General features: G+C 64.9%; 87 protein-coding genes, 1 tRNA gene and 1 pseudogene (1 of these 89 only partly in view). 46 read left to right on the top strand and 43 right to left on the bottom strand.

Going from position 1 to position 103,751, the window contains the following annotated elements; translation table 11 throughout:
* Positions 1–289 precede the first annotated feature (289 nt).
* On the bottom strand, positions 290–1,405 hold the full coding sequence (locus tag QW863_RS29155) for a PAS domain S-box protein (RefSeq protein WP_315718064.1): 1,116 nt from the start codon (positions 1,403–1,405) through the stop codon (positions 290–292).
* A gap of 324 nt (positions 1,406–1,729) precedes the next feature.
* Between QW863_RS29155 and QW863_RS29150 the strand changes: the two genes are divergently transcribed.
* The gene (locus QW863_RS29150; protein ID WP_315718062.1) at positions 1,730–3,409 is read left to right on the top strand and encodes a PAS domain-containing methyl-accepting chemotaxis protein; all 1,680 of its coding nucleotides are present in this window, start codon (positions 1,730–1,732) and stop codon (positions 3,407–3,409) included.
* Between the two features lie 50 nt (positions 3,410–3,459).
* Here QW863_RS29150 and QW863_RS29145 read toward each other — a convergent pair whose 3' ends face one another.
* Both QW863_RS29145 and QW863_RS29140 read right to left on the bottom strand, forming a co-directional pair.
* Positions 3,460–4,638, bottom strand: coding sequence for a cytochrome P450 (locus tag QW863_RS29145; RefSeq protein ID WP_315718061.1), 1,179 nt, complete (start codon positions 4,636–4,638; stop codon positions 3,460–3,462).
* An 89-nt stretch (positions 4,639–4,727) separates the two neighbouring features.
* Positions 4,728–5,519, bottom strand: a complete 792-nt coding sequence (locus QW863_RS29140; RefSeq protein ID WP_315718060.1) for a helix-turn-helix transcriptional regulator — start codon at positions 5,517–5,519, stop codon at positions 4,728–4,730.
* 177 nt (positions 5,520–5,696) lie between these two features.
* On the opposite strand from QW863_RS29140, the gene QW863_RS29135 reads away from it, so the two are divergent.
* Positions 5,697–6,842, top strand: coding sequence for an ABC transporter substrate-binding protein (locus tag QW863_RS29135; RefSeq protein WP_315718059.1), 1,146 nt, complete (start codon positions 5,697–5,699; stop codon positions 6,840–6,842).
* 126 nt (positions 6,843–6,968) lie between these two features.
* Here QW863_RS29135 and QW863_RS29130 read toward each other — a convergent pair whose 3' ends face one another.
* From QW863_RS29130 to QW863_RS29110, 5 genes and pseudogenes are all read right to left on the bottom strand, one after another.
* The gene (locus tag QW863_RS29130; RefSeq protein WP_315718058.1) at positions 6,969–8,603 is read right to left on the bottom strand and encodes a GMC family oxidoreductase; all 1,635 of its coding nucleotides are present in this window, start codon (positions 8,601–8,603) and stop codon (positions 6,969–6,971) included.
* 63 nt (positions 8,604–8,666) lie between these two features.
* The gene (locus QW863_RS29125) at positions 8,667–9,260 is read right to left on the bottom strand and encodes a GNAT family protein (protein ID WP_315718057.1); all 594 of its coding nucleotides are present in this window, start codon (positions 9,258–9,260) and stop codon (positions 8,667–8,669) included.
* A 112-nt stretch (positions 9,261–9,372) separates the two neighbouring features.
* Complete coding sequence (locus QW863_RS29120; RefSeq protein ID WP_315718056.1) at positions 9,373–10,299, bottom strand: SMP-30/gluconolactonase/LRE family protein; 927 nt, start codon at positions 10,297–10,299, stop codon at positions 9,373–9,375.
* Positions 10,300–10,471: 172 nt separating this feature from the next.
* Positions 10,472–11,312, bottom strand: a pseudogene (locus QW863_RS29115) (GyrI-like domain-containing protein).
* 78 nt (positions 11,313–11,390) lie between these two features.
* A complete protein-coding gene (locus tag QW863_RS29110) occupies positions 11,391–11,768 on the bottom strand; it encodes a hypothetical protein (RefSeq protein ID WP_315718055.1) in 378 nt (125 codons plus the stop codon).
* Positions 11,769–11,902: 134 nt separating this feature from the next.
* Here QW863_RS29110 and QW863_RS29105 point away from each other — a divergent pair, with 134 nt between their 5' ends.
* On the top strand, positions 11,903–12,175 hold the full coding sequence (locus tag QW863_RS29105) for a hypothetical protein (protein ID WP_315718054.1): 273 nt from the start codon (positions 11,903–11,905) through the stop codon (positions 12,173–12,175).
* Between the two features lie 23 nt (positions 12,176–12,198).
* Here the strand turns inward: QW863_RS29105 and QW863_RS29100 are convergent, their stop codons facing one another.
* The 3 genes from QW863_RS29100 to QW863_RS29090 all read right to left on the bottom strand — a co-directional run bounded on the left by QW863_RS29100 (position 12,199) and on the right by QW863_RS29090 (position 14,415).
* On the bottom strand, positions 12,199–12,675 hold the full coding sequence (locus QW863_RS29100) for an HXXEE domain-containing protein (RefSeq protein WP_315718053.1): 477 nt from the start codon (positions 12,673–12,675) through the stop codon (positions 12,199–12,201).
* A 308-nt stretch (positions 12,676–12,983) separates the two neighbouring features.
* Positions 12,984–13,418, bottom strand: a complete 435-nt coding sequence (locus QW863_RS29095) for a cupin domain-containing protein (protein WP_315718052.1) — start codon at positions 13,416–13,418, stop codon at positions 12,984–12,986.
* A gap of 343 nt (positions 13,419–13,761) precedes the next feature.
* The gene (locus QW863_RS29090; protein WP_315718051.1) at positions 13,762–14,415 is read right to left on the bottom strand and encodes a glutathione S-transferase family protein; all 654 of its coding nucleotides are present in this window, start codon (positions 14,413–14,415) and stop codon (positions 13,762–13,764) included.
* 190 nt (positions 14,416–14,605) lie between these two features.
* On the opposite strand from QW863_RS29090, the gene QW863_RS29085 reads away from it, so the two are divergent.
* Positions 14,606–15,826 (top strand): polyhydroxyalkanoate depolymerase, encoded by a 1,221-nt coding sequence (locus QW863_RS29085; protein WP_315718050.1) that lies wholly within the window; start codon positions 14,606–14,608, stop codon positions 15,824–15,826.
* Here the strand turns inward: QW863_RS29085 and QW863_RS29080 are convergent.
* Positions 15,816–16,859 (bottom strand): AraC family transcriptional regulator, encoded by a 1,044-nt coding sequence (locus tag QW863_RS29080; RefSeq protein ID WP_315718049.1) that lies wholly within the window; start codon positions 16,857–16,859, stop codon positions 15,816–15,818. The two genes, QW863_RS29085 and QW863_RS29080, sit on opposite strands and share 11 nt — an antisense overlap.
* 131 nt (positions 16,860–16,990) lie before the next feature.
* On the opposite strand from QW863_RS29080, the gene QW863_RS29075 reads away from it, so the two are divergent.
* From QW863_RS29075 to QW863_RS29065, 3 genes are all read left to right on the top strand, one after another.
* Positions 16,991–17,440, top strand: a complete 450-nt coding sequence (locus QW863_RS29075; RefSeq protein WP_315718048.1) for a cupin domain-containing protein — start codon at positions 16,991–16,993, stop codon at positions 17,438–17,440.
* Positions 17,441–17,731: 291 nt separating this feature from the next.
* Entirely contained in the window at positions 17,732–19,219 is a 1,488-nt protein-coding gene (locus QW863_RS29070) for a flavin-containing monooxygenase (RefSeq protein ID WP_315718046.1), read from the top strand.
* A 157-nt stretch (positions 19,220–19,376) separates the two neighbouring features.
* Positions 19,377–20,171 carry a substrate-binding domain-containing protein gene (locus QW863_RS29065; protein ID WP_315718045.1) on the top strand — a complete coding sequence of 265 codons (795 nt, stop codon included), beginning with the start codon at positions 19,377–19,379 and terminating at the stop codon, positions 20,169–20,171.
* A gap of 78 nt (positions 20,172–20,249) precedes the next feature.
* On the opposite strand, the gene QW863_RS29060 is transcribed toward QW863_RS29065, so the two are convergent.
* From QW863_RS29060 to QW863_RS29045, 4 genes are all read right to left on the bottom strand, one after another.
* Entirely contained in the window at positions 20,250–21,047 is a 798-nt protein-coding gene (locus QW863_RS29060; protein WP_315718044.1) for a transporter substrate-binding domain-containing protein, read from the bottom strand.
* A 165-nt stretch (positions 21,048–21,212) separates the two neighbouring features.
* Positions 21,213–21,446, bottom strand: coding sequence for a hypothetical protein (locus QW863_RS29055; protein WP_315718042.1), 234 nt, complete (start codon positions 21,444–21,446; stop codon positions 21,213–21,215).
* Between the two features lie 149 nt (positions 21,447–21,595).
* On the bottom strand, positions 21,596–22,546 hold the full coding sequence (locus QW863_RS29050) for a hypothetical protein (protein ID WP_315718041.1): 951 nt from the start codon (positions 22,544–22,546) through the stop codon (positions 21,596–21,598).
* Between the two features lie 161 nt (positions 22,547–22,707).
* Positions 22,708–23,889, bottom strand: a complete 1,182-nt coding sequence (locus tag QW863_RS29045; protein WP_315718040.1) for an MFS transporter — start codon at positions 23,887–23,889, stop codon at positions 22,708–22,710.
* A 62-nt stretch (positions 23,890–23,951) separates the two neighbouring features.
* Between QW863_RS29045 and QW863_RS29040 the strand changes: the two genes are divergently transcribed.
* Both QW863_RS29040 and QW863_RS29035 read left to right on the top strand, forming a co-directional pair.
* Positions 23,952–24,758 (top strand): helix-turn-helix transcriptional regulator, encoded by an 807-nt coding sequence (locus tag QW863_RS29040; protein WP_315718039.1) that lies wholly within the window; start codon positions 23,952–23,954, stop codon positions 24,756–24,758.
* 126 nt (positions 24,759–24,884) lie between these two features.
* Complete coding sequence (locus QW863_RS29035; RefSeq protein ID WP_315718038.1) at positions 24,885–26,234, top strand: malonyl-CoA decarboxylase; 1,350 nt, start codon at positions 24,885–24,887, stop codon at positions 26,232–26,234.
* A 710-nt stretch (positions 26,235–26,944) separates the two neighbouring features.
* Here the strand turns inward: QW863_RS29035 and QW863_RS29030 are convergent.
* Entirely contained in the window at positions 26,945–27,361 is a 417-nt protein-coding gene (locus QW863_RS29030; RefSeq protein ID WP_315718037.1) for an SRPBCC family protein, read from the bottom strand.
* Positions 27,362–27,600: 239 nt separating this feature from the next.
* On the opposite strand from QW863_RS29030, the gene QW863_RS29025 reads away from it, so the two are divergent.
* A complete protein-coding gene (locus tag QW863_RS29025; protein WP_315718035.1) occupies positions 27,601–28,680 on the top strand; it encodes a serine hydrolase in 1,080 nt (359 codons plus the stop codon).
* Between the two features lie 46 nt (positions 28,681–28,726).
* On the opposite strand, the gene QW863_RS29020 is transcribed toward QW863_RS29025, so the two are convergent.
* Entirely contained in the window at positions 28,727–28,954 is a 228-nt protein-coding gene (locus tag QW863_RS29020; RefSeq protein ID WP_315718034.1) for a hypothetical protein, read from the bottom strand.
* A gap of 923 nt (positions 28,955–29,877) precedes the next feature.
* Between QW863_RS29020 and QW863_RS29015 the strand changes: the two genes are divergently transcribed.
* The gene (locus QW863_RS29015) at positions 29,878–30,114 is read left to right on the top strand and encodes a hypothetical protein (RefSeq protein WP_315718033.1); all 237 of its coding nucleotides are present in this window, start codon (positions 29,878–29,880) and stop codon (positions 30,112–30,114) included.
* Positions 30,115–30,300: 186 nt separating this feature from the next.
* Here the strand turns inward: QW863_RS29015 and QW863_RS29010 are convergent, their stop codons facing one another.
* The 4 genes from QW863_RS29010 to QW863_RS28995 form a co-directional block, all read right to left on the bottom strand.
* Positions 30,301–31,356, bottom strand: a complete 1,056-nt coding sequence (locus tag QW863_RS29010; protein ID WP_315718032.1) for a hypothetical protein — start codon at positions 31,354–31,356, stop codon at positions 30,301–30,303.
* Between the two features lie 402 nt (positions 31,357–31,758).
* Positions 31,759–32,013 carry a DUF3297 family protein gene (locus QW863_RS29005; RefSeq protein ID WP_315718031.1) on the bottom strand — a complete coding sequence of 85 codons (255 nt, stop codon included), beginning with the start codon at positions 32,011–32,013 and terminating at the stop codon, positions 31,759–31,761.
* The gene (locus tag QW863_RS29000) at positions 32,010–32,486 is read right to left on the bottom strand and encodes a glutathione peroxidase (protein WP_315718030.1); all 477 of its coding nucleotides are present in this window, start codon (positions 32,484–32,486) and stop codon (positions 32,010–32,012) included. Before QW863_RS29000 ends, QW863_RS29005 begins: the two co-directional genes overlap by 4 nt.
* Positions 32,486–33,880, bottom strand: coding sequence for an amidase family protein (locus tag QW863_RS28995; protein ID WP_315718029.1), 1,395 nt, complete (start codon positions 33,878–33,880; stop codon positions 32,486–32,488). The genes QW863_RS29000 and QW863_RS28995 overlap by 1 nt, the downstream gene beginning before the upstream one ends.
* Positions 33,881–34,244: 364 nt before the next feature.
* Between QW863_RS28995 and QW863_RS28990 the strand changes: the two genes are divergently transcribed.
* Together QW863_RS28990 and QW863_RS28985 are read left to right on the top strand one after the other, a co-directional pair.
* The gene (locus QW863_RS28990) at positions 34,245–35,348 is read left to right on the top strand and encodes a lactonase family protein (RefSeq protein ID WP_315718028.1); all 1,104 of its coding nucleotides are present in this window, start codon (positions 34,245–34,247) and stop codon (positions 35,346–35,348) included.
* 80 nt (positions 35,349–35,428) lie between these two features.
* Positions 35,429–35,863 (top strand): group III truncated hemoglobin, encoded by a 435-nt coding sequence (locus tag QW863_RS28985; RefSeq protein ID WP_315718027.1) that lies wholly within the window; start codon positions 35,429–35,431, stop codon positions 35,861–35,863.
* 54 nt (positions 35,864–35,917) lie between these two features.
* Here QW863_RS28985 and QW863_RS28980 read toward each other — a convergent pair whose 3' ends face one another.
* Positions 35,918–36,175 carry a DUF6894 family protein gene (locus QW863_RS28980; RefSeq protein WP_315718026.1) on the bottom strand — a complete coding sequence of 86 codons (258 nt, stop codon included), beginning with the start codon at positions 36,173–36,175 and terminating at the stop codon, positions 35,918–35,920.
* 305 nt (positions 36,176–36,480) lie between these two features.
* Between QW863_RS28980 and pqqA the strand changes: the two genes are divergently transcribed.
* From pqqA to QW863_RS28930, 10 genes are all read left to right on the top strand, one after another.
* Positions 36,481–36,561, top strand: a complete 81-nt coding sequence (pqqA, locus tag QW863_RS28975; RefSeq protein ID WP_012029362.1) for a pyrroloquinoline quinone precursor peptide PqqA — start codon at positions 36,481–36,483, stop codon at positions 36,559–36,561.
* Positions 36,562–36,776: 215 nt separating this feature from the next.
* A complete protein-coding gene (gene pqqB, locus QW863_RS28970) occupies positions 36,777–37,706 on the top strand; it encodes a pyrroloquinoline quinone biosynthesis protein PqqB (protein ID WP_315718025.1) in 930 nt (309 codons plus the stop codon).
* Positions 37,707–37,726: 20 nt separating this feature from the next.
* The gene (gene pqqC / locus QW863_RS28965; protein ID WP_409977980.1) at positions 37,727–38,482 is read left to right on the top strand and encodes a pyrroloquinoline-quinone synthase PqqC; all 756 of its coding nucleotides are present in this window, start codon (positions 37,727–37,729) and stop codon (positions 38,480–38,482) included.
* Positions 38,483–38,727: 245 nt separating this feature from the next.
* On the top strand, positions 38,728–39,036 hold the full coding sequence (gene pqqD, locus QW863_RS28960) for a pyrroloquinoline quinone biosynthesis peptide chaperone PqqD (RefSeq protein ID WP_315718023.1): 309 nt from the start codon (positions 38,728–38,730) through the stop codon (positions 39,034–39,036).
* Positions 39,033–40,226, top strand: a complete 1,194-nt coding sequence (gene pqqE / locus QW863_RS28955; protein WP_315718021.1) for a pyrroloquinoline quinone biosynthesis protein PqqE — start codon at positions 39,033–39,035, stop codon at positions 40,224–40,226. Before pqqD ends, pqqE begins: the two co-directional genes overlap by 4 nt.
* Complete coding sequence (pip, locus tag QW863_RS28950; protein ID WP_315718020.1) at positions 40,219–41,208, top strand: prolyl aminopeptidase; 990 nt, start codon at positions 40,219–40,221, stop codon at positions 41,206–41,208. The genes pqqE and pip overlap by 8 nt, the downstream gene beginning before the upstream one ends.
* Positions 41,209–41,383: 175 nt before the next feature.
* On the top strand, positions 41,384–42,055 hold the full coding sequence (locus QW863_RS28945) for a DUF4286 family protein (protein WP_315718019.1): 672 nt from the start codon (positions 41,384–41,386) through the stop codon (positions 42,053–42,055).
* A gap of 458 nt (positions 42,056–42,513) precedes the next feature.
* Entirely contained in the window at positions 42,514–44,313 is a 1,800-nt protein-coding gene (locus tag QW863_RS28940) for an FAD-dependent oxidoreductase (RefSeq protein ID WP_315718018.1), read from the top strand.
* Positions 44,283–46,133, top strand: coding sequence for a 2-oxoacid:acceptor oxidoreductase subunit alpha (locus QW863_RS28935; RefSeq protein ID WP_315718017.1), 1,851 nt, complete (start codon positions 44,283–44,285; stop codon positions 46,131–46,133). Before QW863_RS28940 ends, QW863_RS28935 begins: the two co-directional genes overlap by 31 nt.
* A gap of 169 nt (positions 46,134–46,302) precedes the next feature.
* A complete protein-coding gene (locus QW863_RS28930; protein WP_315718016.1) occupies positions 46,303–47,358 on the top strand; it encodes a 2-oxoacid:ferredoxin oxidoreductase subunit beta in 1,056 nt (351 codons plus the stop codon).
* A gap of 368 nt (positions 47,359–47,726) precedes the next feature.
* Here the strand turns inward: QW863_RS28930 and QW863_RS28925 are convergent, their stop codons facing one another.
* On the bottom strand, positions 47,727–48,998 hold the full coding sequence (locus QW863_RS28925; protein ID WP_315718015.1) for a TMEM143 family protein: 1,272 nt from the start codon (positions 48,996–48,998) through the stop codon (positions 47,727–47,729).
* Between the two features lie 147 nt (positions 48,999–49,145).
* Between QW863_RS28925 and QW863_RS28920 the strand changes: the two genes are divergently transcribed.
* Positions 49,146–49,556 carry a VOC family protein gene (locus QW863_RS28920; RefSeq protein WP_315718013.1) on the top strand — a complete coding sequence of 137 codons (411 nt, stop codon included), beginning with the start codon at positions 49,146–49,148 and terminating at the stop codon, positions 49,554–49,556.
* A 25-nt stretch (positions 49,557–49,581) separates the two neighbouring features.
* Here the strand turns inward: QW863_RS28920 and QW863_RS28915 are convergent, their stop codons facing one another.
* The 3 genes from QW863_RS28915 to QW863_RS28905 form a co-directional block, all read right to left on the bottom strand.
* Positions 49,582–51,120, bottom strand: coding sequence for a SpoVR family protein (locus QW863_RS28915; RefSeq protein ID WP_315718012.1), 1,539 nt, complete (start codon positions 51,118–51,120; stop codon positions 49,582–49,584).
* Complete coding sequence (locus QW863_RS28910; protein ID WP_315718011.1) at positions 51,117–52,394, bottom strand: YeaH/YhbH family protein; 1,278 nt, start codon at positions 52,392–52,394, stop codon at positions 51,117–51,119. Before QW863_RS28910 ends, QW863_RS28915 begins: the two co-directional genes overlap by 4 nt.
* A 225-nt stretch (positions 52,395–52,619) precedes the next feature.
* Positions 52,620–54,563 carry a PrkA family serine protein kinase gene (locus tag QW863_RS28905; protein WP_315718010.1) on the bottom strand — a complete coding sequence of 648 codons (1,944 nt, stop codon included), beginning with the start codon at positions 54,561–54,563 and terminating at the stop codon, positions 52,620–52,622.
* Between the two features lie 603 nt (positions 54,564–55,166).
* Between QW863_RS28905 and QW863_RS28900 the strand changes: the two genes are divergently transcribed.
* The 7 genes from QW863_RS28900 to QW863_RS28870 are packed head-to-tail and all read left to right on the top strand — an operon-like array spanning position 55,167 to position 63,230.
* Positions 55,167–55,688 (top strand): hypothetical protein, encoded by a 522-nt coding sequence (locus QW863_RS28900; protein WP_315718009.1) that lies wholly within the window; start codon positions 55,167–55,169, stop codon positions 55,686–55,688.
* Positions 55,689–55,697: 9 nt separating this feature from the next.
* Complete coding sequence (locus QW863_RS28895; protein ID WP_315718008.1) at positions 55,698–58,544, top strand: bifunctional transaldolase/phosoglucose isomerase; 2,847 nt, start codon at positions 55,698–55,700, stop codon at positions 58,542–58,544.
* Positions 58,545–58,558: 14 nt separating this feature from the next.
* Positions 58,559–59,596, top strand: a complete 1,038-nt coding sequence (gnd, locus tag QW863_RS28890) for a phosphogluconate dehydrogenase (NAD(+)-dependent, decarboxylating) (protein WP_315718007.1) — start codon at positions 58,559–58,561, stop codon at positions 59,594–59,596.
* Positions 59,593–61,116 (top strand): glucose-6-phosphate dehydrogenase, encoded by a 1,524-nt coding sequence (gene zwf / locus QW863_RS28885; RefSeq protein ID WP_315718006.1) that lies wholly within the window; start codon positions 59,593–59,595, stop codon positions 61,114–61,116. The genes gnd and zwf overlap by 4 nt, the downstream gene beginning before the upstream one ends.
* A gap of 2 nt (positions 61,117–61,118) precedes the next feature.
* Positions 61,119–61,868 carry a 6-phosphogluconolactonase gene (pgl, locus tag QW863_RS28880; protein WP_315718005.1) on the top strand — a complete coding sequence of 250 codons (750 nt, stop codon included), beginning with the start codon at positions 61,119–61,121 and terminating at the stop codon, positions 61,866–61,868.
* Positions 61,869–61,890: 22 nt separating this feature from the next.
* The gene (locus QW863_RS28875) at positions 61,891–62,385 is read left to right on the top strand and encodes a gluconokinase (RefSeq protein WP_315718004.1); all 495 of its coding nucleotides are present in this window, start codon (positions 61,891–61,893) and stop codon (positions 62,383–62,385) included.
* A gap of 20 nt (positions 62,386–62,405) precedes the next feature.
* A complete protein-coding gene (locus QW863_RS28870; RefSeq protein WP_315718003.1) occupies positions 62,406–63,230 on the top strand; it encodes an HAD family hydrolase in 825 nt (274 codons plus the stop codon).
* 11 nt (positions 63,231–63,241) lie between these two features.
* On the opposite strand, the gene QW863_RS28865 is transcribed toward QW863_RS28870, so the two are convergent.
* Complete coding sequence (locus tag QW863_RS28865) at positions 63,242–65,053, bottom strand: glycoside hydrolase family 15 protein (protein ID WP_315718002.1); 1,812 nt, start codon at positions 65,051–65,053, stop codon at positions 63,242–63,244.
* A 40-nt stretch (positions 65,054–65,093) separates the two neighbouring features.
* A complete protein-coding gene (malQ, locus tag QW863_RS28860) occupies positions 65,094–67,046 on the bottom strand; it encodes a 4-alpha-glucanotransferase (RefSeq protein WP_315718066.1) in 1,953 nt (650 codons plus the stop codon).
* A 355-nt stretch (positions 67,047–67,401) separates the two neighbouring features.
* Between malQ and treS the strand changes: the two genes are divergently transcribed.
* The 5 genes from treS to treY are packed head-to-tail and all read left to right on the top strand — an operon-like array spanning position 67,402 to position 79,488.
* Positions 67,402–70,707 carry a maltose alpha-D-glucosyltransferase gene (gene treS / locus QW863_RS28855; RefSeq protein ID WP_315718001.1) on the top strand — a complete coding sequence of 1,102 codons (3,306 nt, stop codon included), beginning with the start codon at positions 67,402–67,404 and terminating at the stop codon, positions 70,705–70,707.
* Positions 70,704–72,842, top strand: coding sequence for a 1,4-alpha-glucan branching protein GlgB (glgB, locus tag QW863_RS28850; RefSeq protein WP_315718000.1), 2,139 nt, complete (start codon positions 70,704–70,706; stop codon positions 72,840–72,842). The genes treS and glgB overlap by 4 nt, the downstream gene beginning before the upstream one ends.
* Positions 72,843–72,846: 4 nt before the next feature.
* On the top strand, positions 72,847–74,922 hold the full coding sequence (gene glgX / locus QW863_RS28845) for a glycogen debranching protein GlgX (RefSeq protein WP_315717999.1): 2,076 nt from the start codon (positions 72,847–72,849) through the stop codon (positions 74,920–74,922).
* Positions 74,919–76,685, top strand: a complete 1,767-nt coding sequence (gene treZ, locus QW863_RS28840) for a malto-oligosyltrehalose trehalohydrolase (RefSeq protein WP_315717998.1) — start codon at positions 74,919–74,921, stop codon at positions 76,683–76,685. Before glgX ends, treZ begins: the two co-directional genes overlap by 4 nt.
* 1 nt (position 76,686) lies before the next feature.
* A complete protein-coding gene (treY, locus tag QW863_RS28835; RefSeq protein WP_315717997.1) occupies positions 76,687–79,488 on the top strand; it encodes a malto-oligosyltrehalose synthase in 2,802 nt (933 codons plus the stop codon).
* On the opposite strand, the gene QW863_RS28830 is transcribed toward treY, so the two are convergent.
* Positions 79,489–79,800, bottom strand: coding sequence for a polyhydroxyalkanoic acid system family protein (locus tag QW863_RS28830; protein ID WP_315717996.1), 312 nt, complete (start codon positions 79,798–79,800; stop codon positions 79,489–79,491).
* Between the two features lie 170 nt (positions 79,801–79,970).
* On the opposite strand from QW863_RS28830, the gene QW863_RS28825 reads away from it, so the two are divergent.
* Positions 79,971–80,135 (top strand): DUF3309 family protein, encoded by a 165-nt coding sequence (locus QW863_RS28825; RefSeq protein ID WP_006614022.1) that lies wholly within the window; start codon positions 79,971–79,973, stop codon positions 80,133–80,135.
* Positions 80,136–80,230: 95 nt separating this feature from the next.
* Here QW863_RS28825 and ligD read toward each other — a convergent pair whose 3' ends face one another.
* Positions 80,231–82,921 carry a DNA ligase D gene (gene ligD / locus QW863_RS28820; RefSeq protein WP_315717995.1) on the bottom strand — a complete coding sequence of 897 codons (2,691 nt, stop codon included), beginning with the start codon at positions 82,919–82,921 and terminating at the stop codon, positions 80,231–80,233.
* Between the two features lie 640 nt (positions 82,922–83,561).
* On the opposite strand from ligD, the gene QW863_RS28815 reads away from it, so the two are divergent.
* On the top strand, positions 83,562–84,443 hold the full coding sequence (locus tag QW863_RS28815; RefSeq protein ID WP_315717994.1) for a Ku protein: 882 nt from the start codon (positions 83,562–83,564) through the stop codon (positions 84,441–84,443).
* Between the two features lie 237 nt (positions 84,444–84,680).
* Here QW863_RS28815 and QW863_RS28810 read toward each other — a convergent pair whose 3' ends face one another.
* Positions 84,681–84,959: a DUF6496 domain-containing protein gene (locus QW863_RS28810; RefSeq protein WP_315717993.1), complete on the bottom strand. Its 279-nt coding sequence runs from the start codon at positions 84,957–84,959 to the stop codon at positions 84,681–84,683.
* Between the two features lie 183 nt (positions 84,960–85,142).
* Positions 85,143–85,322 carry a hypothetical protein gene (locus QW863_RS28805; RefSeq protein ID WP_315717991.1) on the bottom strand — a complete coding sequence of 60 codons (180 nt, stop codon included), beginning with the start codon at positions 85,320–85,322 and terminating at the stop codon, positions 85,143–85,145.
* 14 nt (positions 85,323–85,336) lie between these two features.
* Between QW863_RS28805 and QW863_RS28800 the strand changes: the two genes are divergently transcribed.
* Positions 85,337–85,552: a hypothetical protein gene (locus QW863_RS28800; protein ID WP_315717989.1), complete on the top strand. Its 216-nt coding sequence runs from the start codon at positions 85,337–85,339 to the stop codon at positions 85,550–85,552.
* 394 nt (positions 85,553–85,946) lie between these two features.
* On the opposite strand, the gene QW863_RS28795 is transcribed toward QW863_RS28800, so the two are convergent.
* From QW863_RS28795 to QW863_RS28770, 6 genes are all read right to left on the bottom strand, one after another.
* Entirely contained in the window at positions 85,947–86,636 is a 690-nt protein-coding gene (locus QW863_RS28795; RefSeq protein ID WP_315717988.1) for a response regulator transcription factor, read from the bottom strand.
* On the bottom strand, positions 86,633–89,350 hold the full coding sequence (locus QW863_RS28790) for a sensor histidine kinase KdpD (protein ID WP_315717987.1): 2,718 nt from the start codon (positions 89,348–89,350) through the stop codon (positions 86,633–86,635). The genes QW863_RS28795 and QW863_RS28790 overlap by 4 nt, the downstream gene beginning before the upstream one ends.
* 67 nt (positions 89,351–89,417) lie before the next feature.
* Positions 89,418–90,023: a K(+)-transporting ATPase subunit C gene (locus QW863_RS28785; protein ID WP_315717986.1), complete on the bottom strand. Its 606-nt coding sequence runs from the start codon at positions 90,021–90,023 to the stop codon at positions 89,418–89,420.
* Positions 90,024–90,178: 155 nt separating this feature from the next.
* Positions 90,179–92,296, bottom strand: coding sequence for a potassium-transporting ATPase subunit KdpB (gene kdpB, locus QW863_RS28780; protein ID WP_315717985.1), 2,118 nt, complete (start codon positions 92,294–92,296; stop codon positions 90,179–90,181).
* A gap of 16 nt (positions 92,297–92,312) precedes the next feature.
* Positions 92,313–94,016 (bottom strand): potassium-transporting ATPase subunit KdpA, encoded by a 1,704-nt coding sequence (gene kdpA, locus QW863_RS28775; protein WP_315717984.1) that lies wholly within the window; start codon positions 94,014–94,016, stop codon positions 92,313–92,315.
* A gap of 34 nt (positions 94,017–94,050) precedes the next feature.
* A complete protein-coding gene (locus QW863_RS28770; protein ID WP_042340291.1) occupies positions 94,051–94,140 on the bottom strand; it encodes a K(+)-transporting ATPase subunit F in 90 nt (29 codons plus the stop codon).
* 440 nt (positions 94,141–94,580) lie between these two features.
* Between QW863_RS28770 and QW863_RS28765 the strand changes: the two genes are divergently transcribed.
* Together QW863_RS28765 and QW863_RS28760 are read left to right on the top strand one after the other, a co-directional pair.
* Positions 94,581–95,033, top strand: a complete 453-nt coding sequence (locus QW863_RS28765) for a hypothetical protein (RefSeq protein WP_315717983.1) — start codon at positions 94,581–94,583, stop codon at positions 95,031–95,033.
* Between the two features lie 78 nt (positions 95,034–95,111).
* A complete protein-coding gene (locus QW863_RS28760) occupies positions 95,112–95,414 on the top strand; it encodes a hypothetical protein (protein WP_315717982.1) in 303 nt (100 codons plus the stop codon).
* Here QW863_RS28760 and QW863_RS28755 read toward each other — a convergent pair.
* The 3 genes from QW863_RS28755 to mobB all read right to left on the bottom strand — a co-directional run bounded on the left by QW863_RS28755 (position 95,401) and on the right by mobB (position 98,656).
* A complete protein-coding gene (locus tag QW863_RS28755) occupies positions 95,401–97,056 on the bottom strand; it encodes an OFA family MFS transporter (RefSeq protein ID WP_315717981.1) in 1,656 nt (551 codons plus the stop codon). The genes QW863_RS28760 and QW863_RS28755 overlap by 14 nt on opposite strands.
* A gap of 699 nt (positions 97,057–97,755) precedes the next feature.
* Positions 97,756–98,016 (bottom strand): sulfurtransferase TusA family protein, encoded by a 261-nt coding sequence (locus QW863_RS28750; RefSeq protein ID WP_315717979.1) that lies wholly within the window; start codon positions 98,014–98,016, stop codon positions 97,756–97,758.
* A 106-nt stretch (positions 98,017–98,122) separates the two neighbouring features.
* Positions 98,123–98,656, bottom strand: coding sequence for a molybdopterin-guanine dinucleotide biosynthesis protein B (gene mobB / locus QW863_RS28745; RefSeq protein WP_315717978.1), 534 nt, complete (start codon positions 98,654–98,656; stop codon positions 98,123–98,125).
* Positions 98,657–98,896: 240 nt separating this feature from the next.
* Between mobB and mobA the strand changes: the two genes are divergently transcribed.
* From mobA to QW863_RS28720, 5 genes are all read left to right on the top strand, one after another.
* Positions 98,897–99,526 carry a molybdenum cofactor guanylyltransferase MobA gene (gene mobA / locus QW863_RS28740; protein ID WP_315717977.1) on the top strand — a complete coding sequence of 210 codons (630 nt, stop codon included), beginning with the start codon at positions 98,897–98,899 and terminating at the stop codon, positions 99,524–99,526.
* A gap of 9 nt (positions 99,527–99,535) precedes the next feature.
* The gene (locus QW863_RS28735; protein WP_315717976.1) at positions 99,536–100,126 is read left to right on the top strand and encodes a cation transporter; all 591 of its coding nucleotides are present in this window, start codon (positions 99,536–99,538) and stop codon (positions 100,124–100,126) included.
* Between the two features lie 184 nt (positions 100,127–100,310).
* Positions 100,311–101,522, top strand: coding sequence for an ABC transporter substrate-binding protein (locus tag QW863_RS28730; RefSeq protein WP_315717975.1), 1,212 nt, complete (start codon positions 100,311–100,313; stop codon positions 101,520–101,522).
* Positions 101,523–101,605: 83 nt separating this feature from the next.
* Positions 101,606–102,577: a tripartite tricarboxylate transporter substrate binding protein gene (locus QW863_RS28725; protein ID WP_315717974.1), complete on the top strand. Its 972-nt coding sequence runs from the start codon at positions 101,606–101,608 to the stop codon at positions 102,575–102,577.
* Positions 102,578–102,752: 175 nt separating this feature from the next.
* A tRNA-Ile gene (locus QW863_RS28720) sits at positions 102,753–102,828 on the top strand.
* Between the two features lie 322 nt (positions 102,829–103,150).
* Here QW863_RS28720 and QW863_RS28715 read toward each other — a convergent pair.
* Positions 103,151–103,751 carry the 3' end of a site-specific integrase gene (locus QW863_RS28715; protein WP_315769434.1) on the bottom strand. The gene runs 641 nt beyond the window's last position, so 601 of the gene's 1,242 nt are visible here — the last part of the coding sequence; its start codon lies beyond the right edge, outside the window; its stop codon occupies positions 103,151–103,153.

Raw genomic sequence — 103,751 nt, 5'->3', positions numbered from 1 at the left:
AGAGGCCAGGACCACACGACTTCGCCGTCCGTGCCGCCTGCGCTCGTCTGGCACAGCCGTCACGTCCATCGCAGCCCACCTCCACGTTCGTGACGACGCGTACGTCCCTCTGCTCGAGGCGGGATGGGCAAGACCATCGGTCTGATTTGCCCGACGACGCAAGCCGGCGCGGCTGCGGCAAACTAACCCGACGGGCATTTCGCGCATACGAAGCATGCGGAGATTGCCCGTCGGGCACATCTGGCCGGTTGCTCCATCCAGACGTGATGCCGTGAAGGTCGGCTGACGATCAGCGGGCGGACGGAGCAGCGGCGGCTTCACCCCGCGCCGCCAGCGGCAATGACGCCTGCCTCAGACTTTCCGACGGCGTCTCACCATAGATCTTTCGATACTCCCTGGCGAAATGCCCCGGATTGCTGAAGCCACATCGCAGGGCGATCGACGTCACCGTGTCACCCGCTTTCGCATCATACAGCATGCGGTGCGCATGTTGGATTCGCGTCAGCTTGATCTTCTCGGCCAAGGACACACCACTCTTCGCGAAGTACTGATAGACCGTGCGGGGGCTGACGCCGTAGCGAACCGCGAGTTGCTGGATCGATATCTTCTGATCCCAGTTCGTCTCAATGTGTTCCAGGATCCTGCGAATGGACTCCGGCACCTGGCGATCGCGATCGAGATGATCCGCGGTGACGTCGATCGTCGCGCCGACGAGATGGGTTCGTCCGTCGGACGGGCTGTAGACGGAGGTCGCCATGCCACGGACCCAGCGCACCGCACCGGCTTTGCCAAGCACCCGGTAGTCGCGCGTGTAGCCGGTTCGCTTCATGATCGCACGACGGATGACCTGCTCGAGCCCGTTCCGATCCTCGGGATGCACGTGGCACAACATGTCGCGCAGCGACGATGGCGACGCCGGCGGAAAATCTCCCTTGGACTCGTCTGCATCGACGATCAGGTTGAACGTCGACAGCCCAGCGAGCTTCTCCGCGGCCGCAAGCTGTTCTTCCAGGATCCTGGTTGTCGTGATGTCCTCGACCACGGCGCAGAACCACTTCAGGCGGCCCCTGGCGTCCCTGACCGGATTGACGGTCACGCGTCCCCACACGACGCTTCCGTCCGGCTGGAGATAGCGCTTGTCGAGCTGATAGGTCGCGATCTCGCCTGCAAGCAGCTTGTCGTGCTGCAGCCGATTGCGCTCCCGGTCCTCTGGATGCGTCAGATCGACAAAGGTCAGCCCACCGGTCTTGAGCTGCTCCAGCGTGTATCCGACGATCCGGCAGCATTCGGCGTTCGCAAACCGGATATGTCCCGTTGCACTGTCGACGATCGAGATGCCGATGCCGAGGCTGTCGAGAAACACCCTCGGCACCGCGATGACTTCGGCAATGTCCTTCTCTGGCATGTCGAAGCCGATACCATCCAATCTGGTTGGAGCCTAGCGCCGAGGATCATGTCGATCGTGATCTAAGGCAATCCCGGCCCTGCGACACTTGAACACGCCCCGCAGATTCACGGCCATTCCTGCACAATCAGAACATCTCTGCAGATTGCTGCCTAACCGAATCTTACTGACGAGCTGTTAGATTGAATAAAGCCCCCGGGAATTTACGGGAATCATCGAGTTCAGGAATGATCGCAGTCAGCGCCGTCTCTGGATCACAGCAACTACCGCGTGATCACGAGGATGTGCACATCGCTGGCGTGATCGTTTGCACAGGAGACCATCATGTTTGGCCGCAAGAACAACGCCGCATCCCTGGCCGCCCTGGCCGCAAACGCGATCACCGCGAAGGTGATGGTCGCTGACGACAAGCTCAACATCGTCTACATGAACGAGGCGGTACGGGCGCTGATGCGTGAGGCGGAGGCCGATCTCAAGACGCAGTTGCCGAACTTCCGCGTCGACGGCCTCATCGGCACCAACATCGACGTCTTCCACAAGGACCCGACCCACCAGCGCCGCATGCTGCAGGCCCTCGCCTCCGAGCACCGGGCCACCATCAAGATCGGCAAGTGGACGTTCGATCTGATCGCGCAGCCCTTGAAGCACCCGGACGGAAGCCGCGCCGGAACGGTCGTCGAGTGGTCCGACGCCAGCGTGCGGCTGCAGAACCTCGACTACAGCGCTCAGGTCGCGGCCATCGGCCGATCACAGGCCGTGATCGAATTCAACCTGGACGGCACCATCGTCACCGCCAACGACAATTTTCTGAATGCGCTGGGCTACAGCCTTCCGGAGATCCAGGGCAAACATCACAGCATGTTCGTTTCGCCGGAGGAGCGCAACAGTGCCGCCTATCGCGAGTTCTGGGCCGCCCTGAACCGCGGCGAATATCAGGCCGCGGAATACAAGCGAATCGGAAAGGGCGGCAAGGAGGTATGGATTCAGGCGTCCTATAATCCGGTGTTCGATCAGAACGGAAAGCCCTTCAAGGTCGTCAAGTTCGCCACCGACGTGACCGCTCAGAAGCTTCGGAATGCCGATCTCGCCGGACAGATCGCGGCCATCAGCAAATCGCAGGCCGTGATCGAGTTCGAACTGGACGGCACCATCATCGACGCCAACAACAATTTCCTGCAGGCGCTCGGCTATACGCTGTCCGAGATCAAGGGCCGCCATCATTCGATGTTCGTCGATCCGTCAGAGCGCGACGGTGCGGCCTACCGCAACTTCTGGGCCGCCCTGAACCGCGGCGAATATCAGACCGCGGAATACAAGCGGATCGGAAAGGGCGGTCGCGAGGTCTGGATTCAGGCCTCCTACAATCCAATCCTCGACCTCAACGGCAAGCCGTTCAAGGTCGTGAAATACGCCACCGACGTCACCAAGCAAGTGCTGGTGCGGATGGGCAATGAGCGAGTCCGCGGCATGATGGAGTCCGTCGCCGCGGGTGCCGAGGAATTGAACGCCTCGGTGCGCGAGATTTCCGAGGCCATGACGAAGTCCCGCGAGACCGCGATGGGGGCGGCTGACCGGGTCGCCTCCGCCGATTCGCAGGCCAAGCGCCTGAGCGAGGCGACGCAGGCGATGAGCGGCATCGTCGAGCTGATCGGCAACATCACCGGGCAGATCAACCTGCTGGCACTCAATGCCACGATCGAATCGGCGCGCGCCGGCGATGCCGGCCGCGGCTTTGCCGTGGTCGCGTCGGAGGTCAAGAATCTCGCCACGCAGGCCAAGGCCGCCACCGACAAGATCGGCGCGGAGATCGCCGGACTGAACGGGATCTCCAGCGAGGTCGTGAATGCGCTGAACGCGATCAAGGTCGAGATCCAGAACGTCAGCGAATACGTCACCTCGACCGCCGCCGCCGTCGAGGAGCAGAGCACGGTCACCGGCGAGATGTCGTCCAGCATGCAGCGCGCAGCCGCAGAGGCGCAGGCGATCGCAGCAGGCAGGGCGTAGAGGCCGCCTGAGCACGGCGCCCCCCCCCCCCGCAAGGGCCGCGGCGAGGATCAATCCTGCGTCGCGTCCCAGGTCACCGGCAGATTGAGCAGGCCGCGAAAGGCCCAGCCGCCGATGCGCACCGGCTCGGTGTCACGCAGGCGCAGGTTCTTGAGCCGCGCGAACAGCGTCGGGAGCGCGACGTCGGCGATCATCGCGCGCGAGGCCCAGGCGCCCGCACAGAAATGCGGGCCTGCGCCGAAGGCGATGCTCTTGGAGACGTCGCGGCGGACGTCGAAGCGATCGGGGTCGGTGAAATGCGCCTCGTCGCGATTGGCCGAGCCGAACATCAGGAACACGCGCTCCTCCGGTTCGAAGGCGACGTCGCGAATCGTCCAGGGCTTGGCGATGCGCCGGGGCGACATGCCGATCGGCGAGATCCAGCGGGCATATTCCTCGAACACCTGGAGCCAGCGCACCTCGCCATGGATGGCCAGCGCGAGCTGCTCGGGATGCGTCAGAAGCGCCCACACCGTGCCGGCGATCGCATCGCGCGGTTCGTTCTGGCCGCCCGAGATGGCGAGCTTGATGTTGGCGCGGACGCTCTCCATCGGCATTTGCGTGGCGAGCATCACGCCAAGCAGGCTCTGGTTCGGGGTCTTCTCCAGCACCGGCAGCATGTCGTCGATGGCAGCGTCGATGCCTGATGTCGCGGCGTTGCAACGCGCCTCGACCGCGGGATCCCCGGTGTAGTTGGCGATGCCGTCGATCATGGCCTGCGACCACGCATTCATGTCCTGGAAGCGCATGTTGGTGAGGCCGGTGATCAGCTTCAGGCACTCGGCCGAGAACGGCAGCGCGAAATCGCGAACGAGATCCACGTCCGTCGCAGGATCGAGCGCGTCGATCAGCCGGTCGGCGTGGGCCTGGAACTGCGCCAGCCAGTGCACCCGCACCGCGCGCGGCGACACCGCCGGCGCGATCGCCTGGCGCTCGGCCATATGCGCCGCGCCGTCCTTGCGCATCATGTTGTGGCCCATCAGCCGGTTCATCAGGCCCTGCGGCTGATGTGAGCTGAAGACGTCGACCTGCTTCTCGGAGACAAAGATGTCGTCGCGACGGCACAACAGCGTGCTGCCGAGCTGCGGCACGAAGGCGATCGGCGTCTCCTGGCGCATGCGAGCCAGCGCCGGATAGGGATCGGCCCAGAACGCGGCGGTATCGATGTCGAAATGCGGTGCTGTGCTCACTCTCGGTCTCCGGTTCTGACGGCGCAGGCTAGCCGCACGCTCCGGCAACGTCTGTCCCGGCGATGGGTGACAGCAGGCGAGCCCCTCGCTCAGTTCAGCGGCCGCGGTGTCGTCATCAGGCGGAGGGCGATCGCGAACAGCTCGTTCTGCGAGGCGATGCCGAGCTTCTCATAGGCGCGCTTGCGATAGGTGAAGACGGAGTTGAGGGCGATGCCGAGAGCCCCGGCGATCGCCTCGGAGGTGAAGCCTTCGAGGATGCGACGGCAGACGTCCTTCTCCCGCGCGGTCAGGACCGACAGCGGTCCGCCGGCGGCGAACAACGAAGCAAATCTATCGGCCGGATCCATCGCGGCAGCGCGATCCTGGCAATGACGCGCGACGATGGCCCCCACGATCGGGGCGACCGCGGCGATGCGCTGGCGCTCGTGGGGCGCAAAACCGCCTTGAGCAGCAGTACGATAGAAGTTCACGTAGGTGCAGTGCTCGCCGACCCAGATCGCGGTGGCGGCCTTGTCGACGATCTCGGAGTCCTCGAAGAACAGCTTGCGGTAACCCTTCGGGTACATGCGGCGCGCGAAGTTCGGCAGCAGGATGTGGCGCGCCTCCGCGCGCTCGCGAAAGATCGTATCCCGGTTCGGATCGGCGATGTGGAAGTGCTCCGAATAGGCCGCGCCGAGGTCGGGCCCGATCGCGATGTTCCCCGTGCTGAGCAGGCAGCGCGCCGAGCGCTGGTCCTCGAAGGCGAACACCATGCAGTGGCCGACATCGGCAACGATGCGCAACGTCTCGATCAGGACTTGCGGAAATGCGGGCTGTCCGATCGCGAGCACCATCGCGCCGACGGCACCGGCCGCCTCGATGCCAGGCTCCTGAGCCTCCATGCGTTCCTCCCGGATCTCTTTGTTCGCCGAAACCTAGCAGCAACCCGCCCTGGCTGGAAGCGCCGCCCCGCGTCACCAACCACGGGGACAGACACGAGGCCGCCGGTCCGGCTACGCTCATCGGCCAAAGTCTCGGCCAGTCAACGCGCCGAGCACGCTCAACGGGGAGGATATGCGATGAGAGCCGCGCTCACGGCGATCGGAATTGCTGCAACGATGGCTTTCGGCTCGCCCGCGTGCGCCGACATCAAGGTCGGTATCGTGGTGTCCGCAACCGGGCCCGGCTCGGCGCTCGGGCAGCCGCAGATCAAGGCGGTGGCTGCGCTGCCGAAGGAGATCGGCGGCGAGAAGATCGTCTACATCGCGCTCGACGACGAATCCGACAGCGTGAAGGGACTGCAGAACGCGCGCCGCCTGGTGATCCAGGACGGTGTCGACGTCATCATCGGCTCCTCGCTGACGCCGGTCACCATGCCGATGCTCGACGTCGCGCTCGAAAGCAGGACGCCGCTGCTGTCGCTGGCGGCCTCGACCGCGATCGTGCAGCCGATGGACGACAAGCGCAAATGGGCATTCAAGGTCGTGCCCAATGACGACATCATGGCCGCGGCGATGCTCAAATACATCGCCAAGACCGGGGTGAAGACGCTCGGCTTCATCGGCGTGTCCGACGGCTATGGCGAGGGCTATTATCAGGAGGTGACGAAGCTGGCGCCGAAGCTCGGGCTCACGGTGACCACGCACGAGGTCTATGCGCGCGGCGACACCAGCGTCACCGGCCAGGCGCTCAAGGTGATCGCCACCAATCCGGATGCGGTGTTCATCGCGTCCGCCGGCACGCCGGCGGTGCTGCCGCAACAGGCGCTGCGCGAGCGCGGCTATGCGGGGAGGATTTTCCAGACCCATGGCGTCGCGACGCAGGAGTTCATCAAGCTCGGCAAGGAGAATGTCGAGGGCGCGGTGTTCGCCGGCGAAGCGTTCTCGATCGCCGACGACCTCCCCGCGGAGGATCCGTTCCGCCGCGCCAATGACGAATTCGTTTCAGCCTATCTGGCCGCCAATGGTGACAAGCCGAACATCTTCGCCGCACATCTGTGGGACACCGCCACGCTGCTCAAGCGCGCCATCCCGGCCGCATTGAAGGCGGCCAAGCCGGGCACCGCAGAGTTTCGCGCCGCACTGCGCGACGAACTGGAGCGCGGCAAGGACGTCTATCTCAACAACGGCCTCTCCAACATGAGCCCGACCGACCACAACGGCTACGACGAACGCTCGGCGTTCCTGATCAAGGTCGAGGGCGGGCGGTTCAGGCTGGTGAAGTAGTCAAGCTCGTGATCGGAAGCATAGTCTGCCGCGCAGGCGGTGCACTCCCCTCCCCGCTAGGGGGAGGGGGGCGCACTGGTCGTGCGGCACGACACGGGCTCGAACGATAAGCGGCGACGGCCCCAACTACGCCGACAAACTCTCCGCCACCGGCGCCTTGCCCAAAATCAGGTCCGCCGCCCTGTCGCCGATCATCAAGGTCGCGGCGTTGAGGTTGGCGGAGATCATGCGCGGCATGATCGAGGCGTCGGCGACGCGCAGGCCCTCGAGACCATGGACGCGGAGCTGGTCGTCGACCGTTGCCCAGGTCGAGTCCGCTGGGCCCATCCGGCAGGAGCAGCCGGGATGGAAGGTGGTGGTGGCGCGCTGCGTCGCCGCGGCCAGGAACTCATCGTCACTGTTCACCTTCGGTCCCGGGAAATCCTCATAGGCGTAGTACGGCGCGAGCGGGGCCGAGGCCAGCAGCCGGCGCGCCAGCTTCATGCCGGCGACGACCACGCGGCGGTCGAGCTCGGCGGTGAGATAGTTGGTCTGGATCAGCGGCGGCGCGAACGGGTCGGCCGAGCGGATGCGGACGTAGCCGCGGCTCTCCGGGCGCTGCTGCCAGGAAGCGACCGTCATGCCGGGCTCGTCCTCGAGCTGGCCCTGCACGCCCTCCTTGTAGCTCGCCGGCGTGAAGGTGAGCTGCAGGTCGGAGCGCTCCGCGGTCTCGCCGGAGTGCCAGAAGCAGTAGACCATGGTCGGCGACAGCGACAGGATGCCGCGCCGCGTCACCGCCCATTTCAGCGCCTCGCCCCATAGATTGAGGCCGCGCGCGAGCTCGTTGACGGTCTTGATGTTCTTGACACGCGCCACCGTGCGCGGCGCGTAGTGGTCCTGCAGGCCCTCGCCGACGCTGTTGAGCGCATGGCGCACCTCGATGCCATGCTCCTGCAGCAGCGCGGGCGCGCCGATGCCCGAGAGCTGCAAGAGCTGCGGCGAGTTGTAGGCACCACCGGACAGGATCACCTCTTTTCGCGCGCGCACCTCGACCGGCGCCCCGCCGCGCCCGCCGCGGCTGTAACGCACGCCGACCGCGCGTTTGCCTTCCAGCACAACGCCGGTGGCATGGGCGTGGGTGCGAACCTCGACGTTCGGCCGCTTGCTGGCCGGACGCAGGAAAGCGGTCGCTGACGACACGCGGCGGCCGTTCTGGATGGTGCGCTGGACGTATGAGACGCCTTCCTGAATGGCGCCGTTGTAGTCCGGGTTGCGCGGGATACCGAGCGAGACAGCGCCATCCATGAAAGCCTCACACAGCGTGTCCTTCCACTCCATGGTGGTCACGATGAGGTTGCCGTCGCGGCCGCGATACTGGTCCTCGCCGGCGCCGATGCGCTTCTCCATGCGCTTGAAATTCGGCAGCACGTCGGAATAGCTCCAGCCGCGATTGCCCATCTGCGCCCAGGTGTCAAAATCCTGGCGCTGGCCGCGATTGTAGACATGGCCGTTGATCGAGGAGGAGCCGCCGAGCGTCTTGCCGCGCGGCGCATAGATGCTGCGCCCCGCCGTGTACGGCCCCGGCTCCTGCTGATAGCCCCAGTTGATGCTCTTCATGTAGAAGGTCTTGATGAAGCCGGCGGGCAGATGGATGTAGGGATGCCAGTCGCGCGGCCCCGCCTCCAGCACGCACACCGTGACCTCAGGGTCCTCGCTGAGGCGGCTCGCCAGCACGCAGCCGGCGGAGCCGGCGCCCACGATCACATAGTCGAAGGTATCCATCTGGTCGTTCGTCCCGGTCTCGTCATCATCAGCCGCGCGAGGCGGCAAGCGGCCATAGCGCGGTCAGCGCGGCTTGTCATTCAATTGGTAGTCGAGATGCGCCTTCACGGTCGGCCATTCGGCCGCGGTGATGCTGTAGACGACGGTATCCCGCAGCGTGCCGTTCGGCGCGATCTGGTGGCTGCGCAAAATGCCGTCCTGCTTGGCGCCGAGCCGCTCGATGGCGCGCCGGCTCTGGTGGTTGAAGAAATGGGTGCGGAACTCGACGGCGATACAGTCCATCGCCTCGAAGGCGTGCGCCAGCAGCAGCCGCTTGCACTGCGTGTTGAGCGCGCTGCGCTGCACCCGCTTCGCATACCAGGTCGAGCCGATCTCGACGCGGCGGTTGGCGGCATCGACGTTCATGTAGGTGGTCATGCCGGCGACACGGCCGTCGGCATCGAGCACCGTGAACGGAAGCATGCTTCCCGTGGCGAACAGGCCGAGCCGCCGCTCGATCTCCTTGGTCATGGTCTCGGGTTTCGGAACTGCGGTGTACCACAGCCTCCACAATTCGCCGTCACTGACGGCCTCGACCAGCGCGTCGTGATGGTCCGCCGACAGCGGCACAAGGCTCGCATGCGGGCCGCGAAGGGTGACTGGTTCAAGAAAGGGCATCAGCAGTGTCCGTCATTGCGAGGAGAGCGAGCGACGACGCAATCCAGAGTCGCATGTGCCGCCCTGGATGGCTTCGCTGGCGCTCGCGATGACGGAACTATCACGTAGAGCGTCACTTGTTCAGAAAATTCAGCGCCAGGCCCGGTCGCGGCCAGTCCATCGCCACCAGCTCACCCCTGCCCGACAGCGTGATGTAGGCCGTCTTCAGCTCGGGACCACCGAAGGCGATGTTCGTCGTGACTCGGTCACCAGTCGGCACCTGCTCGACCAGCGTGCCGTCGGGCGCGATGACGCTGATGCAGCCGGTCACCAGCGTGGCGACGCAGACATTGCCGTTCGCCTCGACCGCGAGCGAATCGAACATCTGGTAGCCCCCGAGCCCCGCGATCGGGCGGCCGCGCTCGCCGCGATAGATCACCTCGCGCGGCTTCACCGTGCCGGGCTCGGCGAGATCGTAGGCCCAGAGACGCGCGGTCGGCGTCTCCGCGATGTAGACCGTCTTCTCGTCCGGCGATAGCCCGATGCCGTTGGCCGGCAGAATGCCGTGGACGGCCTCGACGATCTCGCTCATGCCGGGCTTGAGGTAATAGAACGCGCCGACGTCCATGTCGCGGGCGCGGCGTTTGCCGAGGTCCGAGAACCACAGGCCGCCGTGACGGTCGAACACCAGATCGTTCGGCCCGCGCAGCGCGTGCTCGCCGCAGCGGCTGACGACGGTCTCGATCGTGCCGCTCTGCAGATCGACGCGCTGGATCGAGCCGCCGAGATAGTCCTCGGGCTGTGGGCCCGGCATGATCATCTTGCCGGTCGGAATCCAGGAAAAGCCGCCATTGTTGCAGATGTAGATCTTGCCGTCGGGCCCGAGGGCTGCGCCGTTCGGCCCGCCCGGAATCTGCGCCACGATCTCCTTGCGGCCGTCGGGAAACACCCGCGTCAGGCGCTTGCCGCGGATCTCGACCAGCACCACCGAGCCGTCGGGCATCACCACGGGCCCTTCCGGAAATTCCAGATCGGTGGCGAGCACGCGCATGTCGGACATCGGACGACCTCCCGCTTTCGTCGCCGCGCTGCGGCGCATGGTTGTTAGGCGTGAGGTTATCGCAAAGCCGGCACGGCTTGCCAAGCAAGCGGCTGAGCGCGAGACCGCAGAGCAGCCCTGCTGAGGGAGACGCTTGCAGCGTGTCGACGCAAGTTGGTACCGCGCGCGATGTTTAGCGGATCACCGGCAGCCAGATTTCCAGGCCGCCATTGCCGGTGAGCGGGTCCGAAACGCTGGTCATAGCGCTCGAAGTTCGGCGCATCGGCGACCTCATAGCCCGACTGCGGCAACCAGCGATTCCAGATCGTGTGTACAGTGCGGCGGATCGACGAGACGTGGCCGGCATGGGTGAACACGGCGAACGTCGCCGCCGGAACCCGCACGCGGCTGAAGGTCCGAGGCAGGTCGGAAAAATCGGCCACCTCGACGCCGGCGATGTAGTCGAAATTGCCGGCATCGTCGCCGTTGCAGCACACGCCATAAGCCACCACGCCGCGGCGCGCCGGAACCTCGTGCACGATCTCGTTGAAGCGGCGCCACAAGGCGGGAATGCCCGCGCCATTGTCGACGCTGACGCGATCGCCGAGGCCGGCGACGAGCAGCGGCTGCGCGGTGACGAAGCGTGGGGCGGCGAGATCATCGAGCGGGGTCTGGTTCATCAGGATCGGCTCCTGCAGTGCGAGGCCATCGAGGCGCGCACGGGCGCGCACCGCTTCCGGCGTGACGCCGAACTGGTCGCGGAACGCGCGCGTGAACGCTTCGTGGGAGCCGTAGTCAGCCTCGAGCGCGAGACTGAGAATGTCGGGTGCGCCAGAGGCCAGAGCCCGTGCCGCCTCGCTGAGACGGCGCAGCCTGACATAGCGCATCACCGAGACGCCGGTCGCCGCCGCGAACGCGCGCACGATGTGGAAGCGCGACACGCCGGCGATGGCCGCGACCTCATCCAGCGTCAATGGCGCCGACAGATGGCTCTCGATGAACCAGAGCGCTTTCTGGGCCGGGTTGGTGGACACGCCTCTCTCCTATCGAAGCGCCCGATCCTGCGCGCGGAGATCCACATGCGCTTGATCGTTGTTGCGCTGCGGGCCGTGCTATTTGCCGGCCGGCTTCGCCGGCGCCGCGTCCTTGGCGGCCGGCGCATCGGCCTTCTTCCTCAGCTCGTCCGCAAGTTTCGCCTGCGACGCCTTGAGTTCGTCGATCAGGCCCTGCTGCGAGATCAGCGCAGCCTTCAGCGCCTGGATCTGCCGATTCGCCGCATCGAGCTTCTGCTGCTGATCGAGCGATTGCTTGGTCATCGTCTTCTGCAGGAAATCGATATTGCTCTGCAGACATGATGTCCGTCGATCCATCGCCTTTTCTGCAGTGCAGATTTCGATGCCCGGAATATCCTGCGCATGTCCGGCAGAACTCACACCTGTCGCGAGCGCGCTCGCGGCAAAGATGATTCGCGCGGCAATGAATTTTCGCATCACAATTTTCTCATTGGCTTGCCCAACACATGATTTTGCGTGGAACTGACGGAGTTTCCTGATTGATACCATACTGAGACCTCAATCGCGCATTGAAGTTCCGGCTGGGACCCGTTTTTAGGGAGATGGACAGAATGGCTACGCGCGAAAAACGGCTGGCGCAATTCGACGGCAGCGGTGAGCCGCCGCCCGGACAGACGGTCGAGGTGCTGTGCGAGGATCACAGCGGCACCTATCAACTGCCGTTCCCCTGCTTCTACATTGATGGCAAATGGCACAACAAGGAATCCGGCGGCGCGCTCGAAGCCACCGTCATCGGCTGGCGGTTCCCGCGCGCGCGATTTGACGAGCGCAATGGACGCCGTCCGCAGCCGAGCTTCGTTGCCGATCGCGCTTCGTCTTATTGATCATGCCGGGCCCTGAGTTCTGCTCAGGGCCGGTCTTGCCGAAAATATGGTTTTGAACGCAGATTGAGCATCACGACCGGATAGGCCATCAGCAGCGAGCCGGCGACGATCGCGAGGGCAGCCGTTCCAACGTCGAGCACACCGTCACCCCACGCTCGCCGCCACATCGCAATTGCAATCGGAAAGAACAGAATCAGCGCCGTCGCCAGCCCCGGCGAGAATCTGCCTCCGCTGCGCAGGAACGGCAGGATGTGGAAGAAGACGGCGTTGATGATCATCAGCGCCGCGTAGGTGAGCGCGGCCGGCGGCCACGTCTCGGCAAGCTCTGCCTGCACCGCGCCGAGCACGACCACCAGCGCGTTCGTCACGTAGAAGTCGCTCCACTCGACCGGCAGCTTCATCACCGTCCGCGCCCAATTGCGCCAATCGAACGTGTATTCCTCGAGAATATGCGCGCCGTAGGCCGCGAGCGCGAGCCAAGCCAATGTGGTCAATGTCATGATCGATGCTCCCCTCGCGGGTGATGGACCGGCGCCAGACCGGTCGCAAGGGGCAATGTAGAGCACCAAGGCGCGAGACGGGCAGCGCGCGTGCCGTGTTTCAAAATGCGACGGCGCTTCCTTGCAGTCTTAATCCTTGGAACGCTGCTGGAACGAATCGCGTCCGAATCGGATGCCGCATCTGGTGCGCGATCTGTTCACGCTAGATGTCGGACACATCGGAGACGACCCACCACATCGTGAGGGGAAGCCTCCGGCCGCTTGCCGCAACCGGATGCCAAAGACTAACGGAGAGGCAGATCTGGCGCTCAGGTCCAGGGCGTGACCGGCGGCACGTTGTCGGTCGCCGGCGGCATCTCGACCGTCTTGAAGTCGGCCGGGCTGACGATCTCCATATATTCCATGTCAGGGGAATAATCGTAGAGGTAGTGCACGATGCCGGGACGCTGGTGCACGACGTCGCCGGCCTTCACCAGGGTCGGCTTGTCCTCGTACATGAAGCGGGCCCAGCCCTTCATCATGATGACGATCTGGAAATCGCAATCATGGCGATGCCAACCTGTGCCATCCACCGGCGGACAATCCGGATTGGCCTTGACGAGGTGGCAGATCACCTGGCCGCCGGTGGCGTCGGCGATGCCGAGATCGCGGTACAGGAAGAAGTCGCGCAACCCACCGCCCTTGTAGTCGGTGTCCTCGGGCTTCACGTGCGAGAACTTGGTCACCACTGCATGCTGGTTCATGACGGCCTCCACCGGTTGATCGCGACATCGGCGACCGTTGCGGCCCATCGATCGGCCACAGCGGCCACCACGTCCGAAAGCGGATTGTGCCATGCGAAAACCACGCCACGCCCTGTCTGCAACGCAGAGATCGGTAGGCCAGGGCGGCATCGCGAGCCGAACTGATTGCCGACAACCGGGTTTTGGCCGACGCCACACGGCAATGGTGACGTGCTGACAGCCCGCGCCACGCGCCGAGAAGACGCAAATCCGGCTTCAAATTGAGCAGCCGCTGCCCGCGGCGTGAGCCGTTGGAGCCGCGGCTGCAAAGGGCCGCGGGCACGCGCCGCTGACGGCAGTACACCTAGTACTCGACCTCCAGCTCCTCGATCTCCTCGGGCTCGGCCTTGGCGGCCTCGATCCATTGCTGCATCTCCGGCATCGCCATGATCAGGTCGGCATAGGCCCTGAGCCGCGGCTCGAGCTTCACGTCATAAGTCACGAAGCGCGTCACCACCGGCGCATACATCGCATCCGCCATGCCTCGCTGGCCGAACAGAAATGGGCCGCCGGATATGTCCAGGCAGTCGCGCCAGATCGCCCAGATGCGATCGATGTCGGCCTGCGCCCGCGTCCAGACCTTGAAGCCCGGAAAGTGGCCCTTGAGATTGACCGGCAGCGACGCCCGCAGGGTCGTGAAGCCAGAATGGATCTCGCCCGAAATCGAGCGGCAATGCGCGCGCTGGATGCGGTCGGCTGGCAGCAGGCCCGCCTCCGGAAAGGTCTCGTTGAGATACTCGCCGATCGCCAGCGTATCCCAGATCGTCGCACCATCGTGGCGTAGGCACGGCACCAGGATCGAGGACGACAGCAGCAGGATCTCGGCGCGAGCCGATGCGTCGTCCGGACCGACGATCACCTCGTCAAAATCCAGTCCGGCAAACCTGGCGAGCAGCCAGCCGCGCAGCGACCACGACGAGTAATTCTTGCTGCTGATGGTCAACGTCGCTTTGGCCATGTCGCCCTACCCTCTTGCCGCATTGTCGTTTGTCGTTCGCCCATCGTGCCGCTCGTGCGACCGGCATCATGCGCGGAGCCGGATACGTCGGAGATATCATCGAGCAAGCGACATGCCAGTTTTTCAGGCAAGACTCGGCCGTTCTGGCTCCGATATTGCATATAGCAATGCATGTAATGGATCGGACGCGATGGCGCTGCTGTACCAAGCCTATCAGAACCACATGGACCTGACCGAGCCGTGGCGCCAGAGCGCGGCAGCCGCCATGCGCTATCTCAACCTGATCCCATCAGGGCTATCCAGCCGCGCCATGCGGCGTCTGTCCGCCGCGCTTGAGCTGATCTCCCGCTCAGCCTTGACCTACGCCCGCCCGGCGTATGGCATCGATAGCGCAATGGTCGGCAACCGCGAACTCGCCGTCACCGAAGAGGTCACGTTCAAGACGCCGTTCGGCTCGCTCCTGCACTTCAAGAAGGACGCTGCGCCGGAGCAGCCCAAGGTGCTGCTTGTCGCGCCAATGTCCGGCCATTTCGCCACCCTGCTGCGCGGCACCGTGAAGACGCTACTGCAGGATCACGACGTCTATATCACAGACTGGCACAATCCGCGAGACATCCCGCGCGATCACGGCCGCTTCGGTCTGGAAGATTACACCGATCATCTCATCAGTTTTCTCAGCCAGCTCGGTCCGCGGCCGCACATGGTCGCGATCTGCCAACCGTCGGTGTCGGCACTCGCGGCCACCGCCGTGATGTGCGAGGACGACCATCCGTCGCGCCCCGCCACCTTGACCTTGATGGCCGGACCGATCGACACGCGGATCCAGCCGACCAAGGTCAACGAGTTCGCCAAGAGCAAGCCGATCGACTGGTTCGAGGACAACCTGATCCACTACGTGCCCTTTCAATGCAGGGGCGCCTTCCGAAAGGTCTATCCGGGCTTCGTGCAGCTCACGGCCTTCGTCTCGATGAATCTCGAGCGCCACGTCAAGCAGCACATGGATCTCGCCAACCATCTCGCCAAAGGCGAGGTCGAGAAGGCCGAAACGATCAAGACCTTCTACGACGAGTACTTCGCGGTGATGGATCTGCCGGCGGAGTTCTACATCGAGACGGTGCGCGACGTTTTCCAAGAGCATCTGCTGCCGCAAGGCAGACTGATGCATCGCGGCCGTCCCGTCGACCCGAAGGCAGTCCGGCGCATCGGCCTGATGACGGTCGAGGGCGAGCGTGACGACATCTGCTCGATCGGCCAGACGCTCTCGGCGCAGGACATCTGCACCAATGTGCGCGCCTATCGCCGCGTCCATCACATGCAGGCCGGCGTCGGCCATTACGGCGTGTTCAGCGGCAAGAAGTGGAATAACGAGATCTATCCGCTGCTGCGGGATTTCGTGCACGTCAATTCGTGAAGCGACCGCGCTGCACGCGTTGCAGCGTGGCCGACGGCGCCTCCCCGAACTTGTTGCGATAGGCCCCCGCCATCCGCCCGAGATGGGTGAAGCCAAGGTCGAAGGCGATGTCGATGATCCGCGCCTCCGGTGGAGCCGCCATCAATTGCGCATTGAGCCGCGCCAGCCGGATGTCGAGCAGCATGTCGGAGATCGACATCCCGAAATGGCGGCGAAAGCCGCCCTGCAGCGCCCGGATCCCCACGCCTGACGACGCCGCAAGTTGCGCCAGATCGAGCGGTTCGGCTGCGTGCGCTGCCAGAAGATCACGCGCCCGGCGGACGGCCTGCGGCAATGTCTCGACCCGGCCGGAATGCAGCCTGATCGCTTCCGCCAGGCCATTGCCGGGCTGCTCGAACAGAATGTCCAGCAGCGTCTCGCGCCAATTGGCTGCCGCAACCGGTGGCAGGCCGCGCCCACCGCCGAGACGCTCGGCGAGGTCCGCGAGCCCGAGCATGTGAGCCCGGAGCCGCGAGCCAGGACATCCCGACAACGCGATTGCGGGATCGAATTCGATCGGTTGCACCGCGCGCCCGGACAGCGCTGCTGCGCGCTGTTCCACGAGACGGCGGTCGAGCAACAGGATCAACTGAGCGCAAGCGTCCCAGACCATCCGCGTGGGCAATGTCGGCGACAGCAGTGATGCCGCATGGTCTGGCGCCGTCGCGACCTCGCCGGCCCCGGCAAAGACCCGCGCGGTCCCCGCCAGCGGGAGCTGCAGCAGAAAGAAGCGGTCGAGACAGCCCGGATCGATGGTTACCGCACCGCCATAGGCGACGTAGTTGATGGAAAAGCCATCGAATGCCGCGCAATTATGCAGAGCGAGGAAATCGCGCGCAGTATCCGCCTCCGGTTGCAGCCCATGCGGACAGAAGATGCGGCCTATTTGTTCAGCCGCCTCATCGACATCGTGCGTTGCAACACGGCCATAGGCTGTAAGCCGCGGCACAGCCGGAGACTTCCAACTACGATCAGCGGCTGCATCTGCAGTCATGGCCTACGTCGCCCGTCGAGATCGTTTGAAACCTATAATAATTAGCAACTGACGTCGAGGGATTCGTTTTCTGGATAGACTCGGCGTCGCCCCGGCTTGATCCTCCCACGCGTGCAGCAAGGAGATCCGCCATGATCACACTCGAAAAAGGCATCACGCGCGCAGGTACCGGCTATGCCGGCAAGACCTGGAATATCCTGGGTCAGCTCTATTATCCGAAAGCCGTCACCGACTCCACGTTCGCCTTCGAGACCAACAGCGAGCCCGGGCAGTTCGTGCCGGTTCACGTTCATCCCACCCAGGACGAGTTCATCCTGGTGCAGGAAGGCGTCCTCGACCTCAAGCTCGACGGCGTCTGGGTCAAGGCGAATGCCGGCGACCTCGTGCGCATGCCGCGCGGCATTCCGCATGGCTACTTCAACAAATCCGACAAGCCGGCGCGCGCGCTGTTCTGGGTCTCCCCGATGCAGAAGCTGGAAGCGCTGTTCAACATGCTCGACAATCTCGCCGACCCAGCCGAAGTGGTGCGGATCTCGGCGGAACACGAGGTCGACTTCCTGCCCCCGGAGGCCAACGACTAGGCGGCAGCGCGGGCCCCAGCGGGCGCCCCCGCCCTTTTGTTGCGGTACGAACGGCGCGCGATCATCGCTATCGGCTCCGTGCGCCTGCGGCATGAGCAGCGGCTGCGCTCGAACGAGATGCGATCGGCGAGATCCTTCTCGCCCTGATTTCGATGCTGCCCCATCCGTCGGCATCGCACGCCTCGGTCGCGCCGGGCGACCTTCGTCACCATCAAACTCTCGCGGGCTTCTGCAGCGCGGCGGGCGAATGCCGCCCGAACGCGGCTGCGCGCTCGACAACAAGGAGGTCCCATGATCAGCCGAAAGAATGTCTGTGTGATCGGCGCCGGCGTCTCCGGCCTGGCTGCAGCCAAAGCATTCACCGCCCGCGGGCACGACGTCACCATCGTCGAGCGGAGCGTCGATCTCGGCGGCGTCTGGGAGCCCGCGCGGTCCTATCCCGACGTGCAGACGCAGAGCCCCAAGGAGCTCTATCGCTACACCGACAAGGCGATGCCGGATCACTACCCCGAATGGCCGAAGGGACCGCAGGTCCATGCCTATCTTGCCGACTACGCGAAATCCCACGACCTCATCCGCCTGATGCGGTTGAACACGACCGTGCTTGCGATGCAGCGCCGCAGTGACGGCAAGCCTGGATGGAGCCTCGACCTCAAAACAGGAGACCGGACGCGCCGGGAGGATTTCGATTTCGTCGCCGTCTGCACCGGTCAGTTCAACGAGCCGCAGACGTTGTCGCTTGGCGGCGAAGATCAATTCGCGGCCGCCGGCGGCTTGATCCTGCATTCCTCGAAATACAACGATGCCGCGCTCACGAAGGGGCGCGACGTGGTGGTCCTCGGCGGCTCGAAATCGGCAACCGACATCGCGGTCAACGCCGTGCGCTCCGGCGCGCGCTCGGTCACGATCGTGCTTCGTGAAGCGGTGTGGCGCATTCCCTACTTCATCGGCGGTCTGATCAACTTCAAGCGCATCCTCTATATCCGCGCCCAGGAGCAGATGTTCCCAAGCTGGGGCATGGGCCCGCTCTCGCGCCTTGCCCATCTGCTGGCCAAGCCGCTCGTCTGGGCCAATTGGCGCGGCCTGGAAAGCCTGCTCAAGATGCAGTTGAAGCTCGCCAAATGCAACATGGTGCCGAAGGGCAGGATCGAGGACGGCGTGAACTGCTCAGTCCCGATCGCGACGCCCGACTTCTTCCCGATGGTCGCAGACGGCCGGATCAAGGCCGTCTACGGCACCTTCGGCCATTACGAGCCGAACACCATCGTGACCAGCGGCGGCGAACGAATTCCGGCCAACGTCGCGATCCTCGCCATCGGCTACAAGCTCGGGGTCCCGTTTCTGTCGGATGCCGACCGCGCCAGACTGGTCGATCCGGACGGGCAGTACCGGCTCTATCGGCTGATCGCCAATCCCGATCTTCCCGACATGGGATTCGTCGGCTTCAATTCGAGCTTCTGCACCGTGCTCTGTGCGGACATGGCCGCCAACTGGCTGGTGCGGTATGCCGACAAACAGCTGGCGCATCAACCGAGCGAGCGCGAGATGCGCGACAACATCGAGATGATGCTGCATTTCAAGCGGATCGAGCGCCCTGCCGCGGGCGTGTATGGCGGACTTTGCGTCGCGCCCTATCACTTCAAGCATTTCGATGAACTGCTTGCCGACATCGGCGCTCAGCGCCGACGGCGCAATCCATTGGCCGAGATGTTCACGCCGCCCGATGCGGACGCGTATAACGACTTTCTCGCATCCGCGCCGGCCTATCAGGCCGGCTGAGGTGGCGGCGAACAGTCTCGCCGCGCTGCAGACACAGTGACGCCGCAAGCGCGACGCATTGCAGAGGGATGGCCGGCCCTGTGGAGCGCTGGCCTTCCCGACACAGTCGGGCTATCCAAGGCGCCCCGGCCTCCAGCCGTTCGCCTCGGAGCCTGCCATGATCCTCTCGACCCATCTCCGCACCATCGGTCTCGCCGCTTCGGCCGCGTTCCTCCTGACCACCGCGGCCCAAGCCGCAGAAGTCCACGTCATGATCTCCGGCGGCATGACCGCTGCGTTCAAATCCCTGGTGCCGGAATTCGAGCGGCGCTCGGGTCACAAGGTCACGATTGCCTACGGCCCGTCGATGGGAACAACCACGAATGCGATTCCCGTTCGCCTCGAGCGCGGCGAACCTGCCGATGTCCTCATCATGGTGGGCTACGCACTCAGCGATCTCACCACCAAGGGCAAGGTGACGCCGGATAGCCGCGCGGACCTCGCCAACTCGCCGATCGGCGTCGCGGTCAAGTCGGGGACGCCGCATCCCGATATTTCGAACGCGGAAGCCGTGAGACGCATGCTGATCGCCGCCAAGACCATCGCCTATTCGGACAGCGCGAGCGGCGTCTACGTCTCCACCGAGATGTTCGACAAGCTTGGCATCAAGGACGAGATGAAAGGCAAGGCGCGGATGATTCCGGCCACTCCCGTCGGCGAGATCGTCGCCCAGGGCGAAGCGGAGATCGGCTTTCAGCAGATCAGCGAGCTCAAGCCGGTGAAGGGCATCGACATCGTCGGGCCGCTGCCGGCCGGACTGCAGAAGATCACCGTGTTCTCCGCCGGCATCGCTACGGCCGCCAAGGAGCCGGAGGCCGGCGAGGCGCTCATCAAGTTCCTGCAATCACCGGATGCGCGTCACGTCATCGCGGAAAGCGGCCTCGATCCGATCGTGAGGCGGGCGCCGAACTGACGATGAAGCGTGCCGGCTGAGACGATGGCTCTCCCCCGCCGGTGGCGTGGGAGAGTCCGCCAAGCAGCGTCGGTGCGCTTACTGGGTGAGCAAAGTCGACTCGCTCAGATTGTTGGCGCCGTAGGCCTTCTTGAGCAGACCGTTCGCCTTGGAATCCGTCATGAACTTGGTGACGAAGGCCAGCGACTGCGGATGCTTCAGCGGCACCGCGACCGCGGTGTCCGTCTTCTTGAAGGTCTCGGCGAGCACCTTGGTGCCGGAAATCTGCTTGGCGATGAGATTCAATTGATCGCGCGCCAGCGCGAGCGCGTCGATCTCGCCGGCGCTGAGCAGCGCATAGACTTCCTCGTAGGATTTGAAGCCGGTGACGGTCGCCTTCTTCAGGAAAGCCTTGGCACCGCGCAGCACGGTCGTGTCGTTGATGGCCGCAACCTCGGTGCCGGCCTGGTCCAGCGCGGCGATGTTGGCGACGTCGAGACCGGCGCGGATGATGAAGGTGGTCTCGACCGAATCGTAGACCGGACCGAACGAGACCTTGGTTTCGCGCTCCGCGTCCTTCGGCATGAAGGCCACATCCCAGACGCCCCGAGCAGCTTCATCGGTGATCGCATTGGAATTCGGATGCTCGACGAACTCGACGGGCACACCGACCTGCGCGGCCATGGCCTTGCCGAGTTCGACCGGAACGCCTGAATAGCCGCTGTCCGACTTGACGCACCAGAACGCACCGCCGGCGGGGCCAACGGCAATGGCGACACGAAGCTTGCCGGTCGGCGCGATTTCTTCCTTCAAGCCGGCTGCGCCGGCGGCGTTGCCGGCAAACGTGACTACCGCAGCTGCCAGGGCTGCGTCACGCAGCCAGCGCCAAAACGCCATGGCCCTCTCCCATTGGATTGCAGGTTGGATACGAGCCGCACCTTGCCGGGAGCACCGTTAAATACAACTTACCTCGCTTGCGCAAAGCAGCATGCGACGCGCAAAACTTGCGCGTCGCAATTACGGTTTCAAATAACTCGATACCGAAAACCGATTAAGCGTCGCTTAAACGCAGCGCCGAACCGCGACGCCATTGACGATGACCGTGCGGCACGCCGCAGCCGCCACCGGCGGCTTGCGAACCACCACGGCGCCCGCCGCACCGGCGCAGCCGGCCCGCACGACGCCCCGAGCGCAGACCACGGCGTTGGCATCCGACATCGACACGAACGGCATCGCCGCCAGGATGAACAATCCGCACAGCGTGGAAATAATGGCACGTGAGACAATGGCGCTCATCTTCAAACTCCTGATCGTGATCTCATTGGTCAAATATCCACCCCGTCGCGACCTTGCCTGGGACTTCCCCGCCCGACAATTGTGACAATTTGGGTGGATCGCGCTCGTATGCATCTCGGATGGTAACCATGGACGGCAGCCGCTCCGCATCAGCGATTGGCCGCGAACTGCGCGAGCATGCCCTTGCAGCCAGGCGTCAGCGCGCCGGCATTGGCCGCGAGGCACTGCGCGATTCGACCGCCACCCGGCTCGATGCCGCTGCACAACGCCCGCGCGTCGGCGCCGCAGGCGGCCCTCACGATGCGCAACTCCTCGAGCGGCCGCAGCGGTCGCAGCACCAGCGCAGGCGCCGTCGGTGCAGCGGTGGTTGTCACCGCGGGCGCGGCGACAGCCGCAGTCGCCGGCGCGGCGCCGCCGCGCGAAGACGCCATCGCCTGGGCGCAGGGAGCGGACAGCTTGGCCTTGTTCTGCTCCAGGCATTGCAGCGCCGCGGCGCCGCCCGGCGGCACGCTGCTGCAGACCTTGCGGTAATCGGAGCCGCAGGCACTCCGGATCGCGGCCACCTGCGCCTCGCTCGGTTGGGCTGCGGGCGCTGACGCCGCTGCAGCCGGCTTGGCCGCCGGGGACTGCGTAGGCACGGCCGCGGCCGGCTGCGCCGCTGCCTTCGGAGGCTCGGGAGGCTTGCTCGCCTCGGCGACGGCCGGCTTGGCCGGGGCGGACGGCGCCGAAGCCGGCTTGGCTTCCGCGGCAGGCTTGGTTTCCGCCGGCGGCTTGGCCTCCGCCGAGGGCCTGGTCTCTGCCGCGGGCTTGACCTCTGCCGCAGGCTTGGCCTCTGCCGCGGGCTTGGCCTCCGCGGCAGGCTCGAGCGCCTTGACCGCCGTCTGACAAGATGAGGACAGGCTCGCGATGTTCTTCTGCAGGCATTGGAACGCCGCCGTGCCGCCGGGCGGCACGCTCGCGCATTTCGCCATGTAGTCGGACCGGCACGCCGACTTGATCGCGTTGCGCTGCGCATCGCTCTGCGCCAGCGCCTGCGTGGCTGCAAGGCCGGCCGCCGCGGCCATCCCGAGTACCAGCATTCTCCTGAAGCGATTGATCATCGGTCGATCCTCAATGGTGTCGTGCTTCAATGACTTGTCGCCAGCGCAGCCGCCCGCATGGTGGCCAATCGGGTCTCATCGGTATGCGCACGGGCATATCGGCCCAGGCTGCGCCGGCGGCGGAGGCCTGGCAATTGGGAAAATTTGGGTGGATCGCATCCTCACTCCGCCGGCGCCGGCTGCGCCGCCGGAAGCTCCGGCGGCAGGATCAGCGCGGCGATGACCGCGACCAGGCAGAGCGCGGCGAAGGCCTGCAGCATGGTGACGAAGCCGCCGCGCTCATACAGCCAGGCGACCAGGCCGACGGAGGCGCCGGCCGCGGTGAAGCCGATGAAATAGCGCACCGCATAGGCGCGCGAACGCCATTCCTCGGCGGTGTACTTGCCGACCATGGCGTCATTCACGGTGACCTGCCCGAACGCACCCATGACGATGCCGATCGAGGCCAGGATCAGCGCCCAGTCGCGCGCGTCGGCGGCGAGATACAGCAGCGGCGCCAGCACCAGCGACAGCGGCAGCGCGATCGTCTTCAGCGCGTGGCGATCGAGCAGCCGGCCGATCGTATACTGCGTCATCGCGCCGAACACGTAGACACCGGCCGCGATCACGCCGAGCAGTGCCGGGCTCTGCGTCAGCCCCGCCAGCCGTTCCGCGAACAGTTTTGGCAGCGCCACGGTGATCGCGTTGAACGTCGTCGAGATCGCGATCACCACCAGCAGCAGCGCCAGCACCACGCGCCACATCTGGTCGCGCGCGACGCGGGCCTGCGCCGCCGCCTGCTTCGATCCGCGGCGGTCCTCATGCACGACCGCCAGCGCGAATACCACGCCGATCGCCACCGTGATCACCCCGGGTACGACGAAGGCGAAGCGCCAGCCGAGATATTGCCCGACCACGCCGGTGACCAGCGCAGACGAGGCGACGCCGAGATTTCCGAACACGCCGTTCAGCCCCATGTCGCGGCCGAGCCGGTCGGCATAGGACACCAGCATCGCCGTTCCCACCGGATGATAGATCGAGGCGAACAGGCCGATCGAAAGCAGCGCCGCGCCGAGCTGCCACGGCGTCTGCACCAGGCCGACCGAGATCATCGACAAGCCGATGCCGAGATAGAAGATCAGCATCATGTGCCGCCGGCTCCAGCGGTCGCCGAGCCAGCCGGTCAGGAGCGACCCGGCGCCGAAGGCGATGAAGCCCGGCGTCGCATAGGGCAAGAGGTCCGCATAGGCCATGCCGAGCGCCGGGCCCATGATGATGACCGCGGCTGCGAAGATCAGCATCGCATAATGGTCGATGAAATGGGCCGCGTTGACGAAGCCGATGACGCGGCGGGCGCTGTTCATGGGAGCTGTCCTCGATTCCTGACGGATCGGTTATAGTCGACGCGACCAACGAGAAGCCGCCAATGACCATCGTGGACACGCCATTGAAGCCGCTCGGCGCCGACCGGGTGACGACCGAGCCCGGCGTCCATCTGATCGCGCGCCTCTATCAAAAAGGTGCGCGGCTCGATCCGCACATGCACCGTGAATCCCAGTTGATCTACGCCTCGCGCGGCACGATGCAGGTGACGACGCCGCGGGGACGCTGGCTGGTGCCACCGGACCGCGCGGTCTGGGTGCCGGCGCGCCATGGCCACGCCATCGACATGCTGGCCGACAGCCAGATGCGGACGCTGTATTTCGAGCTGGACTGGCTGAAGCGGGAGACACGGGGCGCGCGGCTCGACCGCGAATTCGTCGTGCAGGTGTCGCCGCTGCTGCATCAGGCGATCCTGGCGCTGTTCGCGGCGGACGGCGGGCCGGAGCGGACGGCGCTGCTGGTGCGGCTCGCTCTGCTCGAATTGCGCCGCGCCGAGGATTCCTCGACCTTCATCCCCTTGCCGCAGGATCCGCGCGCGAGACGTGCCGCCCAGCTCGTCCTCGCCTCTCCCGCGAGCGAGCAGGACCTGGCGACCCTGGCGGGCAAGGTCGGCAGCTCGGCCCGCACTTTGTCGCGGCTGTTCGCGGCGGAGACGCGGCTGAGCTTCAAGGCGTGGTGCCAGCGTGCCCGGATCGCCGCCGCGATCGAGCGGCTGTCCACCGACCGTCACCTCTCCGTCAAGCAGCTCGCCGCCGATCTCGGCTATGCCAGCGTGTCGGCGTTTTCGCATGCCTTCAGGCAGGTCACCGGCCGCACTCCGACCGAATTCGCGGAGCAGACAGGTGCATGACACGCCGGCCGCATATGCACGCCGCGACGGCGGCGTTGACGATTTGTTATGTTTGAATGTCGCCAGCTTTGCCATAAATCCATGTAACATCGCCCTCATCACGCTCCGGGATTCGACCGACATCAGATGGCCAATGCCTTTTTCACCGACCTGATCACCACAATTTCCGAGCGAGGCCGGACGCTGCTGCGCGGCGGCGGCGCCCCTGTCGACAAGCATGATGCGAAAAGCCTGGCCGAGCTGTGCGAGGCGCTGGTGTCCGGCGCCGGCGAGGCCTCGGGCACGGCGATGGCCCGCGACGTTCTCGACGGCTATCACGATCTCGACCCCGAGGGCCGCAAGGCGTTCTTCACCGCGCTGGTGCATGATTTCGGGCCGGACAAGGCCAGGCTCGCCAAGGCGATCGACGACTGGCGCGCGACGCCATCGGACGAAGGCGCGAGCGCGCTGCATTTCGCCTCCGAGCCGCGCCGGCAGGAGCTGATCCGCCGGCTCAACCGCGCGCCGGGCGGCACGCCCGAGCTGGTGGCGATGCGCACCGATCTTCTGGATCTCATCAAGGGCAATCCGGAACTCGCCGCGCTCGATCGCGACGTCGTGCATCTCTTGAGCTCATGGTTCAACAGGGGGTTTCTCGTGCTGCGTAAGATCGACTGGTCGACGCCGGCGAACATTCTGGAGCAGATCATCCGCTACGAGGCAGTGCACGAGATCCACGACTGGGACGATCTGCGCCGCCGCATCGATCCGGTCGATCGCCGCTGCTACGCCTTCTTCCATCCCGCGATGCCCGATGCGCCCTTGATCTTCGTCGAGATCGCGCTGACCGAGACCATCCCCGGCGCCATCGCGCCGCTGCTCGCCGTCGATCGTCCGCCGGTGCCGGCCGACCGCGCCCGCACCGCCGTATTCTATTCGATCTCCAACACCCAGCGCGGCCTCGGCGGCATCTCGTTCGGCAACTTCCTGATCAAGCAGGTGGTCGAGGAGCTGAGGCGCGAGCTGCCGAAGCTCGACACCTTCGTCACGCTGTCGCCGGTGCCCGGCTTCATGCACTGGCTGAAGTCGACGACCGATGCGACCGAAGAGGATCGCAACGTGCTCAAGCTGCTGAACGAGCCGCGCTGGGTCGAGGATGCCGAGATGACCGCCGAGCTGCGCCCGGTGATCGAGCCGCTCGCCGCGCACTACTTCCTGAAGGCGCGGACGTCGAAGGGCAAGGTGATCGATCCCGTCGCCCGCTTCCACCTCGGCAACGGCGCGAGACTCGAGCGCATCAACTGGCTCGGCGACCTCTCGTCCAAGGGCCAGCGCGAATCCGCGACCGTGATGGTGAACTACCTGTATCGGCTCGAGGACATCGAGAAGAACCACGAAGCCTATGCCAATGACGGCGAGGTCGTGGCCTCGAGCGCGGTCAAGAAGCTGCTGCGCGCCGAGGGCCGGCGGCTGCTGGATATGCGGCTGTCGTCGTAATTGGTCCCCTATACGGCGCATGGGACGAACCACGCGAACCACAAAGTCAGTGTCATCCCGGCGAACGCCGGGATCCATAACCCCAGGACGTGATTTGGGGCGGACTCGTCGTTAGACCTCGCGTCCCACATCCGCCGCGGAGTATGGGTCCCGGCGTTCGCCGGGACGACGCTGTGGGAAAACCGCTTTCACATCTCAAACAGCTGGAGGACGTGCGACCGCGGCCTCGCGGCGTCTGACGCCCGAGTGCTGCGAAACACGTCACCCTCATCAAATACAGAGGGCGCAGGGAAGACCGGGTGCTGGCCGCAACCCATGGCCCCCGTGCGGGAGAAAGTGCACGGGGCAGGAACCACAGGTACGACCGGTGCATTCCGGCCTTCCCTGCGCGATGGTTTGAACGGTGTCCTTCGTGCTCTCCCTGGGGATCGGCGTTCTTGCCCCCATTTTGCGACAACGCGCCTTTGGCGCGTTGCGCAGACCTCAGCGTCGAGAGGCCAGGACCACACGACTTCTCCGTCCGTAGCGACGCCGGTCGTCCACCGTCGCCGCTGCGGCCACCGCATCCCTATCCCGACGTTCGTGACGACGCGTACGCCCCTCTGCGAAAAGGACAGGACATGCGCATCATTGCTGATTTTCGGAATTTGTCAAGGTGAAAGATTCGGGCACCGCTCGCGGCGCCCGCCGGGACCTCGGCCCCCTCGCCCTCACGACGCCTTGCGTTTCGCTTCCACATGGCGCGCGAAGCTGTCGAGAATGGCCTGCCAGCCGCCCTGCTGCTGCTCGACGGAATGGGTCGTTTCGGCATCGAACGCGACGCGAACGACAACGCCCTTCGGGCCGGGCTCGAAGTGGACCTCGGCCTTCCGGTCGCCGAAGGCATATTCGATCAGCTTGTGCTCGACGATCTTCGTGTAGGTCCCGGCAAAGTCGAAGCCCATGCTGCCGTCCTTGGCCTCCATCCGCGACGAGAACGCGCCGCCCTCTCTCAGGTCGACCGTGGCCTTGGTCGTATGCCAATCGTCGGAGGCCGCGTTCCACCTCACGATGTCGGCCGGCGTCGTATAGGCACGCCAGACCTGATCGATCGGGGCTGCGACGTTGGTTTGGACGGTTATCCTCATGAACATTGCTCCTAGTTCGATTTTGACGTCCCACTGCAGCTGTGCAGGAGTTGTGTCCGCCCAAGGACGATCCAGACTGGCCGATCCCGACAAGCCTTAGCGTTCGATGCGTCGCTGCACCGGCCGTCAGACCGACCTTCACCGGAAGGTGCCCGGCTGATATAAGCCGACATCCCGGTGAGGACGTTGTCGCAGTGCCCACTCGTCGCCAGATCCTGTCAGCCATAGGAGCAGCCGCCATGGGATCGCCGATCATGCCGGCGCGCGGGCACCAGGCTGCATTCGATTCCGACACATTCGCAGCCGGCGTCACCCAGCGACTCGATCAGGCGCTCGCTGAGCGGCGCGTGTGGAACATCCACGGCCTTGTCGTTCTGCAGAACGGCACGCTGATCGTCGAGCGCTATTTTGAAGGCCAGGATCGCGAGAGAGGCGTTGGCGATCTCGGGACGGTCAAGTTTACGGCGGAGACGCTCCACGACCTGCGATCCTGCTCGAAGAGCATCGTGGCCTTGCTTTATGGGATCGCTCTTCAGCAAGGCAAGGTCCCGACGCCGGAGGCGAGCCTGCTGTCCGGATTCCCGGAATATCGTGATCTCGTCAACGAGGATCGCTCGCGCTTGACCGTGCATCACGCGCTCTCAATGACCATGGGAACGGATTGGGATGAGAGCAGCTTGCCTTACGCCGATCCCCGCAACAGCGAAATCGCTATGGACGACGCCCCCGACCGCTATCGCTACATTCTGGAGCGGCCGATCGTCGACAGGCCCGGTGCGCACTGGACCTATTGCGGCGGAACAACCGCGTTGCTCGCCCGTTTGATCGCCAAGGGGTCGGGCAAGTCACTGCATGACTTTGCACGCGAGTTTCTTTTCGATCCGCTCGGTATGGGGCCGACACAATGGGCAGCCGGACCAGACGGCGAGCCATTCGCGGCGTCAGGCGCGCGGATGTCGGTCCGCGACTTCTCGCGGATCGGAACGTTGATGCTCTCCGGCGGGCAGTGCGATGGCCGACAGATCGTTCCCGCCGAATGGATCACGCGTTGCACGACGCCGGTGGTCAGCTCCGACGAGCTTCGCCGTTACGACTATCAATGGTTTCTTCTCGATGTAGCTTTCGGCAAGCCGAAGGGATGGGCGGTCGGGCGCCTGGAGCGCATGTGGATGGCACAGGGCGAAGGCGGCCAGCGCCTGTTCATCATCCCTGCGCTGCAGCTCGTCATCGCCCTCACGGCAGGAAACTACGGCAGCGACGACCAGTGGATTCCGCCGACTCGCGTGCTCCGGGAAATCGTTCTGGCGAGCGTAGGCTAGCCTCGTACGCATCGACATTTCGAGTTGTAGCAGCGCGGCCCCCAACTCACGGCGCTGGACGACATCCGGGCCGGTAGGTGACCCGCAGCACCTCGACCTCGCCGCCTGCGCGCGCGTTGAAATCATGCTCATGCCAGAACGTGCTCGCGGCGCATTTAAAGGCGATGGCGCCTGACGCCTCCGGACAGGGCTTGCCGAGCACCCAGCCATAGGGCGCAAAGCCTTCGGGCGTGAGCGGCTCCGTCGTGACGTCTGTGCCAGTCGGCGTGATCAATAGTCCTTACTCATGAAATGGACGTCCAGGACGGCAGCAGGCTGACGCGAAGCAAGGACCGCGGGGGAGCGCGGCCACATCGCCGATCTCGACGAACAGTTTTATGCAGCGTCACCGTAACCGCAAAATCCCAGTCTTTCGATTTAAGGCTCAACGTTTAGCGAAACTTCATTATATGATTTCGCCTTATTCAACCGACCGCCAAGCCGCTTCGTTTGCGCGCAAAAACACGTATAACATGACCAACATACGTTCGATTGCAGGTAGCCCCTCTTGGGTTCGCAGATCGGGCAGCATCTGAGAAACGCTAATGATCCCCTGGTTCTCCATTCTGCTGCAAATTTGGATTTTGGTTGGAACGCTTGTGTTTGCATGGCGGTTTCGCATTTTGGTTCAGGAGGAGAAGCAGACATCCAATCCGGACCATTCCTTCTACCGGCGCAATGACAACGACCTTCTTAGACTGATCTTTTATTTTTTCGTCTGGTGTTCGACACCGGCCGTTCTGTACGGCCTTTGGTCCCGTGGCTTAGGGTAACTCCACATGAATGGGCACTCAGTGTGGCTCTTGCACTCGGGACATTCACTGCAATTCGGAACATGTGAGGAATTCTGCAGGCCGCATCTGGTGTAGAACGACCCCGGAACCGCAAAATGCGCACTATTTTTTGGAGTGTAGTCGCCCTGCTGGCGTGGTGCGGCGGGATGTGGAGCAACGTCAGGACCGCGAAGCAACTTGAGGCCGCGGGCCACAGCGTTTGGACTCTAAATCTGCGAGCGCGACTGATTGCCTGGAAAGGAGCCAACATTGCGATCTTCCTGATCTCTTCGACAATATTCGTCTCGGCAGTCCTGATCGCAGCTTTCACACCGTAGTCGCGACTCCCTTCCAAATAAGGGCTAGATGCCAGGAGAACCGTTCAATGGGTAGCGTTTTCCTGCTCTGGCATATGCGGCCAACTGCCGACCGTCTCGATGACGACTGCGCTGATAACAAACTGATCGGGGTTTACAGCAGCGCTGCCGAAGCGGATGCCGCAAGAAAGCGCAAGATTCAATTCGAAGGCTTTCGTGACTATCCAAACTACTTCCATGTCGACGAATATGAACTCGACAAAGATGCTCGGAGCGAAGGGTTCATCGTAACAACAGCACGGTGAACTTCGTCGAGGTCCGCTCGCGGCGCAAGTTGCGCGTGCTAGGGCCTCATGGTTCGAGACGCGCCGCGAGCGGCGCTCCTCACCATGAGGGTTTATGCTGTCGCTGCCGATACGGACCTCGTCCTGAGGAGCCCGCCGACCGTGGGCGTCTCGAAGGACGGAGGCGCGCTCAGAGGCGTCCAAGCGTTATTCCACCGCGCCCTGCGGTCGCAGCCGCAACACCGACGCCGGCAAATTGGCGGCCAGCCATTCCGCAATCGCCCCCTGCTTCCGGTGATACGCCAGCCCCACCGCGACCACGGCGATGCCGATCAGCGACAGTGCGAACGGGAACAGCAGCGAGTCCTTGAAGACGACGTCGGCGAGGTGGCCGAGATACATCGTGATGCCGATCGCGCCGAAGACGGCGTAGGCGCGGCGGACGATGATGACGGCGATCGCAAGCAGGCCGACGTTCAGCAGGCAGTAGATCGCCTTGCCGAGCTCGGTGGCGCCTTCGGTGGCGCTGACGCCGCCCCAGAAGGCCATCAGGCCGAACAAGTGCATCCAGAAGCCGAAGTCGCGGCTGTGGCTGTTGTAGTCGACGATCCACGCCACCGCGAGAATGCCGAGGCCGAACCAGATCGAGACGATGCGGCGCATCTCCCAGTCGAAATGGCCGACGTTGAAGATCCAGGGCGTGAGGTCCATCGACATGAACCACAGCGCGACCGACATGATCGCGACGATGAAGGGCACGCGATAGAAGCGCAGCGCGATCGCGCCCGCCGCGATGGTGGCGATCTCCATGAACAGCCAACTGCCCTTGATCCAGACGTAGAAGTCATGAACCGTGCCGGGCTTGCCGAACTTGCCCCACCAGCCGAATTCGGCTTGGACGCCGTAGACGGCGAGCGGCGCCATCGACACGGCGATGGCGATCAGCAGGCCGCCGGGGACGCGCAAGCTCCGGCGCCAGAGGTGGTCGCCGGCGAAGCCGAACGCGGCGGCATAGGCGAGCGCGCAGGCCGTCAGGGCGCGGCCCCCCATCTGCGAGAAGGCCACCGTCGAGAACAGGCCCATGGCGCCGATCACGATCAGCGCGCCGGCGTACCAGAGCAGATGCGCGGCATCGAATTTGGCGTGCGCCGCCGGACCCGCCTTCGCCTGTTGCTCGAGGTAGGTCAGCAACCGCTGCAACTCGTCGGGTCCGATCGCGCCTGCCCCGGCGGCGGCGCGCAGATCTTGTTCCGAATAGGCCATCGTCATTACCCTCTGTGACCCCGCCGGGAGACGGCACGCAGGGGTCCGATCGCGCAAACGTCTGGGGACGTCGCGCGTCGGGACCGGTGCCGACGGGGCGGATATGGGTGAGTGTAGCGGAATGTGAGCGACGTTCAATATAATTTTGAACGACGCTCAAATATCTACGACCAACGTTCTAAACTACCCATCGCGACGCGGGGGCTAAAGCTGCTTCGACCCCGCCCTTCTCCACACCGTCATGGCCGGGCTTGTCCCGGCCATCCATGTCGTGCGCCTGGAATGACGACGGGGATGCCCGGGACAGGCCCGGGCATGACGAGTCCTGGGTTGGCGGTTTGCCTCATCGCTGAGGCCAGAGGTTGGCGGATACGACCACCAGAGGCCCGCAGCGCAGTCGCCTCAATCCTTGAAATACGGCTCGACCGGGCCGTGGACCTTGATGGTCAGCGGGTTGCCGTGGCGGTCCTTGGCATTCCCCGCGGCGACGCGGATCCAGCCTTCGCTGATGCAGTATTCCTCGACATTGGTCTTCTCGGCGCCCTTGAAGCGGATGCCGACGTCGCGCGACAGGATCTCCGCATTGTAATAGGGGCTCTTCGGATCGACCGACAGCCGGTCAGGAAATGGGGTCGCAGTCGTCTCGTTGTCGCTCACAGCAGTGCCTCGATCTCTTTCTTCAACGCCTCGGGCGTGGTGGTCGGCGCATGGCGCGACACCACATTCCCATGGCGATCGACCAGGAATTTGGTGAAATTCCATTTGATCGCCGAGCCCAAGAGGCCGGTCTTCTCGCCCTTCAGGAACTTGTAGAGCGGATGTGCATCGGTACCGTTGACGTCGATCTTCGCAAACAGCGGGAAGGTGACGTCGTACTTGCCGGCGCAGAACGCGCCGATCTCCTCGGCCGTGCCGGGCTCCTGGGCGCCGAACTGGTTACAGGGAAATCCGAGCACGGCAAAGCCCCTGTCCGCATAGGCGCGGTGCAGCGCCTCGAGGCCGCGATATTGCGGCGTGAAGCCGCAGGCGCTGGCGGTGTTGACGATCAGCAGCACTTGGCCTGCGAAGCGCTTCAGCGGCACCTCCTCGCCCTTCAGCGAGGTCGCGGTGAAATCATAGATGCCGGCCATCAGCCCATCACCGGATCGATCGGCGAAGCCGGGGTACCGCCAGCCTCGATCGCTTCGCCAGCGAGAAGGCACGCGTCCTCGCGAAAGCGCTGGCCGACCAGCTGGACGCCGACCGGGACGCGGCCGACCATGCCGGTCGAGACCGTCAGGCCCGGCAGGCCGAAGAACGGAATCGCGATCTGCGTGAGCTGGGCGTGCCAGACCTGCTGGAACGACTCCTCGTCCTTGCGGTCGAGCTGATCGGCGAACGGCAGCATGCCCGACACCGGCATCAGCAGCAGCGGATGCTGCTCCATGAACAGGAGCCATTGCCGGGTCAGCGCGGCGCGGCGCGCGAGCGTCTGCGACAGGTCGAATGGGTGAACCTTGTCACTGACGCCGCGCAGGCAGGCCAGCGCTCCCGGGTCGCCCTCCTTCTCGGCCGCTGCGAGTTGCGCCTCGTAGCCGTCGCCGAGCCAGAGACGGGTCTGCAGCAGCGCGGCCTCCTGCATCGGCGGCGTGTCCGCGATCTCCTCGACGGTCCAGCCGGCGGCTTCGAGCCGCTTGGCGGCATCGCGCAAGGCGGCCACGACCTCCGGCACCGGGTTCAGCCCGTCCGGGTTGACGCAGAGGGTGACGCGCTTCGGCAGCGGCGGGCCCTCGAGCGGCACCGGCATCCACCAGACATCGCGGACGTCGCGCGCCGACATCGCGGCCAGCGCGATCCTGACGTCGTTGACCGTGCGGGCGAGCGGGCCGGAGACGGCGCTGATCTGCGGGCCGATCGGGCGCTCGGGGAACTGTGTATTGAAGGCCGGGATGCGGCCGACCGTCGGGCGCAGGCCGTGGATGCCGCAGGCATAGGCGGGATAGCGGACGGAGCCGGCGATGTCGGTGCCATGCCCGATATGGCCGATGCCCGCCGCGGTGGCCGATCCTGCGCCGCCCGAGGAGCCGCCCGGCGTGATGCCGGGGTCGCGTGGGTTCTTGGTGTGGCCGTGGATGAGGTTGCTGGTGAACCAGCGATAGGACACCGCCGGGGTGTTGGTGCGGCCGAGCAGCACGGCACCGGCCTTGACCAGGTTGTTGACGACCGGATTGTGAGCCGAGGCGATCGCGTCCTTCTGCAGATTGAGGCCGTTGGTGGTGGCGAAGCCGGCCTGGTCGACATTGACCTTGATCGTCACCGGAACGCCGGCGAGAGGCCCCGGATCCTCGCCGCGCGCCAGCCGGGAGTCGATGGCGTCGGCCTGTTGCAGCACGTCCTCGGGGCGATGGTCGATCACGGCGTTGATCGCGGGGTTCACCGCATCGAGCCGCGCCAGCGCCGCGGTCGCGGCATCGCGGGCGGAGACCTGCTTCGACTTGATGAGGGCGGCGAGGTCGGCAGCCGGCAGGCGCCAGAGATCGGTCATGGGGAACTCCGTGGTGACGGGGCTTGTTCTAGCGCGAGCACTTGTCGGGAGAAAGCCGTCGCGGCGCGGCACTCCAGCATAGCTTCGGCAGCAAACCGCATGGGTCTTGTTGCACTCGCCCTCGCCTCCTCGTCATGGCCGGGCTTGTCCCGGCCATCCACGTCGTGCAGCGCGCGTGGACCGACGTGGATGCCCGGGACAAGCCCGGGCATGACGGAGAGACAAACTGGCCGCGTGTTAGGGGTGCGAAGTGCGGTCGCGATCAATACCCATCCTGCATCGATCGATCCGGAATCAGGCTTGGTCAAGCTTCACGTTCGACTTTAAGACCTGAAGCAAGCACATCACAAAAGGGGGAAACCACATGATCAGACCGGGCACCATCATGGCCGCAACATTCGTTCTCGCCGCTGCAGCAACGCTGGCGCCGCGCGCGGGCCACGCCGAGACCTATGCCTATGTCGGCAACGCCGACAGCAACGACATCAGCGTCTTCAAGTTCGATGCTTCCACCGGCGAGATGACCCCGGCGCAGACGGCTTCCTTCGTCGGCGTCGACAAGCCGGGCTCGTCGACCCCGCTCGCGGTCAGCCCGGACAAGACGGTGCTGATCGCCGGAATCCGCTCGCAGCCGTTCCAGGCCGAGAGCTTTGCGATCGATGCCAAGACCGGTCAGCTCAGCCACATCGGCAACGGCCCGCTCGCCGACAGCATGGCCAACATCGCCTTCGACCGCACCGGCAAGGTGCTGTTCAGCGCCTCCTATGGCGGCAACAAGGTGGCGGTGAATCCGATCCAGGCCAATGGCGTCGTCGCGGCGCCGAGCCAGGTGATCCCGACCGGGCTGAACGCCCACGCCTTCCTGCCCTCGCCCGACAACCGCTTCGTGTTCGCGACCAATCTCGGCTCCGACCAGGTGCTCGGCTTCGCCTTCGACGCCGCGACGGGCACGCTGACGGCCAGGGAGGCGCTGACGGTGAAGACGCCGGAGAAGTCAGGGCCGCGCCACTTCATCTTCCACCCGAACGGCAAGTTCATCTACCTTCTGCACGAGCTCAACGCGGATCTCGCGGTCTATGCCTATGACGCGGAGAACGGCACCTGGAGCGAGCAGCAGCGCACCACCGCCCTGCCCTCAGGCTTCACCGGCAAGCCCTGGGCGGCCGATCTGCACGTGACGCCGGATGGCAAGTTCCTCTACGCCTCGGAGCGAGGCTCGAACACGATTGCCGGCTTCAAGGTCGATGCGGCCAGCGGGCGCGTGAGCCTGATCGGCAGCGTGCCGACCGAGACCCAGCCACGCGGCTTCGCCATCGATCCCACCGGGCGCTATCTCGCCGCCGTCGGCGAAGTGTCGAACGGGATGACGGTGTATCGGATCGACCCGGCCAGCGGCGCGCTCACGAGCCCGAAATCCTACGCCGTGGGCAAGAAGCCGAACTGGGTGGAGTTCGTCAGCCTGCCGTGAGCGAACGACAGGGCCGCCACGAGATCGGACGTGGCGGCCCGGCGTTTCCATCGGCGCTGCGAGTGCCTATATGCAACGCCATGACGATGCCTGCCGCCCAGCCTGACCGCCATCCCCTCGCAGTTCAACATCCGGAACTCGACGACGCCTCGATCCGCCTGCTGGTCGAGACCTTCTACGGGCGCGCAAGGGAGGACGAGCTGATCGGCCCGATCTTCAACCGTACCGTGGAGGATTGGGACGACCATATCGGCAGGATCAGCGATTTCTGGTCGTCGATGTTCCTGAAGACCGGCCGCTACAGCGGCGCGCCGATGCGGCCGCATCTGTTGCTATCGTTGCAGGGGCCGCATTTCGACCGCTGGCTGCAACTGTTCGAGGCGACGGCGAAGGACCTGCTCGCGCCGGAGCTCGCGGAGCTCTTCATCGTCCGCGCCCGCCGCATCGCCGACAGTTTCGAGATGGGCATCGCCAGCACGCGCGGCGACATCGCGCGCCCGCGCCATTCGGTCTGATCTCGGCCGCAAGCACGCGGGCGTTCGGGAAACGGCCATGCGGCCGTTCTGCGCTCAATGGCGCGTCATCGATTGCGCCGGCATGTTGAAGATCGCTTCGGAGAACGGGAACTCCAGCACGATCTCACCGTCCTCGTCGGTCACCTCGATGACGGCCGTCATCAGCGCCGCGTTGCCGCCTTCGGTCCGCAGCAGTTCCTTGATCATGTCGCGCGCGACTTCCCAGGCGCGGTCGGGACTGCGCAGCACCTCGCCGTCGGTGTCGGAGACCAGTTCCTCGCCGATCCGTGTGTTGAAGAAATATCTAGGCATCATCAGCTTCCAATGGGGTCGCGCGCTGGGGTTTTGAAGTCTCGAACATCTCACGACTGCTTTATCCGGCCAGCTCAGCCCCCCAAGCTAGGGACCGAATTGAACGGTGTTGCGAAGCCATCGATCACGAATTCGTTGTTTTCACGGCTCGTTCCGACGAAAACGGCAGCAACTCGCATCTGCAACTTCGCACTGCAATAAACAGGCCTGAGAGGCTCAAACAAAAAGATTCCACTGGCGAACTTTTCGTAGCACGGTAGTTTATTGCTGAGGACGATAACCGTCCCGACTTGAAGGAGAGGACAATGGCCTGGAAAGCACCGAAGATCGTTGAAGTGCCGGTCGGCATGGAAATCAACATGTACGCCTGCGCGGCCCGCAAATAATTCGCGGGTGTGACGTCCAGGTCTCGGCGATCAGGACGTCGACGCTTGAGGGTGGGGATCAGCGACTGCGTATGTGCCAGCCCGTACGCTGGTCGGATGTCCCACCCTCGTCACCTTCCCTGCGGGCGGTCCTGACCGTTGGTCAGCCTGCCTGTCGGAGATCCTGCCGCTGGTAATCGCGTGCGCCACCACAGCTGAATTCCAGGAGACGGCTCATGCTTCGCCTCGTCGTCCTGGGCGCCGCCGCAGGCGGTGGAGTGCCACAGTGGAATTGCGGCTGCGCCGTGTGCCGTGCCGCGCGCACCGATCATCCCGAGATCAGCAACAGCCAGGCCTCGGTCGCGGTCAGCGCTGATGGCGCCAACTGGTTCCTGATCAACGCCTCGCCCGATCTGCGCCAGCAGGTTACCCGCACGCCGCAACTGCATCCGAAGCCCGGCGCCCTGCGCCACAGTCCGATCGCCGGCGTGATCCTGACCAATGGCGAGATCGACGCGGTCACGGGGCTGCTGTCGATGCGCGAGAGTTCACCTTTCTCGATCCATGCGCACCCCAAGGTGCTTGCGATCCTCAGATCGAACAACATCTTCGATGTGCTGAAGGACGAGACCGTCAAGCGCGTGCCGATCGTGATCGACGTACCGTTCCGGCCGCTGCTGCAGGACGGCCGGCCCTCGGGCCTGGAGATCACGGCCTTCGCCGTCTCGGGAACGAGCGCGTGGTATCTGCGCGACAAGCAGCATCCCGGCGGCAGCTCCTCGACCGGCGACACGCTGGGCCTGAAGATCGCCGATCTCGAAGGCGGGCAATATTGCTACGTCATCGCCGCCTGTGCCGGCGTGGACGATGATCTGAGAACGAGATTGAGGGGCGCGCCCTTGGTGCTGTTCGACGGCACGGTGTGGCGCGACGACGAGATGATCCAGGCCGGACTCGGCAACAAGACCGGGCAGAGCATGGGACATATCGCGATGTCCGGAGAAAGCGGCGCGATCAAGCAGCTGGCGGACCTCGCGATCGGCAGGAAGGTCTTCCTGCACATCAACAACTCCAATCCGGCGTGGCTGCACGCCTCACCCGAGCGGCAAACGTTGGAACGCGAGGGATGGGAAATCCCCGCTGAAGGGATGGAGATCGTACTGTGAGTGAGGTCAATCTGAGCGGAATGACGGCGCTGTCGATCGGACGCGGCGTGACGCTGAACAGTGCAAGCGAATTGGAAGCAGCACTTCGCCATATCGGCGCGACGCGCTATCACAACCACCACCCGTTTCATAAGCTGCTGCACGGCGGCAAGCTCAACAAGGGCCAGGTGCAGGCCTGGGCGCTCAACCGCTACTACTACCAGTCGACGATCCCGCTGAAGGACGCGATGGTGATGACGCGCTTCCGCGACCGCGCCACGCGGCTGGAATGGCGGCACCGCATCGAGGATCATGATGGCGATGTCGGCAGCGAGGGCGGCATCGAGCGCTGGATCAAACTGACCGAAGGCCTCGGCCTCGACACGGCCTACGTCGAATCGACCGAAGGCATCCTGCCGGCCACCCGCTTCGCGGTCGAAGCCTATGTGCATTTCTGCCGCGACCGCTCGCCGCTGGAGGCGATCGCCTCGTCGCTGACCGAGCTGTTCGCGCCGAGCATCCATGAAGAGCGCATCTCGGGCATGCTCGAGCACTACGATTTCGTCAACAACGACACCATGAGCTACTTCAAGCGCCGTCTCACCCAGGCGCCGCGCGACGCGAACTTCGCGCTGCATTACGTCAAGGAGCACGCCACCACGCCGGAGCAGCGCGCCGCCGTGTGCAACGCGCTGATCTTCAAGACCAACGTGCTGTGGGTGCAGCTCGACGCGCTGTATCATGCCTATGTCGAGGGCCACATCCCGCCCGGCGCCTTCGTGCCGAAGGAGGGCTGAGCGTGGTCTTCGCGGCTCTCTCAAGGGTACCGGTGCCACCCTCCCCTGGAGGGGGAGGGTCGGCTCGCGCAAAGCGCGAGGCGGGGTGGGGTGAAGCCACCTGCCGCGGTGCGTATGGAGAGATCACCCCACCCCGTTGCGCATCGCGGGCGATGCGCAACGACCCTCCCCCTCCAGGGGAGGGTGGGCACCGCCGATGCCGCGGCATCGGACAGAACGCAACAATCATCGGCTAGAGACCCGCCATGGCCCCGCGTCACATCCAAGTTGCCGAGACCAGCCGCGTGGTGCTGCCGCGGCATGCCAAGCTGAAGTTCGACGAGACCCGGCAGGTCTGGGTGATCCTGGCGCCGGAGCGCGTGCTGGCGCCGGACGAGATCTCAGTCGAGGTGCTCAAGCTGTGCGATGGCGCGCGCAGCGTTGCTGATATCATCGACGAGCTCGCGGCGAAATATGCCGCGCCTCGCGACGTCATCGCGACCGATGTGGTTGCCATGCTGCAGGATCTCGCCGACAAGGGATTCCTGACCGAGGTTCGGGAGACGACATCATGACCGAGCTGACCGACACCTCACCGCCCGTCGACAGCAATGACGGCCTCGCCGTGCTGGAGCGACGCGGTTCCGTGGCCGAAACCTACGGCATTCCGCTCGCCGTACTGCTCGAACTCACGCATCGCTGTCCGCTGCAATGCCCCTATTGCTCCAACCCGCTGGAGCTAGATCGCGCCGGACAGGAGCTGACCACCACGGAATGGAAGAAGGTGCTGTCCGAGCTCGCCGAGATCGGCGTGCTGCAGATCCACTTCTCCGGCGGCGAGCCGACCGCGCGCAAGGATCTGGTCGAGCTGGTGCAGCATGCCAACGACGTCGGCCTCTACACCAACCTGATCACCTCGGCCGTGCTGCTGACGCGGGAGCGGCTGAAGGAGCTGGCCGATGCCGGGCTGTCCCATGTCCAGATCAGCTTCCAGGGCAGCGAGGCCGGCATCGCCGACCGCGTCGGCGGCTACAAGGGCGGCCACGTCAAGAAGCTCGAGGTCGCGCGCTGGACCCGCGAGCTCGACCTGCCGCTGACGGTCAACGCCGTGATGCACCGGCAGAACCTGCATCAGCTGCCCGACATCATCCAGATGGCGGTCGATCTCGATGCCGACCGGCTCGAGGTCGCCAACGTGCAATATTACGGCTGGGCGCTGAAGAATCGCGCCAGCCTGATGCCGACCTATGCCCAGTTGGAGGAGACCGACCGTCTGGTCGAAGAGGCGCGCGAGCGGCTGAAGGGCACGCTGACGATCGACTACGTCGTGCCGGACTACTACGCGCTGCGGCCGAAGAAGTGCATGGGCGGCTGGGGCCGGCAGTTCTTCAACATCTCTCCCTCGGGCAAGATCCTGCCCTGCCACGCTGCCGAGAGCATCACCGGGCTCGACTTCATGTCCGTGCGGTCGAACCATTCGATCGCCTGGATCTGGCAGAACTCCGAGGCCTTCAACCGCTACCGTGGCACCGGCTGGATGAAGGAGCCGTGCAAATCCTGCGAGTTCCGCGAGATCGATTTCGGCGGCTGCCGTTGCCAGGCGTTCGCGCTGACCGGCGATGCGGGGAATACCGATCCGGCCTGCACGCTGTCGCCGCTGCACGAGAGCATCTTCAAGCAGGCCGAGCGTGACGCGGCCTCGGGCAAGGACCGCTTCCTCTATCGCAACTTCGCCGGCGGCACGCCCGAGAGCAATGATGCCTGACGCCGAAGCCGGCCGCGCCTCCGCGCGCCGCAGCGATCCGTTCGCGCCGCTGACGTCGGAATGGCTAGATGTCTCCGGCGGTCACCAGATCTACGTCGAGAGCAGCGGCTGCGCCGCCGGCATCCCCGCCGTCTATCTGCATGGTGGGCCGGGCTCCGGATGCCAGCCGGATCACCGCCGCCTGTTCGATCCCGAGCGCTTCCATGCCGTGCTGTTCGACCAGCGCGGCGCCGGCCGCTCGCGTCCTGCGCGCAGCCGCGACAACAACACCCTGCCCGACCTGATCGCGGACATGGAGGCGATCCGCGAAAAGTTCGGTTTCGACCGCTGGATCGTCGCCGGCGGCTCCTGGGGCGCCACCTTGGCGCTGGCTTATACGCAGGCGCACCCGACGCGCGTCACGGGGCTGGTGCTGCGAGCGACGTTCCTCGGCACCCGTGCGGAAGTGGAGACGGCCTTCGGCGAGACGCTGGCGCGCTTTCACCCTGCCCTGCACCGCGACTTCCTGGAAATGCTGCCGGAGAACGAACGCGCCAACCCGTGCGACGCCTATTTCCGCCGCATCCTCGATCCCGATCCGGCGATTCATGGCCCGGCTGCGCGCGCCTGGCACGACACCGAGCGGGCGCTGTCCGAGATCAAACCCGCCCGCGCCCATCTGGATCGGCTCGCCATCCGCTCCGGCACAGCCTTGCCGGCGACGCCGTTCATGGAGGCGCATTACTTCTCGCAGGACAGCTTCATGGCGAAAGGCCAGTTGCTGCGGGATGCGAGCAGGCTGAGCGGGATTCCCGGAATCATCGTGCAGGGCCGCTATGACCTGCTCTGTCCGCCCTCCACCTCCGCGCGCCTGGCCGAAATCTGGCGCGACGCCGAAATCCGTGTCGTCGAAGCCGCAGGTCACAATCTTTATGATCCCGGCATCCGCGATGCGGTCATGAAAGCCATCTGCGATATGGCGACGCGCACGACTGCGCCTTAAACACATGGTCATCTCTCCTGATCCTGAGGAGCCATGCGCAGCATGGCGTCTCAAAGGATGAGGCCCCAGACATCCCCCGCCTCATGGTTCACCAGGCAATGCGCAGCATTGTCCGGGAGACGCGCCAAGTGACGCCCTCACCATGAGGATTGGCCGCTGAACAAGGACATCTGCAATGCCCATCGCCGGGAAAGGCATGCTTTTGACATCGATGAACATCGATGCTGAGCATGAAGCCGATTTCAACCATTGGTACGACAGCGAGCATCTCGAAGAGCGCGTGGCCATCCCCGGCTTCATCGAGGCGCGACGCTATGTCGCCGAGCAGGGCAGCCCGAAATATCTCTGCCTGTATTCGACCGAGACGATCGACGTGCTCGACAGCGCGGCCTACCGCGCCCGGCTGGAGTCGCCGACGGAATGGTCGAAGGCGGTGATGGCGCGGTTCAAGAACATGATCCGCAGCGTTGCGCGCATCACGATCTCGATCGGCGCCGGTCGCGGCGCCGTGCTAGGCATCATCCGCCTGCGGCCCAAACCCGGGCAGGACAAAGCGTTGCGCGACGCGCTGCAGGTCGAGCTCGACCCAAGCAAGCTGAGGGGCATCATCTCGATGCATCTGCTCGAAGGCGATGCCGACCTCTCCGGTCCCGCCCCTGGAGTTCCTGCGAGCTCGCGCGATGCCGACTGGTTCATCCTCATCGACGGTACCGACAGTCATGCCATCGCCACCTTGATGACCACCCGCTTCGCGGCAATCGACGGTCCGCTGGCGACGCAGATCTCGGCCGGCATCTATCGCCTGATGTGGGACTTGAGCCGCGCCGACATCGCGGCGGCGAAGTGAGCTAGATCCCGCCTCTCTCCACATCGTCATGGCCGGGCTCGTCCCGGCCATCCACGTTGTGCGGCATCCTGGGAACGACGTGGATGCCCGGGACAAGCCCGGGCATGACGGTGGAGTGTGTGGCAGCCCGCGTGCTCCACCCTCCATTCTTTAATTTATCATCGTCCTCGCAATTTATCGTCACCGAACATACCGCATCGCAACACGTGGCAGCATCAGGCCCGCAATGCGGCGCCGCACACTGTGCATGAGGGGCAGCTTTGCAAATTTGCCTTTGTGCGCGCCTTGGAATGGCTCTAGTCTGATAAGACTATTCAATTGAGCCATTCAAAAAACAGAAGGGCGACGAACAGGACCTGCTCCGGACCCACATCGATCCCTAGCCGATCCTGAACAAGCAGTCGTCCTCACGTCAGGAAGGCCGCGCGCTCATGGTTCGCCGCGCGGACAGGGTATGAATGAGAGCGACTGATATCTCGGCCCCCGACTACTTTCACAAAGTGGTCGACTGCCAATGGGCTTGTCCCGCACACACTCCGGTCCCTGAATACATCCGCCTGATCGCTGAGGGTCGCTACAGCGACGCCTACATGATCAATTGGAAATCGAATGTATTCCCGGGCATTCTCGGACGCACCTGCGATCGCCCTTGCGAGCCCGCCTGCCGACGGGGGCGTGTCGAGGAAAGCCCGGTCGCGATCTGCCGCCTGAAGCGCGTTGCGGCCGATTTCAAGGACGACATCCATCAGCGCCTGCCGCGCCCTGCCCCGAAGAACGGCCGGCGCATCGCGCTGGTCGGCGGCGGCCCGGCCTCGCTGACGGTGGCGCGCGATCTCGCGCCGCTCGGCTATCACTGCACCGTGTTCGATGCCGACCCAAAGCCCGGCGGCATGATGCGCTCGCAGATCCCCAAATTCCGCCTGCCCGACAGCGTCATCGACGAGGAGACGGGCTACGTGCTCGGCCTCGGCGTCGACTACAAGGCCGGACATCGCGTCGACAGCCTCAAGACGCTGCTGGCCGAGAACTATGATGCCATCTTCATCGGCTCCGGCGCGCCACGCGGCCGGGAGCTGAACATTCCCGGACGCAAGGAAGCCGCCGCGAACATCCATCTCGGCATCGACTGGCTCTCCAGCGTCTCGTTCGGACACACCGACAAGATCGGCAGGCGCGTGATCGTGCTCGGCGGCGGCAACACCGCGATGGATTGCTGCCGCACCGCGCGACGGCTCGGCGGCGAGGACGTCAAGGTCATCGTGCGCTCCGGCTTCGAGGAGATGAAGGCGTCGCCCTGGGAGAAGGAGGACGCGCTGCACGAGGACATTCCGATCCTCAACTATCTCGTGCCGGTCGCCTTCAATCACGACAATGGCAGGCTCACCGGCGTCACCTTCCAGAAGGTGAAGGCCGAATATGACGCCAGCGGCCGTCGCTCGCTGGTGCCGTCGGGCGAGCCCGACGTCACCTATGAGTGCGACGACGTGCTGGTCGCCGTCGGCCAGGAGAACGCGTTCCCCTGGATCGAGGCCGATTGCGACATCGCGTTCGACAAATGGCACATGCCGGTGGTCGATCCGACAACCTTCGTCTCGACCAACCCGAAAGTGTTCTTCGGCGGCGATGCGGCGTTCGGTCCGAAGAACATCATCTGGGCGGTCGCCCAGGGCCACGAGGCGGCGCTGTCGATCCACCGCCTGCTGTCCGGCGAGGACATCACCGAGCGGCCGCTGCCCGAGGTGCATGTCTCCTCGCAGAAGATGGGCATCCATGAATGGAGCTATGACAACGACGTTTCGTCCGAGAAGCGCTTCAAGGTGCCGCACCGCGACAAGGTGGTCGCGCTGAAGGACATCCGCGCCGAGGTCGAGCTCGGCTACGACGTCAAGCTCGCGCTCGGCGAGGCGCATCGCTGCCTGAATTGCGACGTGCAGACGGTGTTCTCCGACACGCTGTGCATTGAATGCGACGCCTGCGCCGACATCTGTCCGATGGACTGCATCACCTTCACCGACAACGGCGAGGAGGCGGATCTGCGTTCGCGCCTGAAGGCGCCGGCGCCGCATGTCGACCAGAGCCTCTACGTGTCGTCGGATCTGAAGACCGGGCGGGTGATGGTGAAGGACGAGGACGTCTGCCTCCATTGCGGCCTGTGCGCCGAGCGCTGTCCCACCGGTGCGTGGGACATGCAGAAATATTTCATCGAGACGACTCACGCAGGTAACGCATGTCCCAGCAAGCGCCGCTCAGCAGCGTAAACGACTTCGTCGTCCGCTTCGCCAACGTCAACGGCTCCGGCTCGGCCAGCGCGAACGAACTCTTCGCGCGCGCCGTGCTCCGCCACGGCGTGCCGGTCAGCCCGCGCAACATCTTCCCGTCGAACATCCAGGGCCTGCCGACCTGGTACGAGGTGCGCGTCACCGAAGCGGGCCATCTCGGCGCCCGCGGCGGCGGCACTGATCTGATGGTGGCGATGAACCCGCAGACCTGGGACAAGGACGTCGCCGGTATCGCGCCGGGCGGCTATCTGTTCTACGATTCCACCAAGCCGATGCCGGCAACCAAGTTCCGCGACGACATCACCGTCATCGGCGTGCCGCTGACCGCGATCACCAACTCGACCTATTCGGATCCGCGCCAGCGCCAGCTGTTCAAGAACATCATCTATCTCGGCGCGCTCTCAGCGCTGCTCGACATGGATCCGAAGCTGATCGAGCAATTGATCGGTGAGCAGTACAAGGGCAAGGAGAAGCTGCTCTCCTCCAACGTCCACGCGCTGCATCTCGGCCGCGACTGGGCGCTGCAGAATTTGAAGTGCCCGATCGGCCTGCGCATCAAGAAGGCCGACAAGGTCGGCGACCGCATCTTCATCGAGGGCAACAACGCCGCCGCGCTCGGCGCCGTCTATGGCGGCGCCACGGTCTGCGCCTGGTACCCGATCACGCCGTCGTCGTCGCTGGCCGAAGCGTTCAGCAACCACTGCAAGAAACTGCGGCACGATCCGGAAACCGGGCAGGCCAAATACGCGATCGTGCAGGCCGAGGACGAGCTCGCCTCGATCGGCATGGTGGTTGGCGCGTCCTGGAACGGCGCCCGCGCCTTTACCACGACATCGGGCCCCGGCGTGTCGCTGATGACCGAGTTCATCGGCCTCTCCTACTTTGCCGAGATCCCGGCCGTGATCATGAACGTGCAGCGCGCCGGCCCCTCGACCGGCATGCCGACGCGGACGCAGCAATGCGACCTGATCGCCTGCGGCTATGCCTCGCACGGCGATACCAAGCATGTGATGCTGTTCCCCGAAGATCCGGCGGAGGCGTTTGAGTTTGCCGCTGCGGCGTTCGACCTCGCCGAGCGGCTACAGACCACGATCTTCCTGATGCTCGATCTCGACATCGGCATGAACCAGCGGCTGTCCCGGCCGCTGAAGTGGGACGACGCCAAGCAGTATGACCGCGGCAAGGTGATGACGGCGGAAATGCTCGACGAAGGCCGCGACTTCGGCCGCTATCTCGACGTCGACGGCGACGGCATTCCGTTCCGCACCTACCCCGGCACGCATCCGACGAAGGGCTCCTACTTCACCCGCGGCACCTCGCGTGACCGCTACGCGCGCTATTCCGAGGAAGGCGCCGTCTATGCCGACAACGTGCAGCGCCTGCTGCGCAAGTTCCAGACCGCGCAGGACATGGTGCCGCGGCCGCTGCAGGCCAATGCGAGCAAGCCGACCAGATATGGCGTGATCTATTTCGGCTCGACCGCGCCGGCGATGGACGAGGCAATCGGACTGCTGGAGGCGCGCGGCTGTCAGCTCGACCGCCTGCGCATCCGCGCCTTCCCGTTCCATTCGAGCGTGGCGAGCTTCATCGCCGAGCACGACTTCGTCTATGTGGTCGAGCAGAACCGCGACGCGCAGCTGCGCCAGCTGATCGTCACCGAGAACGGCATCGACCCGGTCCGGCTGGTGCCGATCCTGCATTATGACGGCACGCCGATCACGGCGCGCTTCATCGCCGATGCGATCGGCGACCACCAGGACCACATCAAGGTCACACCGCTGCGCAAGGCGGTGTCATGACTTTACAGCCACTCTCTCCACGGTCATGCCCGGGCTTGACCCGCCTGCGCGGCCGGAGCCGCTCCGGCGCGGCGAAGGCCCGGGCATTCACGCCTCTCTTTCCTCGGACTCCCACGTGGATGGCCGGGACAAGCCCGGCCATGACGGCACTGGGCGACAGGGTGCTCTCATGACCTACATCGCAAAGCCGAAATTCCAGCATCCCGGCATCAAGAAGAACGCACTCGGCTACAGCCATCGCGACTACGAGGGCAAGATCTCGACCTTGTGCGCCGGCTGCGGCCACGATTCGATCACGGCCTCGATCATCGAGGCCTGCTTCGAGCTGTCGATCGAGCCGCATCGGGTGGCAAAAATCTCCGGCATCGGCTGCTCGTCGAAGACACCGGACTACTTTCTCGGCAATTCGCACGGCTTCAACACCGTGCACGGCCGCATGCCCTCGGTGCTGACCGGCGCCAACCTCGCCAACCGCGAGCTGATCTATCTCGGCGTCTCCGGCGACGGCGATTCCGCCTCGATCGGCTTCGGCCAGTTCGCCCACGCGATCCGGCGCGGCGTGAACATGACCTATATCGTCGAGAACAACGGCGTCTACGGCCTGACCAAGGGCCAATTCTCGGCGACCGCCGACCGCGGGTCGAAGTCGAAGAAGGGCGTCACCAACACCGACAATCCGATCGACCTGGTCGGCATCGCGCTGCAGCTCGGGGCCACCTATGTGGCGCGGTCGTTCTCCGGCGACAAGAAGCAGCTGGTGCCGATCATCGAGGGCGCCATCCGGCACAAGGGCGCGGCGTTCATCGACGTCATCAGCCCGTGCATCGCGTTCAACAATCACGCCGGCTCAACCAAGAGCTTCGACTATGTCCGCGAGCACAACGATGCCGTGAACCGGTTGGACGTGCTGACCGGGCGCGATCCGATCGAGATCGACCAGGATCCGGGCACGGTGCAGATCGTCGAGCAGCACGACGGCTCCAGGCTGGCGCTGCGCAAGATCGACGCCGACTACGACCCGCACGACCGGCTCGGCGCCATGACCTTCCTCCAGAAGCATGCCGCGCAAGGCCAGATCGTCACCGGCCTGCTCTATGTCGACCCTGAGGCCGACGATCTGCACAGCCACCTCAACACGGTGGAACGCCCGCTCAACCGGCTGGAGGCCGCGGATCTGTGCCCGGGCCAGGCCGCGCTCGACAAGATCAATGCGAGTCTGCGCTAGGCAGACCGCTGCGTGGAGAGCGTGCGCTCTGTAACCGTCCTTCGAGACGCCCGCCTCCGGCGGGCTCCTCAGGACAAAGGTGGAGTGCATTGCGCCCGCTTCTGGCGGGGCTATCGCATTTCGCAATCGGAGTTTTGCGCTTGTCTATCTCCACGTCATGGCCGGGCTTGTCCCGGCCATCCACGTCGTTCGGCACGCTGATAACCACGTGGATGCCCGGGACAAGCCCGGCCATGACGGAGTAACTAACTATCAGATCGTTCGTTGCGACAGCTCGGCATATCCTGGTGAGCCGCGCCCTCGCTCCTCATCATGAGGAGCGCCGCAGGCGCGTCTTGAACCATGAGGCCCGTCATCGTTGATGACGATTACGCCCGCAACGCGCTTGCCCAGACGCGATCGAGCTGCGCGATCGCCTCGCGCAGCGGCAGCGCGGACAGCGCGTCATCTCCGCCGGTCACAAGGCCGAACTCCCGCAGCCTGATCAAGGCCTCCTCGACATTGAACGCGCGGCTCAATCCAAACATCTGCTGCAGCAACTCCTCGACATGGCTGCACAATGCTGCACGCGAGAGCGGCACCGACGCCAGCAGCAGGCCGCCATAGGCCAGCATCGCTTCCTTCCAGTCCTGGTCCTCGGCCTCGCCGATCAAATAGTTGAAGATGCCGGAATTGTTGTTGACGTTGCGGAAGTAGATGTTGTCGGTGACCTGCTTCTGATGGATCAGCGACTGGCGATGGAAGTTGCCCCATTGCCGCAGGATGAAGGCGCCGAGCGCGAACAATCCCGACAGCGCCGCCAGCGCCTGCTCCGTATCGTTGTCGTGCACGGTGCCGCTGAGGCCGAGATAAAAGCCGGCGACGATGAACAGCACGGTGAGCGTCGAAGCCAGCTTGAGCAGGATCGGTACGCCGCCGACCAGCGCCGGCACGCCCAGCGTCAGTTGCTCGCGCAGGCCCATGACGACGCGGACGTTCGGCAGCAGCGCCTCGAGGTCGAAGCGCGCGATGTGGCGGAAATATTTGAACAGCACCGCGCCGCCGCGGATCTTGTTGCGGCCACGCCAGGCGGCGGTCTTGCGCTTCTTCTGAGACGGCTCGTCTGGCCTGGTCGCGACCATCAGGATGATGTCGTCGTAGACCTCGATCTCCTGCTTGCGCCTCCGCAGGCCATACAGCATGGGGACCTCGATGGTCTCTTGATGCGTGCCGCGCCGGAACATGCGGACGGCGCGAAAGTCGGAGACCGGCGCCCTCAGCTTGACCCTGACAAGCGCGTGCTCGGCGAAGGCGCGCTCGATCTCATCGTGGCTGATCTCGATGAAGTTCGCTTCGCTCAGCACCCGGACGAATTCGTCGGTGAGGTTGCAATAGGCGGTGTCGAGCTCCTGAGCGGAGCGATGGCGGCCGGCGGGGACCTCGGGATCGAAGTCGAAATAGACGTCGCGCAGCCGATCGAGCTCGTCGAAATATTCGTGGTGCAGGATGGCGCCGAGCATGTGCGCCAGCTGGCGCAGGTCGGCCGCCAGGGCGTCATCCAGACCGCCATGCGAAATGACGGTGTCCAGGACGTCGGACTTGCGTATCGGAATGAACCGGTCCCGCCGATCCGTTGCCGCCGTCTGCTTTGGTCCAACCACGCGCCTTACGCCCGAGCTTTGATCATCGTCCGCAACGGCCGGCTGCAACCACCCGGCCAACGGCGGGCACCATAGCGGGCTCATCAGCCTTGCGCCACTCGACGCGGGATGGAAAAGCTTGGTGAGGCCGGCCGGGAGGGAGAGATCGTGACCAATGATGTAAAGAGGGTGTCCGCATTTCGCGCCATTCGCGCCATCGACTACACGGTGATCCTCGCCCGCGACTGGGACGTCATGCGGCAGTTCTACGAGGAGGTCCTGGGCTTTCCGCTGCTCCGGGAACTGTCGCAGGGGTGGATCGAATTTCAGATCGGCCCCAACACGCTCGCGCTCGCTCGGCCGCAGCGGCTGACATCGGACCGGCCGACACCGCCGGGAAGCGCGGCGCTTCAACTCGCCTTCAAGGTGGGACGCGACGACGTCGACCGCTGCGCGGCCGAGCTGACGGAGAAGGGCGTCGCGCTCCTGGAGCAGCCGAGGGACCAGCCCTTCGGCCATCGGACGCTGTTCTTCAGGGATCCCGACGGCAATCTGCTGGAGATCTTCGCGGAAATCTGACGTCGCTCAGGGCTTGGCGGCCGCGCTAGGCGGCCGCCGGTTGTATCCGGGGATTGAGCACGTACTCCTTCAGCACCTTGTCGGTGGCGGCGTCGACCTCGACCAGCGACACGTCGTAGCTCCAGAGATCGGCGAGATGCTGCAGCACGCGCTTGGTGTCGGTCTCGTTGAGCTGGGCGCCCTTGACCACCGTATGCCGCAGCATCAGGCGGCGATCGCCGGCGAGATCGACATCGACCACCTCGATGTTCGGGTCGATGTAGCCGACATCGTACTGTTTCGACAGCTCGCGCCGGATGCGGCGATAGCCGCGCTCGTCATGGATGGCGTCGACCAGGATGCCGGCACGTTCGGCCGGATCGTCATGCAAATGGAACAGCTTGAAGTGCCGGATCAGGTTGGGGCTGAGGAACTGGCTGATGAAGCTCTCGTCGCGATAATTCGCCCAGACGTCACGCAGCACCGCCATTTCGTCGCCGATGCCGGCGATGTCCGGAAACCATTCGCGATCCTCGTCGGTCGGGTCCTTCACGATGCGCTCGATGTCCTGCATGATCGCAAAGCCGAGCGCATACGGGTTGAAGCCGGAGAAGCGCGGATCGTCAAACTCCGGCTGGAACACGACGTTGGTGTGCGACTGCAGGAACTCCAGGAAGTTGCCGTCGGTGAGGCGGCCGTCCTGGTGCAGCCGGTTCATGATGCGATAGTGCACATAGGTCGCCGTGCCCTCGTTCATGACCTTGGTCTGACCCTGCGGATAGAAATACTGCGCGATGTGGCGAACGATGCGCAGCAACTCGCGCTGCCAGGGCGCCAGCCGCGGCGCGGTCTTCTCCAGGAAATAGAGCAGGTTCTCCTGCGGGAGGCGGAGCAGCGCGCGACGGCGCTCGACGTTCAGCATCGCATTGGTCTTGACCGGGCCGGTCGGCACCGTGCGCCAGAGATCGTTGAACTGGCCCTCCTCGTAGAGCCTGCGCTTGCCCGCGCGCTTCTCCTCCTCGCGGAAGTCGAGCTTCTTCTTGCCGGGATAGCGGTCGACGCCGTGCGACATCAGCGCATGCGCCGCGTCGAGCGTATGCTCGACCGCGAGCCGGCCATAACGCTCCTCGCATTGCGCGATGTAGCCGCGGGCGAAATCGAGATAGTCGAGGATGCCGTCGGCGTCGGTCCACTGCTTGAACAGGTAGTTGTTCTTGAAGAAATGGTTGTGGCCGAACGCGGCGTGCGCGATCACCAAGGTCTGCATCGTCGCCGTGTTCTCCTCCATCAGATAGGAGATACAGGGCGAGGAGTTGATCACGATCTCATAGGCGAGGCCCATCAGGCCCTTGCGGTACGAGGCCTCGTGATAGGCGAAGTGTTTGCCGAACGACCAGTGCTTGTAGAACAGGGGCATGCCGACCGAGGAATAGGCGTCGAGCATCTGCTCGGCCGTGATCACCTCGATCTGGTTGGGATAGGTGTCGAGCCCGAGCTCCTTCTCGGCGACGGCTTCGCAGGCATCGTGGATGCGCTGCAGGGTGAGGAAATTCCAGTCTGCGCCCTCGAACAGCAGCCCGCTCATGACGCCGCCCTCTCCTGCGTGGTGCCGCGACGCTGAAACAGGTCGTGGAACACCGGGAAGATCTCGCTGCGGTCGCGGACCTTGCGCATCGACAGCGGCTCGCCATTGGCGCGCAGCCGCTCATACAGCGACCACAGCGCCGAGTCAGGCATCTCGAACGAATAGGTGCCGGATTCGCCGACCTCGAGATAGGCGAAGAACTGCGACACCGGCAGGATGTTGTCGGTCAAGAGCCGCGCGACGTTCTCGGAATCCGAGGTGGCGTTGTCGCCGTCGGAGGCCTGCGCCGCGTAGATGTTCCAGTCCGAGGGGCGGAAGCGCGAGCGGACGATGTCGTGCATGCATTGCAGGGCGCTCGACACCAAGGTGCCGCCGGACGCCGGTCCGTAGAAGAACGTCTGCTCGTCGACCTCCTCGGCGCGATCGGTATGGCGGATGAAGACGATCTCGACATGGCGGTAGCGCCGGGTCAGGAACACGTAGAGCAGCATGTAGAATCGCTTGGCGAGGTCCTTCATGTGCTCCGACATCGAGCCGGACACGTCCATCAGGCAGAACATCACGGCCTGTGCGATCGGCTTCGGCACGGCCTCGAAGCGCCGGTAGCGGATGTCGATCGGGTCGATGAAGGGGATGCGCTTGGCCTTCGCCTTCAGCGCCTCGATCTCGGCCAGAAGCGCGGCGCGCTTGTCGTCGTCGGTCTCCTGCTCCAGCTGGGCTTCGAGCTCGGCAATCGCCTCCGGCCGCGGACGGCGCAGCGCGACGCGGCGGGCCAAGGCGCGCGTGACGGTGCGGCTGATCGAGATATTGGCCGGCGACCCCGACGTCGAATAGCCCGCGCGTACCAGCCCCTCGCTCTCGGCCTCGGCGAATTTGCGCTTGGCGAGATCGGGCAGCTCGAGATCGTCGAGGAAGAGGTTGACGAACTCCTCCTTGCTCAGCACGAAGCGGAACGCGTCCTCGCTGTCGCCTTGTCCGGGCGCCGACTTGCGGCCGCTGCCGTCGCCGGAGCGCGGCAGGATGTCGCCTTCGACGAACTTCTTGTTGCCGGGCAACACCATGTCGCGGGTGCCGCCCTCGCGGCGGAAGCGAGGCTCGTCCATGCCGTCGAGCGGGATCGAGACCTCGCCGCCCTCCAGCACGTCCTTGATGTCGCGGTCCTGCGAGGTCTTCTTGACCGCTCCCTGAACCAGGGCCTTGGCGCGGCGCAAAAATCGCTGGCGATTTTCGAGACTTTTGCCGCCCGGATTCAGGCGCCGATCAATGATGTGCATGACCACGTTCCATACGCCTCCTGCTGCAGCGGCTTCGACTCCTGCTCTCCCCCGCCGCGACGCCGCGGTGCAGTATCGGACCCGACACTGCAACGGCACCCTCTGCCTGTCCGACGCCTCCCAGCGAAGCTCAGCGTCGAACGTTTCGCTCGTTTCGTAGCCCTGGCGCCGACGTCAGACCGATGGCCTGCCGCACCTGCAGTGAACATCGGCGCCGGACCACGATCAACCCGCCTGCTTCACGCGCATGTACCACTCGACCAGCCGGCGGACCTGCCGCTCGGTGTAGCCGCGTTCGACCATGCGCGCGACGAAGTCGTCGTGCTTCTTCTCGGTCTCGCCGTCCTTCTTGGTACCGAACGAGATGACCGGAAGCAGATCCTCGACCTGCGAGAATATCCTCTTTTCGATGACTTCGCGGATCTTTTCGTAGGAGGTCCAGGACGGATTTTTGCCACCATTCTGGGCCCGGAAGCGCAGCGAGAACTTGACAACCTCGTTGCGGAAATCCTTCGGGTTGGCGATCCCGGCCGGCTTCTCGATCTTGGTCAGCTCCTGGTTCAACAGCTCGCGATTGAGCAGCTGTCCCGTATCGGGATCCTTGAAGTCCTGATCTTCGATCCAGGCGTCGGCGTAGTCGACGTAGCGGTCGAACAGGTTCTGGCCGTAATCGGAGTAGGATTCCAGATAGGCCTTCTGGATCTCGTGACCGATGAACTCGGCGTAGCGCGGCGCCAGATCCGCCTTGATGAATTCGAGGTAGCGCTTCTCGATCTCCTCGGGCAGTTGCTCGCGCTTGATCGACTGTTCCAGCACGTACATCAGATGCACGGCATCGGCCGACACTTCCGCCGTGTCGTGATTGTAGGTCGCAGCCAGCACCTTGAAGGCAAAGCGGGTGGAGATGCCGTCCATGCCCTCGTCGACGCCGGCAGCGTCGCGATATTCCTGCACGCTGCGCGCCTTCGGATCGGACTCCTTGAGGCTCTCGCCGTCATAGACCCGCATCTTGGCATACAACGTCGAATTCTCGTGCTTGCGCAGGCGCGACATCACCGAGAATCTGGCGAGCGTGTCCAAGGTCGCCGGCGCACAGGGCGCGGCGGAGAGCTCGGAGCCCTGGATCAGCTTCTCATAGATCTTGCGCTCCTCGGTAACGCGCAGGCAGTACGGCACCTTGATGACGCAGATGCGGTCGATGAAGGCCTCGTTGTTCTTGTTGGTCTTGAAGCTCTGCCACTCCGCCTCGTTGGAGTGGGCGAGGATCACGCCATTGTAGGGAATCGCGCCGATGTTCTCGGTGCCGATATAGTTGCCCTCTTGCGTCGCCGTCAGCAGCGGATGCAGCATCTTGATCGGCGCCTTGAACATCTCGACGAATTCGAGGATGCCCTGGTTGGCGCGGTTGAGGCCGCCCGAATAGGAGTAGGCGTCGGGATCGTTCTGGGCGTAGGTTTCGAGCTTGCGGATGTCGACCTTGCCGACCAGCGAGGAGATGTCCTGGTTGTTCTCGTCGCCGGGCTCGGTCTTGGCGATGCCGATCTGGCGCAGCCGCGACGGCTGGATCTTGGCGACGCGGAACTGCGAGATGTCGCCGCCGAAGGCTTCGAGCCGCTTGTAGCACCACGGGCTCATCAGGCCCGACAGGCGGCGGCGCGGAATGCCGTATTTCTCCTCGAGCATCGGGCCCAGCGTGTCGGGATCGAACAGGCCGAGCGGCGACTCGAACACGGGGCTCAACTCATCTCCCGCCTTGAGCACGTAGATCGGATGAGTTTCCATCAACTGCTTCAGCCGTTCGGCGAGCGACGACTTGCCGCCGCCGACCGGTCCGAGCAGATAGAGGATCTGCTTGCGCTCTTCGAGACCCTGCGCGGCGTGCCGGAAGAAGCCGACGATGCGCTCGATCGTGTCTTCCATGCCGTAGAAGCCGGCGAACGCGGGATACAGCCGAACCGTCCGGTTCAAAAAAATACGGCCAAGGCGTGGGTCCTTGGCCGTATCGATCATCTGAGGCTCACCGATCGCAGCTAGTAGTCGTTCAGCGGCGTTCGCGTATCGCATCGGGTCGGTTCGACACGATTCTAGATATTCCTGCATCGACATGTCGGTCTGGCTGCGTGCCTCGAACGACCTTGCGAACGCGTTGAACAACGAATCGTTGTACATGATCCCTCTCCACGTAGGTTCCGCTGCACTGCTGCAACGGGCCGAGATCCAAGTACGTTCCTGCTGATCCCGAACCGACTCAGAGTGAAGCGCGCTAGCCCCCATTGGGCACCGTCTTCGTCCTTTTCCGCAACGCAAAGTGCATGCAGCATATGCCCTATCAACATGCACTTCGCTCAATAGTTCGGCAAAAGCCGGCCGACTCTCTCCATTTGTACCCCATTGTCTCTGCTTCGCAACATCCGCAATACCCCGGCACCGTAGTCTTCCTGCGCCGCACAAGGTGTTGTGAAAGCCACGTGAACTGGCGGCGAAACAGCACCGGGATCAGTCTGTCTTCCGGAAGTGAACCGCGAGTGAACGCCAACGGTCGCGCAGCTGCGCCAGGCAGCGAATGTCTCATTCGCGGAGCGACATGATGCGCGCCGGCCACGGTGGTCGAACAGATGGCCCCGCTGCGAGCACGTCAACCATCGCTCACGCGACGCCATCGTGATCAGGCGAGCGATGAACGCGCGCATCTCACAGCCATCCGCACACATGTTCACCGCTAGAATCGAATGCCGTGACGTAACGCGCGGCCGAAACCGGACGGATCACTCGATGCTGATCATTGCCATGATCAGGTTGCGGCTCGCCACCGAATGTCTGCAAGCAGAAAGCATCATGGGTTATCCGCCGATCACGAGCCGCAGCCGACGCGACAATCGCAAGACGCTCGCCTTGATCCGTGACGTGAGGCACCATTACCTAGAACACATGTGGCCGCTTTCCGGCATTGCAAGGCGGAGAAGGTTTGATCGACGGCATTTGCTCGCGACGATGGGAGACCTCCGGCGCGCGGGTGTCGCGGAGGCCGACGCGAGCCGAACGCTGGCCGCGCTTGGCGAACCTTCGCCACGCCTTGGTCGAACGGTCGGCAGCAGGCTTCAGGCTGCCTGCACGTCTCCCGCGGGGCGCGCGCCGCCGGCACGTCGAGCCCGGCGCGAAGCTCTTGGGATTCCAGAGGGATCAATCCATTATGAATGGCGTTCTCCTGTGGGCTGGCGCATAGTTGTTCATGTGAGGTCCACGACCTGGCAGGCCGCCAGGCGGGAACCCGAAAAAGCAAGCCGACGCACATAGATAGGCATCATGAATCCGGTCAAAGCTCTCGAAGAACACGGCCAGGCGGTCTGGCTCGATTTCCTCGCACGCGGCTTCGTCGCCAAAGGCGACCTGAAGCGGCTGATCGATGAGGATGGCGTCAAGGGCGTCACCTCGAATCCCGCGATTTTCGAGAAGGCGATCGGCAGCTCCGATGAATATGACGCGCCGATCGCCACGGCGCTGAAGAACGGCGATCGATCGCCGACGCAGCTGTTCGAGGCCGTCGCCGTCGAGGACATCCAGAATGCTGCCGACGTGCTGCGGCCGGTCTACGACCGCTTCGATGGCAATGACGGCTTCGTCAGCCTCGAAGTCTCGCCCTATCTGGCGATGGACAGCAAAGCGACCATCACCGAGGCCGAACAGCTCTGGAAGGCGGTCGACCGCAAGAATCTGATGATCAAGGTGCCGGCGACCGACGCCTGCCTGCCGGCCATCCAGCACCTGATCTCCAAGGGCATCAGCGTCAACATCACCTTGCTGTTTTCGCAAGACGTCTACCGGCAGGTCGCCGAAGCCTACATTGCCGGCCTCGAGGCCTACGTCGGCGCCGGCGGCGATCCGTCGCATGTCGCCAGCGTGGCGTCGTTCTTCGTCAGCCGCATCGACAGCGTGGTCGACAAGCAACTGGACGAGAAGATCGCCCAGGCCAACGATCCCTCGGAGAAGGAGCGGCTGGCGGCGCTCAAGGGCAGGATCGCCATCGCCAACGCCAAGATGGCGTATCAGGATTACAAGCGGCTGTTCGCAGGCGCGCGCTGGGAGCGGCTGGCCGAGCAAGGCGCCAAGCCGCAGCGGCTGCTCTGGGCCTCCACAGGTACCAAGAACAAGGATTACAGCGATGTCCTCTATGTCGAGGAGCTGATCGGGCCGAACACCGTCAACACCGTGCCGCCGGCCACGCTGGACGCCTTCCGCGATCACGGAGAGGTGCGCGACAGCCTGGAGGAAGACGTCGACGCCGCCCAGGCCGCCCTGGAGGATCTGGCGAAGACCGGCATCTCGCTCGACGACATCACCGCAGATCTCGTGGTCGACGGCGTCAGGCAGTTCGCGGACGCCGCCGACAAGCTCTACGGCGCGGTTGCGCACAAGCGCGCCGTCGTGCTGGGGACAGGACTTGGGCAGCAGACGATCGCCGTTGCTGCTGATCTCGAGAAGAAGGTCGCCTCCGCGACCGAGGACTGGCGCAAGGACGCCAGGATCCGCCGGCTCTGGCATAAGGATGCGACGGTCTGGACCGGCCATGACGAGCACAAATGGCTGGGCTGGCTGACCAGCGCGGAGAAAGCCGATATCGCCGATTATGAGGACTATGCGCAGCGGGTGAAGGGACAGAAGTTTTCCGACGCCGTGGTCCTTGGCATGGGCGGCTCCAGCCTCGGGCCGGAAGTGCTCGCCGAGACGTTCCCGCGCAGGGCCGGCTTCCCCAGGCTGCACGTGCTCGATTCCACCGACCCCGCGCAGGTGCGCGCGATGGAGAAGGCGATCGACATCACCCGTACGGTGTTCATCGTCTCCTCGAAGTCGGGCGGCACCACCGAGCCGAACGCGATGAAGGACTACTTCTTCGCGCGCGTCTCCGAGGCGATCGGGCCGAAGAAGGCCGGCCATCGCTTCATTGCCGTGACCGATCCCGGCTCGTCGCTGGAGAAGGCGGCCAAGGCGCAAGGCTTCGCCCGCATCTTCCACGGCGAGCCGACCATCGGCGGCCGCTATTCGGTGCTGTCGCCGTTCGGCCTGGTGCCGGCCGCCACCGCCGGCATCGACGTGCGCAGGCTGATTACGCAGGCGCTGTCAATGGTGCGCTCCTGCGGGCCCGACGTGCCGCCGCCGCAGAACCCGGGCGTTCAGCTCGGCTTGGCGATGGGTCTCGCCGGCCTCGAAGGCCGCGACAAGATAACGATCTTCGCCTCGCCCAAGATCGCCGATTTCGGTGCCTGGGCCGAGCAGTTGATCGCGGAGTCCACGGGCAAGGAAGGCAAGGGCCTCATCCCGATCGATGGCGAGCCAGTCGCCTCGCCCGAGGTCTACGGTCATGATCGCTTCTTCATCGACATCAGGATCGGCGGCGACGACGTGGCCGGCCATGATGCAAAGCTCGCCGCGCTCGAGGAGGCCGGCCATCCGGTCGTGCGCATCGTCATGAAGTCGATCGACCAGCTCGGCCAGGAATTCTTCCGCTTCGAAATGGCGACCGCCGTTGCCGGCGCCGTGCTCGGCATCAACCCGTTCGACCAGCCCGACGTCGAATCGGCCAAGATCAAGACCCGCGAGCTGACGGCGGCGTTCGAGCAGAGCGGCGCGCTGCCGGCCGAGGAGCCGGTGGTCTCGATCAAGGGCTGCGAGCTCTACACGGATGCACAGAACGTCGAGAGCCTGCGCGAGCATGGCGCCGACGGCACGCTCGCGTCCTGGCTGAAGGCGCATCTCGGCCGCGCCGGCGACGGCGACTACATCGCCCTGCTCGGCTATATCGACCGCAACGCAGGCAATATCGACACGCTGCAGCGGATCCGGCTGAGGCTGCGCGATGCCAAGCACCTCGCCACCTGCGCCGAGTTCGGTCCGCGCTTCCTGCACTCGACCGGCCAGGCCTACAAGGGCGGTCCGGACAGCGGCGTGTTTCTCCAGATCACGGCCGACGATGCCCAGGATCTGCCGATCCCCGGGCAGAAGGCGAGCTTCGGCGTGATCAAGGCGGCGCAGGCGCGCGGCGACTTCGACGTACTCACCGAGCGCGGGCGTAGGGCTCTTCGGGTCCATCTCAAGGGCAATCTGAAATCGGGCCTGAAGATGCTCGACAGCGCGATCAGTGAAGCGCTGAGCTAGGAAGGGCATCGTCGATGCAATTGGGAATGATCGGTCTCGGGCGGATGGGCGGCAACATCGTGCGCCGCCTGATGCGCGCCGGACACGCCTGCGTGGTCTATGATCGCGACGCAAAGGCCGTCGCCGCGCTGGTTTCCGAGGGCGCCACCGGCGCCGCGAGCCTCGAGGAGTTCGTCGGCAAACTCGCCCTCCCGCGGCACGCCTGGGTCATGCTGCCGGCCGGCAAGATCACGGAAGCCACCGTCGAGCAGCTCACCAAGCTGATGAGCCGAGACGACGTCGTCATCGACGGCGGCAACAGTTTCTGGCAGGACGACGTCCGCCGCGGCAAGGCGCTCAAGGAGCGCGGTCTGCACTACGTCGACGTCGGCACCTCCGGCGGAGTCTGGGGCCTCGACCGCGGCTACTGCATGATGATCGGCGGCGACAAGCCGGTCGTCGACCGGCTCGATCCGATCTTCGCGACGCTAGCGCCAGGCATCGGCGACATCCCGCGCACACCGGGCCGTGACGGCCGCGACCCGCGCGTCGAACAGGGCTACATCCATGCGGGGCCGACTGGCGCCGGCCATTTCGTCAAGATGATCCACAACGGCATCGAATATGGCCTGATGCAGGCCTATGCCGAGGGCTTCGACATCCTCAGGAATGCGAACAGCGCGGCGCTGCCCGAGGCGCATCGCTTCGACTTCGATCTCGCTGACATCGCCGAGGTGTGGCGCCGCGGCAGCGTCATTCCGTCCTGGCTGCTCGACCTCACCGCCAGCGCGCTCGCGCGGCAGCCCGGTCTGGAGAAATATTCCGGCTACGTCGAGGATTCCGGCGAGGGCCGCTGGACCGTGAATGCGGCGATCGACGAAGCGGTGCCGGCCGAGGTGTTGACCGCCGCCTTGTTCGCCCGTTTCCGCTCGCGCCAGGAGCACACCTTCGCGGAAAAGATTCTCTCGGCGATGCGCGAAGGCTTTGGCGGGCACAAGGAGCCTGAACAGCACCCAGACCCGGCGCGCCAGAGCGCGCCCGAGATCGTCAAGCCCAGGGACGACCGCGCGTGACCCCGCTGCATCCGCACCAGCCGCAACATCAGAAGCCTGACGCTTGCGCCTTCGTGATCTTCGGTGTGACCGGCGATCTGACCCATCGGCTCGTCTTGCCATCGCTTTACAATCTCGCGGCCAATCATCTGCTGCCGGACAGGTTCTGCATCGTCGGCATTGCCCGCAAGGGCACGTCGAGCGAGCAACTGCGCGACAATCTCATGGAAGGCCTACGCAAATACGCCACACGCCCGATCGAGGATGAGATCGCGCAGCGCCTGTTGCAATGCGTGACTGCGATCGAGGCCGATCCGAAGGAGCCGGAAAGCTTCGATCAGTTGAAGGCGAAGCTGGAAAAGCTGGAAGCCGCGCGGGAGACCCACGGCAATCGGCTGTTCTATCTCGCGACGCCGCCGAGCGCCTTTGCGCCGATCGCGCAACAGCTCGGGCGCGTCGGGTTGCTGCGCGAGGACGGCAAGGCTTGGCGCCGCCTCGTGGTGGAAAAGCCGTTCGGCACCGACCTCGCCTCGGCCAAGAAGCTGAACGACGAGCTTCTGCAGCTCGTGACCGAGCACCAGATCTACCGGATCGATCATTACCTCGGCAAGGAGACGGTGCAGAACATCCTGGTGCTGCGTTTCGCCAATGGCATGTTCGAGCCGATCTGGAACAGGCATCACATCGACCACGTGCAGATCACCGTCGAGGAGAAGCTCGGCGTCGGCACGCGCGGCAGCTTCTACGACGCGACTGGCGCGCTGCGCGACATGGTCCCCAACCATCTATTCCAATTGCTGTCGCTGGTGGCGATGGAGCCGCCGGCACGGTTCGATGCGCATACCGTCCGCTCCGAGAAGGCGGAGGTGCTGTCGGCGATCCAGCCGTTGAGCGAACGGGAGGCGTTGCTCAATTCGGTGCGCGGCCAGTACACGGCTGGCATGATCGGCGATGCCGAGCTACCCGACTATCTGAGGAGCAAGGACGTCCGCCCCAACAGCACCACCGAGACCTATGCCGCCTTCAAGCTCACGATCGACAATTGGCGCTGGGCCGGCGTTCCGTTCTATCTGCGCACCGGCAAGGCGCTCGGCGCCAAGCGCACCGAGGTCGCGATCAAGTTCCGCCAGGCGCCGTTCGCGATGTTCAGTTGCACGCCGATCGAGACCCTGGCCGAGAACTATCTGGTCATCGGCATCGAGCCGACCCAGAGCATCACGCTGCAGTTCAACACCAAGGTGCCCGGCCCCACCATCCGCACCGATGGCGTGCAGATGAAGTTCAATTACAAGGACTATTTCCAGGCCGAGCCCGCCACCGGATACGAGACGCTGATCTATGACTGCATGATCGGCGACAACATCCTGTTCCAGCGCGCCGACAGCGTCGAGGCCGGCTGGAAGGCCGTCGAGCCGTTCATCGGGGCGTGGAAGAAGGCCGGCCGCGATGGCCTGCATTCCTACGCGGCCGGCAGCGAGGGACCTGAGGCGGCGGCCGATCTCCTGGCCCGCGACGGCCGCAGCTGGCGCAAGCTGATTTAGCCGTGGCCGGGCCGCAGAACCGCAAACTCGTGCGAGTCGCGGACCAGGCGACGATGGCGAGGGTCGCGGCCGAACATCTCCTGGCCCGCATCGACGCAAATCCGGGGACCATAGCCGTCTGCCTCACCGGGGGATCGAGCCCGAGGCAGCTTTATCAGCTGCTGGCGACGGACGCCTATCGCGAGCGGATTGCATGGCCGCGCGTGCACTGGTTCATCGGCGACGAGCGCTATGTTCCGGCCGGAGATCCCCTGCACAACATGACCATGGCCCGCCACGCGTTCCTCGATGCCTGCGCGCCGGCCGCCAACATCCACCCGATCGCGACCGATAGGTCGGACCCGGAGGCCAGTGCCCGCGACTATCAGCGCACGCTGGAAGCGTTCTACGGCGCCGGGCGGCTCGCCCCCGCGCGGCCGCTGTTCGACCTTGTGCTGCTCGGCATCGGCCCCGACGGCCATGTCGCGTCGCTATTCCCCGGTTTTCCCGCCGTTGATGTCGCCGATCGCTGGGTCGTCGGCGTCGACAAGGCTCACGTCGCTCCCTTCGTGCCGCGGATCAGCCTGACCTTGCCTGCGCTCGCCTCCTGCCGAACCATGCTGTTTGAGATCGCCGGTACCGACAAGCGCGCGATCATGACGCGGGTGCTGGCCGGTGAGGACCTGCCGGCCAATCGCGCCCGCTCAAATCGGGAGACGATCCTGCTCATCGACAGCGAGGCCTGGCCGGAGGGGCGAAGTGGCGACATCTGACCTGCCCCATGCGCTCGTCATCATGGGCGTGTCCGGCTCCGGCAAGAGCACGATCGGGAAAACATTGGGGCAACGCCTCGGCTGGCGCTTCGAGGATGGCGACAGCTTTCACCCGCCCGCAAACGTCGCCAAGATGAGCGCCGGCCACCCGCTCACGGACGAGGATCGCTGGCCCTGGCTGCAGGCGATTGCCCAGGAGATCGCGCGTTGCCGTACTGCGGGCCAGCACATCATCATCGCCTGCTCTGCACTCAAGAAGGCCTATCGCGATATCCTGGTCGGCGGCTGTAACGATGTCCGCATGGTCTATCTCCAAGGCAGTCAGGAGCTGATCGGCGGACGGATGAGCCATCGCAAGGGGCACTTCATGCCGCCGGGCCTGCTCGCCAGCCAATTCGCCACCCTGGAACCACCTGACGCCGCCGAGCGTCCCATTACAGTCTCGGTCGACGCGCCAGTCGCGGCGATCGTGGACGACATCATGCAACAGCTTCACGCCGGTCGGGGCTGCGCCTGACCCGCGAACAGGAAGGGCTCATGACCCGCATCGCTCTCGTCGTATCCGACGTCGACGGCACGCTGCTGACCAAGGACAAGGTTCTGACCGAGCGGGCCGCGAAGGTGGCACGACGCCTGCACGAATGTGGCGTCGCCTTCACGCTCACCTCGAGCCGCCCTGCGATCGGCATGCGCTTTCTGATCGAGCCGCTGCAGATCAGCCTTCCGGTCGGCCCCTTCAACGGCAGCTCGATCATCGGCGCTGACATGCGCCCGCTCGAGCAGAGCCTGATCCCGCCCGCGGCCGCCGCGCGCTGCGTCGATCTTCTCCAACAATCCAGGGTCGACATCTGGGTCTTCACCAATGATGCCTGGCTGACGCGCAATCCGGACGGCGAGTACGTCCCGAACGAGCGGCGCGCGATACGCGCGGAGCCGACGATCGTCGACGATTTCTCCCCCTATCTGTCGAACGCCTGCAAGATCGTCGGCGCCAGCAGCGATTTCGAGCTGCTGGCGCACTGCGAGAGCCAGATGCAGCAGACGCTGGGGACCGAGGCGACGGCGGTCCGCTCGCAGAGCTACTATCTCGACATCACTCCGCCCGGGCGCAACAAGGGCACCTTCGTCACGGCGATGGCCAAGCGGCTCGGCGTTCCGCTCGACCAGGTCGCGACCATCGGCGACATGCACAATGATGTCGCGATGTTCGAGGTGAGCGGATTGTCGATCGCCATGGGCAATGCCAGCGACGAGGTGAAGAGCAAAGCCAAGCGCATCACCACGTCCAATCAGGACGAAGGCTTTGCCAATGCCATGGAGATGATCCTGGCGGAAAACGCGCAAGGCTCATCCGCAAGCTGACGCGCGGCAGCTCAGGCTCCCGACCGCTGCCTTGCGGGTTTGTCGCTGGCCTTCTTGGCGCTGCTCAGATTTTGCGCCGTGTTGATCAGCGCGATATGGGTCAGCGCCTGGGGAAAGTTGCCGGTCTGCCGCCGTGCCTCGGTGTCGTATTCTTCGGCCAGCAGTCCAACGTCGTTGGCGATGTTCACCACGCGGCGGAACAGCGTCTCGGCCTTCTCCGTATCGCCCGCCAGGACATGGGCGTCGGCCAGCCACAGCGTGCAGGCCAGGAACGCGCCTTCGATCGGCTGCTGCTCGTCCGGCGGGACCTCGCGCGGATCGTGCCGGAGCACGAAGCCGTCCCGCAGCAGATGCTCCTCAATCGCGTCGACCGTGCCGCGAATGCGCGAATCGGAGCACGGCAGGAAGCCGACCGCCGGCAACAGCAGCAGGCTGGCATCGAGCAGCCGCGAGCCATAGGACTCGACGAAGCTGCCGAGGCTTTCGTCGTAGCCCTTGGCGCAGACATCGTGATGAATCGTCTCGCGCAGCCGCCGCCAGCGCTCCAGCGGCGCCTTGAACCCGAATTTCTCCGCGCTCTTGATCGCGCGATCGAACGCCACCCAGGTCATCACCTTGGAGAACACGTAGTGACGGCCATCGCCGCGGCGTTCCCAGATGCCGTGGTCGGGCTGGTCCCAGACGTCGGTGAGATGGTCGAGCACCGCGCATTCCAGGTCCCAGGTGCCGTCGTCCAGCTTGAGCTTGGTCATGCGGGCCTGATGGAAGGCATCCATCAGCTCGCCGTAGACGTCGAGCTGGAGCTGCGCATGCGCGGCATTGCCGATCCGCACCGGCTGGGCACCCTCGTAGCCCGGCAGCCACTCGGCCTCCCACTCCATCAGCCGCCGCTGGCCCATGATGCCATACATGATCTGCATGTAGGCGGGAGCGCCCGCCGCGGCGCGCAGCAGCCAGTTGTGCCAGGCCAGCGCTTCCTCGGTGTAACCCGAGTTCATCAACGCGAGCAGCGTGAACGTCGCGTCACGCAGCCAGCAGAATCGGTAGTCCCAGTTGCGCCGGCCGCCGAGCTTCTCCGGCAGCGAGGTGGTCGGCGCCGCGACGATGCCGCCGGTCGGCGCGTAGGTGAGCGCCTTCAAGGTGATCAGCGAGCGCATCACGAGTGCGCGATGCTCGCCCTGATGGGTGCAGCGCCGCGACCAGTCGGCCCAGAACGTTTCGGTGTCATCCAGCGCCTGATCCGGATCGATCGCCTTGGGCGCCGGCAGATGCGACGGACCGTAGGTGAGCACGAAAGGCACGGTTTCGCCGGCAGCGACCTCGAACTCCGCCACCGTGGTCATGTCCGCGCCGCGGGTCGCGACCGGCGTATGCAGCACCGCCATGTCCTGGCCGCAGATGGCGAGCAGCGCGGAGCGATCCTCGGAACGCTTGACCCAGGGAATCTCGATGCCGAACCCGAAGCGGATGATAAGCTCCATCCGCATGGCGACCCGGCCGGAGACGCCGCGGACCAGCCGAACGACATCGGAGGCCCTGCCCCGCGGCGGCATGAAATCGATCATCTCGACGGTGCCGGTCGCAGTTTCGTATCGCGTCTCGAGGATGAGGCTGTCGCCGCGATAACGGCGAGACGTCGATCGGACGTCGCCGCGCGGCTCGATCAGCCAGCGGCCATGGCTGCGATCTCCCAGCAAGGCTGCGAAACAGGCATCCGAATCGAACGCCGGCCAACACAGCCAGTCGATCGACCCGTTCCGGCTCACCAGGGCAGCCGTCTCACAATCACCAATCAGCGCGTAGTCTTCGATCTTGCAGGACATTTGGCATCCGCGTGCAACTGCCCCCCGCAATCCCCCCGTTCTAAACGCCGGCCGGGCTGATCCGTTCGGCGGTCGCCGCCTTCAACGCCGCGACGCTGGTCGCACCGGCGATGTCCTCGAGCTTGATCGGCATCTTGCGGCGCCAGTTCGGATGCTCGTCGATCGTGCCGGGAATATTGGGCTGATCGACCACTTCCAGCAGATCCTCCAGGGAAATCACCAGCAGCCGGGACCGCGTCCGCGACAGGAAGGCGATCGCTGAGTGGACATCGTTGGCTTGAATGCCGTGTTGGCGGAGCACCTCGTCCCAGAGCCCCAACGCATCCCAGCGATCCTGGTCGCTTTCACCAGGATCGATGCCCAGCCCGCGTTTGGTCTTGAGATCGCCGAACGAGCGCCAGCCGGCGTAGGTCGAGAGGTCGTGGGTATTCAGCGTCACCAGCGCGTTCGGCGGATAGAAGTCGACATCGCGGAAGCGGCCGTTGTCGTCGCGTTCGAAGATCATCACCTTGTAGGACCACAATCCCCAATCGGCCATCTGTTCGCGAAAGCCCTCCGGCACGGTGCCGAGATCCTCGCCGATGACGATGCATTCATTGGCGACGCTCTCGATGACGGTCGCGGCCAACAGCGCCTCGAACGGCATCTGCACGTACGCGCCCTGCTTGGCCGGAAATCCGTGCGGCACCAGATAGAGTCGCTTCAAACCGAGCACATGGTCGAGCCGGATCGCGCCGGCATGCCGCATCGACGCCCGAACCATCTCCCGGAACGGCTCGAAATTCTTCAGCGCCAGTCCGGGCGCGTTGAACCCGGCGAGCCCCCAGTTCTGCCCGACCGTGTTCAAGGGATCGGGGGGCGCCCCGACCGAGAGCGTGCGCGAAATGGCGCCCTGCTCGTTCCAGGCATCGAAGCCGTCGGATTGAACGCCGACCGCGACGTCGAGATACAAGCCGACCTTCATTCCCAGCCGATGCGCGAGATCCCGGCAATGGCGCAATTGTCGCTCGGCGAGCCATTGCACATAGGCGATGAACTCGGCCTCCCTCCGGTCGGGGCCGCTGAGCAGCGCCGCGCAGCGCGCAGCATCGGGCTGCCGCCACTCCTCGGGCCAGTCCCACCAGGGCTTCAGGAAGCGATGCCGCAACACCTCGAAGCAGGTGAAGCGGGCCAGCAGCTCGCCACGCTCGGCCCGATAGGCCTTGAACTCCGCAGCGGCCGCGGCGTCGGGCGCAGCCATGAAAGCGTCGAAGGCGGCACGCAGGGCCGGCCATTTCAACGCCGCCACACCCTTGTAGTCCACCAGCTCGGCCTGCCGCAGCGGCTCCAGCACCTTGCTGCCGGGCCCCTTCGCGAAGCCCGGGGCCTGCTCGACATCGACATAGAGCGCATTCAGGAACAGCCGGCTGTTCGGCGCGTAAGGGCTGAAATCGCCCGGCCGGTCGTCGAACAGCGCGTGCAACGGATTGAGGCCGACGCCATCGGCGCCGAGTTCGGCGCAAAGCGTGATGAGATTGGCAAGGTCGGTGAAATCGCCCATGCCCCAGTTGCGGCCGGATCGAATGCCGTAGAGCTGCACCGCCAGCAGCCAGACACGGTCGAAATCACCGGCGAAGGCCTTCGCCGGTGCGACGAGCAGCGGCAGCTCCTCGCGGTACGACGACGCATCCACCAGCTCGAGGCGGTAGCTGCCGACCGGCAGATCACCCGGCCACTCGACCAGGGCCTCGCCGGCGTCTCCCTTCGCGATCTCAGCGTCGCCACGCCTGATGGTCCACCTGACCGGCAGCTTCGCCGCCTCGGTCAGGCGGCTGCGCGCGGGCTGCCCAGAGCGAATCACCACCGCATCGCTCAGCAGCCGATGCGGCGTGGGCCGGGGAAAGGCCTCCACGATGATCTTGAGGGCCGCTTCGTCGGTCACACGACGGTGCCCCTGACCATCGTAGAATTCTGTCAGGATTCCGAGACTATGGGCTTCGCTGTAGAGATCCATTCGGCACGCGATCTGGACGTAACGGCAAGTCGTACGTCGTAAAATTGTTGTGGGACGGCAAGAGGATAAGCCCCTAACGCCGCGGCAAGGCCGTCGTTCCCCGGGGAACAAAACGAGCCTTGCGGCTTTGTAATTGGGGTCGTCTCGGTTTCTAGCGAACCGGGACGCCGTTTTATTGTCAATGGCATCACCGTGAACAAATTTGCGCACACGTTCGAGAGCGTCGCCCTCAAAGACGCTTTCTCCCCTATTCTGCCCTCTTTTGAGGAGAGCCGCATCTGTCGAGGCCGAGACATCTTTCGAGACGCCTCCGATCGCAGCCGCATCATCATCCTCTCTCCTAGGTGAGGGCCTCATGAACCTGATGTCATCCCTGGATTCGCCCAGCCTGCAGACCGAGCCCGACGGCGACGGTCTCTGGTACAAGGACGCGATCATCTATCAGCTGCACGTCAAGGCGTTCGCCGACAGCAACAATGACGGCGTCGGCGACTTCGCCGGCCTGACCGACAAGCTGGACTATCTGCAGGACCTCGGCGTCACCACGCTGTGGCTGCTGCCGTTTTACCCCTCGCCTGGCCGCGACGACGGCTACGACATCGCCGATTACGGCAGCATCAATCCCGATTTCGGGACGATGAAGGAGTTCAAGCGCTTCATCCAAGAGGCCAAGCGGCGCGGCCTGCGGGTGATCACCGAGCTCGTGGTCAATCACACCTCCGACCAGCATCACTGGTTCAAGCGCGCCCGGCGCAGCCCGCCCGGCTCCAGCGCCCGCAACTGGTACGTCTGGAGCGACACCGACCAGAAATATCTCGGCACCCGAATCATCTTCACCGATACCGAGAAGTCCAACTGGACCTGGGATCCGGAGGCCGGCCAGTTCTACTGGCACCGCTTCTTCTCGCACCAGCCGGACCTCAACTTCGACAATCCGCGCGTGGTCAACGCGATCATCCAGGTGATGAAACGCTGGCTCGATGCCGGCGTCGACGGCTTCCGGCTTGACGCCATCCCCTACCTCTGCGAGCGCGACGGCACCAACAACGAAAACCTCCCCGAGACGCATGCGATCATCAAGCGCCTGCGTGTCGAGCTCGACAATTACGCCAAGGACAAGCTGCTGCTGGCGGAAGCCAATCAGTGGCCGGAGGACGTTCAGGAATATTTCGGCCAGGGCGACGAATGCCATATGGCCTATCACTTCCCGCTGATGCCGCGCATCTACATGGCGATCGCCCAGGAGGACCGCTTCCCGATCACCGACATCCTGCGCCAGACGCCCGACATTCCCGCGACCTGCCAATGGGCGCTGTTCCTGCGCAATCATGACGAGCTGACCCTGGAGATGGTCACCGACGTCGAGCGCGACTATCTGTGGTCGACCTACGCCAACGATCCGCGTGCGCGCATCAATGTCGGCATCCGCCGCCGCCTCGCGCCGCTGATGGACAATGACCGGCGCAAGATCGAGCTGATGAACTCGCTGCTGATGTCATTCCCCGGCACGCCGATCATCTATTACGGCGACGAGATCGGGATGGGTGACAACATCTATCTCGGCGACCGCAACGGCGTACGAACGCCGATGCAATGGACGCCCGACCGCAATGGGGGCTTCTCGCGCGCCGACCCGGCGCGGCTCTACGCGCCGATGATCATGGACCCGGTGTACGGCTACGAGGCGGTCAATGTCGAGGCGCAGTCGCGCAGCCTGTCGTCGCTTTTGAACGCCACCAAGAAGCTGATCTCGGTGCGCAAGTCGACGCTGGCCTTCGGCAGGGGCACCATGACCTTCATCCGCCCGGCCAACCGGTCGGTTCTGGCCTATGTCCGCCAATACAAGGACGAGGTCATCCTCTGCGTCGCCAACCTGTCGCGCTCGGCGCAGGCGACCGAGCTCGATCTCTCGCCATTCAAGGATCGCGTCCCGATCGAAATGCTCGGCCGCTCGCGCTTTCCCGCCATCGGCGAACTGCCTTACATGATCACGCTCGCGCCCTACGGATTCTACTGGTTCCAGCTCAAGGAGCGCGAGAAGTCGGAGCCCATCATCCAGCGCGCGGTACCGGAGTTCGAGACGCTGGTCGTGCCGCTCGGCTCGACCTGGGTATCGCTGGCTCGCACTCGCAGCGTGTTCGAACGCGACGTTCTGCCCGGTCATCTGGCGCGCGCACGATGGTACCCCGAGCGCTCGGCGGACGCGATCCATCCGACGCTGACCTCGGCGATCCCGTTCTGCGACATCGGCGACAACCGGCCCTGGCTGATCTTCTTCAAGGCCGCCGAGCGCGACGAGAAGCGGCGCTATCTGCTGCCGATGCAGATCGAGTGGGTGCGTTTCGATCGCGATCGCTACAATCCGCAGGCCTTCGCCGCCGTGCGCCAGGGCGCCCGCGAGGGAACGCTGCTCGATGCAGCGACGAGCCCGATCTTTCTTGCGCTGCTCCTGCACAATCTGAAGCAAGCGTTGACGGTCGAGGAAAACGGGGTGCGCCTCGAATTCCGGCCGACGTCGCGGTTTCCCGACAAGCAGATCCGCGAATCGGAGCAGGTGCGCGTGGTCGAGACCGACCGCTGCAGCAGCAAGGCGGTGGTCAACAACGAGTTCTTCATCAAGCTCCGCCGCGAGCTGGAGGCTGGTCCGCACCCGGAGATCGAGATCGGCGGTTTCCTCACGGAGACCGTAGGCTTCGCCAATGTCCCGCCGCTGCTCGGCAGTGTCGAGGTGATCCAGGAGGGCGAGCGGCAGACCGTCGGCTGCGTCCACGGCTTCGTCGAGAACCAGGGCGACGGCTGGACCGTCAGCGCCGCCTATCTCGATCGCTACGTCGACGACCAGCGCGTGTTCGCCGCGAGCGGCGACGAGCGGCAGAGCGAGGAGCTGTCGCCCTATCTGCGCTACATGGCGCAGGCAGGCCGTCGCGTCGGCGAGTTGCATGCGGCGCTCGCCTCGCGCAGCGACATCGTCGATTTCGCGCCCGAGCCCACGAACGCAGATCATCTCGATCACTGGATCGACCGGCTGCGCGGCCAGGCTGACCGGATCCTCACGGGCCTGAGCGAGCGCCGCGATCACCTCAAGGATCCGGAACGAGGGCTGGTCGACCAGGTGCTCGCCAGGCGCGGCGAGCTGTCGGAGCGCCTCAGCAGCCTGATCCCGCACCATATCGGCGGCTGCGACATCCGGCTGCATGGCGATTTCCATCTCGGCCAGATCCTCATCGTCAAGGACGATATTTTCATCATCGACTTCGACGGTGACGAGGAGCAGCCGCTTGCGGAGCGTCGGCGCAAGGCGCCGCCGGCGCGCGACATCGCAGGCTTCCTGCGCTCGATCGATTGCTCGGTCCGCGTCGCCCAGGAGCGCGCCCTGAGGGCGAGCCAGGACGATCACGGCCGTATCGCCGCCGCGCTGTCGGAATGGCGCGACCAGGCCGCGACCGCCTTCTTGGCTGGCTATCGCGAGATCAAGGCCAGTCAGCGCCTCTGGCCGGACGATCCGCATACGGCGGAGGCGCTCCTTAACTTTTTCATGCTGGAAAAAGCCCTCGGAGCGCTCGAATATGATCTGGCTCACCGGCCGGACTGGTTGCGCATCGCATTGAGCAACCTGCTTCGCGTCCTGTCCGAGCCAGCATCAGCCAGCGAGTCCTCATGACCCATCTTTCTCCCGAGGCGTTTGCGATCATCGAAGGTCGGCATGCCGACCCGTTTCGCTATCTCGGTCAGCACAATGTCGACGGGCGGACGGTCGTGCGCGCGTTCCTGCCCGAGGCCTCCCGCGTCGAGGTGGTCGGCGAGCACGGCGACGTCGCCGCGCTGACGCGCATCCATGATGCCGGCCTGTTCACCGGGACCATGCCGTCGCTGCAGCGCTATCGGCTTCGGGCGACATTCGGCGACCACGTCACCGACCTCGAAGATCCTTATCGTTTCCTGCCGATCCTGAGCGACTTCGACCTGCATCTGCTCGGCGAAGGCAATCATGAGCGGCTCTACGACAAGCTCGGCGCGCATCCAATGGTGCTCGACGGCGTCGACGGCGTCGGCTTCGTCGTGCTCGCGCCGAACGCGCGTCGCGTCAGCGTGGTCGGCGATTTCAACTTCTGGAATGCGCGGCGCCACCCGATGCGCGTCCGCGGCAACGGCTACTGGGAGCTGTTCATTCCCCGCGCCAGGGCCGGCGACCACTACAAGTTCGACATCATCGGCCCGCAGGGCGAGCACCTGCCGCTGAAATCGGACCCGATGGCCTTCGCGGCCGAGATGCGTCCCAAGACCGCATCGATCGTGGTCGACGAGTCCAGCCTGCCGCGACCTCGGCCGGCGCCGCATGACATCAACAAGCTGAACAGGCCGGTCTCGATCTATGAGGTGCATCTCGGCTCCTGGCGGCGCAAGGACAATAACCAGTGGCTGACCTATCGCGAACTCGCCGAGCAACTGCCGGCCTATGCACGCGACATGGGCTTCACGCACATCGAATTCCTGCCGGTCAGCGAGCACCCGTTCGACGGCTCCTGGGGCTATCAGCCGACCGGCCTGTTCGCGCCGACCAGCCGCTTCGGCAGTCCTGAGGACTTCTGTGCGCTGGTTGATGCGTGCCACCGCGAGGGCCTCGCGGTGTGGCTCGACTGGGTGCCAGGCCATTTCCCGGATGACCCGCACGGCCTAGGCCATTTCGACGGCACCGCGCTGTACGAGCACGCCAACCCGATGCAGGGCCGGCAGCTCGACTGGGGCACGCTGATCTACAATTACGGCCGCACCGAAGTCGCCAATTTCCTGCGCTCGAACGCGCTGTTCTGGCTGGAGCGCTACGGCATCGACGGTCTGCGCGTCGATGCCGTCGCCTCGATGCTCTATCTCGACTACAGCCGTCCGTCCGGCGGCTGGATTCCGAACAAATATGGCGGGCGCGAGAACCTCGAGGCCATCGAGTTTCTGCGCCGGACCAATATCGACGTGTTCGGCCATTTCCCGCAGGCGACGACGGCTGCCGAGGAATCCACGGCGTGGCCGCAGGTGTCTCGCCCAGTCGACATGGGCGGGCTCGGTTTCGGCTACAAGTGGAACATGGGCTGGATGCACGACACCTTGCGCTACATCAGCAAGGACCCGATCCACCGCAAATATCACCACGGCGAGATCCTGTTCGGCCTGCACTACGCCTTTTCGGAAAACTTCATCCTGCCGCTGTCGCATGACGAGGTCGTGCACGGCAAGCGCTCCATCCTTGGCCGGATGCCGGGCGACGACTGGCAGCGTTTTGCCAACCTGCGCGCCTATTATAGCTTCATGTTCGGGCATCCCGGCAAGAAGCTCCTGTTCATGGGTTGCGAGCTCGCCCAGGAGCGCGAGTGGAATCACGATACCTCGCTCGACTGGCATCTGCTCGGCGACGCCAAATATGCCGGCATCCAGGCCCTGATCCGCGACCTCAACCATCTCTACCGCAACGTGCCGGCGCTGCATGAGCGGGACTGCGAGCCGGACGGCTTCGAGTGGTTGACGACGGACGACTCCGACCGAAACGTCTTCGCCTGGGTGCGCAAGGGCTTCGATGAGCACGCGCGCTGCGTCGTGGTCGTGAACTTTTCGCCCAACGTGTATTACAATTACCGGGTCCGCGTGCCGTTCGGCGGCAGATGGAGGGAAGCTTTCAATTCCGACTCCCTGCATTATGGCGGCAGCAATGTCGGCAACGTCGGCCAGGTCCATGCCTCTGAAGAACACCAGCTCAACCTCATCCTCCCGCCCATGGCAGCGGTATTTCTCCTCCCGGAAGCCTGACGCAATGCGCCTGGCCGCCGGAAGCCACGCCCGTCTCGGAGCAACCTGGGACGGACGGGGGACCAATTTTGCCCTGTTCTCCGCCAATGCCGAGAAGGTCGAGCTCTGCCTGTTCGATAGCCAGGGCCGGCGCGAGATCGAGCGCATCGAACTGCCGGAGCGGACGGAGGATGTCTGGCACGGCTATCTCAACGATGTCTCGCCGGGGCAGCTCTATGGCTACCGTGTCTACGGTCCTTACGAGCCGGAGCAGGGCCACCGCTTCAATGCCAACAAGCTGCTGCTCGACCCCTATGCCAAGCGGCTCGCCGGCCGGCTGGTCTGGAGCGACGCGCATTTCGCCTACCGCGCCGGCTCGCCGCGCGAGGATCTCTCGTTCGACCGGCGCGACAACGCCCGCGGCATGCCCAAGGCTGTCGTCATCGACGAGACCTTCAACTGGGGCCGGCGCGAAATGCGGCCGCAGATCCCGTGGGAGGACACGATCATCTACGAGGCCCATGTCAAGGGCCTGACCAACAAGCGCGACGACGTCCCACCCAATCTGCGCGGCACCTATGGCGGGCTGTCGTCGCCGGCGATGATCAAGCATCTGAAGCGGCTCGGCGTCACGACGATCGAGCTGCTTCCCATCCACGCCTTCATCGACGACCGCATGCTGGTCGAGAAGAAGCTGGTCAACTACTGGGGCTACAACACGATCTCGTTCTTCGCGCCGGAGCTTCGCTACGCGCAGGACAATCCGCTCGATGCCTTCCGGACGACGGTGGCAAGGCTGCACGATGCCGGCATAGAGGTCATGCTCGACGTCGTCTACAACCACACCGCCGAGGGCAACCATCTCGGACCCACCCTGTGCTATCGCGGCATCGACAACGCGTCCTACTACTGGCTGAAGCCCGACAATCCGCGCTTCTACGACGACTTCACCGGCTGCGGCTCGTCCGTTAACCTGACGCATCCGCGTGTGCTCCAGATGGTGATGGACTCGCTGCGCTACTGGGTCGAGGTCTGCCACGTCGACGGCTTCCGCTTCGACCTTGCCACCACCCTGGCGCGCGAGAAGCACGGCTTCGACCGGCGCAGCGGCTTTCTCACCGCGATCCGCCAGGACCCGGTGCTGGCGAGCGTCAAGCTGGTCGCAGAGCCCTGGGACGTCGGTCTCGGCGGCTATCAGGTCGGCGCATTCCCCTCGCAATGGTCCGAATGGAACGACCGCTATCGTAGCGCCATGCGTCGCTACTGGAGCGGCGAAGGCAGCCTGATCGGCGAGGTGTCGAGCCGCATGACCGGCTCGTCCGACATCTTCAACCATGACGGCCGCACCCAGCGCGCCAGCGTCAATCACGTCACCGTCCATGACGGGTTCACGCTGGCCGATCTCTTCAGCTACAACAGCAAGCACAATGAGGCGAACGGCGAGGACAATCGCGACGGCTCCAACGACAACCACAGCAACAATTTCGGTCATGAGGGGCCGACCGACGACGTGACGATCACGGCGCTGCGGCGGCAGTCGCGCAAGAACCAGCTCGCCTGTCTGTTCCTCGCGCAGGGCCTGCCGCTGCTGCTCGCAGGCGACGAGGTCGGCAACTCGCAGCATGGCAACAACAACGCCTATTGCCAGGACAACGAGGTCGGCTGGGTGGACTGGAGCGGCATGGGCCGCGAGGTCGATGATCTCATCGACTTCATCGCGCACATGACCGAGCTGCGCCGCCGCTTCGGCCAGATTCGCGCACGTCGCTGGCTCGATGGCCGCCGCCCGGACGGCAGCTTCGGCGTGCTGTGGCTGACGCCTTCGGCGGAGGAGATGACACAAACCGACTGGACCTTTCCCGACGGACGATTTCTCGCCTATGTGCTCGCTCCGGTGGAACAGGAACAGGCTCCGATCTTTATCGTTCTGAACGCGGCCCCCGAAGAGATCGGATTCAAATTGCCCAAGCTTGCCGAGTACAAGACGTGGCAACAGGTCCTGAACACCACCGAAGCCCAGCAGACGCCGATCGATTTCGCGTCCGGTGCGGACCTCAAGGCCCCGTCCCGCTCCGTGCTGGCGTATGCGGGCCAGTCATGAACGGCCGTCAATTCGGACCTCGGCTCACGCAGGACGGCACGACGTTCCGGCTGTGGGCGCCTGCCGCCAGGCGCGTCGATCTGATCCTCGACGTCAAGCATGAGATGCAACGCGGGGATGGCGGTTGGTATTCGCTCGACGTCGCCGGCGCCGGCGCCGGCACGCGGTATAAGTTCCGTATTGACGATGAGCTCGACGTTCCAGATCCCGGCTCGGATTTCCAGCCGGAGGATGTCTCCGGCCCGAGCGAAATCATCGACCACCGTGCCTACACCTGGCGCTCCGAAAACTGGCGCGGTCGTCCATGGCAGGATGCCGTGTTCCTCGAAAGCCATGTCGGCACCTTCACGACGGAAGGCACCTACCGCGCAATGATCGACAAGCTCGATCATCTCGTCGAAACCGGCATCACCGCGCTCGAACTGATGCCGCTGGCGGACTTCGCCGGCTCCCGCAACTGGGGCTATGACGGCGTGCTGCTCTACGCGCCGGACAGCGTCTATGGGCGTCCCGATGATCTGCGCGCGCTGATCGACGAGGCGCATCTGCGTGGCATCATGGTGTTTCTCGACGTCGTCTACAATCACTTCGGCCCGGAGGGAAACTACATCGGCCGCTATGCGCCGACCTTCTTCACCGACGCGCATACGCCGTGGGGCAGCGCGATCGACTACCGGCTCTCCGAAGTGCGCGCCTTCGCGATTCAGAACGCGTTGCATTGGCTGACGGACTATCGCTTCGACGGCCTGCGCTTCGACGCCGTGAATCACATCCTGTCCAACGAGGGTGAGATCCCGATGCTGCACGATCTCAGCGCCGCCGTGGGCAAGCTGGTCGAAGCAACCGGGCGGCACATCCATCTCGTGCTCGAAAACGGCGACAACCGCGCCAGCATGCTGGATTCCGCAGAGGAGCCGCCGCGCGGCAAATTCCGCGCGCAGTGGAACGACGACTATCATCACACCTGGCACGTGATCCTGACCGGCGAGAGCGGCGGCTATTACGGTGACTACCAGCAGGCGCCGCGCCGCGATCTCGCTCGCGCGCTCGCCTCCGGCTTCGTCTACCAAGGCGAACCCGCGGCATTCTGGGGCGGCGATCCGCGGGGCGAGCCGAGCGGTCATCTGGCCCCCGGCGCGTTCGTCAACTTCCTGCAGAACCACGACCAGATCGGCAACCGCGTGTTCGGCGACCGCCTGGAGGCGCTGGCGTCGCCGGAAGGGATCGCGGCGGCACTCGCGGTGACGCTGCTCGCGCCCACCGTCCCGATGCTGTACATGGGCGAGGAATGGGGCTCGAAGCAGCCGTTCCCGTTCTTCTGCGACTTCCAGGGCGACCTCGCGCATGCCGTGCGCAACGGACGCCGCAGGGAGTATGAGTGGGCGTACGCCAAATATGGCGACGAGGTTCCCGATCCGCTCGACATCGAAACCTTCAAGTCTGCAATCATCGACTGGGACTCCCGCAATGAGTCGCCGGGGCGCGAGCGTCTCGCGCTGGTGCGCGCGCTCCTTGCGGTGCGTCACAAGGAGGTTGCGCCGCGGCTTCCGGGAGCGAAATTCGGCGAGGCGGACGTGACCGATGACGGTCGCCTGAGCGCGCATTGGCTGATGGGCGATGGCAGCCGGCTAAATCTGCTTGCCAACGTCTCCGACAGGGAGCTCGCGGCTTCGCCGACCGGCGTCCCGGGCACCCCGATCTGGGGCGACACGCCTGGAGACCGCCTGCCGCCGTGGTCGGTGTTCTGGAGCATCGGGGGATAGCATGCCTCCGGCCATTCCCCTCGCGACCTATCGCCTGCAGCTCACGGGTGATTTCAACTTCGAATCGGCCGCACGCGTCTTGCCATATCTGAAGGCGCTGGGCATCAGCCACGTCTACGCTTCGCCCTTCATGACGGCGCGGAAGGGCTCGACGCATGGCTACGACATCACCGATCATTCCAAGCTCAATCCCGAGCTCGGCGGCGAGGACGGCTTTGCGAAACTGAGCGCGGCGCTGAAGCAGTACGATCTCGGCCTCATCCTCGACTTCGTGCCGAACCATGTCGGCGTGCATTTCGACGACAATCCGTGGTGGCTCGACGTGCTCGAATGGGGCCAGGCTTCGCCGCACGCCGCCTCGTTCGACATCGACTGGGACCAGTTGCCGTACCGCGCGCGCGGCGGCGTGCTGCTGCCGATCATCGGCACCTCCTACGGCCACGCGCTCGAACATGGCGACATCGAGCTGCGCTATGATCCGGACGAAGGCTCGTTCTCCTGCTGGTACTTCGAGCATCGGTTGCCGATCGCGCCGGAGCGCTACGGCGAGGTATTGCGCATCATCGTCAAGGAGGCCGGTGAGGAGAGCAGCGAGGCCGGCAAGGCGATTCTCGACCTGGCGTCGCGCTATCGCGGCTTGCGCCATCCGAACCGCAAGGAAGCGCCGGCGTTCAAGGCGGCCCTCAAGGCCATTCCCGGCGCGGCCGACGTCATTGCCCAGGGGATCGCGGCCTATAAGGCCGGCCCCGACCGTGGTGCGCAGACGCTCGCTCTGCATCATCTGCTGGAGCGACAGCACTACAAGCTCGGCCATTGGCGGCTTGCGTCCAGCGACATCAACTACCGCCGCTTCTTCGACGTCAACACGCTGGCGGGCCTGCGCGTCGAGGACGCCGGCACGTTCGAGGCTATCCACCGGCTGGTCAAGAAGCTGATCGCGGATGGTCAGTTGCAGGGTCTGCGGCTCGACCATATCGATGGCCTGCGCGATCCCGCACAATATTTTCAGCGCCTGCGCCGGCTGATCCGCGACGCTCGGGGGCCCGCAGCCGGGCCGTTCTACGTCGTCATCGAGAAGATTCTCTGCGAGCACGAGAAGCTGCCGGGTTTTGCCGGCGTGCACGGCACCACCGGCTACGAGTGGATGAACGTCATCACCCAGGTCCTGATCGACGGCAAAGGTCTGGAGCCCTTGGACGAGATCTGGCGCCAGATCAGCAACAAGCCGCCGAAGCTCGCGCCTGTGATCAAGGAGGCCAAGCGGCGCGTGCTGGAGACGCTGCTGACCAGCGAATTCACCGTGCTGACCCGCCTGCTGGCGCGCATCGCCAACGGCCACTACTCGACGCGCGACTATTCGGAAGACATCCTGCGCCAGGCGCTCGAGCTGTATGTTCTTCACTTCCCGGTCTATCGCACCTATCTCACCACAGCCGGCCCGACCGAGACCGACCGCAAGCTGATCGACCACGCCATCGCAGGCGCCCGGGCCGAATGGTTCGCCTCCGACGGCTCGATCTTCGAGTTCCTGCGCGATGCGCTGACCATGGATCTCATCAAGCGCGACCGCAGCACCAACCACAGCGTCCCGCGTGTGCGCCGCTTCGCCCTCAAGGTGCAGCAGTTCACCGGGCCGATGATGGCGAAGTCGCTGGAGGACACCGCCTTCTACCGCTTCCACCGACTGCTCGCGCTCAACGAGGTCGGTGGCGATCCAGCGGCGCATGCTCTGGCGATCGCCGACTTCCACAAGCTGATGCGGGACCGCGGCAGGCATTGGCCGCACGGCATGACCGCCACTGCTACCCACGACACCAAGCGCGGCGAGGATGCGCGCACGCGGCTCGCCGCCATCACCGAGCTGCCCAACGATTGGACGTCCGCAATGGCGCGCTGGAAGACCTTGAACGCGCCGCACGTCATCACGGATGGCAAGATGCGCGCGCCCTCGGCGGCGTTCGAATACATGCTGTATCAGACACTCGTCGGCATCTGGCCGGCAAGCGGCACCGATGGCACCCTGCCCGAGCGGTTGCAGGCCTATGCGCTGAAGGCCGCGCGCGAGGGCAAGGAGGAGACCAGCTGGCTCAATCCGAACGAGGCCTATGAGAACGGCCTGCGCGCCTTCATCGACCGCATCCTGGATCGCGAGCGCTCGCCCGAGTTCCTGCAGTCGCTGGAGACGCTTTCCAGGCGACTCGCTTTGCTCGGCGCGCTGAACTCGCTGACCCAGCTCACGCTGAAGGCGACGATGCCCGGCGTGCCGGATTTCTATCAGGGCACCGAGTTCTGGGACCTTTCGATGGTCGATCCCGACAACCGCCGCCCGGTCGATTTCGCCGCGCGTGAGCATGCGCTGCGTGCGTGCGAGACTCCCGACTGGGCCCACCTCGCGGACCAATGGCCGGACGGCCGCATCAAGCTCGCCTGGACGCGGGAGCTGCTGAAGCTTCGCAACCAGATGCCCGCCGTGTTCACCGACGGCTCCTACGAGCCGCTCGAGGTGAGCGGACGTCATGCCGATCACGTCATTGCCTTCGCACGGCGGCGTGGGCGCGACGCCGTCGTCGTCGTCACCGTGCGCAACTTTGCACCCTTCACCGACGGTGGCCGGGTGTGGCCCCACGCAGATGGTTTCGAAGCCGAGGTTCATGCCCGCGGCTACATACCGGCGGACATGCAGGACGGCATCCTGGCGGTGTCCTCCATCTTCACGCATTTGCCTGCAGCGGCGATCCCGGCGCGGACCGACGCGGCAGCCCACCCGCCTGGTCGACGTCGGACAGCAGCGGCGCCGACCTGATCAGCTCTTCTTCGTCAACAGCAGCTGGCCGCGGCTGCGGATCGCGGATTGCGCCGCCTCGGCAAAGCGCTGCAGCAGCCAGGGCAGCACGACCTCGACACGCACGTGATCGTCGGCGACGTCGACATGGCCCGACGCCGCCTGACCGAGCGCGCGAACGCGAAAGATCATCTTGTCGCCCTCCCAGCGCTCTTCGTCGACCTTCAGGACCGGAACGCTGGTCGCGGCGCGGCTGAGACCGGCCTGGAGCCGGCGCACGGCCTCGTCCTTGCCGAGGCGATGCGGAATGGAAACGACAAGCGGTCTTGACATCGCGATCTCCTGACTAACAACCCTCTCTACGTAGTCATCGGTGGCTACGACCGCAAAGACACACGCTGCATTTTACTTGTTCCCACGCGGAACTTTCGAAGTTCCAACCAGTTTCCTCGGCGAAGGCAGAGCACGTTGTCGCCCCGCTGCCGGGCACTGGAGGGAAGCACATGTCCATCGGAACTATCATCCTCATCATTCTCATCATCGCCCTGCTCGGCGGCTTTTCCGGCATCGGCGGCGGTCCGTTCTACGGCACCGGCTACTACGGCGGCGGCGGCCTCGGCCTGATCATCGTCATCGTGCTGATTCTCGTCCTGCTCGGACGCATCTGATCCGATCGATCTCATAGCCATCCAACTGATCAGCTCGGGCCGACGTGGCCGCGCCACGTCGGCCTGGCCTTGATTGCGCCCCCGCATCGCATCCCTTACACTTCGTTCGCGAGCTTCCTCATCGCCGGCTTGATCGCTCCGGCCGCGTCGTCATAGCCCTCCCACGCCTTGGTCTTGGGCAACAGCGCCGGCGCGGTTCGGACCGTGTAGCGCTTGGGTTCGAGCCCGTTCTTCACCTGCGCCCAGGTCAGCGGCATCGACACGGTGGCGCCTTCGCGAGCGCGCGGCGACAGCACGGCGACCGCCGTCGACATCCGGTCGTTGCGCAGATAGTCGAGGAAGATCTTCCCTTTGCGCAGCTTCTTCGACATGTTGAGCAGGTACTGCTCCGGGCGGTCGTTCGCCATCCATTGGCACACGCCCTGTGCAAACGCCTTCGCTTCGGGCCAGCTCACCTTGTCGCGCGCGCCGTGCAGCAACGGCGTCACCACATGCAGACCCTTGCCGCCCGTGGTCTTGCAGAAGCTCTCGAGTCCGAGGCTCTTCAAGCGCTGGCGCATCTCCTTGGCGGCCGCGATCACCTCCTCGAACGCGACGTTCGGCGCCGGATCGAGATCGAACACCAGCCGACCCGGGACGTCATAGGCGTCCGGCGCGCAATTCCATGGATGCAGCTCGACGGCGGCGACCTGGGCCACCGCGATCAATCCCTCGACGCGGTCGATCTGCAGATACGGTTTGCGGTCGCCCGAGACCTTGACCAGCTCCAGCAGGTCCGACATGCCCTGCATGCCGTGCCGCTGGAAGAATTTTTCGCCACCGATGCCATCAGGCGCACGCACGATCGAGCACGGCCGCCCCCTCAGATGCCCGATCATCCAGTTGCCGACGGCTTCCAGATAGGTCGCAAGATCAAGCTTGGTGACGGGCTCGCCGTCGCCGGCGTCCGGCCACAGCGCCTTTTCGGGCTTGGAGATCGCAACGCCCATCACAGTCGCCGAGCCCTTCGTGCGTGACGGCGTCTTGTGCAGCGTGGTGCCGACGGTCGCGACGCTCGCGGCGGCCCGCGCCACCGGCCTGGCAACCTTCGTCGTCACCACCGGCGCCTCGGCAACGACCTCGCGGGCCGGCTTGTCCTCGCGCAGTCCCTTGAACGAGGCCTGCCTGACATTGCCGTCGCCGGTGAAGCCGGCAAACTCGATCTCGGCGACCAGCTCGGGCTTGAGCCAATGCACGTCACGCGTCTTGCGCGGCGCGTTCTTGCCGCTGAACGGGCTCTTGTCGGATGCCGCCGCCTTCAGCGCCGGCATGATCTCCTTCACCGTGTCCTGGCCGAAGCCGGTGCCGACGATCCCGACATAAGCGAGATGATCGTCCTTGTTGACGCCGACCATCAACGATCGGAATTTGCCGTTGGTCGTCTTCCAGCCACCGATGACGACCTCGTGGCCGGGCCTGGTCTTGGCTTTGGTCCAGCTCTCCGTCCGTCCCGAATGATAGGCCGAGTCCAACTTCTTCGAGACGATTCCTTCGAGGTTCAGCTTGCGCGCCGACTCCAGCACGGCTTCGCCGTCGCTCTCGAAATGCTCGACGTAGCGGATCCGCGGTGTCTTGCCCTTGATATGCGCCTTCAGCAGCTTCGCCAGCCGCGCCTTGCGCTCGCGCAACGGCTGGCGGCGCAGGTCGAACTCCTCGGCGAACATCAGGTCGAAGGCGAAGAAGATCAGCTCGTCGGTTTCGCCCGCTGAGATCGCCGCCTGCAGGGCGGAGAAATTCGGATTACCGTCCTTGTCGAGCGCGACGATCTCGCCGTCGATGATCGCATCCGGCAGCTTCGCGGCCTCCTGCGCAATCGCGCCGAACTTGGCGGTCCAGTCCAGGCCCTTGCGGGTCTTCAAGGTCGCCTCGCCGTTCTCGACCCGGATCTGGACGCGGTAGCCGTCGAACTTGATCTCGTGCGCCCAGCCCTCGCCGCTCGGCGGTTGCGCGACCGACGTGCAAAGCTCGGGCGGCACGAAGTCGGGCAGCGACGATACCGTCTTCGGCGCAACGCGGGCCTTGGTGCCGTTTGCCTTCGCGGCCCTCGCTTTCGGTGATGAGGCCTTCGTAGTCGGCTTGGTTTCGCTGTCACTGCGGTTGGAGTGCCACACCGCATCCGCGTTCATGCGCTGCGTCTTGGCGAGCATGAACGGCTTCGGCGCCTTGCCCTTGCCGGCCGCGATCTGCTCCATCGTGCGGCCCGAGGCGACCGACTTGTCGGCATCCAGGATATCGTTGGCCTCGCCTTCCCGGGCAAACTCGTCGCGATGCTTGATCAGCAGCCAATTGGTCCGCTTGCCGCCGGTGCGATCGTGGCGCATCCGCACCAGCACCCAGCTGCCATGCAGCTTTTCGCCCTCGAGAGTGAATTTGAGATCGCCCTTCTTGAACCCGCGCTCCGGGTCCTCGCTGTCCCAATAGCCGCGGTCCCACAGCATGACGGTGCCGCCGCCATACTCGCCTTCCGGGATCGTACCTTCGAAATCGCCGTAGTCGAGCGGATGATCCTCGACCTCGACCGCAAGTCGCTTGTCGTGCGGATCGAGCGACGGCCCCTTGGTGACGGCCCACGACTTGAAGACGCCGTCGAATTCGAGCCGCAGGTCGTAGTGCAGGCGCGTTGCGTCATGCTTCTGGATGACGAAGCGCGGCCGCGCCGTACGCGCGACCTTGGCGTCGCCGGACGGCTCCGCCGTCTTGTCGAAATCGCGCTTCTTGCGATAGGTGGAAAGCTTCCCGAGCGCCACGGTGATCCCTCGCGTTGAGTGGTAGCGTAGCAAAGCCGGCGAACTCGTGGAACCGGCCGCATCGGCAGGATAACTTCGGGCAAAGTTCCGCGTTCCCGCGGCTCATGGAGGGCCCAGGCTGTGCTGGCGTCCGCCCTCTGCCAGTCGAGAGGGCGCAGGGAAGGCCGGGAGCTCGCCGCCCCCATGGCCCGCCTGCAGAAAGAAATGCAGGCGGCAGGTACCACAGGTGCAGCCGAGACATCCCGGCCCTCCCTGCGCGACGGCTTTAACGGCTGCTTCGCGTTCTCCCCGGTGCGCCGGGCTTGTTGGCCACCGTGTCACGACAATGCGCCTGCGCGCATTGCGCTGGATACCAGCATCGGGGTATCAGGACCGCGCGACTTGACCGTGCATGCCGGATTGTTCGTCGGCGCGACTGAATCACGCTGCAATCCGACATACCCATCGCATTCCGCTGCCGACGTCCGTGACGACCGCGATACGTCCCCTCCGACGCAACGGAACGGGCCGGACCATAATGCTGATTTTACGAAGTCGTCAAGCGAATTATTTTTTCCCGAAGCGACCTTCGCCGGGCTCATGGAACCCACACCGATGCTTGCCCGTTGCAGCCTCGTCCGGATTGTCCAAGGAGACCACGATGGCCCCCCGCGCCTACTGGAAAGGCTCGCTCAAACTCTCGCTCGTCAGCTGCCCCGTCGTGCTCTATCCGGCGTCGACGTCGGTCGAGAAGACGCGCTTCCATCTGATCAACCGCGAGACCGGCAACCGGCTCAAGCAGCAGATGGTGGACGCCGAGACCGGCGACATCGTCGAGGGCGACCAGAAGGGCCGCGGCTATGAACTCGCCAAGGGACAGTATGTCGAGATCGAGCCGGAGGAGCTGGAGGCGGTCCAGATCGAGAGCAACCATACGATCGACATCGACAGCTTCGTGCCGCGCGACGAGATCGACCAGCGCTATCTCAACCACCCCTACTACATCGCCCCCGACGGCAAGGCGGCGCTCGACGCCTTCGCGGTCATCCGCGACGCCATGAAGGACCAGGAGCGCGTGGCGCTGGCGCGGATCGTGCTGACCAACCGTGAGCACGTCATCGCCATCGAGCCGATGGGCAAGGGCATGCTCGGCACCACGCTGCGCTTTCCCTATGAGCTGCGCGACGAAGCCGAGTTCTTCGACGACATCAAGGCGCCGAAGATCAGCAAGGACATGGTCGAGCTGGCCGGCCACATCTTGCAGACCAAGGCAGCCCATTTCGACCCCTCGGAGTTCAAGGATCAGTACGAGACCGCGCTGAAGGCGCTGGTGAAGCGCAAGGCCTCGGGCAAGCCGATCAAGCTGCCAGAGCCGGCGGAGCGGCCCGACAACGTCGTCAGCCTGATGGATGCGCTGAAGCAGAGCCTGAACGGCAAGAGCCGAAAAAAGACAGCTCGTGCGGCGTCGCGGCGGACGCGCACGCATCGACGCCCGGCGAAGAAGGCGCATCGGTCGGCGGCGCGGCAGAGGAAGGCGGGGTGAAAGCCAGCAGCTGCCTGCGTGGCGCAAGCGGCCTCCACACCCACCGCCGTCGTCCCGGCGAACGCCGGGACCCATACTCCGCGGCGGGTGTTGTAAGACAAGACTTGTCCCACATCCCGCGCAATAACATCTCCCTGGGGTTATGGGTCCCGGCGTTCGCCGGGACGACAGCGGAGAATTTTGCGACGGCTGCGGGTCATGGCGTGCGCGATGATCGTAGCCCGAATGATCGCCTCGTCAGCTCTTCTTCGACTTCTTCGTCGTCGTTTTCTTGGTAGTCTTCTTCGTGCTCTTCTTGCTCGCCTTCTTGGCCGTCTTCTTCGCCGAAGACTTCGCACTCTTCTTCGGCGGCACCTTCTTGCCTTCGCGGCGCGCCTCCGACAGGCCGATCGCGATGGCCTGCTTGCGGCTCTTGACCTTGCGACCGGAACCGCCGCTGCGCAGCGTGCCGGCCTTGCGCTTCTTCATGGCCCGGCCGACCTTGGCCGATGCCTTGCGCGAGTATTGTCGTGCCATGAACATCCTCCCGATTGCGACACGTAAACCGCGTCGGCGAGACGAAAGTTCCAAAGCGCAAGCTGATGCCGCATACCTCCACCCATGCTTTCACGATCGCGGGAATCGAAGCCCGTCGATATATCGAGATTCCAATGCAGCTTCGCGCTCATCGTTTCGATGACGGATAGACCGAGAAGCCAATCAGACGTTCTGATCCGCTGCATGAGGCGCAACTGGACAAGGCGACGGTCCGAATGATGCGTCCCTGGCCTCTTCCTCAGTCAGCAATTTCAGGAGCACCGTCCGCTTGGACTCATCGTTGAATTCAGCGAGACGTTTCCTGAACAGGATGAGGTTCTGCAGATGAATGTATTCTTCCATGACCGACCTCACTGATGGGAGCCAAGAACGACGTCGATGGACGAACGGCAAACGAAATCCAGGTGTGCAATATCTTTGATCTCATCGGGTCTTCCGAACCCGTCAAGGTCTGGATCTTGTGCTGCGATCTCGAACAGTCCCTGCAGGCTGAAAGATCGAACGCGCAGAACCCCTCACCGGGACATAGGCCGGCCTTCATGCCGAAGCGGCACCGCAACGCGTCGGGCTGACCTTGATTGAGATGAATTTCGGGCATGATGCTCTTCCCAGTATCGCCGATGACAATCTCTGCGCCGCAGTCGGCAGCCTCGCCCCCCCCCAAATTCAGATCGTGTTCTGACAAGCCGAGACATGGCACGTCCCGTGTTTACACCGTCGTGCATGCAAACGCACGATCAGCTGCGCCGATGAGGTGGCACGACCGCGGTCTCGATCATCCGTTGATCCGGAGAACGGGCGCCTGCGGACGTACTGTGCCGCAGCGCGAGATGACCGGCTGGTCAAAATTGCTCGAAAATATAACGAAACGAGCTGATGCCGCCCGCGGGACACGCAAGCTCGCCCATCGAATGGCGATGCCAACGCCCCTGACACACAGGACCAGTCGGCCGATACGGCCAAAGCTCAGTCCGGCGCGCGCAGCCGATAGCCGATGCCGGTCTCGGTCAATACGAATTGCGGGCGCTCGGGATCGGCCTCGATCTTCTGCCTGAGCTGACGCACATAGACGCGCAGATATTGCGCGTCGGTCAATTCGTCCCACAGCTCCTTGAGCAGGAAGCGGTGCGTCAGCACCTTGCCGGCGTGCTGCACCAGGACGCGGAGCAGATCGTACTCCTTGGGCGACAGCTTGATCTCGCGGTCGCCGACCTTGACGATGCGGCGGACGAGATCGACGGAGAGATCGCCGGTGCGGAACACCGGACGCTCGCCCTGCACCTGCAACTGATGCCGCAACGCCGCGCGCAGCCGCGCCAGCAGCTCATCCATGCCGAACGGCTTGGTGATGTAGTCGTCGGCGCCGAGATCGAGCGCCTGGACCTTGCCCGCCTCGTCGCCGCGGCTGGACAGCACCACGACCGGCACGGCCTCGTTGCGGCCACGGATGGTTCGCAGCAGCTCGAGCCCGTCGACGTCGGGCAGGCCAAGGTCGAGAATGATCAGCGCCGGCTCCTGGCCCAACAGCTCCAGCGCGATCCTGCCGTTCGAGGCTTCGAGAATCTCGTAGCCCTGCGTGGTCAGGCCCATCCGCAGCAGCTTGCGGATCGGCGGCTCGTCGTCGATCACGAGCACCTTGATCGGAGCGCCGGTCATGCGGCCGTATCCAGCGGTCTGGCCTGCGCCGGCACGGGCAGGCGGATGGTGAGGACCGCGCCGGGCCGATCGGTGCGGTTGCCGGCGAAGATGCGGCCATGCATCGCCTCGATGAAGCCGCGCGAGATCGCGAGCCCCAGACCGGTGCCGGGCCGCACCTGGTCGCCCTTCTGCACGCGATAGAACTTGTCGAACACGTGCTCGACCTCCGCGGCGGGAATGCCGTCGCCTTCGTCACGGATCTCGAGCATGACCCAGTTGTTGTCGCGGGCCGCGCGGATCGCGATCGAGGTCTCGGGAGGCGCATATTTGGCGGCGTTGTCGAGCAGATTGAACAGCACCTGCTCGAACAGCACCGCGTCGACCTCGACCATCGGCAGATCGGGGGCCAGCTCGAGCGAGACATGATGACCGGCGAGGATCTTGCTCGCGCGCCGCAGCGCGCTGCCGACGATCTCGCCGACGTCGTGGCGCGCGGCGTTCGGCACGATTGCGCCCGATTCCAGCCTGGTCATGTCCAGGAGATTGGCGATGAAGCGGTTGAGCCGTTCGGATTCGTCGATGACGGTGGCGAGCAGGTCGAGCTTCTCCTTGTCGGACAGCCGGGCCGCGAGATCGCGCATCGTCGAGGCCGCGCCGAGCACGGAGGCGAGTGGCGTCTTCAGATCGTGCGAGATCGAGGTGAGCAGCGCCGAGCGCAGCCGGTCCTGCTCCATGGTGCGCTTGACCTTGTCCATGTCCTCGACCAGCAGCACGCGCTCGATCGCGAGCGCGCCCTGGTCGACCAGGGCATCGAGCAGCCGGCGCTGGTCCGGCGTCAGCAGCGGCCCGGTGCGATCGTCATCAATGCCGATGACGCCGATCGAGCCGCGCCCGGTGCGCATCGGCAGGAACAGCCGCTTGGCGCCCGGCAGCGTGTCGGAGCCGCGGCCGGCGGCGCGGTCGTTGCTCCAGGCCCAGCTCGCGGCGGCGAGGTCGGCGTCGTCGAGCTGATCCTCCGGCGGGTAGCCGGTCATGACCGTGAGCTTGCCGTCCTGCGGCAGCAGCAGCACGACCCGTACCTTCAGCATCAACGCCGCCTGATAGGCCGTGGCCCACAGCACGTCATCGAGGGTCGCGGTGCCCGCAAGCTTGCGGCTGAAGGCATAGAGCTGCTCGGTGGTCCGGACGCGGTGGGTGGCGGCGTCAGCCTGAACGCGAACGCGCGCGGCGACGTTGGACACCAGGATCGCGATCAGCATGAAGAAGAAGAACGCGCCGATGTTGGTCGGATCGGTGATCGTGAACGTATACAGCGGCGGAAGGAAGAAGAAGTTGTAGCAGAGCGAGGCGGCGAGGCTCGCCAGCAGTGACGGCCACAGGCCGTAGCGTGCGGCGACGCCGACCACGGCCGTGAGGAACACCAGATCGACGTTCTCGATGCCGAAAACGGGCTGGATCAGCTCGGCGAGGCCAAGGCCGACAGCCGTGATCAGCAGCGCCTTCAGATAGGGCTTCGGCTGCAGCGGCTCGCTGCGCGCTCGCGTCTGGACCGAGCTGCTCGTGGTGTCCGGCGCCTCCTCGCCGGCGATGACGTGGATGCTGATGTTGCCGGCGCCCCTGACGAGGTCGTGGACCACGGAGCCCCTGATGATCTCGAACAGGCGCGAGCGGCTCGACTTGCCGATGATGATCTGGGTGACGTTGTTGGCCTGCGCGAAGTTGATGAGGTCATCCGCGATACGCCGGCCGACGCCCGGAATCGTCAGCGCCTCGCCGCCGAGGGTCTCGGCCAGCCGCAGCGTATCGGCGAGCCGGTCGCGCTGCTTGTCCGTGAGCTGCAGGTTGCGCCGGGTCTCGATGGTAACGGCGGTCCACGGCGCGTGGACACGGTCGGCGAGCCGCTTGGTGTAGCGCACCAGCCCTGTCGCCCGCGGGTCCTCCGACACGCAGACGAGGATGCGCTCGCCGGCTGCCCAGGGGCCGGCGATGGCATTGGCTTGCATGTGGGTGAGCAGTTGCTCGTCGACGCGCTCGGCCGTCCGGCGCAGCGCGAGCTCGCGCAGCGCGGTCAGGTTGCCGGGCGAGAAATAATGCTCCAGCGCCCGCTCCGCCTGCTTGGGCACATAAACCTTGCCCTCCTTCAGTCGCTGGATCAGATCGTCGGGCGTGAGGTCGATCAGTTCGATGGCGTCGGCGCGGTCGAGGATCGAGTCCGGGACGGTCTCGCGCACGCGCACATGGGTGATCTGGGCGACGACGTCGTTGAGGCTCTCGATGTGCTGGACGTTGACCGCGGTGTAGACATCGATGCCGTGCGACAGCAGCTCCTCGACGTCGAGATAGCGCTTGGGGTGGCGGCTGCCGGCGGCATTGGTGTGCGCGAGCTCGTCGACGATCGCGAGCTTGGGGCGGCGCGCGATCACGGCATCCAGATCCATCTCCTCGACGATTTGGTCCTTGTAGGAAATACGTTTGCGCGGGACGACCTCCAGGCCGCGCACCAGCGCCTCGGTCTCGGCGCGGCCATGCGTCTCGACGAAGCCGATCACGACGTCGACGCCGGCCCTCAGCTTGGCATGCGCGCTCGACAGCATCTCATAGGTCTTGCCGACACCGGGGGCGGCGCCGACGAAGATCTTGAGCTTGCCGGCAGGACTGTCCTCCCGCCGGGCCGCTTCGAGCAGGGCTTCCGGCGAGGGACGTTGGTCAGGATCGCGGCGTTGACTGGCCATGCGGCATTATAGACGGAGGGACCTCGGCGCCAAGGCCAAGACCTTCAAAGCGAAGACCTTCAAGGCGTCATTGCGGTTTGGCAGCATCGAGTGCCAGGTTGAGCGCAAGCACGTTAACGCGGGGTTCGCCGAGCAGTCCGAGCAGACGGCCCTGGGTCTGCCGCGCGATCACGGCCTGGACGCTCGCCTCCGGCAAGCCGCGTGCCTTGGCCACCCGCGGCACCTGGAACAGCGCCGCCTCCGGCGAGATGTCCGGATCGAGCCCGCTCGCCGAGGTCGTCACCAGATCGACCGGCACGGCCTGCGCGGGATTCTCCGCCTTGAGCTTGTCGACGTCCTCCTTGACGCGGTCGGCCAGCGCCTTGCTGGTCGGGCCGAGATTGGAGCCGGACGAGTTGGCGGCGTTGTAGGGCGCAGAAACCGTCTTGGTGGAGTCGTTCGGATCGGCGGCCGAGGTCGCCGACGGACGGCCGTGGAAATATTTGTCGTCCTTGAACTCCTGACCGATCAGCGCCGATCCGATCACCTTGCCGTTGCGTGTGATCAGGCTGCCCTCGGCCTGCGCCGGAAAGATGGTACCGGCGACGACGGTCATGGCGAGCGGGTAGAGCAGCCCGGTGATCAGGGTCAGCGCGAGCAGGACCAAGATGGCGGGACGGATTTCTTTGAGCATGTGAATCTCCTGTGTCTCTCCCGTCATTGCGAGGAGCGAAGCGACGAAGCAATCCAGCGTCGTGAGGGCGGAGACAGTCCTGGATTGCTTCCGCCGTCGCCCTTCGGGCTATGGCGGACAAGTCGCTTCGCTCGCGATGACGGGGTTTGTGGTTGTCAAGCCAGGTGCAAGGCGGTCACGATCAGGTCGATCGCCTTGATGCCGATGAAGGGGATGATGATGCCGCCCAGCCCGTAGATCATCAGGTTGCGGCCGAGCAGCGCGCCGGCGCCGATGGCGCGGTAGGCGACGCCCTTCAGCGCCAGCGGGATCAGCGCGATGATGACGAGCGCGTTGAAGATGATCGCCGACAGGATCGCGCTCTGCGGGCTCGCCAGGTTCATGACGTTCAGCACGTTGAGCTGCGGGTAGAACGCCAGGAACATCGCCGGGATGATCGCGAAATATTTGGCGACGTCGTTGGCGATCGAGAACGTCGTCAGCGCGCCGCGCGTCATCAAGAGCTGCTTGCCGATCTCGACCACCTCGATCAGTTTGGTCGGATTGGAGTCGAGATCGACCATGTTGCCGGCTTCGCGCGCGGCCTGCGTGCCGGTGTTCATGGCAACGCCGACATCGGCCTGCGCCAGCGCCGGCGCATCGTTGGTGCCGTCGCCGCACATCGCCACCAGCTTGCCCTTGGCCTGCTCGTCGCGGATGAGCTTGAGCTTGTCCTCAGGCGTCGCCTGCGCCAGGAAATCATCGACGCCGGCTTCGGCGGCAATCGCCGCCGCGGTCATCGGGTTGTCGCCGGTGATCATGATGGTGCGGATGCCCATCCGACGCAGCTCGGCGAAGCGTTCGCGGATGCCGCCCTTGACGATGTCCTTGAGCTGGACGACGCCGAGCAGGCGCCCGTCCCTGGCGACCGCGAGCGGCGTGCCGCCGGATTTGGCGATGTCGTCGGAGATGGCACGGATCTCGCGGACAAGCTCGCTCTCGACCGGCTGGACCGCGCGCACCGTGCTGCCGGAGACGGGCTGGGTCGGGCCGCCGCCGATGGAGTTGAGGATGGCGTCGACCGCACCCTTGCGCACCGAGGAGCCGCCGGCATCGACGCCGCTCATGCGGGTCTGCGCCGTGAACGGCACGAAGGTGGCGCCGAGCTCGGCCATGTCGCGGCCGCGGATGCCGTATTTGTCCTTCGCCAGCACCACGATCGAGCGGCCCTCCGGTGTCTCGTCGGCGAGCGATGCGAGCTGCGCCGCGTCGGCGAGCTCCTGCTCGCTCACGCCCTTGACGGGACGGAATGCAGTCGCCTGGCGATTGCCGAGCGTGATGGTGCCGGTCTTGTCGAGCAGGAGCGTATCGACGTCGCCAGCGGCCTCGACCGCGCGGCCCGACATCGCCAGCACGTTGAAGCGCACCAGGCGGTCCATGCCGGCGATGCCGATCGCCGACAGCAGCGCGCCGATCGTGGTCGGGATCAAGGTCACGAACAGCGCCACCAGCACCACCACCGAGATCGAGCCGCCGGCATAGGCCGCGTAGCTCGGGATCGTCACCGTCGCGAACACGAAGATGATGGTGAGGCCGGCGAGCAGGATGTTGAGCGCGATCTCGTTCGGCGTCTTCTGCCGCTCCGCGCCCTCGACCAGCTTGATCATGCGGTCGATGAAGGTCGAGCCTTGCGCGGCCGTGATCCTGACGCGGATCCAGTCCGACAGCACCTGCGTGCCGCCGGTCACCGCCGAGCGGTCGCCGCCGGATTCGCGGATGACGGGCGCGGATTCGCCGGTGATGGCGGCCTCGTTGACCGAGGCGACACCCTCGATCACCTCGCCGTCGGAAGGGATGGTGTCGCCGGCCTCGACCAGCACGAGATCGCCGACCTTCAGGCTGGTGCCGGGCACGAGCTTGTAGGTGTGATCGGCCGGGTTCGTGCCCGTCAGCAGCTTGGCCTGGCTCTCGGTGCGCGTCTTGCGCAGCGAATCCGCCTGCGCCTTGCCTCGGCCTTCGGCGACGGCTTCGGCGAAATTGGCGAACAGCACGGTGAACCACAGCCAGAGAATGATCTGGAAGGTGAAGCCGAGATTCGCTCCGCCGGTCACGACGTCGCGGAGGAAGATCACCGTGGTGAGCGCGGCGACGACCTCGACCACGAACATCACCGGGTTTCTGATCATCAGCCGCGGGTCGAGCTTGACAACCGCGGCCTTGATGGCCGGCAGCACGATCTTCGGGTCGAGCATCGTCGACATCGACGAGCGCTTCTGCAGTTTCATGGTGTCCATGGAGGTTGCTCCGAGATCAGAACACGGTGCCGGCGGCCATCGCGAGATGCTCGACGATCGGACCGAGGGCGAGAGCCGGGAAGAAGGTGAGGCCGCCGATGATCAGGATGACGCCGACCACGAGGCCGACGAACAGGCCGCCCGTGGTCGGGAACGTGCCGGCCGAGGGCGGGATCGACTTCTTCCCGGCGAGCGAGCCCGCGATCGCCATCGCCGGAATGATCATGAAGAAGCGGCCGACGAACATCGAGGACGCGAGCGTGAGGTTGTAGAAGAAGGTGTTGCCGGTGAGGCCGCCGAAGGCCGAGCCGTTGTTGGCGGTCGCCGAGGTATAGGCATAGAGCACCTCGGTGAAGCCGTGCGGACCGGCATTGGCCATCGACGCGACGGCCGAGGGCAGCACCACCGCGACCGCGGTCCAGCCGAGATACATCAGCGGCAGCACCAGGATCGCCAGCATCGCCATCTTGACCTCGCGCGCCTCGATCTTCTTGCCGACATATTCCGGCGTGCGCCCGACCATCAGGCCGGCGACGAAGATCGCGAGCACGACGAACAGCAGTATGCCGTAGAGCCCGGCGCCGACGCCGCCTATGATGATCTCGCCGAGCTGCATGTTGATCAGCGGGATCATGCCGCCAAGCGCGGTGAAGCTGTCATGCATGGCATTGACCGCGCCGCAGGAGGCGGCCGTCGTGATCACGGCGAACAGTGACGACGCGACGATGCCGAAGCGGACCTCCTTGCCTTCCATGTTGCCGCCCGTCAGTCCCAGCGCGTTCAACGTGGTCGTACCGTTGGCCTCGGCCCCGTAGGTGATGGCGACGCCGGCGATGAACAGGACGCCCATCACGGCGAGGAGCGCCCAGCCCTGGCGCTGGTTGCCGACCATGCGGCCGAACACGTTGGTCAGCGCGGCACCGAGCGCGAAGATCGAGAGCATCTGGATGAAGTTCGACAGCGCGTTCGGGTTCTCGAACGGATGCGCGGCGTTAGCATTGAAGAAGCCGCCGCCATTGGTGCCGAGCATCTTGATCGCGACCTGCGAAGCCACCGGGCCGACCGCGATGGTCTGCTTCGCCCCTTCCAGCGTCGTGGCCTCGACATAGGGCCCGAGCGTCTGCGGGATGCCCTGCCAGACCAGGAACAGCGTGTAGACGATGCAGAGCGGCAGCAGCACATAGAGCGTGCAGCGGACGACGTCGACCCAGAAATTGCCGACGGTCCGCGCCGAGGCGCGCGAGAAGCCGCGGATCAGCGCGATCGCGAGCACGATGCCGGTCGCGGCCGACAGGAAGTTCTGGTGCGTGAGCCCGAGCATCTGCACGAGATAGGAGAGCGCGCTCTCGCCGCCGTAGTTCTGCCAATTGGTGTTGGTCAGGAAGCTGATCGCGGTGTTGAAGGAGAGATCCTCGGCGACCGCGGACTGTCCCGCGGGATTGAACGGCAGCACGGCCTGCAAGCGCATCACGCCGTAGATGATCAGGAAGCCGCCGACATGGAACAGCAGCATCGCGACCGTGTAGGTCAGCCAATGCTGCTCGCGGCGCTCGTCGACGCCGCCGATCCAGTAGATTGCGGACTCGACCGGCCGCAGCACCGGCGACAGGAAGGTGCGCTCGCCATTGAAGACGCGCGTCATGTACCAGCCGAGCGGCTTGGCGAGCGCGACGATGACGGCGCAGTAGAGCAGGATCTGGATCCAGCCGATCACAGTCATGGGGATGTTGTCCTTGAAGGTGCGACGGTGGCGGTCAGAACCGCTCAGGCCGCAACAGCGCGTAGGTGAGGTAGATCAGAAGGCCGAGCGATACCGCGCCGGCGAGCGAATAGTCGAAGATCATGGCTCGTCTCCTAGAGCCGCTCGCAGGCGTAGGTGTAGCCGATCGCCAGGGCGAACAAGCCGGCGGCCAGCGCCAGCATCAGGATGTCCAGCATGGTGTGCTCCTCATGCGCGCGAAAGACGCGCAACGCTTGGAGCGGCCGGGAGCGCCGCTGCGGCCACGGTCCGTTCCATCGCGGACAGATGGCATCCGACCTCATAGGTTTTCGAGACAGCACTGCCGACAGAGTTATAGGAATCTCATAAAGACCGCGGCGTTCTCCCGCCCCCCGGCAGAACCGCGCGGCCGCAGCCGCATATGAACCGGCCATGCCGCCGAGGCGTCTTTATGCGCCGGCTATTTCTTCCCGCCTTCGCCCCTCTCGCATTCCTACGCCGCCGTCGACCACATTGCCGATCAAGGCCCATCGGGCCATCGCTCACTGACGACGGGAGGCCGGCATGGCTGCCTTGACGACACGACCGGATGTGCCCGAGCGGGTACAACTCGCGCAGACCACGACGGCGATGCTGACGGCCCTGCTTGGCGAAGACGAGGGCGTCTCACCGTTGTCGGCGCGAGGGCGACGCCGGCTGCGGATCGCACGATTGCTGGAGACCGACGCGCGGATCGATGCCGCGCTGGAGCTGGTCGCGCTGCAATTGCCACGATGGCAGCTCCGGCGCATCGCCTATGATGACGGCGAATGGCACTGCGCATTGTCGCAACAACGCGAATTGCCGGACTGGCTCGATCATTGTGTCGAAGCCCGCCACGCCGATCTCGCCCTCGCCATTCTCCACGCAGCCGCCGAGGCCCGCCGTCTCGAGCCCGGCGTCTCGCAGACTGACGCAAGGCGCGGCGTCCAGGCCGAACCGGGGCTTGCCGACCTGCTCTGCTGCGACAACTTCTGAGCCGGTGTTACCTGCTCGACGCTGATCTCCACCGACAAGCCCGCTGAGCGTCCGGCGGCCAGGGTCCTGCTGCGAGTTGTGCTGCGACTAGCAATCCTCATCCTGTTCGCCACGTTCGGCCGCATCGGCTTCGGTCGCAGCCTCGCCGCCCTGCTCTGGATGACCATGATCCTGTGTGCCATGCTTGCGGTGCTGCGCCGCAAGGGCGTGTTCGCCGCGGGCCTGAACCATTGGGACGAGATGATCGGCTACACCGCGCTCTTTTGCGCGACGATGGCGCTGATCCAGTCGTCCGGAAACCAAGCCTCTGCGCCGCAAAAAAAGGGGCGGCCGATCCGGCCGCCCCGCTTGTCTCATCGCCGATCGGTCAGAAGATCTTGACCGCGCTTTCCAACGTCTTCCAGACACCCCATGCCAGCGGCACGCCGACAAAGGCCCAGAACAGGGCGGCCTTGACGTCGAGACCGCCCTTGCCGATGCCGAACGACCCGTGCTGGATCGCCGACTCGTTCTTGGCGAGCTCCGCCTGGTACTTCGCGACTTCGTCCGCGCTCATGTTCCACTTGTCATCGACGGGCTTGATCAAGAAGTTGCAGATCAGGCCGGCGAGCAGCATGGCGCAGAGAATATACATCGTCGTGTTGTACAGCTGGTCGCGCGGCACGCCGGCGGCAAGCTGGAACTCGCGGATGTAGTTGACGACCACCGGACCGATGATGCCGGCCGTCGCCCAGGCCGTCAGCAGACGGCCGTGGATGGCGCCCACGAACTGGGTGCCGAACAGGTCGGCCAGATAGGCAGGCACCGTCGCGAAGCCGCCGCCATACATCGAGAGGATGATGGCGAAGGCCGCCACGAACAACAGCTTCGAACCCATCGCTGCGAAGGTCGGCGCCAGCGCATAGAGCACGATGCCGATCAGGAAGAAGCAGTAATAGGTGTTCTTGCGGCCGATGTGGTCCGACAGCGACGCCCAGAAGAAGCGGCCGCCGATGTTGAACAACGACAACAGGCCGGCAAAGCCTGCCGCGATGCCCGCGATCGCGGCCTTCTGGCCGGCGTCGAGCTGGTTGAAGCTGACGTCGGGCAAACCGATCAGCTTGCCGGCGAAGATCTCCTGCAGCATCGGCGAGGCCATGCCGATCACGCCGATACCGGCCGACACGTTCAAGCAGAGCACCCACCAGACCAGCCAGAACTGCGGAGTCTTGTGCGCGTTGTCGAGGTGCACATGGTGCTCCGAGATCATTGCCTTCTTGACCGCAGGCGGCGTCCAGCCTTCGGGCTGCCAGCCCACCGGAGCGACGCGATAGGCAAAGGCACCGATCATCATGAAGACGAAGTAGATCACGCCCATCGTGACGAAAGTCTCCCAGACACCCACCGAGGTCGGGGTCTTGAAGTAGTTCATCAGCAGGTTGGCGAGCGGAGCACCGATCATCGCGCCGCCGCCGAAGCCCATGATGGCCATGCCGGTCGCCATGCCGCGCCGGTCCGGGAACCATTTCACCAGGGTCGACACCGGCGAGATGTAGCCGAGGCCGAGGCCGATGCCGCCGATGACGCCGGCACCGAGCCACATCATCCAGAGCTGGTGAACATAGATGCCGAGCGCCGCGATCAGGAGGCCACCGCCCCAGCAGCAGGCCGCGACGGCACCCGCCTTGCGCGGTCCGGCCCGCTCGAGCCAGCCGCCCCAGACGGCAGCGGAGCCGCCCAGCAGCACGAAGAACAGGGTGTACATCCAGCCGAGGCTCGCGACCTTCCAGTCGCAGGTCGTCGTGAACAGCTCCTGCACCAGGGTCATGTCCGGGCAGGCCTGGGTCTTGGTCACGCCGATCGCGCGCGACAACGGCAGCCAGAACACCGAGAAGCCATAGGCCATGCCGATGCAGAGATGGATGCACAGCGCAGCCGGAGGAACCAGCCAGCGGTTGAACCCCGCCTTGGCGACCGTGTGCTCACGATCGAAGATCCCCGCCTGCGCGCCCGGGAGCGTGCCCGCGCTTTCAATGGTAGCCATGCATCCCTCCCCTACGGACTCTCGTCCAACGCAACAACGTCATGTTCTGTCCCCTTGATCAGAATCAATACGCCCACTCACCCCGCCCGCTATCGCGTACCAGAGCAGTCTCGCAACGCACAAACGCTCATCACTGCCTCGATGCGCATAACACCCCACCCGAGACGTTATGCCCTCACCATTCTTGTGCCGCTTCTTGTGCCGCTGTTCTGCCTGGCCCGCTCCCCAGCGGGCATGACTCGCCCCCCGCAACCTCCGCGGAAGCGCCCCAATTGGTGCAGAACCGAGGCAAATTGTCGATAGTAAAATGGTAATAATCGGTCAATCTTGGTGGATTGATCGCACTGCAGCGCGAATGTGTTGCTAGCACACACACAAATTCACGTGCAACCAACGCGACCGCCACTCCCGGCTGTAGTCATGTTGCTCTCGATTACTTTCTCGACGCGTCACGACCATACCTGATGAAATCAACTAATAAGATGGGCCGACCATCAGCATGCACGCGCTCGCGGAAACGTGAAGAAGAACAACTTGTCCTTGCCTTGCAACAGCGTCGCAAGCCTGGACTGAGAACGCGGCATTGTTGTGAGCTCGGGTTGGCGCCGCTGCGACGATAGGAAGCAGCGCGATCTCTTGACAGTCCGACCAAGACCGCGCGCGAACTACGTAGTTCGAGCAACCCGCAGCAGAGGATGTTCACCGCCGCACGGATCCGGCCGATTCCGCGGCCTTCTCGATCCGAAATAGGATGCCGCGCTCGGTGCGATCGACGCTCTCGACCCGATCTCCGGTCTCCCGGACCAGATTCGGGATGTCGATCACAGCAAGCGGGTCGGTACAGCACACTTCGAGCCGCTCTCCCGCCTTGAGCGTCTGCAGCGCCTTCCGGGTCTTCAGCACCGGCAATGGGCACTTCAGGCCCGTCAGATCCAGCCTCGTCATCATGCGGGCGACCATGGAGAAGCGGTTCCGGCACGTCAACCGGGGCGGCACCATCCTATGGAACTCGGAGCAGGGTTCCTGGGATGCCAGAAGCGATGAGTGCGAGCTCGAGCGAGTTCCATCACGGAACACCAGGTTTGTCGCACAGCGCGAGAACGTCCGCCCGCGGCGTCGCCAGATGTTGGACGAGCGCCGCGATCGCCGGGATGTCGTCGAGATGAACGCGCGGCAACGCCGTCTCGACATCGCCGTCGCTGGCGAGCCCGACAATGCCTGGATCGTCGGGAAACAGCAGCGGCTTGCCATTGGCCGTGCGATGCACCTCGATGCGCCGATGCGGCCCGGCCTTGTACCCTTCGATGACGACCAGATCGACGGGAGACAATTTCGCCAGAAGCTCCGCGAGTGCCGGCTCCCTTGCGCCGCGCAGCTCGTGCATCAGCGCCCAGCGCGTGCCCGACGCGACGAGGACCTCCTCGGCCCCGGCCTCGCGATGCCGCCACGAATCCTTACCCGGGACGTCGACGTCGAACTTGTGATGGGCGTGCTTGATCACCGAGACGCGCAGTCCCTGCCCCCTGAGATGAGGAATCAGCCGCGTCAGCAGCGTGGTCTTGCCGGCGCCGCTCCAGCCGGCGAGGCCGATGACTTTCATCGCGGTCTCCAGAAAGGCCCCGGCGTTTTTCGCACAGCCAGGAGCGCGGGATCGATCGATGGCCCGAAGGCCCCGTGGAACGCCACGTCCACTCTTGGCGATGTCATGCCAGCAGCCCCATGGACCAGGCAAGGGCCGTGGGAGGGCCATGCCGGCATGGCCGCCGGGCAGGCGCAAATGGGTGGATCGCGCGCGGCGCAACACTGACGCCCTGGCAGCAGTCGTGGTAACGAACCCGCGATGACAGCCATGACCTCGACTTCGATCCCCGGCGTGCTGCTCGCCGGCGGTCGCGCGCAGCGGATGGGCGGCGGCGACAAGCCATTGCGCATGGTCGACGGCCGCACCATCCTCGAGCGCGTGATCGCGCGGCTGGCGCCGCAGTGCAGCCGACTGATCCTCAACGCCAATGGCGACCCCGCGCGGTTCGCAGGCAACGGTCTGCCCGTCGTTCCGGATGGCGTCGCAGGCTTCCCGGGCCCGCTCGCCGGCATTCTCGCCGGCCTCGACTGGGTTGCGGCGCACATGCCGGAGGCCCGGTGGATGCTGAGCGCCGCCGGCGACTGCCCATTCCTGCCGCGTGATCTCGTCGCGCGGCTGGCGACAGCGCGGGCGGCCGAGCAGGCCAAGCTGGCGTTGGCGGCGTCCGGCGGACAGATCCACCCGGTGATCGGACTGTGGCCGGTCGGGCTGCGCGAGGATCTCCGGCACGCCCTGGTCGCGGAGGACATCCGGAAGGTCACCCGCTTCACGGCGCGCTACAAGGTCGCGACCGTGAGCTGGCCGACGGTGCCGCTGGATCCGTTCTTCAATGCCAATACCGCAGTCGACCTCGCCGAGGCGGAGCGGCTCGCAGCTCTCGAGGATTGAGGACGCCTGATGGACGCGACAACCATCGTTCGCCGCGCCGTGCTTGCCGTTGCCGCGCTCAATCTCGGATATTTCGGCATCGAGTTCGCCGTGGCGCTGGCGATCGGCTCGGTGTCGCTGTTCGCCGACAGCGTCGACTTTCTGGAGGATGCCTCGGTCAACATCCTGATTGCGCTGGCGCTGCGCTGGAGCGCGCCGCGGCGGGCGCTGCTCGGCAAGGTGCTGGCGCTGATCCTGCTGGCGCCGGCGGTCGCCGGACTGTGGACCGCCGGCGAGAAGTTCTTCACGCCGATCGTACCCGCACCGCTGCCGCTCACCGTGACCGGCCTCGGCGCGCTGATCGTCAATCTCGGCTGCGCGTTGATCCTGGCGCGGGTCAGGGACCACCAGGGCAGCCTCACCCGCGCCGCCTTCCTGTCCGCACGCAACGACGCCTTCGCCAACATCGCGATCATCGCGGTCGGTCTCGTGACCGCCTTTGTGTGGCCCTCGATCTGGCCCGACCTGATCGTGGGCGTCGGTATCGCGCTCATGAATGCGGACGCCGCGCGCGAGGTGTGGGAGGCTGCGCACGAAGAGCAAAAGACCGCCAAGGCCTGAACGGCCGAGAATCCTGCGCGCGCGCGACGACCTCACTGCTTGCGGCATTGCAGCGCACGGGATCGCTCCACCGCTCCGCCGTCCGGCATGATTGACGGCCGCCCTGGATTGATTGCAGATAGGCGGACCGGCCGGCAGAGCCGGAACAAACAACGGCGTCACGCCGCTACCGGTGGAGGACTGATTGCAACTCAGCTGTTTGAAGCGGGCGGCGTGGGCCGCAGCCGCGCTGCTGGTCACGACCGCCGCGCAGGCCGAGATCTCCGACAACGTCGTCAAGATCGGCGTGCTCAGCGACATGAACGGCCCGGCCTCGACGCCGACCGGACAAGGCTCCGTCACCGCGGCGCAGATGGCGGTCGATGATTTCGGCGGCAAGGTGCTGGACAAGCCGATCAGCGTCATCGTCGGCGATCATCAGCTCAAGCCCGACATCGGCGCCGCGATCGCGCGCCGCTGGTACGACACCGAGCAGGTCGATCTCATCGTCGACGTGCCGGTCTCCGCGGTGGGCCTCGCCGTGCAGACCATCGCCACCGAGAAGAAGAAGCTGTTCATCACCCAGTCGACCGGTGCCGCCGATTTTCACGGCAAGTTCTGCTCGCCCTACGCGATGCAATGGGTGTTCGACACCCGCGCACTCGCCACCGGCACGGCGAAGGAGGTCGTCAAGCGCGGCGGCGACAGCTGGTTCTTCATCACCGACGACTACGCCTTCGGCCATTCGCTTGAGCGCGACGCCTCCAGCGTCGTCATCGCCAATGGCGGCAAGGTCGTGGGCGCGGTGCGGCCGCCATTCGCGACGCCCGATCTGTCGTCCTTCATCCTGCAGGCGCAGGCCTCCAAGGCCAAGATCATCGGCATCGCCGCCGGCCCGCCCAACAACATGAACGAGATCAAGACCGCATCCGAGTTCGGCCTGCTCAAGGGAGGCCAGCAGATGGCGGCGCTGCTCGCGCTGGTCACCGACATCCATTCGCTCGGCCTTCCGGCGGCGCAGGGGCTCCTGCTCACCACCTCGTTCTACTGGGACATGGACGACAAGACGCGCGAATGGTCGAAGCGCTATTTCGCCAAGATGAACCGGATGCCGACGATGTGGCAGGCCGGCGTCTATTCCGCCGTCATGCACTATCTCAACGCCATCAAGGCGGCGGGCAGCGACGATCCCCTCGCGGTCGCCGCGAAGATGCGGGACACGCCGGTCGAGGACTTCTTCGCCCGCAACGGCAAGCTGCGAGCCGACAATCTGATGGTGCATGATCTCGTGCTGGCGCAGGTCAAATCGCCGGAGGAGAGCAAATATCCCTGGGACTACTACAAGATCCTCGCGACCATCAAAGGCGATGACGCGTTCGGCCCGCCGGATCCGGCGTGCCCGCTGATCAAGAAGTGACGGCGCACTGAACGATCGGCGGCCGGGGCGACCGGGCCGCCGCATGCGAGCTGAACGACAACAATCAATGGGGGAAGACGAGCATGAAGCTGGCGCGCGCGCTGCTGTTCGGGTTGATCGTCGCGGCGGGACTCGCCGCCAAACCGGGACCGGCGCTCGCCGCCTATCCGGACCGTCCCATCCGCTGGCTGATCGGCTTCGCCCCCGGCGGGCCCGTCGACATCGTCGCCCGCATCATGGCGCAGTGGCTGTCCGACCACCTGGGCCAGCAGGTCGTGGTCGAGAACCGCACCGGCTCGGGCGGCAATATCGCGGCCGCCGCCGCGATCAACTCGCCGCCCGACGGCTATACGCTGCTGTTCGTCGCGCCCAACAACGCGATCAGCACCTCGCTCTACAAGAAGCTGCCCTATGACTTCATCCGTGACACCGTGCCGGTCGCCAGCATCATGCAGCTCACCAACATGCTGGTGGTGAGCAACGACGTACCGGCCAAGACCGTCAAGGAGTTCATCGACTACTGCAAGGGCAACCCGGGCAAGATCGCCTTCGCGTCCTCCGGCAACGGCACCTCGGTGCACATGGCGGCCGAGCTGTTCAAGGCGATGACCAAATGCGACATGCTGCACGTGCCCTATCGCGGCTCGGCGCTGGCCTTTCCCGACATCATCTCCAACAAGGTGCAGTTGATTTTCGACAACCTCCCGACGGCGCTGGAACAGTCGCGCGGCGGCAGCGTCCGCGCGCTCGGCGTCACCTCGCCGCAGCGCTGGCCGACGGTGCCGGACGTGCCCGCGATCGCCGAGACCGTGCCGGGCTACGAATCGGTCGGCTTCTACGGCATTTCGGCGCCCAAGGGCACGCCGCCCGACATCGTCGAGATCCTCAACAAGGCGGTCGGCGAGGCGCTGAAGGACCCCAAGCTGGTGGCGCGTCTCACCGAGACCGGCGGCATCCCGCGCGCGATGACACCGGCAGAGTTCGGCAAGCTGGTCGTCGACGAGACCGAGAAGTGGCGCAAGGTGGTGGAATTCGCCGGGGTTTCGGTGGACTAGCGTCGCGGCGCGCCGGGACAGACCGGCGTCGACGGAAGCGCGCCAAAACAATCGGGCAGCGGCATTGCCGGATGGCTGGCCAGGCTGTAAACGGAGCCCGAGCCGTCGTTGGGGTTCCGACGCCGCGCCGGACAGGCCCGCTCCTGCCCGCCGCCGGCAAGACCTCAGCGTCGCGGGGCCTGTAGCTCAATGGTTAGAGCCGACCGCTCATAACGGTCTGGTTGCAGGTTCGAGTCCTGCCGGGCCCACCAGCAAACTCAGTAACTTACCTGCTCTTATTTTCTCGCGGCGGGCTCACCGCACCAGAAACCGCACCAGATACGTCCACTATTCGTTCGTTTGGAAGCTGCAGGGCTCAGCGTCCACTGGCTCACGCCAGCGTCGGGTAGCCTCGGCGATGTAAGAGAACTCCTGGCCGCAGAGACGCCGCCTTGCCCGACGACAGCATCGTCTCACGCAGCCAGCAGGTGAGCTTTGATTAAGCAAGCCGGGCCACCAGGCCGCATAACCCAGCACGACACGAGGATATCGAGGCGATGTCTACGGTTCGCTTCGCTCAAGATCGCGAGGCGTTCATTCCGATTTGACCCGTCGCAACGCAATGACCGTACCCGATGTCGTCGCCGTTTGCTTGGGAACGGAATCACGCTTCGCGATCTTCTCGACGGCATCGGACAGATAGTCCGGATGATGGTGACCATAGGTATTCAGCAGGACCTCGAGCGACATGCCGAGATAGCCCGCGGCCTGCCAGGGGTCCGCGCCGCGCTGCATCAGCCACGTTGCTGCCGTGTGCCTGAGTGTATGGGGCGATACTCCAGGACCGAGCTCGGCGAGCTTTACAGCGTTCTTGAAGGCGGTTTTGACCGAAGCCACCGGCTTGCCATTGAACTCGACGAAATGCTTGGCCTCCGGATTGATCCGGTGCCAGCGTCGCAAGTGAGCGAGCAGGCGGGAAGGGATCGGAACCGTCGGCTGCCGCTTGTTCGTCTTCGCTACGCCCTGCTTCTGCCGATAGTACCGCCCCCGCTCAAGGTCCACATAAGAGCGCCCTACCGCCGGTATTGGGGACGCTGACGCGATGGCTCCTGCGCGGGTCCCGCTATAGATCCCAATCAGAATGAAGCGAGACAGATGTCTCAGCGGACGTTTCGCCGTTTTGATCTTGATGTCG

This window comes from Bradyrhizobium sp. SZCCHNR1017, from assembly GCF_032381375.1.
GTDB lineage: Bacteria > Pseudomonadota > Alphaproteobacteria > Rhizobiales > Xanthobacteraceae > Bradyrhizobium.
This window is presented reverse-complemented; position numbering and strand designations above follow the sequence as displayed.

Coding starts and splice junctions, on each gene's coding strand:
- QW863_RS29155 (WP_315718064.1), bottom strand. CDS start 1,405: ATGCCAGAGAAGGACATTGCCGAAGTCATCGCGGTGCCGAGGGTGTTT.
- QW863_RS29150 (WP_315718062.1), top strand. CDS start 1,730: ATGTTTGGCCGCAAGAACAACGCCGCATCCCTGGCCGCCCTGGCCGCA.
- QW863_RS29140 (WP_315718060.1), bottom strand. CDS start 5,519: ATGGAGGCTCAGGAGCCTGGCATCGAGGCGGCCGGTGCCGTCGGCGCG.
- QW863_RS29135 (WP_315718059.1), top strand. CDS start 5,697: ATGAGAGCCGCGCTCACGGCGATCGGAATTGCTGCAACGATGGCTTTC.
- QW863_RS29130 (WP_315718058.1), bottom strand. CDS start 8,603: ATGGATACCTTCGACTATGTGATCGTGGGCGCCGGCTCCGCCGGCTGC.
- QW863_RS29125 (WP_315718057.1), bottom strand. CDS start 9,260: ATGCCCTTTCTTGAACCAGTCACCCTTCGCGGCCCGCATGCGAGCCTT.
- QW863_RS29120 (WP_315718056.1), bottom strand. CDS start 10,299: ATGTCCGACATGCGCGTGCTCGCCACCGATCTGGAATTTCCGGAAGGG.
- QW863_RS29110 (WP_315718055.1), bottom strand. CDS start 11,768: ATGCGAAAATTCATTGCCGCGCGAATCATCTTTGCCGCGAGCGCGCTC.
- QW863_RS29105 (WP_315718054.1), top strand. CDS start 11,903: ATGGCTACGCGCGAAAAACGGCTGGCGCAATTCGACGGCAGCGGTGAG.
- QW863_RS29100 (WP_315718053.1), bottom strand. CDS start 12,675: ATGACATTGACCACATTGGCTTGGCTCGCGCTCGCGGCCTACGGCGCG.
- QW863_RS29095 (WP_315718052.1), bottom strand. CDS start 13,418: ATGAACCAGCATGCAGTGGTGACCAAGTTCTCGCACGTGAAGCCCGAG.
- QW863_RS29090 (WP_315718051.1), bottom strand. CDS start 14,415: ATGGCCAAAGCGACGTTGACCATCAGCAGCAAGAATTACTCGTCGTGG.
- QW863_RS29085 (WP_315718050.1), top strand. CDS start 14,606: ATGGCGCTGCTGTACCAAGCCTATCAGAACCACATGGACCTGACCGAG.
- QW863_RS29080 (WP_315718049.1), bottom strand. CDS start 16,859: ATGACTGCAGATGCAGCCGCTGATCGTAGTTGGAAGTCTCCGGCTGTG.
- QW863_RS29075 (WP_315718048.1), top strand. CDS start 16,991: ATGATCACACTCGAAAAAGGCATCACGCGCGCAGGTACCGGCTATGCC.
- QW863_RS29070 (WP_315718046.1), top strand. CDS start 17,732: ATGATCAGCCGAAAGAATGTCTGTGTGATCGGCGCCGGCGTCTCCGGC.
- QW863_RS29065 (WP_315718045.1), top strand. CDS start 19,377: ATGATCCTCTCGACCCATCTCCGCACCATCGGTCTCGCCGCTTCGGCC.
- QW863_RS29060 (WP_315718044.1), bottom strand. CDS start 21,047: ATGGCGTTTTGGCGCTGGCTGCGTGACGCAGCCCTGGCAGCTGCGGTA.
- QW863_RS29055 (WP_315718042.1), bottom strand. CDS start 21,446: ATGAGCGCCATTGTCTCACGTGCCATTATTTCCACGCTGTGCGGATTG.
- QW863_RS29050 (WP_315718041.1), bottom strand. CDS start 22,546: ATGATCAATCGCTTCAGGAGAATGCTGGTACTCGGGATGGCCGCGGCG.
- QW863_RS29045 (WP_315718040.1), bottom strand. CDS start 23,889: ATGAACAGCGCCCGCCGCGTCATCGGCTTCGTCAACGCGGCCCATTTC.
- QW863_RS29040 (WP_315718039.1), top strand. CDS start 23,952: ATGACCATCGTGGACACGCCATTGAAGCCGCTCGGCGCCGACCGGGTG.
- QW863_RS29035 (WP_315718038.1), top strand. CDS start 24,885: ATGGCCAATGCCTTTTTCACCGACCTGATCACCACAATTTCCGAGCGA.
- QW863_RS29030 (WP_315718037.1), bottom strand. CDS start 27,361: ATGAGGATAACCGTCCAAACCAACGTCGCAGCCCCGATCGATCAGGTC.
- QW863_RS29025 (WP_315718035.1), top strand. CDS start 27,601: ATGGGATCGCCGATCATGCCGGCGCGCGGGCACCAGGCTGCATTCGAT.
- QW863_RS29015 (WP_315718033.1), top strand. CDS start 29,878: ATGGGTAGCGTTTTCCTGCTCTGGCATATGCGGCCAACTGCCGACCGT.
- QW863_RS29010 (WP_315718032.1), bottom strand. CDS start 31,356: ATGGCCTATTCGGAACAAGATCTGCGCGCCGCCGCCGGGGCAGGCGCG.
- QW863_RS29000 (WP_315718030.1), bottom strand. CDS start 32,486: ATGGCCGGCATCTATGATTTCACCGCGACCTCGCTGAAGGGCGAGGAG.
- QW863_RS28995 (WP_315718029.1), bottom strand. CDS start 33,880: ATGACCGATCTCTGGCGCCTGCCGGCTGCCGACCTCGCCGCCCTCATC.
- QW863_RS28990 (WP_315718028.1), top strand. CDS start 34,245: ATGATCAGACCGGGCACCATCATGGCCGCAACATTCGTTCTCGCCGCT.
- QW863_RS28985 (WP_315718027.1), top strand. CDS start 35,429: ATGACGATGCCTGCCGCCCAGCCTGACCGCCATCCCCTCGCAGTTCAA.
- QW863_RS28980 (WP_315718026.1), bottom strand. CDS start 36,175: ATGCCTAGATATTTCTTCAACACACGGATCGGCGAGGAACTGGTCTCC.
- pqqA (WP_012029362.1), top strand. CDS start 36,481: ATGGCCTGGAAAGCACCGAAGATCGTTGAAGTGCCGGTCGGCATGGAA.
- pqqB (WP_315718025.1), top strand. CDS start 36,777: ATGCTTCGCCTCGTCGTCCTGGGCGCCGCCGCAGGCGGTGGAGTGCCA.
- pqqC (WP_409977980.1), top strand. CDS start 37,727: ATGACGGCGCTGTCGATCGGACGCGGCGTGACGCTGAACAGTGCAAGC.
- pqqD (WP_315718023.1), top strand. CDS start 38,728: ATGGCCCCGCGTCACATCCAAGTTGCCGAGACCAGCCGCGTGGTGCTG.
- pqqE (WP_315718021.1), top strand. CDS start 39,033: ATGACCGAGCTGACCGACACCTCACCGCCCGTCGACAGCAATGACGGC.
- pip (WP_315718020.1), top strand. CDS start 40,219: ATGCCTGACGCCGAAGCCGGCCGCGCCTCCGCGCGCCGCAGCGATCCG.
- QW863_RS28945 (WP_315718019.1), top strand. CDS start 41,384: ATGCCCATCGCCGGGAAAGGCATGCTTTTGACATCGATGAACATCGAT.
- QW863_RS28940 (WP_315718018.1), top strand. CDS start 42,514: ATGAGAGCGACTGATATCTCGGCCCCCGACTACTTTCACAAAGTGGTC.
- QW863_RS28935 (WP_315718017.1), top strand. CDS start 44,283: ATGTCCCAGCAAGCGCCGCTCAGCAGCGTAAACGACTTCGTCGTCCGC.
- QW863_RS28930 (WP_315718016.1), top strand. CDS start 46,303: ATGACCTACATCGCAAAGCCGAAATTCCAGCATCCCGGCATCAAGAAG.
- QW863_RS28915 (WP_315718012.1), bottom strand. CDS start 51,120: ATGAGCGGGCTGCTGTTCGAGGGCGCAGACTGGAATTTCCTCACCCTG.
- QW863_RS28910 (WP_315718011.1), bottom strand. CDS start 52,394: ATGCACATCATTGATCGGCGCCTGAATCCGGGCGGCAAAAGTCTCGAA.
- QW863_RS28905 (WP_315718010.1), bottom strand. CDS start 54,563: ATGTACAACGATTCGTTGTTCAACGCGTTCGCAAGGTCGTTCGAGGCA.
- QW863_RS28900 (WP_315718009.1), top strand. CDS start 55,167: ATGCTGATCATTGCCATGATCAGGTTGCGGCTCGCCACCGAATGTCTG.
- QW863_RS28895 (WP_315718008.1), top strand. CDS start 55,698: ATGAATCCGGTCAAAGCTCTCGAAGAACACGGCCAGGCGGTCTGGCTC.
- gnd (WP_315718007.1), top strand. CDS start 58,559: ATGCAATTGGGAATGATCGGTCTCGGGCGGATGGGCGGCAACATCGTG.
- QW863_RS28875 (WP_315718004.1), top strand. CDS start 61,891: ATGGGCGTGTCCGGCTCCGGCAAGAGCACGATCGGGAAAACATTGGGG.
- QW863_RS28870 (WP_315718003.1), top strand. CDS start 62,406: ATGACCCGCATCGCTCTCGTCGTATCCGACGTCGACGGCACGCTGCTG.
- QW863_RS28865 (WP_315718002.1), bottom strand. CDS start 65,053: ATGTCCTGCAAGATCGAAGACTACGCGCTGATTGGTGATTGTGAGACG.
- malQ (WP_315718066.1), bottom strand. CDS start 67,046: ATGGATCTCTACAGCGAAGCCCATAGTCTCGGAATCCTGACAGAATTC.
- treS (WP_315718001.1), top strand. CDS start 67,402: ATGAACCTGATGTCATCCCTGGATTCGCCCAGCCTGCAGACCGAGCCC.
- glgB (WP_315718000.1), top strand. CDS start 70,704: ATGACCCATCTTTCTCCCGAGGCGTTTGCGATCATCGAAGGTCGGCAT.
- glgX (WP_315717999.1), top strand. CDS start 72,847: ATGCGCCTGGCCGCCGGAAGCCACGCCCGTCTCGGAGCAACCTGGGAC.
- treZ (WP_315717998.1), top strand. CDS start 74,919: ATGAACGGCCGTCAATTCGGACCTCGGCTCACGCAGGACGGCACGACG.
- treY (WP_315717997.1), top strand. CDS start 76,687: ATGCCTCCGGCCATTCCCCTCGCGACCTATCGCCTGCAGCTCACGGGT.
- QW863_RS28830 (WP_315717996.1), bottom strand. CDS start 79,800: ATGTCAAGACCGCTTGTCGTTTCCATTCCGCATCGCCTCGGCAAGGAC.
- QW863_RS28825 (WP_006614022.1), top strand. CDS start 79,971: ATGTCCATCGGAACTATCATCCTCATCATTCTCATCATCGCCCTGCTC.
- QW863_RS28815 (WP_315717994.1), top strand. CDS start 83,562: ATGGCCCCCCGCGCCTACTGGAAAGGCTCGCTCAAACTCTCGCTCGTC.
- QW863_RS28810 (WP_315717993.1), bottom strand. CDS start 84,959: ATGGCACGACAATACTCGCGCAAGGCATCGGCCAAGGTCGGCCGGGCC.
- QW863_RS28805 (WP_315717991.1), bottom strand. CDS start 85,322: ATGGAAGAATACATTCATCTGCAGAACCTCATCCTGTTCAGGAAACGT.
- QW863_RS28800 (WP_315717989.1), top strand. CDS start 85,337: ATGGGAGCCAAGAACGACGTCGATGGACGAACGGCAAACGAAATCCAG.
- QW863_RS28795 (WP_315717988.1), bottom strand. CDS start 86,636: ATGACCGGCGCTCCGATCAAGGTGCTCGTGATCGACGACGAGCCGCCG.
- QW863_RS28790 (WP_315717987.1), bottom strand. CDS start 89,350: ATGGCCAGTCAACGCCGCGATCCTGACCAACGTCCCTCGCCGGAAGCC.
- QW863_RS28785 (WP_315717986.1), bottom strand. CDS start 90,023: ATGCTCAAAGAAATCCGTCCCGCCATCTTGGTCCTGCTCGCGCTGACC.
- kdpB (WP_315717985.1), bottom strand. CDS start 92,296: ATGGACACCATGAAACTGCAGAAGCGCTCGTCGATGTCGACGATGCTC.
- kdpA (WP_315717984.1), bottom strand. CDS start 94,016: ATGACTGTGATCGGCTGGATCCAGATCCTGCTCTACTGCGCCGTCATC.
- QW863_RS28770 (WP_042340291.1), bottom strand. CDS start 94,140: ATGATCTTCGACTATTCGCTCGCCGGCGCGGTATCGCTCGGCCTTCTG.
- QW863_RS28765 (WP_315717983.1), top strand. CDS start 94,581: ATGGCTGCCTTGACGACACGACCGGATGTGCCCGAGCGGGTACAACTC.
- QW863_RS28755 (WP_315717981.1), bottom strand. CDS start 97,056: ATGGCTACCATTGAAAGCGCGGGCACGCTCCCGGGCGCGCAGGCGGGG.
- QW863_RS28750 (WP_315717979.1), bottom strand. CDS start 98,016: ATGGTCGCCCGCATGATGACGAGGCTGGATCTGACGGGCCTGAAGTGC.
- mobB (WP_315717978.1), bottom strand. CDS start 98,656: ATGAAAGTCATCGGCCTCGCCGGCTGGAGCGGCGCCGGCAAGACCACG.
- mobA (WP_315717977.1), top strand. CDS start 98,897: ATGACAGCCATGACCTCGACTTCGATCCCCGGCGTGCTGCTCGCCGGC.
- QW863_RS28735 (WP_315717976.1), top strand. CDS start 99,536: ATGGACGCGACAACCATCGTTCGCCGCGCCGTGCTTGCCGTTGCCGCG.
- QW863_RS28725 (WP_315717974.1), top strand. CDS start 101,606: ATGAAGCTGGCGCGCGCGCTGCTGTTCGGGTTGATCGTCGCGGCGGGA.